The 115,343-nt window shown below is 37.0% G+C and carries 104 protein-coding genes and 3 pseudogenes (1 of these 107 only partly in view); 34 read left to right on the top strand and 73 right to left on the bottom strand.

Annotated features, from left to right (window positions below; all coding sequences use genetic code 11):
• Positions 1-335: 335 nt before the first annotated feature.
• The 5 genes from MM214_RS02845 (at position 336) to MM214_RS02865 (ending at position 4,921) form a co-directional block, all read left to right on the top strand.
• A complete protein-coding gene (locus tag MM214_RS02845; protein ID WP_241291773.1) occupies positions 336-1,244 on the top strand; it encodes an ArdC family protein in 909 nt (302 codons plus the stop codon).
• Positions 1,245-1,672: 428 nt separating this feature from the next.
• Complete coding sequence (locus MM214_RS02850; protein WP_241291775.1) at positions 1,673-1,888, top strand: hypothetical protein; 216 nt, start codon at positions 1,673-1,675, stop codon at positions 1,886-1,888.
• A 178-nt stretch (positions 1,889-2,066) separates the two neighbouring features.
• Complete coding sequence (locus MM214_RS02855; RefSeq protein WP_241291777.1) at positions 2,067-2,462, top strand: plasmid mobilization protein; 396 nt, start codon at positions 2,067-2,069, stop codon at positions 2,460-2,462.
• Positions 2,447-3,682, top strand: a complete 1,236-nt coding sequence (locus MM214_RS02860) for a relaxase/mobilization nuclease domain-containing protein (protein ID WP_241291779.1) — start codon at positions 2,447-2,449, stop codon at positions 3,680-3,682. The genes MM214_RS02855 and MM214_RS02860 overlap by 16 nt, the downstream gene beginning before the upstream one ends.
• Positions 3,683-3,697: 15 nt before the next feature.
• A complete protein-coding gene (locus MM214_RS02865) occupies positions 3,698-4,921 on the top strand; it encodes a YWFCY domain-containing protein (protein ID WP_241291781.1) in 1,224 nt (407 codons plus the stop codon).
• Between the two features lie 301 nt (positions 4,922-5,222).
• Here MM214_RS02865 and MM214_RS02870 read toward each other — a convergent pair whose 3' ends face one another.
• The 6 genes and pseudogenes from MM214_RS02870 to MM214_RS02895 form a co-directional block, all read right to left on the bottom strand.
• Positions 5,223-5,498 carry a hypothetical protein gene (locus tag MM214_RS02870; protein ID WP_241291783.1) on the bottom strand — a complete coding sequence of 92 codons (276 nt, stop codon included), beginning with the start codon at positions 5,496-5,498 and terminating at the stop codon, positions 5,223-5,225.
• Positions 5,461-6,402: pseudogene (locus MM214_RS02875) on the bottom strand (6-bladed beta-propeller). Before MM214_RS02875 ends, MM214_RS02870 begins: the two are co-directional and overlap by 38 nt.
• 560 nt (positions 6,403-6,962) lie before the next feature.
• Positions 6,963-8,150: a 6-bladed beta-propeller gene (locus MM214_RS02880; protein ID WP_241291785.1), complete on the bottom strand. Its 1,188-nt coding sequence runs from the start codon at positions 8,148-8,150 to the stop codon at positions 6,963-6,965.
• Positions 8,151-8,343: 193 nt separating this feature from the next.
• On the bottom strand, positions 8,344-8,706 hold the full coding sequence (locus MM214_RS02885; RefSeq protein WP_241291787.1) for a hypothetical protein: 363 nt from the start codon (positions 8,704-8,706) through the stop codon (positions 8,344-8,346).
• Positions 8,707-9,017: 311 nt separating this feature from the next.
• Positions 9,018-9,251, bottom strand: coding sequence for an HTH domain-containing protein (locus MM214_RS02890; RefSeq protein ID WP_241291789.1), 234 nt, complete (start codon positions 9,249-9,251; stop codon positions 9,018-9,020).
• A 638-nt stretch (positions 9,252-9,889) separates the two neighbouring features.
• Positions 9,890-11,044, bottom strand: a complete 1,155-nt coding sequence (locus tag MM214_RS02895; protein ID WP_241291791.1) for a 6-bladed beta-propeller — start codon at positions 11,042-11,044, stop codon at positions 9,890-9,892.
• A gap of 296 nt (positions 11,045-11,340) precedes the next feature.
• Here MM214_RS02895 and MM214_RS02900 point away from each other — a divergent pair, with 296 nt between their 5' ends.
• Positions 11,341-11,505, top strand: coding sequence for a hypothetical protein (locus MM214_RS02900; protein ID WP_241291793.1), 165 nt, complete (start codon positions 11,341-11,343; stop codon positions 11,503-11,505).
• Here MM214_RS02900 and MM214_RS02905 read toward each other — a convergent pair.
• The 13 genes from MM214_RS02905 to MM214_RS02965 form a co-directional block, all read right to left on the bottom strand.
• Positions 11,502-12,719: a 6-bladed beta-propeller gene (locus tag MM214_RS02905; protein WP_262916572.1), complete on the bottom strand. Its 1,218-nt coding sequence runs from the start codon at positions 12,717-12,719 to the stop codon at positions 11,502-11,504. The genes MM214_RS02900 and MM214_RS02905 overlap by 4 nt on opposite strands.
• On the bottom strand, positions 12,713-13,063 hold the full coding sequence (locus MM214_RS02910; protein WP_241291797.1) for a hypothetical protein: 351 nt from the start codon (positions 13,061-13,063) through the stop codon (positions 12,713-12,715). Before MM214_RS02910 ends, MM214_RS02905 begins: the two co-directional genes overlap by 7 nt.
• Positions 13,064-13,162: 99 nt before the next feature.
• Entirely contained in the window at positions 13,163-13,336 is a 174-nt protein-coding gene (locus MM214_RS02915) for a hypothetical protein (RefSeq protein ID WP_241291799.1), read from the bottom strand.
• Positions 13,337-13,894: 558 nt separating this feature from the next.
• Positions 13,895-14,695 (bottom strand): O-antigen ligase family protein, encoded by an 801-nt coding sequence (locus MM214_RS02920; protein WP_241291801.1) that lies wholly within the window; start codon positions 14,693-14,695, stop codon positions 13,895-13,897.
• 193 nt (positions 14,696-14,888) lie between these two features.
• Positions 14,889-15,122, bottom strand: coding sequence for an HTH domain-containing protein (locus MM214_RS02925; protein ID WP_241291803.1), 234 nt, complete (start codon positions 15,120-15,122; stop codon positions 14,889-14,891).
• A 479-nt stretch (positions 15,123-15,601) separates the two neighbouring features.
• On the bottom strand, positions 15,602-16,804 hold the full coding sequence (locus MM214_RS02930; protein WP_241291805.1) for a 6-bladed beta-propeller: 1,203 nt from the start codon (positions 16,802-16,804) through the stop codon (positions 15,602-15,604).
• 75 nt (positions 16,805-16,879) lie between these two features.
• Positions 16,880-17,182: a hypothetical protein gene (locus MM214_RS02935; RefSeq protein WP_241291807.1), complete on the bottom strand. Its 303-nt coding sequence runs from the start codon at positions 17,180-17,182 to the stop codon at positions 16,880-16,882.
• 78 nt (positions 17,183-17,260) lie between these two features.
• Positions 17,261-17,458, bottom strand: coding sequence for a hypothetical protein (locus MM214_RS02940; protein ID WP_241291809.1), 198 nt, complete (start codon positions 17,456-17,458; stop codon positions 17,261-17,263).
• A gap of 25 nt (positions 17,459-17,483) precedes the next feature.
• A complete protein-coding gene (locus tag MM214_RS02945; RefSeq protein ID WP_241291811.1) occupies positions 17,484-19,346 on the bottom strand; it encodes an O-antigen ligase family protein in 1,863 nt (620 codons plus the stop codon).
• Positions 19,347-19,458: 112 nt separating this feature from the next.
• On the bottom strand, positions 19,459-22,266 hold the full coding sequence (locus MM214_RS02950; protein WP_241291813.1) for a hypothetical protein: 2,808 nt from the start codon (positions 22,264-22,266) through the stop codon (positions 19,459-19,461).
• Between the two features lie 475 nt (positions 22,267-22,741).
• Entirely contained in the window at positions 22,742-22,948 is a 207-nt protein-coding gene (locus tag MM214_RS02955; protein WP_241291815.1) for a hypothetical protein, read from the bottom strand.
• A 118-nt stretch (positions 22,949-23,066) separates the two neighbouring features.
• Positions 23,067-23,828 (bottom strand): hypothetical protein, encoded by a 762-nt coding sequence (locus MM214_RS02960; protein ID WP_241291817.1) that lies wholly within the window; start codon positions 23,826-23,828, stop codon positions 23,067-23,069.
• On the bottom strand, positions 23,825-24,379 hold the full coding sequence (locus MM214_RS02965) for an RNA polymerase sigma factor (protein WP_241291819.1): 555 nt from the start codon (positions 24,377-24,379) through the stop codon (positions 23,825-23,827). Before MM214_RS02965 ends, MM214_RS02960 begins: the two co-directional genes overlap by 4 nt.
• 278 nt (positions 24,380-24,657) lie before the next feature.
• Between MM214_RS02965 and MM214_RS02970 the strand changes: the two genes are divergently transcribed.
• The 9 genes from MM214_RS02970 (at position 24,658) to MM214_RS03010 (ending at position 31,661) form a co-directional block, all read left to right on the top strand.
• Positions 24,658-25,161 (top strand): hypothetical protein, encoded by a 504-nt coding sequence (locus MM214_RS02970; protein ID WP_241291821.1) that lies wholly within the window; start codon positions 24,658-24,660, stop codon positions 25,159-25,161.
• 15 nt (positions 25,162-25,176) lie between these two features.
• Positions 25,177-25,746, top strand: a complete 570-nt coding sequence (locus MM214_RS02975) for a hypothetical protein (protein WP_241291823.1) — start codon at positions 25,177-25,179, stop codon at positions 25,744-25,746.
• Between the two features lie 45 nt (positions 25,747-25,791).
• Positions 25,792-26,292 (top strand): outer membrane protein, encoded by a 501-nt coding sequence (locus MM214_RS02980; protein ID WP_241291825.1) that lies wholly within the window; start codon positions 25,792-25,794, stop codon positions 26,290-26,292.
• On the top strand, positions 26,292-26,804 hold the full coding sequence (locus tag MM214_RS02985) for a hypothetical protein (protein ID WP_241291827.1): 513 nt from the start codon (positions 26,292-26,294) through the stop codon (positions 26,802-26,804). The genes MM214_RS02980 and MM214_RS02985 overlap by 1 nt, the downstream gene beginning before the upstream one ends.
• 154 nt (positions 26,805-26,958) lie before the next feature.
• Complete coding sequence (locus MM214_RS02990; protein WP_241291829.1) at positions 26,959-27,663, top strand: hypothetical protein; 705 nt, start codon at positions 26,959-26,961, stop codon at positions 27,661-27,663.
• Complete coding sequence (locus MM214_RS02995; protein ID WP_241291831.1) at positions 27,654-28,229, top strand: hypothetical protein; 576 nt, start codon at positions 27,654-27,656, stop codon at positions 28,227-28,229. The genes MM214_RS02990 and MM214_RS02995 overlap by 10 nt, the downstream gene beginning before the upstream one ends.
• 192 nt (positions 28,230-28,421) lie before the next feature.
• Positions 28,422-29,822 carry a hypothetical protein gene (locus MM214_RS03000; protein WP_241291833.1) on the top strand — a complete coding sequence of 467 codons (1,401 nt, stop codon included), beginning with the start codon at positions 28,422-28,424 and terminating at the stop codon, positions 29,820-29,822.
• Between the two features lie 17 nt (positions 29,823-29,839).
• Positions 29,840-31,072 (top strand): hypothetical protein, encoded by a 1,233-nt coding sequence (locus MM214_RS03005; protein WP_241291835.1) that lies wholly within the window; start codon positions 29,840-29,842, stop codon positions 31,070-31,072.
• A 253-nt stretch (positions 31,073-31,325) separates the two neighbouring features.
• The gene (locus MM214_RS03010; RefSeq protein ID WP_241291837.1) at positions 31,326-31,661 is read left to right on the top strand and encodes a hypothetical protein; all 336 of its coding nucleotides are present in this window, start codon (positions 31,326-31,328) and stop codon (positions 31,659-31,661) included.
• Between the two features lie 1,113 nt (positions 31,662-32,774).
• On the opposite strand, the gene MM214_RS03015 is transcribed toward MM214_RS03010, so the two are convergent.
• The 9 genes from MM214_RS03015 to MM214_RS03055 form a co-directional block, all read right to left on the bottom strand.
• The gene (locus MM214_RS03015; RefSeq protein WP_241291839.1) at positions 32,775-34,379 is read right to left on the bottom strand and encodes a PepSY-associated TM helix domain-containing protein; all 1,605 of its coding nucleotides are present in this window, start codon (positions 34,377-34,379) and stop codon (positions 32,775-32,777) included.
• Positions 34,376-34,672 (bottom strand): hypothetical protein, encoded by a 297-nt coding sequence (locus tag MM214_RS03020; RefSeq protein ID WP_241291841.1) that lies wholly within the window; start codon positions 34,670-34,672, stop codon positions 34,376-34,378. Before MM214_RS03020 ends, MM214_RS03015 begins: the two co-directional genes overlap by 4 nt.
• 5 nt (positions 34,673-34,677) lie before the next feature.
• The gene (locus MM214_RS03025; RefSeq protein ID WP_241291843.1) at positions 34,678-34,995 is read right to left on the bottom strand and encodes a hypothetical protein; all 318 of its coding nucleotides are present in this window, start codon (positions 34,993-34,995) and stop codon (positions 34,678-34,680) included.
• Between the two features lie 128 nt (positions 34,996-35,123).
• Complete coding sequence (locus tag MM214_RS03030; protein WP_241291845.1) at positions 35,124-35,822, bottom strand: DUF4198 domain-containing protein; 699 nt, start codon at positions 35,820-35,822, stop codon at positions 35,124-35,126.
• A gap of 26 nt (positions 35,823-35,848) precedes the next feature.
• A complete protein-coding gene (locus MM214_RS03035; RefSeq protein ID WP_241347866.1) occupies positions 35,849-36,175 on the bottom strand; it encodes a DUF6686 family protein in 327 nt (108 codons plus the stop codon).
• Positions 36,176-36,406: 231 nt separating this feature from the next.
• Positions 36,407-38,776 (bottom strand): TonB-dependent receptor, encoded by a 2,370-nt coding sequence (locus tag MM214_RS03040; protein WP_241291849.1) that lies wholly within the window; start codon positions 38,774-38,776, stop codon positions 36,407-36,409.
• A 166-nt stretch (positions 38,777-38,942) separates the two neighbouring features.
• Positions 38,943-41,321 (bottom strand): outer membrane beta-barrel family protein, encoded by a 2,379-nt coding sequence (locus MM214_RS03045; RefSeq protein ID WP_241291851.1) that lies wholly within the window; start codon positions 41,319-41,321, stop codon positions 38,943-38,945.
• 244 nt (positions 41,322-41,565) lie between these two features.
• Positions 41,566-43,995 carry a TonB-dependent receptor gene (locus tag MM214_RS03050; protein ID WP_241291853.1) on the bottom strand — a complete coding sequence of 810 codons (2,430 nt, stop codon included), beginning with the start codon at positions 43,993-43,995 and terminating at the stop codon, positions 41,566-41,568.
• A gap of 278 nt (positions 43,996-44,273) precedes the next feature.
• Positions 44,274-45,605 carry a hypothetical protein gene (locus MM214_RS03055; RefSeq protein ID WP_241291855.1) on the bottom strand — a complete coding sequence of 444 codons (1,332 nt, stop codon included), beginning with the start codon at positions 45,603-45,605 and terminating at the stop codon, positions 44,274-44,276.
• A 390-nt stretch (positions 45,606-45,995) separates the two neighbouring features.
• Here MM214_RS03055 and MM214_RS03060 point away from each other — a divergent pair, with 390 nt between their 5' ends.
• Genes MM214_RS03060 through MM214_RS03070 form a run of 3 tightly spaced genes read left to right on the top strand, consistent with a single transcriptional unit; the run spans position 45,996 to position 52,325 of the window.
• Positions 45,996-47,339: a NarK family nitrate/nitrite MFS transporter gene (locus MM214_RS03060; RefSeq protein WP_241291857.1), complete on the top strand. Its 1,344-nt coding sequence runs from the start codon at positions 45,996-45,998 to the stop codon at positions 47,337-47,339.
• Positions 47,340-47,364: 25 nt separating this feature from the next.
• Entirely contained in the window at positions 47,365-50,868 is a 3,504-nt protein-coding gene (locus MM214_RS03065) for a nitrate reductase (RefSeq protein WP_241291859.1), read from the top strand.
• Complete coding sequence (locus tag MM214_RS03070) at positions 50,868-52,325, top strand: rubredoxin (RefSeq protein ID WP_241292021.1); 1,458 nt, start codon at positions 50,868-50,870, stop codon at positions 52,323-52,325. The genes MM214_RS03065 and MM214_RS03070 overlap by 1 nt, the downstream gene beginning before the upstream one ends.
• A 61-nt stretch (positions 52,326-52,386) precedes the next feature.
• Here MM214_RS03070 and cobA read toward each other — a convergent pair whose 3' ends face one another.
• Positions 52,387-53,151, bottom strand: coding sequence for a uroporphyrinogen-III C-methyltransferase (gene cobA / locus MM214_RS03075; protein ID WP_241291861.1), 765 nt, complete (start codon positions 53,149-53,151; stop codon positions 52,387-52,389).
• A 187-nt stretch (positions 53,152-53,338) separates the two neighbouring features.
• On the opposite strand from cobA, the gene nirB reads away from it, so the two are divergent.
• The 4 genes from nirB to MM214_RS03095 all read left to right on the top strand — a co-directional run bounded on the left by nirB (position 53,339) and on the right by MM214_RS03095 (position 59,281).
• Positions 53,339-55,837, top strand: coding sequence for a nitrite reductase large subunit NirB (gene nirB, locus MM214_RS03080; RefSeq protein ID WP_241291863.1), 2,499 nt, complete (start codon positions 53,339-53,341; stop codon positions 55,835-55,837).
• Between the two features lie 347 nt (positions 55,838-56,184).
• Entirely contained in the window at positions 56,185-56,565 is a 381-nt protein-coding gene (nirD, locus tag MM214_RS03085; RefSeq protein ID WP_241291865.1) for a nitrite reductase small subunit NirD, read from the top strand.
• A 323-nt stretch (positions 56,566-56,888) separates the two neighbouring features.
• Positions 56,889-58,577, top strand: coding sequence for a sensor histidine kinase (locus MM214_RS03090; protein WP_241291867.1), 1,689 nt, complete (start codon positions 56,889-56,891; stop codon positions 58,575-58,577).
• Positions 58,578-58,600: 23 nt separating this feature from the next.
• On the top strand, positions 58,601-59,281 hold the full coding sequence (locus tag MM214_RS03095; RefSeq protein ID WP_241291869.1) for a response regulator transcription factor: 681 nt from the start codon (positions 58,601-58,603) through the stop codon (positions 59,279-59,281).
• A 51-nt stretch (positions 59,282-59,332) separates the two neighbouring features.
• Here the strand turns inward: MM214_RS03095 and mobA are convergent, their stop codons facing one another.
• Both mobA and MM214_RS03105 read right to left on the bottom strand, forming a co-directional pair.
• The gene (gene mobA / locus MM214_RS03100) at positions 59,333-59,920 is read right to left on the bottom strand and encodes a molybdenum cofactor guanylyltransferase (RefSeq protein ID WP_241291871.1); all 588 of its coding nucleotides are present in this window, start codon (positions 59,918-59,920) and stop codon (positions 59,333-59,335) included.
• 5 nt (positions 59,921-59,925) lie between these two features.
• Positions 59,926-61,098, bottom strand: a complete 1,173-nt coding sequence (locus MM214_RS03105) for a molybdopterin molybdotransferase MoeA (protein WP_241291873.1) — start codon at positions 61,096-61,098, stop codon at positions 59,926-59,928.
• A gap of 353 nt (positions 61,099-61,451) precedes the next feature.
• On the opposite strand from MM214_RS03105, the gene mog reads away from it, so the two are divergent.
• Together mog and MM214_RS03115 are read left to right on the top strand one after the other, a co-directional pair.
• The gene (gene mog, locus MM214_RS03110; RefSeq protein ID WP_241291875.1) at positions 61,452-61,979 is read left to right on the top strand and encodes a molybdopterin adenylyltransferase; all 528 of its coding nucleotides are present in this window, start codon (positions 61,452-61,454) and stop codon (positions 61,977-61,979) included.
• A 73-nt stretch (positions 61,980-62,052) separates the two neighbouring features.
• Positions 62,053-62,436, top strand: coding sequence for a phosphoribosyl-AMP cyclohydrolase (locus MM214_RS03115; RefSeq protein ID WP_241291877.1), 384 nt, complete (start codon positions 62,053-62,055; stop codon positions 62,434-62,436).
• A 4-nt stretch (positions 62,437-62,440) separates the two neighbouring features.
• Here MM214_RS03115 and MM214_RS03120 read toward each other — a convergent pair whose 3' ends face one another.
• The 9 genes from MM214_RS03120 to MM214_RS03160 form a co-directional block, all read right to left on the bottom strand.
• Positions 62,441-62,845, bottom strand: a complete 405-nt coding sequence (locus MM214_RS03120) for a Fur family transcriptional regulator (RefSeq protein WP_241291879.1) — start codon at positions 62,843-62,845, stop codon at positions 62,441-62,443.
• Positions 62,832-63,071: a membrane protein insertion efficiency factor YidD gene (gene yidD / locus MM214_RS03125; RefSeq protein ID WP_241291881.1), complete on the bottom strand. Its 240-nt coding sequence runs from the start codon at positions 63,069-63,071 to the stop codon at positions 62,832-62,834. Before yidD ends, MM214_RS03120 begins: the two co-directional genes overlap by 14 nt.
• Positions 63,068-63,589 (bottom strand): dCTP deaminase, encoded by a 522-nt coding sequence (gene dcd, locus MM214_RS03130; RefSeq protein WP_241291883.1) that lies wholly within the window; start codon positions 63,587-63,589, stop codon positions 63,068-63,070. The genes yidD and dcd overlap by 4 nt, the downstream gene beginning before the upstream one ends.
• Positions 63,586-64,545, bottom strand: coding sequence for a CobW family GTP-binding protein (locus MM214_RS03135; protein ID WP_241291885.1), 960 nt, complete (start codon positions 64,543-64,545; stop codon positions 63,586-63,588). The genes dcd and MM214_RS03135 overlap by 4 nt, the downstream gene beginning before the upstream one ends.
• Before the next feature lie 566 nt (positions 64,546-65,111).
• Positions 65,112-65,879, bottom strand: a complete 768-nt coding sequence (locus MM214_RS03140; RefSeq protein WP_241291887.1) for a LytR/AlgR family response regulator transcription factor — start codon at positions 65,877-65,879, stop codon at positions 65,112-65,114.
• Positions 65,876-66,673 (bottom strand): sensor histidine kinase, encoded by a 798-nt coding sequence (locus MM214_RS03145; RefSeq protein ID WP_241291889.1) that lies wholly within the window; start codon positions 66,671-66,673, stop codon positions 65,876-65,878. Before MM214_RS03145 ends, MM214_RS03140 begins: the two co-directional genes overlap by 4 nt.
• 299 nt (positions 66,674-66,972) lie before the next feature.
• Positions 66,973-67,719 (bottom strand): hypothetical protein, encoded by a 747-nt coding sequence (locus MM214_RS03150; protein WP_241291891.1) that lies wholly within the window; start codon positions 67,717-67,719, stop codon positions 66,973-66,975.
• A 204-nt stretch (positions 67,720-67,923) separates the two neighbouring features.
• Positions 67,924-68,310, bottom strand: a complete 387-nt coding sequence (locus MM214_RS03155) for a hypothetical protein (RefSeq protein ID WP_241291893.1) — start codon at positions 68,308-68,310, stop codon at positions 67,924-67,926.
• A gap of 912 nt (positions 68,311-69,222) precedes the next feature.
• Positions 69,223-69,630, bottom strand: coding sequence for an IS66 family transposase (locus MM214_RS03160; protein WP_241291895.1), 408 nt, complete (start codon positions 69,628-69,630; stop codon positions 69,223-69,225).
• Positions 69,631-69,751: 121 nt separating this feature from the next.
• Here MM214_RS03160 and MM214_RS03165 point away from each other — a divergent pair, with 121 nt between their 5' ends.
• From MM214_RS03165 to MM214_RS03175, 3 genes are all read left to right on the top strand, one after another.
• Positions 69,752-70,060 carry a hypothetical protein gene (locus MM214_RS03165; protein ID WP_241291897.1) on the top strand — a complete coding sequence of 103 codons (309 nt, stop codon included), beginning with the start codon at positions 69,752-69,754 and terminating at the stop codon, positions 70,058-70,060.
• A gap of 198 nt (positions 70,061-70,258) precedes the next feature.
• On the top strand, positions 70,259-71,629 hold the full coding sequence (locus MM214_RS03170) for a hypothetical protein (protein ID WP_241291899.1): 1,371 nt from the start codon (positions 70,259-70,261) through the stop codon (positions 71,627-71,629).
• Entirely contained in the window at positions 71,626-72,201 is a 576-nt protein-coding gene (locus MM214_RS03175) for a hypothetical protein (protein ID WP_241291901.1), read from the top strand. The genes MM214_RS03170 and MM214_RS03175 overlap by 4 nt, the downstream gene beginning before the upstream one ends.
• Before the next feature lie 1,037 nt (positions 72,202-73,238).
• Here the strand turns inward: MM214_RS03175 and MM214_RS03180 are convergent.
• Together MM214_RS03180 and MM214_RS03185 are read right to left on the bottom strand one after the other, a co-directional pair.
• Entirely contained in the window at positions 73,239-73,853 is a 615-nt protein-coding gene (locus tag MM214_RS03180; RefSeq protein ID WP_241291903.1) for a TetR/AcrR family transcriptional regulator, read from the bottom strand.
• Complete coding sequence (locus tag MM214_RS03185; RefSeq protein WP_241291905.1) at positions 73,846-75,108, bottom strand: aminotransferase class I/II-fold pyridoxal phosphate-dependent enzyme; 1,263 nt, start codon at positions 75,106-75,108, stop codon at positions 73,846-73,848. The genes MM214_RS03180 and MM214_RS03185 overlap by 8 nt, the downstream gene beginning before the upstream one ends.
• Positions 75,109-75,673: 565 nt before the next feature.
• Between MM214_RS03185 and MM214_RS03190 the strand changes: the two genes are divergently transcribed.
• Positions 75,674-76,051, top strand: a complete 378-nt coding sequence (locus MM214_RS03190) for a hypothetical protein (RefSeq protein ID WP_241291907.1) — start codon at positions 75,674-75,676, stop codon at positions 76,049-76,051.
• Between the two features lie 279 nt (positions 76,052-76,330).
• On the opposite strand, the gene MM214_RS03195 is transcribed toward MM214_RS03190, so the two are convergent.
• The 8 genes from MM214_RS03195 to MM214_RS03230 form a co-directional block, all read right to left on the bottom strand.
• Positions 76,331-76,525: a hypothetical protein gene (locus MM214_RS03195; RefSeq protein WP_241291909.1), complete on the bottom strand. Its 195-nt coding sequence runs from the start codon at positions 76,523-76,525 to the stop codon at positions 76,331-76,333.
• Positions 76,526-76,848: 323 nt separating this feature from the next.
• The gene (locus tag MM214_RS19080) at positions 76,849-77,061 is read right to left on the bottom strand and encodes a cupin domain-containing protein (RefSeq protein ID WP_317208399.1); all 213 of its coding nucleotides are present in this window, start codon (positions 77,059-77,061) and stop codon (positions 76,849-76,851) included.
• 282 nt (positions 77,062-77,343) lie between these two features.
• Entirely contained in the window at positions 77,344-78,702 is a 1,359-nt protein-coding gene (locus tag MM214_RS03205; RefSeq protein ID WP_241291911.1) for a purple acid phosphatase family protein, read from the bottom strand.
• A 1-nt stretch (position 78,703) separates the two neighbouring features.
• Positions 78,704-81,751: a TonB-dependent receptor gene (locus tag MM214_RS03210; RefSeq protein ID WP_241291913.1), complete on the bottom strand. Its 3,048-nt coding sequence runs from the start codon at positions 81,749-81,751 to the stop codon at positions 78,704-78,706.
• A gap of 128 nt (positions 81,752-81,879) precedes the next feature.
• Positions 81,880-82,860, bottom strand: a complete 981-nt coding sequence (locus MM214_RS03215) for a FecR family protein (protein WP_241291915.1) — start codon at positions 82,858-82,860, stop codon at positions 81,880-81,882.
• Between the two features lie 76 nt (positions 82,861-82,936).
• Entirely contained in the window at positions 82,937-83,563 is a 627-nt protein-coding gene (locus MM214_RS03220; RefSeq protein WP_241291917.1) for an RNA polymerase sigma-70 factor, read from the bottom strand.
• 145 nt (positions 83,564-83,708) lie between these two features.
• Positions 83,709-84,155: a hypothetical protein gene (locus MM214_RS03225; RefSeq protein WP_241291919.1), complete on the bottom strand. Its 447-nt coding sequence runs from the start codon at positions 84,153-84,155 to the stop codon at positions 83,709-83,711.
• A 639-nt stretch (positions 84,156-84,794) separates the two neighbouring features.
• Positions 84,795-85,502 (bottom strand): class I SAM-dependent methyltransferase, encoded by a 708-nt coding sequence (locus MM214_RS03230; protein WP_241291922.1) that lies wholly within the window; start codon positions 85,500-85,502, stop codon positions 84,795-84,797.
• Positions 85,503-85,597: 95 nt separating this feature from the next.
• Between MM214_RS03230 and MM214_RS03235 the strand changes: the two genes are divergently transcribed.
• Together MM214_RS03235 and MM214_RS03240 are read left to right on the top strand one after the other, a co-directional pair.
• Entirely contained in the window at positions 85,598-86,491 is an 894-nt protein-coding gene (locus MM214_RS03235; protein ID WP_241291924.1) for a LysR family transcriptional regulator, read from the top strand.
• Positions 86,492-87,064: 573 nt separating this feature from the next.
• Positions 87,065-87,295: pseudogene (locus MM214_RS03240) on the top strand (DUF4180 domain-containing protein); the annotation flags it as partial.
• Positions 87,296-87,468: 173 nt separating this feature from the next.
• On the opposite strand, the gene MM214_RS03245 reads toward MM214_RS03240, so the two are convergent.
• From MM214_RS03245 to MM214_RS03255, 4 genes and pseudogenes are all read right to left on the bottom strand, one after another.
• A complete protein-coding gene (locus MM214_RS03245; RefSeq protein WP_241291925.1) occupies positions 87,469-89,913 on the bottom strand; it encodes an ABC transporter permease in 2,445 nt (814 codons plus the stop codon).
• A 492-nt stretch (positions 89,914-90,405) separates the two neighbouring features.
• A pseudogene (locus MM214_RS19110) lies at positions 90,406-90,585 on the bottom strand (JAB domain-containing protein); the annotation flags it as partial.
• Between the two features lie 179 nt (positions 90,586-90,764).
• Positions 90,765-90,902 (bottom strand): hypothetical protein, encoded by a 138-nt coding sequence (locus MM214_RS03250; RefSeq protein ID WP_241291927.1) that lies wholly within the window; start codon positions 90,900-90,902, stop codon positions 90,765-90,767.
• A complete protein-coding gene (locus MM214_RS03255; RefSeq protein WP_241291930.1) occupies positions 90,877-91,863 on the bottom strand; it encodes a type IV toxin-antitoxin system AbiEi family antitoxin in 987 nt (328 codons plus the stop codon). Before MM214_RS03255 ends, MM214_RS03250 begins: the two co-directional genes overlap by 26 nt.
• A gap of 103 nt (positions 91,864-91,966) precedes the next feature.
• Here MM214_RS03255 and MM214_RS03260 point away from each other — a divergent pair, with 103 nt between their 5' ends.
• On the top strand, positions 91,967-92,440 hold the full coding sequence (locus tag MM214_RS03260) for a hypothetical protein (protein ID WP_241291932.1): 474 nt from the start codon (positions 91,967-91,969) through the stop codon (positions 92,438-92,440).
• A gap of 183 nt (positions 92,441-92,623) precedes the next feature.
• On the opposite strand, the gene MM214_RS03265 is transcribed toward MM214_RS03260, so the two are convergent.
• Entirely contained in the window at positions 92,624-93,094 is a 471-nt protein-coding gene (locus MM214_RS03265) for a JAB domain-containing protein (protein WP_241291934.1), read from the bottom strand.
• 318 nt (positions 93,095-93,412) lie between these two features.
• On the opposite strand from MM214_RS03265, the gene MM214_RS03270 reads away from it, so the two are divergent.
• The gene (locus tag MM214_RS03270) at positions 93,413-95,542 is read left to right on the top strand and encodes a M48 family metalloprotease (protein WP_241291935.1); all 2,130 of its coding nucleotides are present in this window, start codon (positions 93,413-93,415) and stop codon (positions 95,540-95,542) included.
• A 105-nt stretch (positions 95,543-95,647) separates the two neighbouring features.
• Here the strand turns inward: MM214_RS03270 and MM214_RS03275 are convergent, their stop codons facing one another.
• The 16 genes from MM214_RS03275 to MM214_RS03350 all read right to left on the bottom strand — a co-directional run bounded on the left by MM214_RS03275 (position 95,648) and on the right by MM214_RS03350 (position 109,957).
• On the bottom strand, positions 95,648-96,448 hold the full coding sequence (locus MM214_RS03275; protein ID WP_241291937.1) for a hypothetical protein: 801 nt from the start codon (positions 96,446-96,448) through the stop codon (positions 95,648-95,650).
• Between the two features lie 12 nt (positions 96,449-96,460).
• Positions 96,461-97,285: a conjugative transposon protein TraN gene (gene traN, locus MM214_RS03280; RefSeq protein ID WP_241291939.1), complete on the bottom strand. Its 825-nt coding sequence runs from the start codon at positions 97,283-97,285 to the stop codon at positions 96,461-96,463.
• Positions 97,286-97,289: 4 nt separating this feature from the next.
• Positions 97,290-98,528 (bottom strand): conjugative transposon protein TraM, encoded by a 1,239-nt coding sequence (gene traM, locus MM214_RS03285; RefSeq protein WP_241291941.1) that lies wholly within the window; start codon positions 98,526-98,528, stop codon positions 97,290-97,292.
• A gap of 4 nt (positions 98,529-98,532) precedes the next feature.
• Positions 98,533-98,883 carry a hypothetical protein gene (locus MM214_RS03290; protein WP_241291943.1) on the bottom strand — a complete coding sequence of 117 codons (351 nt, stop codon included), beginning with the start codon at positions 98,881-98,883 and terminating at the stop codon, positions 98,533-98,535.
• A gap of 12 nt (positions 98,884-98,895) precedes the next feature.
• Complete coding sequence (gene traK / locus MM214_RS03295; protein ID WP_241291945.1) at positions 98,896-99,522, bottom strand: conjugative transposon protein TraK; 627 nt, start codon at positions 99,520-99,522, stop codon at positions 98,896-98,898.
• A 5-nt stretch (positions 99,523-99,527) separates the two neighbouring features.
• Positions 99,528-100,637: a conjugative transposon protein TraJ gene (traJ, locus tag MM214_RS03300; protein ID WP_241291947.1), complete on the bottom strand. Its 1,110-nt coding sequence runs from the start codon at positions 100,635-100,637 to the stop codon at positions 99,528-99,530.
• Positions 100,634-101,263, bottom strand: a complete 630-nt coding sequence (locus MM214_RS03305; protein WP_241291949.1) for a TerB family tellurite resistance protein — start codon at positions 101,261-101,263, stop codon at positions 100,634-100,636. The genes traJ and MM214_RS03305 overlap by 4 nt, the downstream gene beginning before the upstream one ends.
• A 29-nt stretch (positions 101,264-101,292) precedes the next feature.
• The gene (locus MM214_RS03310) at positions 101,293-101,946 is read right to left on the bottom strand and encodes a hypothetical protein (protein ID WP_241291951.1); all 654 of its coding nucleotides are present in this window, start codon (positions 101,944-101,946) and stop codon (positions 101,293-101,295) included.
• Complete coding sequence (locus tag MM214_RS03315) at positions 101,943-102,647, bottom strand: conjugal transfer protein TraI (protein WP_241291953.1); 705 nt, start codon at positions 102,645-102,647, stop codon at positions 101,943-101,945. The genes MM214_RS03310 and MM214_RS03315 overlap by 4 nt, the downstream gene beginning before the upstream one ends.
• Before the next feature lie 19 nt (positions 102,648-102,666).
• Positions 102,667-105,150: a TraG family conjugative transposon ATPase gene (locus MM214_RS03320; protein ID WP_241291955.1), complete on the bottom strand. Its 2,484-nt coding sequence runs from the start codon at positions 105,148-105,150 to the stop codon at positions 102,667-102,669.
• Positions 105,147-105,479 (bottom strand): DUF4133 domain-containing protein, encoded by a 333-nt coding sequence (locus tag MM214_RS03325; protein WP_241291957.1) that lies wholly within the window; start codon positions 105,477-105,479, stop codon positions 105,147-105,149. Before MM214_RS03325 ends, MM214_RS03320 begins: the two co-directional genes overlap by 4 nt.
• A gap of 3 nt (positions 105,480-105,482) precedes the next feature.
• Positions 105,483-105,818 carry a DUF4134 domain-containing protein gene (locus MM214_RS03330; RefSeq protein WP_241291959.1) on the bottom strand — a complete coding sequence of 112 codons (336 nt, stop codon included), beginning with the start codon at positions 105,816-105,818 and terminating at the stop codon, positions 105,483-105,485.
• Positions 105,815-106,189: a hypothetical protein gene (locus tag MM214_RS03335; RefSeq protein WP_241291961.1), complete on the bottom strand. Its 375-nt coding sequence runs from the start codon at positions 106,187-106,189 to the stop codon at positions 105,815-105,817. The genes MM214_RS03330 and MM214_RS03335 overlap by 4 nt, the downstream gene beginning before the upstream one ends.
• A 243-nt stretch (positions 106,190-106,432) precedes the next feature.
• Positions 106,433-107,272: an RteC domain-containing protein gene (locus MM214_RS03340; RefSeq protein ID WP_241291963.1), complete on the bottom strand. Its 840-nt coding sequence runs from the start codon at positions 107,270-107,272 to the stop codon at positions 106,433-106,435.
• A 77-nt stretch (positions 107,273-107,349) separates the two neighbouring features.
• Complete coding sequence (locus MM214_RS03345) at positions 107,350-108,927, bottom strand: terpene synthase family protein (RefSeq protein ID WP_241291965.1); 1,578 nt, start codon at positions 108,925-108,927, stop codon at positions 107,350-107,352.
• A gap of 445 nt (positions 108,928-109,372) precedes the next feature.
• The gene (locus tag MM214_RS03350; RefSeq protein WP_241291967.1) at positions 109,373-109,957 is read right to left on the bottom strand and encodes a Crp/Fnr family transcriptional regulator; all 585 of its coding nucleotides are present in this window, start codon (positions 109,955-109,957) and stop codon (positions 109,373-109,375) included.
• 476 nt (positions 109,958-110,433) lie between these two features.
• Here MM214_RS03350 and MM214_RS03355 point away from each other — a divergent pair, with 476 nt between their 5' ends.
• Positions 110,434-110,868 (top strand): MauE/DoxX family redox-associated membrane protein, encoded by a 435-nt coding sequence (locus tag MM214_RS03355; RefSeq protein WP_241291969.1) that lies wholly within the window; start codon positions 110,434-110,436, stop codon positions 110,866-110,868.
• A gap of 191 nt (positions 110,869-111,059) precedes the next feature.
• Entirely contained in the window at positions 111,060-111,359 is a 300-nt protein-coding gene (locus MM214_RS03360) for a hypothetical protein (protein WP_241291971.1), read from the top strand.
• A gap of 59 nt (positions 111,360-111,418) precedes the next feature.
• On the opposite strand, the gene MM214_RS03365 is transcribed toward MM214_RS03360, so the two are convergent.
• Positions 111,419-112,756, bottom strand: a complete 1,338-nt coding sequence (locus tag MM214_RS03365) for a RagB/SusD family nutrient uptake outer membrane protein (RefSeq protein WP_241291975.1) — start codon at positions 112,754-112,756, stop codon at positions 111,419-111,421.
• A gap of 74 nt (positions 112,757-112,830) precedes the next feature.
• Positions 112,831-115,343 carry the 3' portion of a SusC/RagA family TonB-linked outer membrane protein gene (locus MM214_RS03370; RefSeq protein ID WP_241291977.1) on the bottom strand. It continues 685 nt past the right edge of the window, so 2,513 of the gene's 3,198 nt are visible here — the last part of the coding sequence; its start codon lies off the right edge, out of view; it ends in the stop codon at positions 112,831-112,833.

Here is a 115,343-nt window from a genome sequence, read left to right on the forward strand (position 1 = left end):
TTCCGTAATCACCGTTTTGTCTTTTACTTGGAACGCGGAAGTCTTTTTTTTCTTTGGGATTTGAAGTGGAAATTCTCCTGTTTATAACCGTTAAAAGCAGCCGCTTTAAGATGAATTTTTCATTTCTCAAATACTAATGATTGCTTGAAGCTGTCCCTTTTATTTTCTATTCAATTTCTCAGCAATTTAGGATATCATCCCCCACACATGGCAAGAGACTACGGCATAAAGCCGTGGCGCTTTGCTTACTATTTATTCCGTTTCCTCTTGCATTCAGTGGAGGCTGAATCCTGGTGATGCTTCATAATTAAATCTTTAACCTAAAAGAAGAAATCATGAAGACTATTGCAAAAAAACAAAAGAAGGATGTTTATCAGATGGTAACTGATCTGATTATTGAAAAGCTTGAAAATGGGATTGTCCCATGGAGACAAGTTTGGCAGGGAGGAGATATTCCTGCAAATTACATAACCAAGAAATGCTATAGAGGAATCAATATATGGATCCTGTTATCAGCCCAATTTGAAAAGCCGTACTTTTTAACCTTTAAGCAAGCACAAAGCCTGAGAGGTTCGATTCGGAAAGGATCTAAGGGATTGCCAGTATGTTATTGGGGTTTCAGCTACTTTGATAAAAAGAGTGGAAGGAAGCTAATGGAGGAGGAAGCCAAGAAGATGCATCCTTCTAAAATCAGAAAGGTGGGGTTTCTAAAGTATTATACTGTTTTTAATATCAGCGATGTGGAAGGGGTTGAATTTGAGACTCCCAAAACTGTGACTTTGGAAAAGACTGAACCGATTGAAAGATGTGAGCAGATCATCAGGGAAATGGTCAACCCCCCGAAGATTATACATACAATCCCAGAAGCTTATTATTCGCCAGTATCAGATTGCATCAAAATGCCTGATAAAAAGCTTTTTGAATCTCAGGAGTTTTATTTTTCAGTGCTTTTCCATGAGCTTGTACATGCAACTGGCCATAAAGGTAGACTCAACAGGAAAGAAATTGTTGAATACAATGAATTTGGATCAGATGGATACAGTAGGGAAGAATTGACGGCGGAAATGGGAGCAAGTTACCTCTGCAACCATTCAGGGATCATGAATGAAAAGTTGTTGGACAATTCAGCAGCTTATATCAAAGTTTGGCTGGATAGGCTGAGATCCGACAAAAAGCTATTGCTCGAAGCAGCTTCAAAAGCCCAAAATGCTGTGGAGTATATTTTGACTAACTGTCCATTTTAAGAAGGGAAGGGGAGATCGTCCCCTTTTTTTGGTCATTGTTTCAAGTAATCGTATTGATATATCCATCGCAAAATTCAACAAAAATTTCTAATACTCATAAAAGTATCTTCGGAATCAATTAGGGTTAAATATAGATAGTAATAATGTTTGATACAGCCAGTTTATAAATAGTCTACGAAATGCATAGACAATTAAGCCAAATCTGGTTCTCGTCATAAAAAGGAGTGATTTTTTTTAAGACTTACACCTTTTTAAAATCTATATTTCTACAGCAAAAATCACCTAAAGATTTTTCCCTCATAACCCTCTGATTTTGCAACCATTGGAGTAGTCCTCCCCAAAAAAAAACAACCCACTTCCAAATTGCAGTGGGATATATTCCTGTGAAAGTCATTCAATTTTGACCCATAAACCAAAATTGAAATGCCATGAATGGAACAAATGTAACCGCCGGATCTGGTGGCAAAGTACCACCTCTTTTTGACCATGTAAGGGACTACTTCTCCCTCAAAGGAATATCTATAGATGAAGCAGAAATTTTCTACTATCACTTTGAATCTATGGATTGGGAAAGTGAAAATGGAACCCCTTTCAGCAACTGGAAAACCCTTGCCGATGATTGGATATGGAACCTTTTGAACTGATCAATCACACTCCGATTGCTGCAATCTTTATCAGATCCTTTCAAGGTCATGGATTGCATTTTGGAGCAATCAGCAAGATGTAGGATTGTCGGACGCCAATCCAATCTTGCCCTCAGCTCCGAAGTCGCAGAGGGGGATAAATCCTCCGAAGTCGGATTTATCTCAAACTTAAGAATGTATGAAAAAAAGAGCCGTAGAGTATCCAATAAAAAGAACTATCAGGTTCACTGAAAAAGAAGATGCAAAACTTGGAAAGCTACTCCAAAAAAGCACCTATTGTCAGACTTTAAGTGAGCTGATCCGTGATATGCTTTTCAAGAAAGAGATCACTGTCAATACGTATGACGCAAGCCTGCAAGAAGTCAAATTACAACTTGCAAGAATCAGAAACGAGCTTCAAGCTATAGGTGTCAACATCAATCAGATCGCCCGGTATTTCAACTCCTGTCAGGATGTGGAAGCCAAGCAGGCTTATGCGGAAAAGGTTGTGCCTCATTACAGTAATGTTAAAGGTAAGATAGAGGAACTGCTTGCCATTCTTTCCCAATTGTCCAGACGATGGTTGCCAAAATAACCACAGGGAAAAACATACGAGGTGCTTTGCATTACAACGAGAACAAACTGGAAAAAGGTGAAGCAGAAATATTGCTGGCTAGTAATTTTTCAGAGGGAGAAGAATTACTAGACTTCCATGATAAGCTTAGTCATTTTCGCTTGTTCACAGATAAAAATAAACGAACCAAAACCAATGCGGTACATATCTCTCTGAATTTCTCACCTGACGACAAATTGGATGAAGAAAAGCTAAAGGACATTGCCATAAAGTACATGGAAGGAATCGGATTCGGAGAGCAGCCCTACCTAGTGTACCAGCATTTCGATGCAGCACACCCTCACATTCATGTCCTCACTACCAATATCAGGGAGGATGGTAAACGCATTGAAACCCACAACCTGGGAAAGAATCAATCTGAACTTGCCAGGAAATCCATAGAGGAAAGGTTTAGGCTGATAAAGGCCGAAGACCAAAAGAAGGAAAAGGCGTATATGCTCAGGCCTGTATCAATGGGAAAAGCCCAATATGGTCAATCAGAAACCAAAGTAGCCATAGCCAATATAGTGACAGAAGTAATGAGGACATACAAGTATACTTCATTGGCGGAATTTAATGCAGCCTTGCGCCAGTTCAACGTATCAGCTTATCGAGGTGAACCAGAGTCGCGGATGTATCAGGAAAAAGGCTTGGTCTATTCCATTTCTGATGGAGAGGGGAACAGGTTGGGTGTTCCCTTCAAGGCAAGTTCCATCCATTCCAAACCCACGCTCCAAAACCTTGAAAAACGGTTCGGACAGAACAAGGAGCGAAGGAAACAACACAAAGCCAGAGCAGTCAAAACCATAGAGCATATCCTGACCAAACCGGAAGCAAAAGACTTGAATGGGCTTAAAGAGGCTCTTTCCAAAAAGGGAATCCATGCAGTTTTCAGAACCAACGACCAAGGATGGCTATACGGGGTGACTTTTGTGGACAATGTTACCCGGAGTGTATTTAACGGCAGTGACCTGGGCAAACATCTGAGTGCAAATGCGCTTCACCGAAGATTCAATGTTAGGGAAGAGGTCTCAATGGACGCTGATCAGAAAAATCAAAGCCCAGACGAAACTGTAACCGAAGAGCTAGCACAGGGTCGCTCATTGGTTGAAGAGATGATTCAGGGTTTGTTTGATGAGGTGCCAGGAGAATTCCTCTCAGAAAACAGGCCCCGTCGAAAGAAGAAAAAACGTCGCAAATAATCAAAATCAAAGCTCATGGGAACAGGAGAAAACGAGGAAGCATTACGCAAGATCATAGACCTGACCAGAAAGGTAAGTTTCGGCATCTTGGCATTACACTTCTATGTGTACTGTTATGGGGCTTTTGATGCTTGGGGTTTCAGCCATCATATTTCGGATAGGGTACTTTTGAATCTTAAACGAACAGGGATCTTCAACCACATTTTGGTGACCAAAATTATGGCCTTGCTCTTATTGCTGGTTTCCTTGCTAGGGGCCGCAGGGAAGAAGGATGAGAAGATCCGATTTGCACATGCTGCTTTCCCTTTTTTTTTAGGTTTGTTGGTCTACCTATTCAGCCAGACCCTATTGAATCTGAGTTACGAACAAGAGCTTATAGCCGCAATTTACATGGGAGTCTCGATCATTGGATATCTCTTGATCCTGACTGGTGGGGGATTGATGTCTAGGATGCTGAAGCTTCGCTTAAAAGACGATGTATTCAACCAACTCAATGAAACCTTTCCACAGGAAGAAAGACTATTGGCAAACGAGTATTCCGTAAATCTTCCTGCCCAGTATAACTTGAAAGGAAAAATACGCAGTTCATGGATCAACATTATCAATCCATTCCGCTCATTGTTGGTTATCGGTACGCCGGGGGCTGGTAAGTCCTATTTCGTGATTCGACATGTGATTACCCAGCATATACAAAAGGGGTTTTCCATGTTCATCTATGATTTCAAATACGATGATCCTTCCATTATCGCCTACAACACCCTTCAAAAGTATAGGGACAGATACAAGAAAGAGCCAGCCTTTTATGTCATCAACTTTGATAAACTCTCCCATACCCATCGTTGCAATCCACTTGATCCAGAAACCATGATGGACATCACCGATGCAGCAGAATCCTCCCGAACCATTATGCTTGGACTCAATCGAACATGGATAAGAAAGCAGGGAGACTTTTTCGTGGAATCCCCCATTAATTTCCTGACAGCAATAATTTGGTTTTTGAAGAAATTCAAAGGCGGACAGTACTGCACCCTTCCCCATGTGATTGAATTGATGCAGATCGAATATGATTTGCTTTTTCCTGTATTACGTACAGAGCCTGAAATAGAGGTACTGATCAACCCATTTGTTATAGCCTATCTCAATGGAGCTACAGATCAATTGGAAGGACAGATTGCCAGTGCCAAGATTGCAATGGCAAGACTGGCATCTCCCCAGATATACTACGTGGCTATTCTTTGAGTTTTTTAATGAAATGTAATGCTGATTTTGATAATAGTGCTTCATGGTTACCTGGGTTTTAAGTTTTGACTACTATAAATATATAAAATAGAAAAAAGAAGTAGTTTTAATTTGCTCAAAAAAACGCATGAAAAAATATGATTAATCTAATATTTTGCACTTTAGTAATACTTAATTTTTAATCAAGATCGCTATTAACTATGCTGAAATAGTAATAAGTAAAAAAAGCATATTTCTCTTCATTGCGCATACATCAAAATGCTTATTTTCAGCTGTTTAAACACTTTTTTTATCAATAAAGTCAATACTTCTCCTTTAGCTTCATTAGCATTATTACTGGATTATCCTCTTTATTTACGACTCCGATCCCATCTATTTCATTCTGCCCACTCTTTTTTATCCCAAATTCTGGTAATACAACATGTACCAAATAATCTCCATAGGTTGGAGAATGTTTGATTGAATATGAAAATGAACATATATATACATTCTTAGGAAAACCTGTCACATCATTTTCAATTCTACTTGTGTGGATAACTTTATTGGATGCTTTTAAATGGAGGTAATGATTCATCATTGTTTCCAGACTTATCTTTGAAGTTATAGGTAAAGGCGATCAGGGTAGGTTCATAAATATTGAGAACCGGCAAAAAAGCAAGTCCAGTTGCACCCTGCTCTAAATACTCTTTTTGTTCATTTGTATTTTTTTGCCCCAGAGAATTATCAATTCCATATTTTCCGAAATCAACTGTTAGCAAGGGTTCCGCATTCATTTCAGAGAGCTTGAAAAATGTATTATTGTACATTAAAGTCACAATAATATCACCAGCATTGTTTTGTATAAAACTTTCTGTATTGTAGGAAAAAGTACTGCCATTAGTTGTTATGTTTTTGTGGAAAAGAACTTTTTCAATTCCGTCTTTTGTTAAAATCACAATGTCACCATTTGTTTTTTCCCCATTCACTATATTGTCATTTTGCTGCGCTGCAAAATAGTAAATATCATTTTCACGCTTCCATGAATTGGCCCTAGGAGCTATAAATTTATGATCATCCAGTAATTCAAATGAAATGTTCGCATATTTTATAATTCGGGATTTTTTATCGACAAAATCTATGATTTCCACGAATTTCTCGTCTTCACTTATAAAAACAGGACTTAATCTCTTTTACTCATCAGGGCCATCTCCTAATTTGGCTAATTTAGAGACAAATTTACCCTTCTTATCAAAAACCAATACTGCTGATTGACCATAATCAACCGCATATATGTATTGGCTCTTGATGATAACCTCTCCAACCCGTACCATGATACTTTCCTCATTAGTTTCAAGTTTGATATATTCAATAGAATCAACCAAATCCGATAACAAGGTAACTTTATCTGCATCGTGGGGATTTACAAAATAAACATTAGCCTCATCAGCTTTTTTTTTCTGGCAACCAATCGCTAAAAAGAAGTAAAAAAAGGCAGAATATATGTCGCCCTACTTATTTTGCACATATTATTCTTATTATTAAAACCTAAAGAAGTTTACCCATGGTAATATTTACTGTGTAAAAAGGTGTTTATTAATTTTTACCAGCATTGGCATCCACTTGTGTCACACCGAGGAGATTTACCAAAGGGACAGCAAGCAGAATAATCCCGTAGTTTTTCATCCGAAAAATAATGTGTGTAAGTACAAGATCCACCTGCACATTTGTCTTCGTTCTCCTCTTGTGCCATAGCTAAATTCCCCAATTCAATTAACGTAATCGATGGAAAGACCCTGTCCTTTTCGAATTCCAAACTGACCATAATGTTCTATACCTACTGATAGCTATCGGAACAAACCGAATGCTCCTGCTGTCGCCCAACGCAGCCACTTACTTGTTTTTAGATAGTTTTTCATTTTTTTGTTTGTTAGATTGATGAAAATATTAATTATATAAATATAAAGTGTTTATATGATGATTTTTGAGGAATATTGAGGAAGCATGGGGAACTTTGTGGCGATGATGTTATCTATCTAAAGCTTCATAATAGTAAATCTTGCAATCAATCTTTAAGTTTGACTATCATCAATATAGGATTGTCTGATTTGTCCATGGAATGAAGGGATAGCCCAATTTTTTCAGCTGAATTTTCATCTGAAAAATGTGCCAGCAACTCATGGGGATAGACCAGTTTAAAAACCCTGTTTTCTCCCATTTCACCATCTGGCCAAAAATGCAATCCCCCATCCATGTCATTGTGAAATTCAAAATGGTATCCATTTCCTTTTCTATCAAACCTTAAGTTGGCACCAGTATGTAGCATCTTATCGAAATATACCCTATTAAGCTTGTTCTTATTATCCATATCAAAGAAGAAGAATCTCTCACTTTCCACGAAACCCCATAATCTCACATATTGATCTTTTTCTTCATGCTGGGAAACATTTTCATCAAATAAGTATTTGTTTGGTAGTTTGTTCTCTTCATAATCCAGATAGAAAGCTGGGGTGATCTTTCGGTCGGGAGAAATCCTCCAGATGGTATCATAATGAAATTCCCAAAATGACAATTCGTTGTCTTTAATCTGGTATAGCCGTTGATTGGAGGATAATGCCACGCTTTCTGAGGACTTTTTATCAAAATAATCAATCAGTAATTCTTGGTTTCCCGAATTGTTGTGCGACAAAAACTTCAATGTATGATAACCATGAGGTTTCCTTCTTCCCTTGGGAATGATATATACAAAATCATCTCCTAGGCTAGCTATGTGGAGTGGCCAAAAATCAACCATAAAATCCTTCGTCCCATCTCCTGAATAATCATAGATAAAGGTTCGTTGATTTGGGGGGGATAGTACAGCAATTTGTTGCAGACTTGGATTGATTGCAAAATCTCTTATATCAGCATATTCTGTAGGACCATTTCCCCTTTTGCCAATTTCGCCTATAAAATTTCCATGATAGTTAAAGTGAAGCAACTTCCTTTTATCAGAAATAAGTATGCCCTTTTCAAAAAACTTAATTTGCTCTTCCGGTGCAACAATATGCCCGAAGATACTTTGTTCGTTGGTTTCCAGTATAATATATTCGATGCTTTCTGCTATCTCACTAAGATTCACCTTTTCCTTCTTACTGGTAAGCAAAGGATCTAGCTTTATTACGCTAACATGATTTGCATCCTCAGAAACAGGTGCATTACAAGCCCATACAAGTGCGAAGATCAGAATATAATTTTTTCTTCTTATGGCCATAAGTTTAAAACAAGAATACCAGTAAATGACTTATATATGAGTTTAACCTTATATTTTCTCTTAATTTATTTTTTCACTCAAATAGAGTTGTATATAGAACATAAAATTCATTGGTTCTTTTATGGAATTTATGTTCTATATGATCAACTCTATTCAAATTGATATATAGCGGGAAATAGCACTAAGTTTAAGCTTAGAACCCACTAGAATTTCCTGAACATACATGATCAGTACAAGAACTTCCTTGATTAGCAGAATATTCACATATCTCTTGGTTACCACAAGACTCTCCATCAGCATTATAACACTTAGAACGATTACTTTCGGATCTTGTGGAATTAGATTGGTTATGATAAGAATCCAAACATGCATCTCCTCCTCCACCATTTTCACTCTGAGCCATCGCACTATTCCCCAATTCTGTCAGGGTAATCGATGGAAGTAATTTTCCTTTTTCGAATTCCAAACTGACCATGATGTTCAATACCAGCATTAAACAGAATGCTCCAGTAGCCACCCAGCGTAGCCACTTACTAGTTTTTACATAGTTTTTCATTTCTTTTTTGTTTTAGTTAAAGGTTTGTTTCTGTAAAAATACGATGTTTAATATAATTTAAATGGGGCATAATGGGTATTAATGGGGAATTATGAGTGCAATCAAACTACTTTCTAGCCTAAATCGCATGAAAGAGATTCATTAGTCATGTAAGCGTCCGACCAACTACATATTTGATTTAAAGTCTTAAGGAAAAGACCTTTGATACTTTTATTATTTATTGTCATTACATTTTGTAGAACTTGTTTTAGAAATTCATGTAGGTTAACTTGGTGCCTTTTACATGAGGCAAAGAAGGGATAGTATAAGGCTTAATTATTTGACCTGAATTTAAAATCAAATCGCCCATGTTTTTTGTACATGTAGGATTCACATATACTACAATAGAAAATTTCTGCGCCTAATTCTCTTAGGATGTTGATGTAATCATAAATAGTCCTTTCAGACACATCAAATTTTTTGGCCAGTTGTTTTGGACTTCCTGTTGCTTTTTTTCTAATCAACTCATCTAAATATTCGAGTCTTTGAAAGTAATATGCCGGCATAACTTTCTCATTAAATAGTTTGTCAATAGGTTTGATTTGGCTTTCTAAGCAATTGTCAGCTAATTGTAGAAAGCATTAAAAGTTGTTTGCCTTTTGGGCTAATTCAAATGTTTGAAGTTTGAATCGGTATGATTACAACAAACGTGAAAAGTATGGGATTCTGCCTGGCTATTCTTTGAGTTTTTTAATGAAATGTAATGCTGATTTTGATAATAGTGCTTCATGGTTACCTGGGTTTTAAGTTTTGACTACTATAAATATATAAAATAGAAAAAAGAAGTAGTTTTAATTTGCTCAAAAAAAAGCATGAAAAAATATGATTAATCTAATATTTTGCACTTTAGTAATACTTAATTTTTAATCAAGATCATTATTTTCTTAGCTGAAAAAGAAATAAGTAACATGCGCAATCTTTTAGCCATTGCACTTAGGGGAAATGATTGAATTACAGATAGATAACAACCTTTAGTATTTAGATAAAAAATAAAAAAATTAGTTGTAATTAAACTTTACTAAATACATTCATTACTAATTCTGCTCCTGTGGCGTAAAATCAAACCTCCATCAACAAAAGGTGTGTTCGTTCATCCAACAGTCTATTTCTTGATTAAATACAAGAACCTAAACAGTCAAATAATTTAATATCCTCTTTTAATGGTATAAATTGCCAAAGCAGGGTTATCCATTTCTGAAGGCAACAGACCTGGGGTGCTTTCCCCCTTAATGTCATAGGTAACTTTGCTGACAAATTTATTCTTATAAACAAACATTGGTGGGTTGATTTTGAACCTGTGTTCATAATTATAAATATTGGTGAAGTTATATACCTTTTTACTTTCTTTGGAATAGAGTAAGAAAGGATCATGATCCTTCAATAAAGAGAAATTAGTATATCTGAATGATATATAATCCTCATTCTCTGAAATATCCATCAGTAAACCATTGTAATTATAATTAGTGTCAAATATCCTATCCCGAACTTCTCGACTCTCTGTTTCTGCTATCTCATAAGGTATTTTGTTTTTGCCAAAATCCATCACTAATTGGCGCATGAGGTCTTTTTTGTCAAAAGAGTATATGGTATCATTAAATCCATAAGTGAATAATATCCGTGTTCCCCACTTTGAGAATACTTTGTTAGAAGAAAAAATACTTTCCCCTAAAGTAACATTAGGAATATACCTTTCAAGGATTTTTCCAATATTCCTGTCTGTAACCAAAAGGTTATAATCATTTTCACTATCCAAGTAACTTTCATCAGGAGTTACTAAGGCAATTCCATCGTCTAGTTGCAGTATATTTCTGATTGAAACCACCATTTTTGTTTCACTGATAAAATTCCCATTTTGATCATAATTTATTTTCATTTTTCGAAAATTGTCATAAATAGAAATTTCCTGATCTATAACAGAAAAGTCTTCAGGCAAAGTAAATTCCCCAGGCCCATCTCCCAAATTATGGATCTTAAATTCGAATTCTCCAGACAGTTTAAAACAAAATAAACTTCTAGATTTGAATTTATCCAAGATATAAATCCTGTTTTCTAATATTTCTATCTTATTAATATTTCCGATCAAGCATTCTTTACTGGTTTCCAGTCTTATAATACTCAAACTATCAAGATTGTTTCTGTCAGAGAGTTCGTCTTGATGATTCAGATCCACTTTTAAAACTTGCTCTGCTGTAAGCTGACTGCTGTTTCCCCCCGAATTGGGTTTGCCACATTGAGAAAAAAACAACGCCATCATTAAAATACCTAAATTTAATTTCCAACAATTGAATAATTTTTTCATAAAGTGTGAATTATGTAAGTTCTATCACCAGCGATCAAATTCCCGATGGTGATAGATAAAACTGTATTAGCAGGCATTTGAATTAATAGCACAACACCTGGTGTTTCCAGCATCCACACATGGATAATTATACCTTAAATCTATAATATACAAATCTTTTCTGTTATCAATCTAACATGAGGTATCACCACTTTCTTCATCTGACTAAAAATGTACCCCTCCGACCATGGCATTTTCAAGGAGGAATTGTTTGAAAGTAAGATTCCACCTACATTCGAGACTCCTCTTTAAGTAGCATGCGTATTATTATAGGGTTATCCTCTTCATTTACAACACCAATCCCTTCTATTTCATTTATCCCTTTTCCACTAGGCTATACCAGAGTAAAAGAGTATCCACAAGACAGGTATCATGCAAACTTCAGGATCAAAGGAAGAATTTGTAATCCTACAGTATATTAGTCCAAGTTAAGCTGTAGTTTCTCCTTGAGCGTGTAAATAAATAAAACCGGGTTATTGTCATTTTTCAAATCAAGTGCTTGAATCCTTTTTGTATGTTCATTCGATGTCTTTCCTTCAAAAATTCCCAAAGCATAGGTAATATCGGAAGGATGATAAGCATAAGCCAAACGTTTATTTCGGACAGGATATTTGTAAAGACTTCTTCTGTTTCTCATGACTATATCCATATCGTTGATCATCCCTTCCAATACAAAGCTCTGATTGGATTTTGTGTCAAACAAAAACGTCCTAAGATATTGGTCTCCACCATAAGTAAAATCAGCAAATATGTAATGTTCCATTGCGACTAAATTACCAGTTAATGCATTTAAGTTTTTCATTTTAATGGTTTGATATACATCCATCATCTGATAAGTTTCTCCATTTTCATATTCAAAATTTGAACTTGAGAATTCAAAAAAGTAACTGCTTATAATTTCACCATTTTTTATTTCAATGATTTTAGGGTGGAAGCATTGTATATAATATAAAAATGAATTATGACTGTTCCCAAATATCGAAGAACCTTGTCCATTGATTAGTTTAAATTCAAGCTCATCTTCTATATTAACAAATCTTGAAAGAGAAAGTTCTTGACTATTTCTAATTTCTACCTTTTTGTTCCAGCTATCTTGGTAAGTTGAAACAGCATAAATTTCACTGTCGATATTTACTAGAGAACTTACTCCAAAGCCTGTGGTATAAACTTGTCTAATAAAATTTCCACTTAAATCATAATAATAAGTATTAAAACTTTTTGAGTCTTTTACCATCAATTCTTCCTCATTGTTGACCAATTCGAAGTTCCCTGGGTAGGTGAAAACTTGGGGGCCATCGTCTGCTCTAATCGAATTAATGAACTTTCCTTTTATATCAAAAAAATGCACAGACTCTGATAACCTATTATCCAATATAATAATTCTATCATTTGTGATTAGAAGGTCATTAATTTCAGCTACCAAAACACCCTCACTATTATCCAGTGCTACAATTTCCAAATCTTCGAAAATATCTGAATAATTCAAAGTTATTTCTTTACTCAAATCAACTAGTATTGTCTGATTATTTTTTCTTTTATTACAAGAAAAGAAGAGCAATAGAATTAATAAGGGAATCCCCCAAAAAGAATGAAATGTCTTTTTGAGGGAAATTAATAGATTATTTTTATTTAACATGATGGTTCTGGTCCTAAATCCATCATTGGACAACAATGATTCATGTCAACATCACAATCTTCCCACTGTACTTCTGATTGTCCCCATGGGCCTGATCCACAAAATTTTGTTCTTACCGTATAAATATGAAAATTAACCTCATTATTATTTCCATAGCAGCCATCATAAATGGGGCCTTCTTCCTGCGCATAAGCCCTATTCCCCAATTCTGTCAGAGTAATTGATGGAAGTAATTTGCCTTTTTCAAATTCCAAACTGACCATAATGTTCAATACCAGCATCACACCGAATGCACTCGCTGTCGTCCAACGCAGCCACTTACTTGTTTTTAGATAGTTTTTCATTTTTTTTTTTTTTTTTTTTTGTTTTAGTTAAAGATTTGTTTTTGTAAAAATACGATGTTTAATATGATTTAAATGGGGAATAATGGGGAATAATGGGTATTAATGGGGGATTTTGAGTATCCTCTTATTCATTTTTTCTGGAAATCCCAATTTTTCAAAAATCAGTGATTGTTCTGGAGGTGTTACTAGTCCGGAAGTTAATTTTACCCCAACTCTATCTAGCACTCTTCGAAATGTTTTTCTATCAACACCATATTCATTAGCTAATTCCATTCTGGTTTTACATCTAGTTTCCATATTTATTAACTTTTTATTAAACTTCTAATTGACTTCTGCCAACCATTTTTCGACTTTTTCTTTTATTTCCACACTTGCTGGGGATTCTATTTTAACTGGCATTTGCATGATCTTTATGGCTAAGTTTCTAGCTAAAGAATCTTGCCCTAATTCCGCATATAACAAAAATCTTTGGTATTTGGAATATAACTTGTGTGGAATGTCATTCCTAAATTTTGATAGCTTTTCCCTAGGGAGTTCATCACTAAACTATTGTTTCCATTTATCATTGCCATTTGTAAATACAAATTAGACTTCTGGTTTTCATTAGTTCTTTCTAACGCTTTAGCATATGGCAATAAAAGCTGTGAATCAGTTAAGAGAATTTTTGGAATAGATTCAAAAGTAGTTATGCTATGGTGTAGATTCCCTCCTTGATATGCTGAAAAGGCTATTTTCCATTTCTTGTAATTATTTGCTATAAATCGACTATGATCTATGTGAAAAAATATTGAAAATAGAATTGCAATTAGTAACAATGATGTGGTTATGGTTTTAAACAGTTGCTAAAACAGCAATTAAAGTCACAACATTTAATTTGACAGGAAGGATTTGTAGAGGGTAAGAAAAAAGAGAGAATATAAGTATTCCCAAAAGGGATAATTTTACAGCTTGATTGAATTGGAGATTTGGCGTAATTATAACTTGATAAAATAATGTGGAGACGATTACTGCCCCAATGATTCCTTGTTCAACTACATACGTTAAAGGCTCATTGAAGCCATAATCAACATCATCAGCGACCCAGGAAAACTTACTTGTAGAATTTGCTTCAAAGAATAATGCCTGTGCATTCATGTAGTAGATCCTAAAGTAGTCAAAGCCTACGCCGAAAAGTATGTTATCCGAAATCATACCTTTGGAAACTTTCCAAATTAGAAATCGTCCGTCTGCTGAATCAACATTAAAAAAATAAAGTAAAACTAGGACTATTACACTTAAAAATGAAAATAGAATTATTCCAGTAAATGTTTTCTTGTTTTTTAATCTCTTAAATAAATGGTTACCTGATTGCTTTTGGTAAAGCATAATTAATCCTATGGTAAAAATAGAAAAGATTCCTGCCCTAGAGCCATAGCCGTCATGCAGGTTTAAAGCGGGCAAATGAAGATACATGCTTATACTTCGAATGAGCCCAATGAAGAACCTGTCAAAACGCCATGCAGGGATGGTATGCCTGTGACTAGACCAAAAATTTCGAGTTTTGAAATTTTCAGGAGCATGCAAATCAAGTTGAATCATTGAATAAGCTTGCACCTGCTTAAAAAGATAATACTTAGTAAATGGGGTATTCATCAAAATTTTAAGAATTTACTCTCCAGTTGGCGTTTTTCAGCACGCACTACAAATTTGATTTAAAGTCTTGAGGAAAAAGGACTTTGATACTTTTTTAATTTATTGTCATTACTTTTTGTAGGGCGTGTTTTAGCTATTCATGTAGGTTAACTTGGTGTCCTTTGCATGAGGCAAAGGAGGAATAGTGTAAGGCTTAATTATTTGGCCTGAATTTAAAATCAATTAGCCCATGTTTTTTGTACATGTAGGATTCACATATACTACAATAGAAAATTTCTGCATCTAATTCTCTTAGGATGTTGATGTAATCGTAAATAGTCCTTTCTGACACATCAAATTTTTTAGCCAATTGTTTTGGACTTCCTGTTGCCTTTTTTCTAATCAACTCATCTAAATATTCGAGTCTTAGAAAGTAATTTGCCGGCATAACTTTCTCATTAAATAGTTTGTCAATAGGTTTGATTTGGCTTTCTAAGCAATTGTCAGCTAATTGTAGAAAGCATTAAAAGAATTTGTCTTTTGGGCTAATTAAAATGTTTGAAGTTTGAATCGGTATGATTACAACAAACGTGAAAAGTATGGGATTCTGCCTGGCTATTCTTTGAGTTTTTTAATGAAATGTAATGCTGATTTTGATAATAGTGCTTCATGGTTACCTGGGGTTTAAGTTTTGACTACTATAAATATATAAAATAGAAAAAAGAAGTAGTTTTAATTTGCTCAAAAAAACGCATGAAAAAATATGATTAATCTAATATTTTGCACTTTAGTAATACATATGATTTAACCAAGATCGCTATTAACTATGCTGAAATAGTAATAAGTAAAAAAAGCATATTTCTCTTGATTGCGCATACATCAAAATGCTTATTTTCAGTTGTTTAAACACTTTTTTTATCAATAAAGTCAATACTTCTCCTTTAGCTTCATTAGCATTATTACTGGATTATCCTCTTTATTTACGACCCCGATCCCTTCTATTTCATTCTGCCCACTCTTTTTTATCCCAAATTCTGGTAATACAACATGTACCAAATAATCTCCATAGGTTGGAGAATGTTTGATTGAATATGAAAATGAACATATATATACATTCTTAGGAAAACCTGTCATATCATTTTCAATTCTACTTGTGTGGATAACTTTATTGGATGCTTTTAAATGGAGGTAATGATTCATCATTGTTCCAGACTTATCTTTGAAGTTATAGGTAAAGGCGATCAGGTTAGGTTCATAAATATTGAGAACAGGCAAAAAAGCAAGTCCAATTGCATCCTGCTCCAAATACTCTTTTTGTTCATTTGTGTTTTTTTGCCCTAGAGAATTATCAATCCCATATTTTCCGAAATCAACTGTTAGCAAGGGTTCCGCATTCATTTCAGAGAGCTTGAAAAATGTATTATTGTACATCAAAGATACAATAATATCACCAGCATTGTTTTGTATAAAACTTTCTGTATTGTAGGAAAAAGTACTGCCATTAGTTGTTATGTTTTTGTGGAAAAGGACTTTTTCAATTCCGTCTTTTGTTGAAATTACAATATCACCATTTGTTTTTTTCTCATTCACTATATTATCATTTTGCTGCGCTGCAAAATAGTAAATATCATTTTCACGCTTCCATGAATTGGCCCTGGGAGATATAAATTTATGATCATCCAGTAATTCAAACGTAATGTTTGTATATTTTATAATGCGGGATTTTTCATCTACAAAATCTATGATTTCCACGAATTTCTCGTCTTCACTTACAAAAACAGGGCCTAATCTCTTATACTCATCAGGCCCCTCCCCTAATTTGGCTAATTTAGAGACAAATTTACCCTTTTTATCAAAAACTAATACTGCTGATTGGCCATAATCAACCGCATAAATGTATTGGCTCTTGATGATAACCTCTCCAACCCGTACCATGATACTTTCCTCATTAGTTTCAAGTTTGACATATTCAATAGAATCAACCAAATCCGATAACAAGGTAACTTTATCTGCATCGTGGGGATTTACAAAATAAACATTAGCCTCATCAGCCTTTTTTTTCTGGCATCCAATCGCTAAAAAGAAGTAAAAAAAAGACAGAAGATAAATCGCCCTACTTATTTTGCACATATTATTCTTATTATTAAAACCTAAAGAAGTTTACCCATGGTAATATTTACTGTGTAAAAAGGTGTTTATTAATTTTTACCAGCATTGGCATCCACTTGTGTCACACCGAGGAGATTTACCAAAGGGACAGCAAGCAGAGCAATCCCATTGTTTTTCACCCGAAAAATAATGTGTGTAAGTACAAGAGCCACCTGCACATTTGTCTTCGTTCTCCTCCTGTGCCATAGCTAAATTCCCCAATTCAATTAACGTAATCGATGGAAAGACCCTGTCCTTTTCGAACTCCAAACTGACCATGATGTTCAATACCAGCATTAAACAGAATGCTCCAGCAGCCACCCAGCGTAGCCACTTACTAGTTTTTACATAGTTTTTCATTTCTTTTTTGTTTTAGTTAAAGGTTTGTTTCTGTAAAAATACGATGTTTAATATAATTTAAATGGGGCATAATGGGTATTAATGGGGAATTTTGAGTATCCCCTTCTTCATTTTTCCAGGGATTCCCAGTTTTTCAAAAATCAGTGATTGCTCTGTAGGTGTTACTAGTCCGGAAGTTAAATTTACCCCAACTCTTTCTAGCATTCTTCGAAATGTTTTTCTATCAACACCATATTCATTAGCTAATTCCATTCTGGTTTTACATCTGGTTTCCATATTTTGTCACTATTTCGGTTTACCTCTAATTGACTTCTGCCAACCATTTTTCGACTTTTTCTTTTATTTCCACACTTGCTGGGGATTCTATTTTAACTGGCATTTGCATGATCTTTATGGCTAAGTTTTTAGCTAATGAATCTTGCCCTAATTCCTCGTACAACAAAAATCTTTGGTATTTGGGATATAACTTATGTGGAATCATATTTTCAGCTATCATGTATGATTCTTCAGCTAATTCATACATTCCTAAATTTTGATAGCTTTTCCCTAGGGAGTTCATCACTAGACTATTGTTTCCATTTATCATTGCCATTTGTAAATACAAATTAGACTTCTGGTTTTCATTAGTTCTTTCTAACGCTTTAGCATATGGCAATAAAAGCTTTGAATCAGTTAAGAGAATTTTTGGAATAGATTCAAAAGTAGTTATGCTATGGTGTAAATCTCCTCCTTGATATGCTGAAAAGGCTATTTTCCATTTTTTGTAATTGTTTGCTATAAATCGACTATGATCTATATGAAAAAATATTGAAAATAGAATTGCAATTAATAACAATGAGGTGGTTAAGTGACTAATCGGCTTAGACTGCTTTGTTCTTTCAAATTGAAGTAAGACTTCTTTAGAGTCAAATGCTAAAACAGCAATAAAGGTCACAACATTTAATTTGACAGGAAGGATTTGTAATGGGTAGGAAAAAAGAGAGAATATAAGTATTCCCAAAAGGGATAGCTTTACAGCTTGATTGAATTGGAGATTTGGCGTATTTATAACTTGATAAAATAATGTGGAGACGATTACTGCCCCAATCATTCCTTGTTCAACTACATACGTTAAAGGCTCATTGAAGCCATACTCAACATCATCAGCGACCCAGGAAAACTTACTTGTAGAATTTGCTTCAAAGAATAATGCCTGTGCATTCATGTAGTAGGCCCTAAAGTTGTCAAATCCTACCCCGAAAAGTATGTTATCCGAAATCATACTTTTGGAAACTTTCCAAATTAAAAATCGTCCGTCTGCTGAATTAACATTGAAAAAGTAAAGTGAAACTAGGGCTATTATACTTAAAAATGAGAAGAGAACTATTCCAGTAAATGTTTTCTTGTTTTTTAATCTCTTAAATAAATGGTCACCTGATTGCTTTTGGTAAAACATAATTAATCCTATGGTAAAAATAGAAAAGATGCCTGCCCTAGAGTGGGTCGAAATTAGTATTGCTATCATAAAAAGGACAATCAAAAATAAACCAAACGTATAGTCTGGAATTGATTTACTTGCTATTCCCAAATTGCGCTTAAAGTTCTCTTTATTTGTTATCAGCCAAAGGATCAAAATGATTGAACTTACTAAGTACCCTGCAAGTGGTCCTGGATTAAAAAAACCTCCTGTGACCTTAAAAAGCGAATGATTAGAGCTTACCAAACCCAAAATTTGAGCTTGTCCATATAAAGCTTGAATAAGCCCTCCAACAACAATAAAAAGTAGTGCTTTGTGCCTCAATTCATCACCCAGTAGTCTGATAAACAAATAATAAAATCCTAAACTAATTAACTCTACATATTGAATGGAAAATATTGGAGTATCTCCCATCAATTTTTTATTGATCAAAAGGTAGAAAATGAACAAACCAAAGGTCAAATCAATTTTTGTCAATTTTGCATTACTATTCCTCTGGATATGTTTCAAGAATGCAACTATTGATAATGGGATTAATAAAATGAAAAAAAGAATTGTTTTAATTGATTCTGTTTCATAAAACAATTCTTTATTATAAGATAGAGGAAGTAAAGCTAATACAACAAATAGCAATACCATTGAGACAGTATTGGTTAAGTTGACTTGCTTGATCAAAGCAATTGACCATTTAACACTTAATATATTCATTTTGTAATCTATACTTATGAACTTAATGATATGTCAATAATACACCCTCAAACTGAAAAAAATCTGCAGTGTGAAAATCCCATTGTTTTTTAGAAAATCTTTAATGTAATTTCTACCACCATACCTGTTGCATACGATCATCCAAAGTGAAAATTCTCTCTTCCCATCCTTTGGTATGGTTCTTTAATACGTAGAGACCATTTTCAGGCACCTTGCTGTAGACTAAGGAATCTGTAGCCGCGACCTGAACGCCCAGACTTGTCCAGTCTCTACCAGACCAATATAGCAACTCGTACTCATCCTTCGGCTCCACCATATTGCCATCATTACGTGCAGCAAAGCGGACACTTCCTATCTCTTTTGGAGATTCCAACGCAACCCCAACCCATCCTCCTGTTGGATCTGGTGCATCAAAATAGGTTAAGACATCCCCATCAAAGGCTTTTTCTTTCGTTCTTTCACTTCCTTCAAAGCTACCTTCTGATCCTATAATTGTCCCTTTGATTGGCATACCTGCCTTATCAAAAAAATCAAGCTCGCTGATGTTACAATGTCCGCCTTCTGGACCTTTGTACCGGAAATACTTGAATCCCCCCTTTATATCTACTTCAAAAGTATGAAAAACAGGATCGAGCATATCATCCATAATCGTCCCAAGTACAACTGCGTCTTTGAAGTCCCTTGTATTGGCGGCTTGAAATTCTCCTCCAAGGATGAGCTTGTGATGTGTCTCATTGACTTGTCTGTTTGGGAACTTCCTTTTGAGGACAAGGTTCATTTCTTTGTTTTCAGAGACTTTGACAGGATGGGTATTGCCTAGAGAATCAAAATAGAACGGAGTATTGAATGCCTCAAATCTTCCGTTATTATAAAATGCAGGAAGGTACATGCCCCTTGTTTCCAAGTTTTTGAATTTCACTTTACCTCCACGTGTCTTCTCACCCCATGCTGTCACTACCCATTGCTTATTGTTAAATACCATCAAATAGCCATACCTGTTATCCAAAGTCGATAGTTCGGAAGAAATAGCTACTTCGATATCCTTTACTTCACAATACTCTGGTGTCACATCAATAAAGTAAGGATTTATAAATTCTTGAGGAATAGATTCCTTTCCATTGTTATTTATAAACAAGCTTTCCTTATTGATTGTATTTGTATTTCTATAAACCTTCCCCTTTGCAAACACATCTACCCATGTACCTGCTCCAACTGGATTGTGGCAATTGTTCTGAATGGTATTTCCTTCAGCATCAAAGATTACGCTCCAGCTATGTCCTGCATTCCTCTCGGGATAGTTGAATACAAAATCCACTGCGCAAGCAATACCCATAGACCGCAAAAGCATAGTTTGAAAATTTGTCTCCTCTACACAAGTACCATAAGCATATGATAACAAGTGGTCATTCGATATGGAACCAATACTCACAACAGTTCCTGACCAATGAAACTCATCCGTGACTTTGCTGATTTGTCTTGCTTTTCGGAGTATCATGTTGGAGGGATCTCTTTGTGATGAAGGAGTATCTTCTTCAACCTTTTCTAAGTTCCAGATGAATTTATCCTGCATCTTACTTAAAGGCAATTGTATCAATTCATTGTTATTTTCATTATAGGCTAGGATATTATTTGTACTTTTATTTCGAATCTGATACCCGCCATTTTCCATTGGGTAAAATATCCAAGTTTGATTATTTCCTCTATGATTTGTATAGGTCTGTACAAAGTCACTGGACGGGGTAGCTGCGGCGTCAATTATAAATTGACCATTTTCTCCTCCTAAAACAATTTGATGAAAATTCTGACCAGACTCAATAATTTCAATTGGGGATCTTTTCGTTGGATTTGCATTAATGCGTAATAGGTAGCCATTATTTAATGCACTCTGGTCGATATTTAGTTCACCTGTTTTATTGCTCAGGTAATACCTTCCTTCTTGAAGTCCTGAATTTGAAATCTCTAGACTTAAGTTTCTTGGTGTAGTTACATAATCTAAATAAATGAATTTCTCTATTGCCATTAGCTTTAGGGTATGGCTTCCTTTTTTCAGTTCCGTATGAATCCGAACGGGAGGTACATCCTTATTAACATTATCCCAAGCTCCTGTGGAAGGAAAAATTAGTTCTTCATGTTCTATATCGTCAATTGCTACCTTTACGCTTACGCCATCCTTATGACCATTGAAGTAGTATATCTCCAAAAGCTGGGTACCTGTTTGTTTTATATCAAAAGTGATTTCAAGATCCTTTGAAACGCCCTGAGCTAAGTTATGTACATATCCTCCAGAGGCCGCCTCAATTTTTATTTTATTGGCGTCATTCGTCGTAAACCATTCAGCTTCATGATGATTACCTTCTTCCATAAGTGCCGAATAATTCACCAAAGCCTCGAACTTTGACCTGGCAGTCTTTCTCCAGTCAATGTTTTGTGAATGCCCTATTTTATAAGGCAATATATATTCACAAAACATTTCAAAGGAATAAAATTGAGCCCATTCGTATTGATAATAAGTTTCAAAAGCAGATTCAATCAGAGCAATCATTTGATCTGATGTCATGTTCAATAGGTCAAATTCTTCATAAATCTTTGCACTTCTTTGATTTTTTAAAGAGTCAGACCTAAACACACTATTCCTATTCTCCCTATACACTCCATATACATATTCATAATTTCTATTTAGGCTATCTATACCTGGACCTAATTTAGAATACTGATACTGCATATTTGCAATCAGGTACTCCGCTGCCTTCAGTTTTAAAGGGTTAGGATTGATATCTCGATAATAAATTAGAACCTTTTCTAATTCCTCTCTATTTTCACCAGCTAGTTCTAATGCATTGTTCGTCTCGGAGGACCAGGGCTTGCAAGAGGCAAGGATCAAAAATAAAAGCAGATGGATTAGTTTATAATTAGAGTCCATATTTCATTTTGATTGATAAAGTGAATTCTAACAAACATAAAAAACCAGACTGCAGAATATTTTCAGTCTAAATAATTTTCGGGTTTTTTGAAAAATAATTTATCTTCAAAATATATGGAAGCATGAGATTCTGGTGATGTAAAGCATAAGAAGTTAGACTCCAAAAAATCAAAAAGTTAAGAACATGTCACGTTGCATATGTTATCAAAAGAGCGATTTTTGGTTTTTCAATTTTATAACCTACTTAAATCTTATTCTGATTACAATATCAGACGATGAAGTGTAGCACTGTTTTAAGAATTGCAAATTCCTTTTAATGATTATTACTGTATTCAAGTCATTAATTATTAATGAGAAAAAACCTTTTCATCAAACAAAATTTCCTAAGACACAAAATGCTGGGACAGTATACACTCCATATTTAGTTTGACGCATTATAGACTCAATTAAATCTATTTGCGTTAGTTTTTCAAAATCATTTTTTCTTCAACCCCTTTCCCTTTTTTTTGCTCGATTTTCTTTTTTTCTGATACTTCATTTCATGCATTTGAAGACATTTTTTAATTGCTTCTTGGTCATCAGAAAAAGCATTCTCACTCATTAAACTATTGCTTAATCCTAAATTTCGAGAATTATCCAATTTTGACTCAATTTCTTGGAAAAGAGTGCCTAATTTAATCACATCTTCTGTAAATCGGTTCGAAACAGGTAAAGTTTTGCCCCGAAATCTATCATCGTCAAATATAGGTGTTTACATGTATCGTTCGAAAGGGAAATATATTAAATAACTCTGATTGATTTTACTTCAGCCTCAACAATAACTGTTCAACCTCTTCCATTTTGTACCCACTGCTTTTCCTGAGTTTTATCAACTCTTCTTTCCCTTTGATCGAATCACCTTTGACTAGGTAGCTTAATGCCATATACCATTTGGCCTGATCTCTAAACTGCATTCCATCTGAATAGATGTAGTTTTCAAAATAGGTTGTGGCACTATCGTATTGTTCAAGTTCTATTTTTGTAATCCCTTTGTAGAAAAGGAGATACTCTTTTTGTTGATCTAATAGGATAGAAAATAGACTATCTGCAAGCTTGAAATCCTGACTTTCATAGGCCATAAATGCTGCTTTTTCCAGCTCATCTGGGTTTATTACTTCACCTCTTGTGATCGGCTTGACCACGTTGGGATAAGCTTCGTAATAGGCATAGAAATCTTGAGGGTATTCATTTTCAGAAGAAACAATATTTCTTTTGACAAAGAAGGTAATGGCGATTACCGAAATCAATACAGCTGCAATCAAGAATGGCCAAAGGTTTCGAGACTTTATTTTTTTAATTTTAACATCCTTTTCTGATTCTAGAATATCTTCTTCAATTTGTCCCAATAAACTTTTCAGGGATTTCCTTTCCTGATTTTGAAATGCCTTTTTCGTTTTGATTTGAAAATCAACTGATTCCCGAAAGTGCTGATCTGATGCCATCATTTCATCAAAGATAATTCTCTCTTTTTCAGTAAGCTGTCCTTCAAAATATTTATCTATAAGTTCAGAATGATTACTCATATCTTGTCTTGATTAAGTTCGATTGATGATCTAAGTGATTTTAAGCACCTGGATTTTTGGCTTTTGACTACGTCGGTATGGTTATAGTTTAGGATTTCTTGAATTTCTGAAAGCTTTTTCTCTTCATAATAAAAAAGCCTAAGAAGTTCTTGGCACTTTTTACCCAAGGACGCTATTCCATTCTCTATTAAGATGACTTGCGGATCTTTCTCATCTAAAAAATCATGATAATCTGCCAAGCCCTCAAAATAATCATTATCATATGCTATGAATTCTGTATTGGCATTTTTTTTTAACCTGCTAAACAGCATAAATTTACCCATACTGAAAATATAAGTTTTCAAACTACCTGTAGTTAGTTGAAGCTTCTTTTTTTTTACTTTTTCAAACAAGGCGATAATAACATCTTGATAAATATCGCAAATCTGATTTTTGTCAGCATGATACTTTGATGCGAATTGAATGAATGGTTCCCTGTATTTCCTATAGATCTCTTCAAGTGCGGTAGTGTCTCCAAATGACAGCCGTTCCAGTAAATTATTATCCATCATTACTTAGTCTTAATATGGGCATAATTGTAAACATAGTCATAAAAGTTTTAAGTGATGTTTACTTTTTTAATTAAATGATAACTAAGCTAAGAATAGTATGAATTTATCTGGATTTTGTTCAAATCACATTTGTAATATTCTATAAAGTTAAGTTAATCAGTCTTTTGTGATTGTTGTGAATTTGCCATTTGCATAGGTGTATAAAGTGTTAAGTGGACTTATTACTTGATCGAAACTTCTGAATAAATGTAAAATAGTCTTTAATCAATTGAAAAATTATGAAAAAGCCCACTCTACTTCTCTTTGCGATTATGCTTTGTTATGGACTCGCTGCTCAAGCTCAAACTGTGAAAGGAGGCATCACCATTGGGAAAACTTCTGAACTCAAAATTGAAACCAAATCAGATAACATTATTGATTTGTTTGTCGAGTTCAGAAAAGATAAATATCCAATTCTTTTTTCTTTTCAAGGGGATAATATCAAAAGTAAAAATGATAGAGAAATCATCTTTTTTGACTTCATAACAGAAGTGTATTTCAATGGTAAGCTGATAGGAAAAGCCAGTAGAAATCCTATGCCATACATTCCAGGAGATATGATCATCGGAACAGAGGGGTTTGATTTTATTTCTCTTTTGAGCTTCAATGAATTGACAAAAGCTTTGATCAAAGATGCTCCAGGGAAACTTCCCAAAGGCAGCTACCAAGTGAAGCTTATCGCAAAACCTTTGGATTACAAAGGACAAATCAAACCAGGTATATTTTCTTTCAATGTTCAATAATTAAAAATCAAAACAATGAAACTTAGTCTAATCAATTGTTCAAAATTAATTTTGGTCGCTTTGACCCTTGTATTTTCATCTTGTGGATCCGATGATCCAACTCCTACAACTGACAATGGAAAATCTGCCTACGAGTTTACGGTAAACTCTGGGGAATTGGCAGGTAAAAAATTCATGAGCAAACAGATCGCAATTGGCTCACCGGGCTTCATTACAGCTGGGAATGGCGATTTACTTTCATCATCAGTGACTTTTTTTGAGTCTTATTCAACGAATACACTTTTTAAAATCTATTGGGATGGTGATCGGGTACTCGGTTTTCAACCTGATGAAGCAAAGTACGATACTGGATACATCAGGCTAGTGGCTGTAGAAGGAGACAAGACAACCAATTTTGAATCCTTGAATGTCACTTGCCAGGCCTCGGACTTCAAAACCGTGGTATACCAAGATCCAATTATCAAGGACCAGAGTTACAACTTGAGAGACTTCAAAATGACTTTCTCTGGAACCTTCAGAAATAAATCAAGCGAGGAAACAACTGACATCTCAGGCAGCCTCCAGTTTGTCAATAATTTCGACTAAAGTCAATCACAACTTAATTTTCAACTATTTTAAAAATTTACTCAGATGAAAAAAACAATTCTTTTATTCACACTTACTTTGATGGGATATGTAGGTACACTACATGCCCAAGATACCAAAAGGATAGGAGGTCAACTGATCTACGGATCCAATATTGAGTCCTTAGGTATAGGGGCTATAGCCGAACTTCCAGTGGCAGCAAAAATGGTGATCTCACCAAGCTTTTCATTTTATTTCCCAAAAGATCAAGGATTCTTCAAACAATCAGCATGGGAGCTAAATGGGAACTTGAACTACCTTTTTGTAGAAGAAGAAAAGCTCACCTTTTATGGTCTTGGAGGGCTTAACTATACCAGTATAAATGTGAGTTCTAATATGGCTGGAGTTGGAAATTTTTCTAGCTCTGCAGGTAGAATAGGCCTCAATATAGGTGCAGGAGCAAATTTTGAAATAGGAATGAGTTTTCTTCCTTTTGCTGAGATCAAGTATATCTTAGGGGATTTTGACAGATTGGTGATTGGTGCAGGCGTAAAATTCAATCTGTGATGGGAAAACGACTATATAAATTTCTTGCAATAGGATTGGTAGTGTTGATGGTAGCTTGCGATCAAGCTCCCAGTTTGGATCAGCCAAATAATTATGAGGTAAACTTTCCCAATCAAAGATTCAGTGGAACCATTCCAGATGGAGAATATACGGCCGCTTATGTGGATAGTGATTTTGGGTCAGGGATGATCCGGACGATGACCGTAGGTTTTTCTGATGGTGATTTGACAGTCAATCTCCTGATAATGATGGATGGGAATAGGGTGCTACCTATCAGAACTGAAGATGATGATTTTGGTAGTTATATCACAATCAATACAATGGGTGAGGATATAGAAGGATATCATGGCAGTATTCAAGGCAGTATTTCTATCTCAAATATTAAAACTACTGCAATAAGTGGCAAGACAGGTTTTTTGACAGGTGAGTTTTCATTTTCTGGTCAGTTTGTCAGGATTATGGAGCCAGATATGGAGCCACTTCCAGTCAATGGGAAGTTCTCAGTCAATTAGACTTTTAAAAAAAGGTCATTCAATTTATATAATTCAATGACCTTTTTTTAAGCTTTAAAACATCTCTTCACTTACTTTTTTGAATATTTTCAATGGGTATGTTTACCCTTGTAACATTTTGAATACTAACACTTAGCAACCTAAATAAAGTAAAATGAAAACAATAGCAATCACACTGAATATATTGCTACTCTTTGCAGCAGCGATGTGCGGCTCAAATTCGGAAGAGAAAAATTTAGCAGGCATTTCAACTTTCAAGAAAGCTGATGATTCGTGCCTCATGACCTTTACTGGTGAAGATAAAGGAAAGTTTTTTACCGAAGAATTGATTTCTGAACTTGCCAATGGAAACAAAATTACTCCCGACCATTACGAACGCCGTCACATGTTTAGATTTTCCTGGAAAGAAGATGGTCTGGTTCATTTCATTGGGTTTGATGATATGGAAACAGCAGAAAAACTACGACTAAAAAGGAATGATAACAACAAAGACATTTCCAATCTGGTCGTGGACTTCACTAAGAATACTTACCGGGATAAAACTCCCGAAGAAGTAGAGAAATTGAACAAAATGATCAATGAAGAACTTGAGAAGTCAAAAGATGAAAATGCCAATGCAAATTCGAATAAGACCCTCCAAAATACAGTCATGTCAATGCAACAAAATTCATACATTACCTTGGATACAAAAGCTGATTATGCTGTTTACAACAAGAAGGGCTTTGGTGTGTACGTCGTCGTGGGCGAAGTTTTACTGTCTTTGAGCGCACAAGTAGGGCCTTATGGATCTGTCGATGAAGAAAAGAGTATAGCACTTGCCACAAAGCTGGCAAATAAAGTAGCCGCAGTATGCAACTGATATGTATTATTGCTGCGCTCTTAATTACGGCAGATACTTTTATTCGTGAAGTGAAAAATGACACTGATCAAGATAAAGCAGTACAAAACATAGAAAGAAACTTTGCTCAGCTTAAAGTAGGTGAGGAAATAGTTTTTGACCAAACTAATATGGCTTATGCTACGCTAATGGCGTATCCCAATCAGTTGCTTTTTACGGTGATGGATGAGGAAGGGCAAAATCTTACCATCACCTTTGCAGGAAAAGGCATTTCACAAAGAAAGCCTAACGAGCTTGTTTTCAATTCTCCGGGATTGTTTCATGGATTTTCAGAGGAAAATGATGTGTTTTTTATAGCATTTGCAAAATTGGTTGCAGACCGAGAGCCAGGACAGCTGAAGTATGAGAGGCACCTGCCACAGCTGATCATGGAAGGGGTACTGAAAGTGATTTCTTGGACAGACATTAATTTTGAGTTTACTTTTGAGGGAAAGCTGGGAGAAGAAAACCAAGTGAACTCTCCAGATAGGTGGCTACCATTCTCTGGTTGTATTAAGGCTACTTCTTATCAGCAATTCAAGGATTAAAGATTGTTTTAAACATTCCAATTTCAAAAAGCGAAATAATTATAAGAGAATAGGAAAAGGAGTAGCTATTATACCCAATTCCTTGCTCGATCTCAATATATTTTCCATTAACTATTCCTAGCATTTTCACGCCGTTTCGATACTAATTATCGAGCACCTGGGATTGCTGTGCTTAGTCCAAATCAAAACTACATGCAAAAACAAATCAAACTTCTTACATCCATTTTTCTCTTTCTCCTAGGGATGAATGTAGCTGCTGCCCAAGATTGGACAGGGACTTGGACCTCTACCAATGGTGACCTTAGGTTACAGCAAGTAGACAACTTGGTATTTGGAGACTATGCAAATGTAGGTGTACTATACGGAGGAATCAGTGTAGACGCATCCGGTAAGAGATTTATAGAAGGTACCTTTGAAAATTATAGCATTAGAAAGACTGGCGTTTTCAAATTTCGATTTGACCCAAATGACCCTGAAAAATTCATTGGAGAATGGACCTTTAATTCACCTACAAAATGGGAAAGCTGGACTGGGAAAAGAATGAATAAAACCAAGCCTACCTTAAAAAGCTTCTACCGAGTCACGGGGAGATCCCATGATAAAGACTGGAAGATCATCAATGAAAATTATGATGTTCATTTCAAGAAAGATGGGATTTTACATTTTCATACCAAAGGAATCAACAGCGCCTACAATTTTTTTCTACCCAAGGGAGATTGGGAAATTGAGGTGAAAAAACCTGGATTCAAAGATTACAAAGGAATCATTGAAGTAAGAGACAGGTATCCCAATGCCAATCAGTACTTTTTGCATCAATTTCAACTGATACCTGTGGGCAATGTCACGGTCACCGCATTGGATAGGGCTACTATGCCGCGAGGAGCAGACCTACATGTAGTAGAAGGTGAATTCAATAGAAACAATTTATCAGATGCACTTAGGAATGCTAGCTCAAATAACCAGGGAAAAACATACGTGGTATTGGACAATAAGGGAGAGCTTGGGTACATACAGCTATCAGGAAATCCACCCAATGCCGTCAGTAATCAGTTTAGAAAGATCACCAATTATCCAGCATCAGCCCCAATATCTTTTAGTATCTCTCCTGATGCGAGTATGGTAGCTAAAGTCCACAGGTCAGGTGCTGTCAATACAGATAAGTTGGAAATATACAATCTTGAGGGGATTCTCCAGGGGTCAGTTTCTCCACAAGAATTGAGGGATATGGTAGCCAAAAGGAGTATTCCACTGAGAAGAGGAGAGTCTGTCGACATCAGAAAAGTGTCCTTTCGGAACAATAATGACCTTGTCGTAGATGCAGACGCTGTATTGAGTGGAAGTGGATCTACGCTCAAATGGGCTGTAATTCTGAGGTTCAATAAGACTACTAAGAAATTTACACTAATCGAATCAATTCAAGGAACCACAGGTAGTTTCACGGAAGCTAATTCTAGAATCGAATTGGCCAATAAGACCAAATACCAATTCGAAGCTGACAAAACTTCCCAAAAACTCAAATTTAACAACCAGCAGATAGCAGTTCAAAGCAATATAAGATTCGAAACTGGTGATTATACCACACTTAATCAATAGCACTAAATACAACGATCATGAAAATACTTCTAAACAATTTTCTAATTCTCCTGACCCTATTAGGTGTATCATGGAGTTTGGTAAGCTTTATTCAACAAAATGGCATTGATGACAAATATAATTTCTCGGGAAGCTATAATAGAATAAGAGGGACTGAGTCCTGTATATTTACCGCGCACCAAACGGGCAATAAGGTCGTCGGGAGAATGAATTTTTTTGACCCAAGAATTCAGGGAACTTATTCAGGGACAATCACAAAAGGTGTAATTGAAGCGACGATCACCTGGGAAGTTGTCCCTGATCATTTGAAAAATGTTAAACTCTTAAGACTTCAAAAGTTCACTGGAAGGGATTACCCGGAACTCGCTTTGTTTGATAATCCGAATTACAAAACCAATAATAGAGTTCGACCAAAATTAGTCTATGCTTTAGAGAAAAAAGCAAACACAAATACAAGTACAACCAATGTCGCTGTCACACCTAAAAAAAGCAATGAAACTGTAAAGATTCGAGTTGATTACAAGTTTATCTATTTACCCTCAACAGCCGATTGGCCAAAAGAATTTTTGAGCGAATTGAAAGTGTATAGACCAGATTTGGCACTTTATGGAACAGGCAGTATCAGAGCGGATAGAGAAACCGCATCTGGCACAACAGAAATTAAAAGCATAGGAAATTTACCAAACAGGGTATTTGATATTCCAAAAGGAAGAGCTACTACAAAAAGTGTAAGGTTCTACTATGATAGCAAGAAGAATCTAGCTTGGGGTAAAAACAAAAGGTTCTATAACTTCTCCAAAGATGGAGAACTACCAGCCACATATCAACACACTGACAAACAACTGGTAGAGGTAAGTAAAAAGGGAGTGGGTGTAAATCCTTCTGCGGTAAAAGAAATCAATAATTTCACACCAGAACACATTATTAAAGTCGATTTCAAAAGGGAGTTTTTAGTAAATAGAGCGGCTTTGGAAGGCAAAACTGAGAGGGTATTGATTTCTGCCCATTCACACTTGTCTCACAAGTTACCCGTAAGAGACATTGTGTTTGGTAATCAACATAGAAAAGTATATTTGCATGAGCTAGGTGTAATTAACAAACTCAATAACAAAGAGAAATTCCAAAACGACATTCATGATGCGAATAACAAAAGAATAGGTGTTTCTTTAGATCCTCCTATTTATTACTTCACCGATGTAGATAATGGTCCAATGATCGCATTCACTATTGAGGTTATTGATGAAAATTAAAGAAACTTGTTCAAAAGGTTTAATTTATAAATAGGAGGTCAACCATGAAATGGAAGTTTTTATTGATTTTGGTAATCATTGAGGTAAAATCATTTGCACAAGACATCACCCTTACCACCCATGACTCCATAGAATAAGGTCTCTTTTTTGACAAAGTATTGATCTATAATTATTCAGATCAATCGGGTAAATCCAGCGAAATCTGGGTTTACCTGAATACTTGTAACCATCGAATGTTGTTTGACCATTCATCATGGGGGAAGGAGATGAAATGATTCACTATATGATTGCTCAGCAAGATGGTTCTTGCCTGACATTTGGGACAGCTGCAGAAGATTCCACAAATAGAAAAAGAGCTAGGGTTGATTCGATTTATCTTGAAACAATTGAGCCTAATATCGATTTTCCAAGGTCTGATGAATACCTGATCTTTATTTCAATATCATCAACGCTTCCTGAGCGTTTTGGTCTGAAGGCCAAAACTTATGAGTTAGAAAAAAGAATGGGCATAAATGCTCAAGAATCTATGACGATTTCACCTTCTGAGTTTTGGAGTGCCTTAGTTAAACAGTTAGCTGAGAAGTACTAGTTCTCGAATGGTTGGCGTCATCCTAAATAAATATGGTTCAATCATTTAAAAATTGTTCGTTTATTACCCAAATCGCCTTGAGTGAATCGAGCCAATTGAATCAAAATCCATATTTAAGTTTCTAAAAATTAACATCAATATTTATGAAATACCTTGCTTTAAACACATTGATCTTCCTAAAATTCCTTCCGACTGTTGCTCAGCAGGATAGGGAGGAAGATAAAATATAGATAAATGGCCAAATTGATGCATTTATTGAGTCTTGGAATACGCATAATTTTGATAGGTTTTCTGATTAAACAACAGAAGATCTAAATTGGGTAAACCTTGTAGGACATTGGTGTAAAGGCCAAGATCAAAATTTAAGGCATCTAGAATCACTTCATAGGTCAATTTTCAAGGAAGTTACGTATCAGAAATTTTCCACAAGTATCCAGTTTATGACTGCGGATGTCGTCGTCGCGCATGTGTTTTGGAGCCTTGGAGCTTTTTTTTCACCAGATGGAATAGATCGGGTACCAATAAGATGGAAGATGATGAAGAGTTAGGGACTTTTGTAATGCATAAGAAAAATGGAAAATGGTAAATCACCGCTGTACATAACATGGTGATCAATCAAAAAACAGAGAAAAGTAAAATTAAAGTGTGAACCTTTTTTAGGAAGAGACACTAATGGACATTGGTTAAGAGGTTAACTTTTATTTCCATAAAATACTTCCTGTGGTGTAAATGCGGATAATCACATGTCTTATATAGTTTAAGATTATTTGTGTGCCAATTCCGAAGAAAGTAAAAAGCTACCCATTTAAACGTAAATAGTATGCTTTATTTTGATCCAAATAAGTCTACGTAATGCGAAGCATATCAAGCTTATATTTCATTAAAAAATGGCTGAAATATTTCTGAGCACGCTGATTTTCCACCGATAGGGCAGTGGATCTATTCATCAAGGAATGATTAAACTTTTAAAATGGTCTTATCATTCCTCAAAAGGCAGTATGGCTCACAGTGCCTTTAGAGCTGAAAAACTAACAAAGTTTCAACAAGAATCTTTGAAGTTGTCGGATGACTAGGACATACAAAGGTTTGAATTTGACAAAATCAAATAATTATTTAGCTGGAAGTTTGATAATCATTGTGTTCGATTGAATCGTTAGAATTGTCCTTTTTTCGCATCATAAAAGCGACCCACAAGGATAAGATTGAAGTGAGGAGCCATAACATGTCCACTGTGAAGATTTGAATTTGATCGCTATTAAATGTCTTCCATAGCCAATTACCTGTTTGGTAGCCATTAGAAATTGGAATGGCCAAGCCGAGAATTCCACCTGAAAGCATGCTCCACTTTGTGATTTTGAAGTTGTCTCGCAGTGCTACCAATATGATTGATATAATCAACCAACTGTAAAAGTACCAATGATAAATAAATTCCAGTGGACTTAATTCACTTGCTGACATCGATAGCTTTACGGCTAGGAATGAAATGGCTGTTACAGGATACATGCCTAAACAAATTGCCATGTAAATCCATACTAACCATTTGTTGAATTTCCTTTTTATATCAGGTGTACTCTTTTTGTCTCTAGCAACCAACCAAATCAATACACCAGAAAGTATGACCACGCAGGAAACTAATCCTAAAATGAAATATACTATTCGTAAACCTAGTCCCCCAAAGTCTCCAAAGTGTAACTTTCTTAATACATCATTAGAACCCTGTAAGTAACTGCTTGGTCCATACGGATCAACTTCGTATTCAGGAGTCAAGTCTCCAGCTTTGAAGATCGCCTTGCCTTTACCTGTAAATTTGGAAGCAGGTAAAGGAACTCCTTCTATGATGATTCGCATGTTTTGATCTCCATAAGCAAAGAGTGAAATGGAACGTAATTCGAATTCTCCCCAACTTTTTTGAACTTCTTCCACATAGAAATTAAGGTCTGGTACATTGTCTAGGGTTTGGAAACTGGGTTTATATTCAGGAACGCCAAAGCCCATATCTGCATACATGGATTCTTGATCACCTTTATAGATGATAGAGAGCACTGGAGGTGCCAATACGGTTGTACCAATGATTAGGAAGACACCCGTTAAGGCAAAGATAAATTGATAAGGTAAGCCTATGATCCCAAGTGCCGTATGGGCATCTGTCCATAGGTTCTTTAATTTGGCCTTTGGTCGGAATAGGTAGAAATTGCTGATGATTTTATCCCAATGTATCCAAACCCCAGTGATCAGCGCAAAAAGGAAAAAAAATGAAACAATTCCAGCGAATAGGTAGCCTGATCTTCCATACAGATTCAGTTGAGCAAAGAAATGTAACCTGTATAAGAATTCCCCCAAAGTATAAGCACTCTTGTATTCGGAAGTGCTGTAATCATTAAGGTTCATATAAAAGAATGCTCCTCTTTGTCTTGATTCATCTAAGGTGTCCTTTGGTGCTGATAGGCTGACGTTGATACGTTGACTGATTTTATGTTGACTTAGTGTGATATCACGGAATTTTAAGTCATGATCTAGGGCTAAATTCTCAACCAAAGCATTGATGTCTGTTTCTAAGAATACACTTTCTTTTGCAGGCTCATTTCTTTCCCAGGCTTCTATATCATCTCTAAAAAACGAATAAGAACCAGCGAAGAAGATCACATACAGTGCAGCACTTATGATGATACCACTGATGGTGTGGGTGTGAAATAAAATGTTGTAGTTCCTGATATTCATAAGATGGGGCTATAAGTTTGTCCTAAATAGATACCTAATGTAAATAGTAGGGTGAATATCAAATACCATCCCCAAATCTTCCATGCGTTTTTTGAAAGGAAAGCAAATACCATTAAAAATGCCCACAACAGAAAGCCAGCAAATCGAAGACTCATGAGCATATTCACATGATCAAGCCAAAAAGATAAGGCTATGAATAAAGAGGTCGTAACGCCATAACCACCTATAAGACCTGCTGTAATTTTCAGGATACGTTGATGCCAAGATGAAAGGTGTTTTTTATTTGCGGGCATAGCAATTAAAGCAATGTTTCAAAACTCAAACTGATAATAAAGATTAAGGAAAGGTTCTTCAAACCAAAGATCTCTAAGGGGCTTAATAAGATTACCAAACTACCTGTTAACATCAGTGACAAAATAAAAGACAGGGAACCTGACCCTACTCCCAAATGATAGATGTGGGTAATCAAAGAAATGATCAATATGCTTACACCTATCAGTCTGCTTTTCATTGGATTATCTTGAGACCAGGAAACTAGTCTTATATTTGAAGGAATGACTATTCTTTTTGAGCTAAGGTAATTTAGTAAGAAACCCAAAGCCGTGATTGTAATCATGATTGTATACATTTTCAAAGTATGGTTTGTATCTATGATAATTATATTTTGAGGAAGAAGAATAGGTTTATTTTGACTGACAAAGAGGGTATCCCGCAAGCATGTCAAACTTGCGGGAAAGTAAAAGATCAATTAAAAAGTGAGTCAATCTTAATAGTTGCACATCTCCAGACACTTTCATAGGCATTGCCATGATGCTCTCCTGATTCTTTGCTGCTTTTTGTAGCCTCTAGCATGTAGCTGCCCTCCCAAGGGGTTTCTAGCGATATCTTTCCATTGGCATCAGATTGGAAAACCTTTGTCCAACCAGAAGGGCCTGTAAGTTCAACTGCGACATTGGGCTCAGGTGTTCCTTTAAAATACACGGTGAAAATATTTTTATCATGAGGAATAAGTTTTAAGTCTATGTTTAAGTGCTCATGATTAAGTTTATTTTTGGTATTTCCAACTTTTACAATACTTGTGGTATTAAACTGATAGAGGGTTTTTCCTCCTAAGTCCTTGGCCTCATGGCTGATGAATATTTGATGCAATCCTTCTTCAGTTGGTGTGAAATATGCCAAATAGTGATTCTCCAATGGACTGGTTTCTATCTTTTGTTTTTTTCCAGAAGGAGTGACCAGCCAAAGATCAAAGTTTTTTACGTCCGAATACCAATCAGCTATAGGTTCAATATGTTGTTCGGCATACTCTCCATAGAATATTTTAATTTCTTGTTTGATTTTGAGCTGACCGTTTGCGTCTGTCTCTATCCATAAAGCATGAGACGATGCACTTCCTACAAATGCGAGGAAAGTAACCAGTAGAAGGTTGATTTTCTTTTTCATATTTTCTTTTGTGATTTATTTAGTAATTATTGTTTGAGTAATGAGGAAATAGCAAGCTGAATTTTTGCTTCTTCAAGGAAGCCTTTTAGCCTATAGAACTCTTCTTCCTTTAGGGTAAACTGAATGGAAGGATCAAAAGTCTCTAGCAATACCCTGTCAATACCGTCAAAGAAGGGGAAGTAGTGCAACTCAAATTCTATGTATGACACATACTGAGTGAATGCTTCAAAATCAAGAGCGTTCATTTGTATCATGATTTGGTTGTACAATAAGCTGTACTTGTCACAATGTTCACAACGGGTTAGTATAAACCCCTCCCTCATAAGAATGACTTCAGTTTTACATGTGCCCATATGAATTATTTTTATTTAGATTAAGTATTAATAAAAACAAATATAAGAAGAACTACACTTGTCCGTCATATTATTTAGAATAATTTTAAATAAAATTTTTCTATTAACTTTGAAATATCATAGAGAAATGAAAGAGATTCTATATGCTTTTCAATTGACCAAAAGTGGATTACTAATAAGGGAATCTAAAAGAGTTTTCCTGAGTAGTCAATCAAACAATATAGGGTAATCTTAGAATCTAAGGCTGAGGTTTGCTGCAAAATTCATTGGTGCTTGTGCCACTCCCCAAAATGACCAATATTGTTCATTTGTTATATTGTTAAGCTTTAAGCCAATTCTCCAATTCGTTTGATCATAGAATACAGTTGCATTCCATAGCGTATAAGAAGGAATGGTAAATACATTGTCAGTAAACATGTAAGTGCTTCCTACATGGTTACCTCCGAAACCCAGGCCAAAGCCTTTCAACTTATGCTGGAAAGTATATGAAGCCCAGAAATTTGCCACATGTTCAGGTGCATCATTGGCCTTGTTACCTGCTATGGATTCATCACTTGCCTTGTTTATTCTATTGTCATTATAAGCATAGCCTGTAACAAGGTTTAGCCCAGTGATTGGATTGGCGATAAGCTCAAAATCAAGTCCTTTACTTACTTGTTGGCCATCTTGTATGGCAAATCCATCTGCATTTATACGAACAGCATTGTCAATGGCGATATTATAATAACTGATTGTGGTACTGAGTTTTTTTTCAAAAACTTCAGCTTTGATACCTCCCTCGGATTGGGTGGCAAAAACCGGGTTTATGGATAATTGTTGGCCGTTTGGCTGCATCCTGGGAGCCTGATTTTGGAATCCGCTCATGTAGTTACCGAACACAGAAACCCTGTCTTTTAGCACTTGGTAAGCAATCCCTACCTTAGGTGCTAAGGCTGTCTGCTCAAAGCCGGCAACATCGCCGTCATCAGGTCTTTTGAAATGATCCAATCTCAAGCTTAGCATAGTGGATAAGCGGTCTGTTAATTGAATGACATCTGCGATGTATGCACTGTGCGTAAGATCATTGTGGCTATGCCAGCCTGGGAAAAATCTCGGTATCAATTGCGAATCCATTTCAAATCTTCTAAGTGGTCTGAAATCATTGGTTACATTGACAGTATCAATAAAACCATCTGTTGTGGAGTATTCACTTCTGGAATCAAATGCCCTCAGATTAGCACCTATAAGTACTTTGTGGCCAATGTTACCTGTCTGGAATTCACCGTTGAAGTTTTGCTGTAAGTTGGTGTAGTTTGCATAGATGGGCCCCCACATACCAACCGATCTGGCGACTTCAGTTGGGGAGATCCATGTTGGCTGAGCTTGGTAACTATGCTTGACATCTTCATTGAGGAAGGAAAGCAAAGTGGTGGAAGTCCAGTTTTTACCCAGTTGGTATTTGGCTTGAGCAAATAGCTTTGTTGCGGCAGTTTGTGAGTCTGCATCTTCATGGTATAGGGATGTTCTATAACCAATTTGAAGTTGTCTGGGGCTGGTAATTCCAGCGTTGGGGGCATACCTGGAATATTGCGGTCTGGTACTGATTGCATTGAAATATTCCAAGTCCAAGGTTATAGTTAGTCGCTCAGAAGCCTTGTACAACAAACTCGGAGCAATGATGAAGGTATTGTTGAAACCATAATCCATAAAACTTTTTTCACGGTTCAGGGCTGTATTAACCCGTAGTAATACTGTATTATCTTCATTTAACGGCGTATTTACGTCTGCAGCAATGCGGTGCAGGTTAAAGCTTCCTGTTGTATAGGTAATTTCGGTTTGCCTTTCTTCCATAGGCGCTTTTGTCACCAAGTTGACTACTCCTCCAAAAGAAGATACATTGGCACCAAACAATGTTGCAGATGGGCCTTTCAATATTTCAATTCGCTCAACATTTGCAATGTCAAGACTGGATCGACCCGTGGCCGCTTCCATGCCATTTCTGGCATTGATTCCTGTACTGAATCCCCTGAATGTTGTCCCAAATCCACCGGATGCATAGGTGATGGGAACTACGCCTGGTGCATTTCTGACAGTCTCCCCGATGTCTGTGATGACCTGCTCCTTTATCAGTTCTTTGCTCACCACATGGTAAACTTGCGGGTTCTCCAAGTTCTCCAATGGCATTCTGGCTACATAATGGGTGTTTTTGTTAGCCAAAGGATTTATTTTCGAATCAGTTACGGTAAACTCCACCAAGTCACTTCCATTTTCCAAAAGGCTTAAAGGGGGGATGTTCAGCACCTGTCCTTTTTCCAGTTTGAGTTGGATTTCTTTTGTTGCATAACCCAAATGGGAGATAACCAAAATGTATTTCCCTGGGGATACTTGATCAATAGTAAAAAGACCTTCTTCATCGGTAAGTGCACCTTTGTTTTTGTCTTTGAGGTGAACATTGGCAAAGGGGAGGGGCAGTCCTTTTTCAGTGAGCATTTTTCCTTGGATTGCGGCCGTGTTTTGCTGGGCTTGACTACTTGATATCCATATTATATTGATCAAAATTATCAAGTAGAGCGTAAATGATTTCCTGTCTGCTGTCTGCAGCCTGCAAATTAATGTCTTCATGTTTGTTTGAGTTAGCATTGAGGATTAGTGGAAAATTGGTTTTGGGCTTACTGTATCCACCCGTTGAGTCGTTTAAATTCTCCTATAAAATGCGGTATGCAGAACAACTGAACTGCATTTAATAGAGAGGGTATAAGCGTATTTTTTAGATTTACCTACCGAGTGATTAAAATCGCTTTTGCCCAGAGAACTCCATGGCATCTCCTTTACCAATGCCATAACTAATTCCTAAAGTGATAAACCTTCCAGACATTCCAAGTCTGTTGAATTCAAGGTCTTCTCGAGATGAAACAGCCCTAAACCTTCTGGTCGCAAAAACATCTCTAACGCTTAAGTTTGCTACTGCCTTTCCCTTGAGTAGTTTTTTGCGCAAGCCTAAGTCTAAGAAGTAATTGTCCAGTATATCAAGTTGCAGGGTTTCATAGGCAGATTCATATGTCCAGGTAGCTTCGAAGTCAAAGTTTGCTGGTAATTTCATCTTTCCCATAGCCCTTGAAGTCCAGCGGTCACCAGAGAATCCAAAAGTTTCTTGGTTGTAAGTGCCTTTTCTGGAAAAAGCATTGTAGTTCAAATCAATATCGATTGTTGCCCAGTCCCATGGGGTGTATTTGCTGTTGAATTCCAAGCCTGTTGTTCGGCTTAGGCCTACATTATCTGGTTTTCTAATGCTTATATTGTCTTCCACAGTCAACACTTCTTCTATTACATTGGTAGTAATGCGCTGATATACCCCTATATTGAAAGATACTTTGTCCAAGTGATAGATTGAGGTCACTTCATAAGAATCAGTGTATTCAGGCACTAAGTTTGGATTGCCTGTATAGATGTTGAAATTGTCCTGCAAAGCAAAAAAAGGATTCAATTCCCAGAGCCCTGGTCGGAATATTCTTGCAGAGTAGCCCGCCTGCAGGGAGTATTTGTCTGAAAATTTGTAGGAAGTATGCACCGTAGGGAAGAGATCACCATAGCGTTGTCTATTTTTCTCTTGTGTTTCTTCAAGTCGGGTATCCAGAGCTGTATATTCAAACCGTAACCCAAGTTTTGCTCCCCATTTGTCTTTCTCTCTGGAAATGGTACTATAGAGTCCCAATACATCCTGATCGAACACAAATACATTTGTGAAATTTGGATCAGGAATCCATTCATCTTCAAGTTGATCAAGGACAGCAAAGTCGTTGGATACGCCATTGATAACATACTGTGTTCCCGTTTCAAGCTCATAATAGGATGAAAATGGCCTGGTGTAATCTAATTTAAAGGTATAGATGCCTTCTTTATAATCTGTATTCAATTTTTGTAGAGCATTGGGTATGTTTCCTAGGATAGTATTGTTTTGAAAATCTGAGACCTGATCTTTTCGGAAGAATGCCCCAGTGGCACTGGCCAAGAGGCTGTGATCGCCTGACTCATCAAAATCCTTTTTAACTTGGAATTCCCCTTGCCATTTTGGGTTGTCAGCATAGGAGTCTTCTTTTCTGTACCAAATATCTGTAATGGGACCCTCTAGGTTTTTGAGTGTATAATCACTTTTGGAGTCAGTGGTCTCCTTTTCATAAGCAAATTGACCTGAAAGACTGATGACTGTTGAATTATTGATCCGATAGTCAGTTCCAAGTATCAAATTATAAAACTCCTCGTTGAAGTCTCTATCACTCAGTGTGTGTAGTTCTGAGTTGTTTACAATGTCCCTATTCAAAGTCTCATTGTGATGTGGAAAGGTTCGGTAGCCCACACCCAATTGCGCAAAAAGGTTGACTTTATCTGTCCTTTTGTTGAGACTTAGACCAAGGCTGTGATTGTTTGGAATCCCGGTGTTGAGGGTTATGGAACCATTTAAGTTTTTCTCTCCTTCTTTTTTGAGGATGATATTGATGATGCCTGAAGTACCTTCAGCTTCGTATTTGGCGGAAGGGTTGGTAATGACTTCAATGCTTTCGATCATGTCAGCAGTGATGGTGCCCATGATATTGCCCTGCTCACTTGCTAAAACGGAAGGTTTACCATTGATAAGAATGCGAACACCTTGACTTCCTCGCAGGCTGATCTGTCCTTCAATATTGACACTTACTGAAGGGATATTGTTCAGTATTTGTAATGCACTAGCCCCAGTACTGCTGATGTCTTGACCAACATTGAAAACTCGCTTGTCCAATTGAAATTCTATACGAGATCTTTCGCCTTGAATCACCACCTCATCCAAAGTCTGGCTATCTTCTTCCATAAGGATAATACCGAGATTTATTTCGTTTAAGTTTGTGTTAGGGCGCTGAACCTTTTTTGTAGTATAGCCAATGAAGCTGATCTCCAAGTAAAACGATTTGGAAGTAGTTGAGATCGTAAAGCTACCATTTTCAAAACTTGTGGTTCCAGCTAGCATTTCATGAGTTTCACTGGATCTAAGCATTACTGTGGCATAGGCAACAGGCTGGTTTGTATCTTTTGATTTTAAAATCCCTGTGATATTAAATGCATCTTGTTGGGCAATTGATGATGTACCATTGATCAACATCATTCCAATTAAGAATAATTTTATAATGGTTTTCATGATTTTGGATGTTTAGCGCATACCTAAATAATGGCTTTATGTATGCTATTTGTGAGTGTTGAAGTAAGGATTAGTTTGTGTGGGACGACCGACCTTTTGCCTGAGAGAAAGACTGATCATTGTTTTAGCTTAGAAAGCTTGTCCGAATCAAAATTCAAATTTCTTCAACCTGAATTTGAAAGGTTCAAATGGTGTTGATTAGCACCTATGGTGAAGCTACTTGGTTTGTTTTAGCAAACTTGTTTTAAAATTTGAAAGCCATTGAAGCTAAGATTCTCCTTGGCATTTGTGGTTCTATGGTCGTCCATCCTCCCCAATATTGTTGATTGGTAAGGTTGTCTATTTTTAGGCCTAACCTGTAGTGAGTTGTGTCATAGAATATAGTTGATCCAATTACGGTATATGCTGGTAGGGTGAAAATTCCAGTAGCTTGAGAATTAGTGATGTGGTTTTCAGAGGCGTAGTTGAAGCCAGCCCCAAAGCCTAGACCTTGAAGTCTTGAATTGCTGATGCTATAACTTACCCATGCATTTGCTAAGTTTTCTGGACCAGCTGATACAGGACGTCGACCATTGATCCCCTCAGCTGTTCGATCATTTCTGCTCTCGTTGTGGGTAAAACCAACCAATATGTTTAATCCATTAATTGGATTAGCAATCACCTCAAATTCTAGCCCTTTGCTGGAAATATTGCCATCCTGAATACTAAAACCAATTCGATCTGGGTCAGGTCTGGTTACATTCTTGACATAAATGTCATAATAACTAACACTTCCTGTTATTTTACCATCAAAAAGTTCTGTTTTGACCCCTAGCTCCCATTGGTTAGCATGCTGCGGATTGAAAATTTCAACAGATCCATCAGGTTGAGTGATTGGGGCAATATTTTGAAAACCATTCATATAATTCCCAAAAATGGATGCCTTTTTTTTCAGGAATTGATAGACAAGACCAAGTTTTGGCGATAGGGCTGTTTGCATGTATTCTCCACTTGTGGTGTTAGTCCTTTGGTTGTATGAGCCTTTATTGTCAAACCTATCTAATCGCAGGCTCATCATGGCCATCATGCGTTCAGTCAAATTAATTACATCTGAGAAATAGGCACTGTAGGTATATACATTGGTTTCAATTTTAGAAGGGTTTTGGTTGTTCGCTAAGCGTGCATTTAGGGCATACCTGGTAAGTTGAATGTATCTGGGATCTGCCCTTAAAGTACTAACAGTATCAAATGGAATGTATGCTGAGTTGTTATTTAATCCTTGCTGATGGAAATAATCTAAGCCCACGACAAGTCTATTTCTTAGTGAACCAATACTGAAGTCTCCAATAAAATTTTGTTGGATAGTAGTAACTAAGTTTTTGGAATCTTGAAGGCTGACATACCTCGTAAGTAAGGAGTCTCCTGGCATAGCAAACATGGAGTACTGGTAAAACCCTTCTGCCTGCCTTAGGCTTCTAGAGATATTGGTTTGAGAAGTCCATTTAGAAGAAATTTTATAATTTGCTTGTGCATAAATATTTGTCGTTGGGGTTTGTATAGTAATGTCATTGCTTGTGTAGGACCTATTGAAATCTAGTCCAAGTCCCGCTGGGGAGTTAGCTGTTAAAGGTCTAGATCGGTTGAGGAATATCATCAGTGGATTGGTATTTTCAGCCTGATAAAATTCTGTTTGTACTGAAAATGATAACCTTTCATTTACGTTGTAGGATAGGGAAGGAGCTAAAAATTTGCTTGTTCTAAACCCAGCATCTAAAAAGCTGTTTTCATGATGATAAGCCGCATTCATACGCAAATGAACTTTTTCACTGTCTCCCAGTGGCGTATTGATGTCTGCCGTAATCCTGTTTAGACCAAAAGTACCTGCTGTATAAGAAATTTCACCTCCAAAGCCTTCGTAAGGTTTTTTGGTGACTATATTGATCAAACCTCCAAAGGAAATAATACTCCCACCAAATAGGGTTCCTGAAGGTCCTTTAATTGTTTCAATCTTTTCTATATTGGCAGGGTCTGGACTACCATTTGATATGCCTGCAACGCCATTCATCAGGCTTGGTTGTACACTGAAGCCCCTCATGGAATAATATCCTGCACCGTCACCCCCTCTTCCTGTAGCACTCCAGAGCTTATGAACTCCAGTAGCATTCTTTAATGCATCGTCAAAACCAACAATTTGTTGCTCTCTCATCAATTCTTTCGTGACCACATTATAAACTTGTGGGTTTTCAAGATTTGATAAGGGCATTCTGGCTGGATATTCTGATGCCTTTCCATCAAAAGGATTTATCTTTCCGTCGCTAACTACTACTTCTGTCAGCTGATTTCCATCCTCTTGAAGTATTACTTCAATTGGGTAATACGTTTCATGTGTACCTATGACCACCTCACGCTCTTGTGATTTATAGCCTACATAAGAGAAAATCAAAGTGTGATTTCCAGGTTTTAACCCTTTGATTTCAAAAAACCCCATTTCATTAGTAGTTGCACCAATAACCGTGTTTTTTAGCTTTATGCTCACAAATGGTAAAGGTTCCATTTTATTGTTTTTCACCACACCACCTATATTGGTTTGGTGCTGTGCCATTACATTTTCGGGTAAATGTAGGCTGATGAGAATGCTTAATGTCAGCAGGAGAAGTTTTTTTAACTCCACTGTGTTGTGTAATAATCTATTCATTTTTTATTTGGATTAAATCTAAATTAACACAAATGTATAGATCTTACGTGTTTGATTGTTTATTATTTAGAATTATTTTAAATAATATTTTTCTATGGAAATTTTAAAGCCATTTTTCTTTTAAATCATGATTCAATCTATGATTTTAGAGATCCTATTGATTATATTAATGATGGGTTAGTCTGATGCATGTGTGTATTTTTAGCTTTTAAGGCACAGTTTTTAGCCAAGACCTAGGGATAGTTGGATCTATGGATTTACCTTGTGGGGAGTAATGCCTACAGGAATATACCAATAAATTTATTTTTCATCGTAGGCCTGATGATCAACATGATGTAAGCCCAGTTTTGGGAAGACTTAAGCATGTTTTTTCCATTCAAATAGGCGAAGGTATCTGAGTAAAAAAACTGGCTATACCCAGATTGAATCGATAAGGCATCGTTGATAAGCCAGCCAAAAGTGAAATCAATTTCGCTACCCAAGTTACGATTCAAAAGTGGAGGACTTGTTTCTCTCAAATCAAAAACTAGGCTATGTGCACGAAAGAAATGATAGTCGCCTTGAATGAAGAACTTTGGGTTTAAAGTGAAGCGCGTTTTTATAGCATAATCTTCCAAACCTACAGTATTTTCATGTCTTCCACCGACATAAAAAAGGTCCATATATCCATTGAAAATGTGGTTTGTTCCGTAGAGTGGCTGATATGAAGTGTTTATGGATGAAGTCAAGTTGCCAGTACCGCTTATATGTTCTGCACCTGCAGAAATTGTCCACTGCCTACCTGCTACCATTTTATTCATAAAGGAATGTTTGATGTTTAAATTGAAATTATAAGCGTTGACGCTTACCCCGGTATTGTCTTGCCCTACTTGATGGTAATAAAATCCAGAAAACTCTGTGTCACCAATTTGATATTTTAAAGTTGGGAATCCTATGGTAGTCCTATACCTGATTCCGTCTGCCAGCGTGTTCCCTAGATTATCGATTTCTTGCCAATATCTACCATCGTTCCAGGCAAGTGCCGAAAACATAAACTTGCCCCATTTGTTTTCATACCTTGCCATTTGGGCTGTTTTATATTGAAGAGGAATGAGGTAAGGTTGCTCAATGAGTGTCTGTTCAGCTTGATTGTATGCACCACCAAAATGAAGTTTCATGAACTTTTTTTCATATTTAACAAGTGCAAAGTCGTGTGACCTAGCTTGTAGTGCCCAATCTAAATTTCCTAAGAACCTGAAATTATCATAATTCAATTCTTGCCTGCCTAATTTAATCGCCCAGTTTTCGGTCAAGTTGATTTCTCCCCAGGCTTCATGCAAGGAAAGAAAATTGTCTGTTGCCTTGATCTGTGGTGTACTGCCCCAAGTTCTGATATCTTGTATACTCATGTAAAACTTCAAGTTTTCAGTTTGATATGTAGCCTGTAATCTTGCCCTATGTGCTGTAAAAACTGTTGCAGATTGGTCTTTACTTATCAAGTTTCCAAATCCGTTTCGGTATTCAGTGCGCTGAATGATTTGGCCATCAACATTGAATTGGGCCTTGGATTCTAAGATAATGGCCATAGCCGCTATGATAATCATGAAGGAAAGTGTAGTAGATTTTTTCATTTTGATTTTTGCTTTAAAGTTTCTTTTTGAATTCCTAGAGCTTTTTGGGAGTATTGTTTCAGTACCATCAATGATTCAAGATCCGATTGTCTCATTTCTGGATTTATCACCATTTATTACTTATTTTTTTTTTAAGTAGTAAACCTAATTAGCAAGGTATTTTAATCTTCTTTTTTTTATTATTCATGGTTTTTATTCATTTTCAGGCACTTTTTAGTGTGTGAGAAATATATGTACTTATAAGATTAAGTTGTAATACTTAATAAATGTATGTAATTTTTTCAGTAATAATACTTAATTTTATTAAAAATTTATATCTTGCCAATCAGTAGAAAGACCCAATCTGACCATTTAAATAAAAAATTGTCAAACAACTTAAACTTTATTGCCATGAAAAATCTATCAAACAAGGCTACACGCATTGATTTACTCAATTTTAAAACTCCACAGATGAAGGCATTTCATTTATCATGGATAGCCTTTTTTCTCTGTTTTTTTGGTTGGTTTGGAATTGCGCCATTGATGGCGGTGGTCAGAGAGGAATTGGAACTTACCAAGACCCAGATTGGAAACATTATTATATCTTCCGTAGCTGTTACCATAGTTGCGCGGCTGTTTATTGGGTGGTTGCTTGACCGTATTGGTCCCAGAATTACCTATACCTATTTGTTAATTTTGGGAGCTATCCCGGTGATGTTTATTGGACTTAGTAATAGCTATGAGAGTTTTTTAATATTTAGATTAGCTATCGGTGCTATCGGAGCGGCATTTGTAGTGACGCAATACCATACTTCAGTGATGTTTGCTTCCAATATTGTGGGGACAGCCAATGCTACTTCAGCAGGGTGGGGGAATTTAGGTGGAGGTGTTACCCAAATTGTGATGCCATTATTATTTGGGCTTTTTGTTAGCCTAGGTTATCTTGATGTACAAGCATGGCGGTTGGCAATGATCATTCCTGGGATCCTGATGGTGGTGTGTGGGGTGTTGTATTATAAGTACACCACTGATTTGCCAGAAGGGAATTTTAAGGACCTAAAGAAAAATGAAACGCTAGCTAGAGAAAGCAAGAAAGCGTCCAAAGGTGCTTTTGTTACTGCACTTAAAGACAAGAGGGTGTGGGCATTGTTTTTAATTTACGGGGCTTGTTTTGGGATTGAGTTGACCTTAAATAACATTGCAGCTATTTACTACCATGATTACTTTAATTTGGACTTGAAAACAGCGGGACTAATCGCAGGTTTGTTTGGATTGATGAATTTATTTGCAAGGTCTACAGGAGGATACTTGGGAGATAAAGCTGGGATGAAATGGGGGTTGAAAGGAAGGGTGTGGATCTTAGGAGTTGTTTTGTTGCTTGAAGGGGTTTCGTTGTTGATTTTTTCTCAAATGACAGTACTCTTTTTAGCAATTGGTACCATGGTTATTTTCAGCATGTTTGTTCAAATGGCTGAAGGAGCTACCTATTCTGTCGTGCCTTTTATCAATAAGAAAGCCATCGGAACCGTATCGGGAATAGTGGGTGCTGGAGGGAATGCCGGTGCCGTAATGGCTGGATTTTTATTCAGGTCTGAAAACCTGTCTTATCCTGATATTCTTTGGATACTCGGCTTGATTGTGATAGCAATTTCAAGCACTACTTTGGTTATTAAATTTTCAACTTCAGAGGAGAAAGTAGCTGCTGAAGAAATGGAGAACATTGAAGCAAGCAAAGGGATTTTAGAGCCTGCCTAATGGGCTATTGTAACTGATCAGTCTTATGAAATCAGATAGTTTTAGAAGTACTTGTTCCTATTGTGGGGTAGGTTGTGGAGTGGTAATCAGCCGTGATCAAAAAGGTGGTATTAAGGTTACTGGAGATGAAACCCATCCGGTAAATCAGGGTATGCTATGCTCCAAAGGAATGAACCTTCATTATGTGGTAGAAGATCAGTCGGATAGGTTACTGACTCCTTTGATGAGAGAAGGGAAGGGGTATGGATTGAAGGTGGTGGATTGGGAAAGTGCCATGCGTAGGGCTGCAGCCGTGTTTACCTCTCTGATAAAGAAGTATGGGCCAAACTCGGTAGGGTTTTATGTTTCTGGGCAATGTCTCACAGAAGAATATTACTTGATAAATAAGCTGACAAAGGGTTTTTTAAAGACCAACAATATTGATACAAACTCTAGGCTTTGTATGAGCTCAGCGGTGATGGGCTATCAATTGACTTTGGGTGAAGATGTAGTCCCTACAACTTATGAGGATATTGAGTTAAGCGATTGTATCATGGTTGCTGGTGCTAACCCTGCCTGGTGCCATCCCATTCTGTGGAGAAGGGTAGAAAAGCATAAAGAAACCAATCCCAATGTAAAGGTCATCGTCGTAGACCCTAGGAGAACTCAAACTTGTCAATTGGCCGATTTGCATTTGCAACTTATCCCTGGTACAGATGTGACCCTATATCACGCCATGGGTCGTTGTCTGATTGAAAACCAAGCTGTAGATAGGGAATTTATTGAAAATCATACGGATGGATTTGAGAAGTACTTTGAAAAAGTGATGCAAACTCCCCTTGAAGTAGCTTCGCAGGTTTGTGGGATACCAATCCCAGCTATCCAATTGGCAGCTAAGTATATTGGAGAAGCTAAGGGTTTTTTGACCATGTGGGCCATGGGGCTCAATCAAAGTGCTGACGGGGTCGCTAAGAACCTGGCATTGATTGACCTCAACCTGATCACAGGTCAAATAGGAAAGCCTGGATCGGGGCCATTTTCCCTTACGGGTCAGCCGAACGCCATGGGAGGAAGGGAAGTTGGGGGGATGGCCACCATGCTGTCTTCACACCGAAAGCTAGCAGACCCAAAACACAGAAAAGAAGTTGCTGATTTTTGGGGCGTGGAGGATATCGCTGCTTCGCCCGGTCTTACTGCCACACAAATGGTTGATGCACTGGAATCAGGGGAGATGAAGGCCATTTGGATTATTTGCACCAATCCTTTGGTTAGTCTTCCAGATACCAACAAGGTTGAAAAAGCTTTGAAGAATGCAAAATTTGTAGTAGTTCAAGACATTTCCAATAAGGTAGAAGCTATACCTTATGCTGATTTGGTCTTGCCGGCAGCAGGTTGGTCAGAAAAAGAGGGAACCATGACTAATTCGGAAAGGAGAGTTTCTTACCTCAGAAAGGTCAAGGAAGCACCAGGAGAAGCCTTGCCTGATGCGGAGATAATCATTCGATTTGCCAAAAAGATGGGGTTTAAGGGATTTGACTATGGTGAAATGTCAGAGGTCTTTCAGGAGCACTGTATGCTTACCAAAGGTACCAACATAGATGTGTCAGGATTGAGTTATGCTATACTAAAAGAAAGAGGTACTGTTCAATGGCCATTCACTTCAACAGCTAGTAAAGGGACATCACGCCTGTTTCTAGATAAGCAATTCTTCACGGCAAATCAGCGCGCACAAATCAGTATTGGAGAAAATATAGCGACAAATGAGCCTTTGAGCGAGGAATTTCCTCTTATACTAACTACGGGAAGAATCAGAGACCAATGGCATACCATGACCAGAACAGGGAAAGTCAGTAAGTTGAAGCAGCACATTTCAAAACCTTATCTTGAAATTCACCCCTTGGATGCTCAAGCAAGAAAGCTGGTTGAAAACGATACGGTCGTGGTGACTGGAGGCAGAGGAAAAGTTAAATTACCTATAAAAATTACCGCTGATATTCGACAAGGGGTGGTTTTTTTGCCCATGCACTGGGGAAGAATTTTTGGAAGTGACTTTGCCAGAACCAATAACCTCACTGGAAATGCCATAGATCCAGTTTCCAAGCAGCCAGATTTTAAATATTCGGCTGTCCAGGTGAGTAAATTTGTAAAGCCAAAACAAAGAATTGTAGTGGTAGGAGCAGGCGCTGCTTCCTACAGGTTCATTCAGACTTATAGAGAATTGAATGATGTTGATGAAATTACGGTGTTTTCCAAAGAGGAACACCCTTTCTATAACCGAGTCTTATTGCCAGATTATGTATCTAAACACAAGACTTGGGCAGAGCTTCAAAAGCTCAAAGTGGGGGAGCTAAAGCAACTTAATGTTAAGTTATTTGTGAAAAATGGAATTGAGCAAATTGATGCTGAAAATAAATTTGTCTTAGATGAGTCAGGAAACCAACACCCTTATGATGTATTGATATTGGCCACAGGAAGTAGGGCATTTGTACCAGCAGATGTTCCTGTTTATTTGCCGGGCATTTTTACTATGAGGAGTAAAAACCACGCCGATGATTTGGTGAATTACCTCAATGGAAAAGGACATGTAGTGATCATTGGAGGGGGATTGTTAGGATTAGAGCTAGCAGCATCCCTTCGTGAAATAGATATACAAGTGACTGTGATTCAGCTTGCCTCTAGGTTGATGGAGCGGCAGCTGGATCCGGTCGCTAGTGCCCTGTTGAAAGATAAAATTGAAGAGATGGGGGTAGGTTTATACTTGAATAATCAAGTGTATAAACTAGAACAAGTAAATCCAAAAGGGCTTAAAGTACATCTCAAGAGTGGTGCTATTTTGGACTGTTCTGCTGTAGTCTACGCCATAGGTACAAGACCCAATATGGAGTTGGCCAAAGAGATAGGTTTAGCCTGTGGGGCTGGTGTCAAAGTCAATCAGCACATGAAAACCTCAGATCCTTTTATTTATGCTTTGGGGGAAATAGCAGAATACAATCAACGGCTCAATGGTATCACGGCAGCTGCTGAGCAGCATGCTGAAGTAGCAGCAAGGTACATCAATGGAGATGAGCTGAGTGCTTATGATGGTACAGTCCCTATGAACATATTGAAGTTTGCTGACCTAGACCTTTGTTCTATTGGTATTCCTGAAGTGCCAGCCAACCAAGAGGGGTATGAGGAAATATTACTTATGGATACTTCTCAGAGGTATTACAAAAAATGTATAGTCTATCAAGATAGGTTAGTAGGGGCTATATTGTTAGGTGATAAATCAGAGTTTTCCGAATTCAAAAGCCTTATCGAAGATCGAATAGAACTTTCAGATAAAAGGAAAGAATTGCTAAGGGGTAAATCTAGCCACGCCGCTCCCATTGGTAAGATTGTCTGTACCTGTGGCAATGTAGGTCAGGGTAACCTTGAAGCAGCGATTCAACAAGGAGTACAAAGTCTTCAAGAGATTTGTCAGGTAACAGGAGCTGGTTTAGGTTGTGGAAGTTGCAAGCCAGAGATTAAAAATTTACTTTTAGAAAATAGTCAATTACAAACAGTGTGATGGTAGAAAATAAGCATGATTTAAAGCCTATCGAAAAGTCAGACTTGGTTAGGGTATTTGTCAAGGGGGGTATTATATCTCCAGGAGATTTCAATAAAATCATTCAAGTAGCTCATGAGCAGGGTAGTGCCTATGTGCATCTTGGTTCAAGACAAGATATTCTTTTTCCTGTGGTCAAAAAGCATGTAGAGGTATTAGATAAGACCTTTCAGTCTATCAATATTGGATATGACACAGACAAAGAGGCTTATCAAAATATAGTGACCTCCTATACTTCGTTAGACGTTATGCCTACCACACAGTGGTTGGCATCACATATTTATCATTACATTTTGGATACCTTTGATTACCAGCCAAAGTTGAAGATTAATATAACAGATCCAGTTCAAAACTTAGTGCCCTTATTTACTGGAAATGTAAACTTTGTAGCTTCCAGACAAGAGAATTATTGGTACATGTTTTTGAGGTTTTCTGAAATCGACCAAAAGCCTTGGTGTGCACCTATGTTGTTTTTTGGATTTGAATTGGCACAGATTGCTAAGAAAATTGAGGCCTTGGATCCCTTATCATCCAGCCTAGGCTATGAATCCATATACCAAAAAGCAATGGAAGGCTTGAAACTTAATTGTCATCCTTGGGAGGAAGAATTGCAATTTACAGAAACGATAACTCCTTATTATGAAGGGATGAATAGGATCGCTGGAGGTAAATATTGGTTGGGGCTTTATTGGCGCAACAATAGGTTCAGTATAAGTTTTTTAAAAGCATTATGTAAGTTATGTATGGAGACTAATATTGGTACCCTGAGTTTGACCCCATGGAAGTCTTTGATTGTTAGGGGGATCTCAGAAAAAGAGAGGCTGAGTTGGGAAAAGCTCCTAGGGAAATTTGGCATCAATATCAGGCATTCTGCACTTGAGTTGAATTGGCATATTCCAGTACTTAATAGAGAAGCATTGGACATCAAAGATTTCCTTGTCAGAGCACTTGACAAGCAGGACATTAGTACCTATGGTTTGTCTTTTTCTATCAAAGTAAGTCACATGGTGCTTTTTACAGCGATAGTAATTGAAAAATGTGAACCGAAAAGCGAAAAAGATCCTGTTACATTTAATGTGATGTATGCTAAGGGTTTCAATCCCAATCAATCGGAGTACTTCTATTTTGTGAAAAATATTCCTCTTGCCATTGTACCCAATGTGCTGATTGAACTGAGCCAAAAGTATTATGATCAATTAGAAGAGGATAAATTGATGTTGGAGAAAAAGAAGAAAGTTCATGTTGTGTCTACCAAACGATTCAAGAAATTCCAGTGTGCTTCTTGCCTTACTATTTATGATGAAGCGCTTGGCGATCCTGTTTCTGATATACAGGAAGGTACTTCTTTTTCAACGCTTGGACAGGAATATTCCTGCCCTGTCTGTGATAGCCCGAAATCTGCCTATCGTGAAGTTTGAGGAGTCTACCCATATACAGGAGAAAGCATTTGATTTGTACACAAGTTAAATGTCTCTACTGCTAAATAGCCTGAAGGTTTTGGTCAATCAAATAGCTGTTATGCTCCAATTTTTCTTTGACAACTTGACCTATGATGATAATAGCTGGCGAAGTAATTTGCTCAATCTTTTGTAAATCAGAAATAGCTGAAAGTGTTCCGAATAATGACTTCTCTTGGGGAAGTGAGCCATGTTGGATCAATGCGATAGGTTCATCTCCTCCTCGCTCTTTTTTGAAAATTTCTATGATTTGATCAAGTTTGTTAATCCCCATTAGAATGATGGTAGTTGTGTTTGATTGGGCAGCCATTTTGATATCTTTTGAGAGACTTCCGTCTTTTAAAGTTCCAGTAACAACCATGAAACTTTCATTGATCAATCTTTTGGTGATCGGAATACCAGCTAGACCTGGTACTGACAATGCGCTACTAATTCCTGGGATATAGGTGCTTGGAATTCCATGGCTTGAAACAAATTCCATTTCTTCATGACCTCTGCCAAATACAAAAGGATCTCCACCTTTTAACCTGACGACATGTCCCATTGCTCGTGCATAGCCTATAATCATTTCATTGATTTCTTCTTGCTGCTTATAATGGTGGCCTGCTCTTTTTCCTACAAAAACTTTTAAACAGGTTGGGTGGGCATGATCTAATAATGCCTCGTTGATTAATGCATCATATAGGATGACAGCGGCTGATTGTATGGCTTTGAGACCTTTTAAGGTGATCAGTTCTGGATCACCTGGCCCAGCTCCCACTAAAGTAAGTTTTGCTTCCGTATTCATGACCTTCTATTTTGTTTCTTGCGTATAAATTTAAGTAATAATACTTAAAAATACTTATTTATTTTAAAAATATGTTTTAAATTAGCGGGGAAGTTAAGTGTATGTACTGAAATTTTATCAATTCGGTTTATGGGATTACCTATGCTTCGATTTTGAAGTTTTACATTAAGAATAAAAATTGATGAATATGAAAAGGATCATTGTAATTGGGAATGGCATGGTTGGTTATAAGTTTTGTGAAAAGCTCGTAGCTTCAAATTTCACAGCGCATTATACATTAACTGTGTTTGGAGAAGAACCTTGGCCAGCCTACGATAGGGTTCATTTGAGTTCATACTTTTCAGAAACAAATGCTGAGAAATTATATATGGCGCCTTTGAGTTGGTATGAAAAACATGGCATAGACTTAAGAATCAAAGAACTTATTGTAGGTATTGATAGGCAGGCAAAAACTGTAATTTCACATAAAGGAGAAGCCTTTGAGTATGATTATTTAATCCTAGCGACTGGCTCAGGTGCATTTGTTCCAAATATCAAAGGAATAGACAAAAAAGGGGTTTTTGTGTACAGGACCTTAGAAGATTTAGAACATATCATGTCTTATGGTAAACAGGTACAAAGTGCAACAGTGATTGGAGGTGGACTTTTAGGATTGGAAGCTGCCAAAGCTGTTTTAGACATGGGATTGAGCGCTGATGTAGTAGAATTTGCAAGTAGGTTAATGCCAAGACAATTGGATGAAGCTGGAGCCCATTTGTTAAAAACTAAGTTAGAACAACTGGGGATTCAGATTCACTTGAGTAAAATGACAGCTGAAATTACTGGAAATAAGGCAATAACAGGTTTAGCCTTTGCAGATGGTACTACCCTTGAAACGGAGATGTTGATTATTTCAGCGGGCATTAGGCCTAGGGATGAATTGGCTCAAACTTGTGGTCTTCAAGTTCATGATAGAGGTGGTTTTGTAGTTGATGATAAGTTACAAACTTCCGACCCTAACATTTTTGCAATAGGTGAGGCGGCATCTGTTGGAGGTCTCGTTTACGGTCTGATTGCTCCAGGTGTTGAAATGGCCAGGCAGGTTGCGAATCAGCTAATGGGACAAGAAGTGACACCATTCACATCATTTGATATGTCCACCAAGTTAAAGTTGATTGGTGTGGAGGTAGGTAGCTTTGGAGATCCCTTAGGTGAATCAGAGTCTGTGGAAACCATTGTTTTTGAGGATAAGGTAAAAGGAATTTATAAAAGAATCAATATTTCCAAAGCACGAAAAAGACTTGTAGGTGGGGTTTTGGTAGGAGACACTTCGTCTTATGGTATGCTTTTGCAAATCGTACAAAATCAACTGGTGTTACCACCCAATCCTGAAGACCTGATACTAGGAAGTAGGGGAGACCATGCAGCAGGGTCGGGTTTAGGCTTAGATACACTTCCTGATTCAGCTCAGATTTGTTCATGTGAGAACATTTGTAAATCAGAGCTATGTGGAATGATAGCTAGTGGAATTGAAGATATAGGTCAGTTAAAATCAAAATCTAAAGCCGGAACAGGATGCGGTGGCTGCCTTCCTTTGATGAATGATTTGCTCAAGTATCAGCTCAAAACCATGGGTAAGGTGGTAAAAAATGTTATTTGTGAACATTTTGAGTATACCAGGCAAGAACTTTTGGATATCATCAAAGTGAAGCAAATAAGGTCCTTTAAAGTCTTGCTCGCTGAGGTAGGGCAAGGAGATGGTTGTGAAATTTGTAAGCCGCTTGTCGCTTCCTTATTGGCCAGTACATGGAATGAACACATCACCAAGCAGGATACCATTCAGGATACCAATGATCGATTTTTAGCAAATATCCAAAAAGGTGGGACATATTCGGTAGTTCCCAGAATCCCTGCGGGTGAGATTACGCCTGATAAGCTGATTGTCATAGGAGAGATAGCCAAGTCCTACGGCTTATACACAAAAATCACAGGAGGTCAACGCATAGATATGTTTGGTGCACGGGTAGAGCAACTACCAGATATTTGGGAGAGATTGATTGATGCAGGTTTTGAAAGTGGACATGCCTATGGTAAATCATTGCGAACGGTCAAAAGCTGTGTTGGGTCGATGTGGTGCAGGTACGGTGTGCAAGATGCTGTCTCTTTTGCAATAGAAATAGAGGAGCGGTATAGAGGACTTAGGTCTCCTCATAAGTTGAAAAGCGCAGTCTCTGGATGTACCAGAGAATGTGCGGAAGCACAGAGCAAGGATTTTGGGATCATTGCTACTGAGAAAGGGTGGAATTTATATGTATGTGGAAATGGAGGGACTAAGCCACAACATGCGCTATTATTAGCAAATGATATTGATAGTGAAACCTGCATCAAATACATCGATAGGTTCCTGATGTTTTATATCAAGACAGCAGAACCACTGAACCGTACTGCTACTTGGCTAAATAAGTTAGAAGGTGGTATAGCGTATCTAAAAGATGTCGTAGTAAACGATGTATTGGGTATAGGAGATGAGTTGGAAAAGGAAATGCAATTTGTGATTGACACTTATGCATGTGAATGGAAAGAAGTCGTCAACAATCCTGAATTGAGAGCTAAATTCAAGCCTTTTGTCAATTCAAATGAGGGAGACCCCTCTATTAAATTTAAAGAGTTAAGAGGCCAAAAAATACCTGAGCTTTCACAGGACTGAATAAATCCCTAAAAACAAAAATGTAGAAACATTATTGTTTGACTAGCGATTGATTTGCAATGAAATTCAGACTTATTCATAATTCGAAACATAGCTTTTAGTCTATTAGCAAAACCCAAAACCCTTAAAATTATAATATGTATATACGGAACTTTGCCAGTAACATTGAGAAAATCCGATTTACCTAAATACCGATATTAATTGATATTTGATATTTGTGGATATTGACCATTAGCCACCGAAAGAGCCAATGAATTGATTTACTGGCAAAGCAGCGTACAATCATAAATTATAATATTCAAGCATTTCTATGCTAGCAAATTTCTGTAATTCTTAAAAATAAAACTATGTCAGCATTAGTGGAAACATTGAATTCAAAACAACATGACGCTCTATTTTGGTATAAAGCCGCAGCGGTAAGTGACTTTCCAGACGATGGTGGGGCATGTATAAAATACAAAGACTATCAAGTGGCTGTTTTCAACTTTGATAACAAACAACGATGGTATGCATGCCAAAACCTTTGTCCACATAAGAAAGAAATGGCACTGGCCAGAGGACTTACAGGATCATGCAAAGATGAACCAAAAGTGACTTGTCCTTTTCATAAAAAAAGTTTTTCATTGCATTCGGGTAAAAACCTGAATCAGGAGGCATATAGTATCAAAACCTTCCCAGTTAAAGTAGAGGAAGGTCATGTATACGTAGGTTTTGACAGGAGCTATTAACTTCTTTGCTTCTTCCTCTTACTTTCTTTGAAAATAAATAAGAGAATGGAAAAGCATGAAGTTACTTACCCTCTGGATGCAGAAAAGCAAATGTTAAGCTTTAGTCCTTGTTATGCAGGTGTTACTGGGTATATTATATATTTAATTGGTAGGTTTTAAGTATTATTACCTAAATTTGATCTTATTGAATAGTTTTTAACATGAAGAAAGTGGTTTCTGGACGCCTGACCTTTAAAAATTTACGTTGGAGATACCTTATTGCTTTATCAGCAATAGGCTTGACCATCGTTGTCAGTCAAGTGCTCCTTCAACATCATATATCGATGCAAACCACCGATTCTGTTGAAATAAACCTTTCGGGAAGACAGCGTATGCTTAGTCAAAGAATTGCAAAATCGGCTTTGATTTTGACAACAACGGATGATAGTGTGTTGGTAAATGAATACAAAACTGAAATTGAATCAAGCTTATTGGTTTGGCAAAAAACACACGAAGCTCTACAGTTTGGAGATGCTAGCTTAGGATTGAAGGGTATTTCAGATGATAAAATCAAGACTTACTTTGAGGAGATCCAAGAAAATTTCGATTCAATGGTAAGCAATGTGTCTAGCATACTGACCTGGGTGGAGCAAGGAAGATGGCCCAATGCTTATGATGACCTTTGGATCAACCAAATTCTTGCTAATGAAAGGGTGTTTTTGGCAGGAATGGATCAAATAGTATACACTTTTGATAGAAATGCCCATCAAAAAGTACTGAGTTTGCGAAAAGTAGAATTTTGGTTATTTGGGATTACATTCCTTTTAATTTTAATAGAGGTTAGGTTTATATTTTGGCCTTCTGCTGTCTTGATAAGAGATAATTTCATCAAATTGTCAGAAGGAGAAGCCAAGGCAAAGTCTATGGCATTAGAACTAGCATCATTATATGAGACTTTAGAGAATTCTTACTTAGAGATCGTTGATACAGAGCCTCTCCATAATGAATTACAGCTCTTTGGTAAATTTGATGTTCAAGGAGAATTTAAGATGGTATCAGCGCATTTTAAAGGCGTCATGCAATTCTCAAATCCACCTCAAAACTTTTTTGATTGGTTGGTTCAGCAAGGTGTAGAGGAGATTTATGTGTCAAAAATTAAGGAGATTTTGTCTAAAGGATTGTCTTGGGAAGGAGAATTACGCCTTTTTAATCAAGAAGGGGATTTTATTTGGCTTGATATGTATCTAACACCTTTGCTAGAGAAGTCAGGGGAGGTTTCAGAGATACTTTTTACAGCCACTGACATGACTACGGTGAAGGAGGCACGAGCCAGGTCTCAAGAGATTCACCGCGAAAATCTTGAAAAGAAACTTAAAGAACAACAATATCGATCTTCGCTTATTTTGGAAGGGCAAGAAGAAGAGAGAAGGAGGATATCAAGGGATTTACATGATGGAATAGGGCAGTACCTCACTGCACTAAAATATAGCTTAGATGGAATCAATGATGTTAAAACTCAGCAAGAAGTGATTCGCCTAGATGTGTCCAAAGAGTTGATTGGTAAGGTAATCAAAGAAGTCCGCAGGGTTTCATTTCACCTGACCCCTGTGATCCTGTCTGACCACGGTATTGCCTCTGTATTGAATAAATTCAGTCAAGAAATGAGTAAGATTTCACGAATTCCCGTTATTTTCGAAAATCTATCAGGATTTATCTCCAGATTAGATTCAAAAATAGAAAATAACCTTTACCGAATCGTACAAGAGGCAGTTAACAATGCTATTAAGTATGCAGATGCTTCTCAAATCACCATAAAATTGTCCCACAATGCAAAATTTCTTCACATTGAGGTGGTAGATGATGGGATTGGTTTTGATTATGAAAAGCTTAAGCAAGATGGGCACTTCACGGCTTCAGGTCATGGGATTTTCAATATCAAAGAGAGGGTAAGCCTTATAAATGGTAATTTTGAATTAATTACCTCATTGGGCAATGGTACAAGTATAAGAGTAGAAGTTGAGTTGGAAAATTAGGTTCTAAACCCAAAGATGATTTTATGGAAAACATAAGAGTAGTGCTAGCTGATGACCATGTGGTTGTAAGAAATGGAATAAAAATGCTTCTGGAAAGTGAAGAGGAAATCAAAGTGGTTGGTGAAGCTTCTGATGGCTTGGAAGCATTGGATGTGGTTAAAGCTGAGAATCCAGATATTTTGATCATAGATATTAGAATGCCCAATATGAATGGATTAGAGGCTACAAGCAAACTACATGCTTACTCGCAACATACCAAAGCACTGGTTTTGTCCATGCACAACGACGAAGATTATATTATCAAATCTGTAGAGTCTGGAGCTGCAGGTTATTTGCTGAAAGATACTTCCAAAGAAGAGTTTTTAAAAGCCATCAGGTTGGTGTTTAATGGGGGGAAGTATTTTAGTGGTGATATTAGCAATGTTTTGGTCAACTCCTATTTGAATAAAGTGAATAACAAAAATACAGCTTCAGGAAACAGCAAAGAGAAAAACTATGATTTGACTCAAAGAGAGAAGGAGATCTTAAAGCAAATCTATCAAGGAATAGGGAATAAAGATATCGCAGCTGCTTCCGGAAAAAGTGTTCGAACCATTGAGTCACATCGATTCAATATCATGAAAAAGCTTAAAGTCAACAATGTAGTTGAGTTGATCAAAAAAGTAGATGAAGAGGGTGATTTGATGAGAGCCATAGGACTATAATAGGAAAAGTAATTTACATCGGGATTATGATGATGGTAAAAAAAAACAAGCTCATAAAATCAGTCCAAAAGGAATGATTTCTAAATCTTCTTTGCTGTTGAAGTTTGTAAATAAAAAAGGGCTTGGTGCCACCAATTGATCTAAGGGAATTTCTTGATGAATTGATTTTTTAATAAAATCTTGCATTTTGAGCTTATTACCTCTTAAGCAAGTAACAATCAAATCCAATACCGATGTTGGATAAATAGCAAATAAAGGATTATACCTACCCGCTATTGAGCTGACATTGATTTGTTGTTCTAAGGACTTATCAAGCAAATAGGTCAACGCTTGTATTGGGATCAGTGGTGTATCACAACTCAAAAGAAGTATATGTTTTTTTTGAGCAAATGTCAGGGCTGTAAAGAGCCCTCCTAAAGGCCCTCGATTCTCGACTATATCCTTGAAACATGGTCTTTCAAATGGTTTATAGTTGACATTGTCGCTGACGATGCTACAAGGGATGTGAAGATGATTCAATTTCTCTATAAGGTGCTGAATCATCGCTTTACCCAGGACTTTAACTAGTCCTTTATCCTGACCCATTCTAGAGCTTTTGCCCCCAGCCAATATGAATGCTTCTATGTTTTTTGGCTTCATAGTTTTTATAAGTTGTAGTATGCTACCCTATCTCCAACAGCTTTGATGGAATGTTCTGCTGGAATTTCGACAGTGACGTTAGCTTCTCCATAAGCAAAAAGATTAAATGATTCTTGTCCAGAAAGAATTGACACTCCATTTTGTGATTTTTTAGCTTTTAAAAAATGAGTAAATCCATTTTTCCCAGAGAATGTATTTTCTAGTGGTAAGAAACCCGAAGGTTCCCAGCAATCAGAATGCCCCATCCACTGTAAAATTGATGGTTTGATATATTGTGAAAAGCAAGTGAAGACAGCACAAGGGTTTCCCGGTAGTCCAAAGACCAATTTACCCGAATTAGCCCCTGCATAAAATGGTTTTCCTGGTCTTTGACTTACCTTGTAAAACAATTCTTTCACACCAGCTTGTTGCATACCTTGTTTTACAAAATCATATTCTCCAACAGAAATTCCACCAGACACGATGATGATGTCGTGGCTAGCTAGAAAGCGAACCAAGGTTTGGGAAGTTAGTTTTTCATCATCTTTCAGGTTAACCGTTTCCACAGTATTTATTCCAAGTTGACGTAGAAAGCCTTTAAGTATCGGTCCATTCGCATCATAAATTTCACCCTCCTCAAGTTCACTTCCTACTGTTTTTATTTCATTTCCAGTAAGAATTATGCCTACAGTTGGTTTTTTATAAACAGACACTTTGTCTATGCCTACTGAGGCTAGTAGACCCAAAATGCCAGGAGTAATAAGCACTCCTTGATCAATTAGCGTATCTCCAGCCCTGTTTTGAGAGCCCTTTAGCCTTATATTAGCTCCTTTTTGAATTCTTTGTTTGTCAAAGTATATTGTGTCCTCCTTTCTCTTGATCAATTCTTGGGGAATTATGGTATCTACACCTTGAGGTATTTTTGCACCTGTAAAAATTCTACAGGCCTGACCTGAGGCTATATTATTGATTTTTTTAGAACCCGCTTGAATAGTTGAGACGACTTGATAGTTGTCATCAGAAGACCACGCAATGCCATAACCGTCCATTGCAGCGTTGTCAAAGGCAGGGATTTCAATTGAAGCCTTTATAGGTTTAGCGGTGATGCTATCAACGGCGAGATTAAGGTCTTGCAGTTCACAAGCGCCTATAGGGCAGGTGTTTTTCAGAATCGATTTTGCTTCTTTTACGCTAATCATTACTCGAGTTTGTTAGATATGAAGTGTCTAATCACTGCACTAAGTTAAAAAAAATAAGTAAAAACAAGTAATAATACTTAAAAAAATAAGTATTATTACGTCGTTACGACAGGTGTTCTCTGTTTTTTCAGCTTATGAATTACATTTAATTTCTATGGAAGGTTTATGAAAGCTTTCTATTTTGAGTTTGACAACAAAACTTGATAAAAAAAAGATGGGTCGGTACTATAGCAAACCATACCTAATTCGCAGGTGATCAGCCAAAGAAAGTCAAAAAAATTAATTCTCGAAGAAATAAATGCCTGTATACGCAACAATATTGCATTTAAATTATTATTGAACTATTTTAGACAATGGAAAAAATCAAAATTGGTGTAATTACTTGTTCAGATAGAGCAGCAGCCAACATTTATGAAGATATTTCAGGCAAAGAAATTATGTACTTTTTTGAGGAGGTGCTTGTTGGGGCATGGGAGCCGATTTATCAGGTGATCCCTGATGATAAAGAAAATATCGTTTCTACCTTGAAATCAATGGCTGAAGAGCAATGTGCTTTGATCGTCACCACAGGAGGTACTGGTCCTGCACCAAGGGACGTAACACCTGAAGCTACTGAGGAGGTTTGTGAAAAAATGTTACCAGGCTTTGGGGAATTGATGCGTCAGGTGAGCTTGCAGTATGTACCAACGGCGATTTTATCTCGGCAGACTGCAGGAATCTATAAGCAAAGTCTCATTGTCAATTTGCCTGGTAAGCCATCTGCAATACTTCAATGTCTCGAAGCCGTTTTCCCTGCAATTCCCTATTGCTTAGAATTGATAGGGGCTTCCTATTTGGAATGCGATGAATCTAAGATTAAAGTTTTTAGGCCAAAAACCTAGCAGTTTTCTAATAGTAATGAATTATTCAAACCAGGAAAATACACTTATAAATTAGATAACAATGGATGAAAATTTGGAAGAAATCAATCAATTAACCCCCTGTTTTTCCAAAAGAGGCGGGCTACTTCCTGTTGCAGTTCAGGAATTTGGCTCAGGTCAGATTTTAATGATGGCCTCTGTAGATAAGCTGGCGTTAGAATTTACGCTAAAAAATAAAATTGCGGCTTTTTACAGTACCTCAAGAAAAAAACTGTGGGTTAAAGGAGAATCATCAGGAAACCGGCTGCTGGTAAAAAAGGTACTCATTGACTGTGATCAGGATGCTTTGGTATATCAGGTTACCTTGGAAAAAGGTGGGGTTTGTCATACATTAAACAAACAAGGAAACAACCGAAAGGCTTGTTTTTACAGGTCAGTCAATGTAGAAAACCAAACATTGGAATTTTTAGAACCTTAAATGATTATACATGACAATCTTTGCAGTAGCCTTCTATGGCGATAGTCTCGAAGTTGATGTTTTTTCCTGTCAAATTATTAAGGTATTCGATGGGTAAATCTGGAAGGACTTCAATTTTCTGGCAGCATTTACACCTGAATTTTGGACTGTTTTTGATTTTCTCATGTGTAGTTTTAAGTGTAAAAAGAAGGTTTCCGTCAGTACAGGGAATTTTTTGAAGAATATCATTCTCTGTCAAAAGTATTAAAATACGGTATACTGTGGTTCTATCCATTTTTTCCTTGAGCAATTGATGAAGTTGGCATAAGGAGTAGGCCTTGTTGTTTTTAGTCAAATGCTTGAGTAAACTTACCCTATTGCTATTGGGCCTAATTCCATGCATTTTCAGGATGTTTTTAAATTTTTCCATTGTGTTTATATTTTTTTGGAATTGGATCATAGCCATGAGTACCCCAAGGATGGCATTTAGAAAGTCTCTTTATACCAAGCCACAGTCCGGCAAAAGCACCATGGGTTTGTATGGCCTGAATCATGTAATTTGAGCAACTTGGTTGATGCCTACAACTAGAAGGAAACATTGGACTGATGAACCATTGATAGAGCTTAACAGGCAATATGAACAGCCACTTAATCATGTTTCGAAATCTTTATAAAGCATACTTGGCTGTATAGCATCATTGTTTTGGTATTTTCCTGAGCTGTAAGTTTCAAAGGGTTTTGAAATATCATGGTAATACACTTGACAAATTTCTATTCCTGCATAAATCTTTATGGGTTGTACACAGAAAATTTCTAATGTCCAGTAGCCGCTGAATCCTACATCCCCAAAGCCTGCAGTGATATGTACGAAAAGTCCCAATCGTCCAATTGATGACCTTCCTTCAAGCATGGGTACTAAATTCTCCGTTCGAGTATATTCAATTGTTCTACCCAAATACAACCTGTTAGGTTCCAGCATAAGTCCATTCTCTGGTATAGTGATTTCTTCTGTAGCATGTTGTTTTTTCATGTCTAAAACCTCATCTCTGTAAATCAGCAGCTTGTTGTCAAGGCGGAGGTTGTAACTGTTTGGATTAATCCTTTTATCACTAAAAGGATGGATAAATATATCTTTGTTTAGCCGACTTTTGATTTCTACGCCACTTAAGATCATACAGTAGGGGCATTTACTTTGGTGGAAATTGCATTTTGAATAAGCCTTTCGATACCTTTTCTTTCAATATCTCGACCGATGAAAATCAATACCAATTTTGGGTATTCATCTTTCCTTTTCTGTTTGGAAATTGTAAGCTTGTTTCCAGTTGACTGAACCAAAACAGCTTGTTTTTCCCCTTTTAGCCTTACAAAGCCTTTGATTCTGTACAGCTGGTGGTAGTATAAAAAAATAGAAGTGGAAAGTACAGCATAAAGTTGATCTCTGTCAAATTCAAAAGGTACTTCCACAGCGATGCTTTTCATGCGGTGAACAGGCTTAATTGCATCCAGTGTTGAATGATCTACCTGGGTAAGGATACTGTCAGTACTTATATCCAACAGCTCAAAATCAAATTTCCCAAATGTGGTAAGTGTGATTTTTGCAAGAGGATTGATTTTTTCAACATCTGATTTAATAGTCGCAGCATATTTTTTTTGTACCAAATCAGTTTTATTAATCAAAATCAAATCTGAAGCCACAATTTGACGGTACATTTCTGGAACCTCTCTTACCCTGTCTTCAAAATTTTCGGTGTCTATCAAACAAACTACCTGTTGAAAATCAAAGTATTGCATCACGTCCTCACGCTTAAATATTGATGCCAACTGTCCTGCATCTGCCACACCTGAGGCCTCTATAAACAAATTGTCTGGCTGGACATCTGTCTGAATCATTTGAGACATTACTTCGATCAGTTCATTGTCTAAGGAACAGCAAATACAACCATTGTTCAGTTCGAACAATTTGTTATAATTTTTGGTGACCAGTGCTGAGTCCACTGAACTTTTACCAAATTCATTTTCTATTACATAGTTGAGCGCTGATTTACTTCTAGACAACAGGTGGTTTAAAAGCGTTGTTTTTCCTGCTCCCAAAAATCCTGTAATAAGATAAGTTTTGATTCTTTTGGACATGTTCCTTTTTTACGGCAAGATATCCGATATTATCTATAAATGCAACAATGTTGCATTTAATAAAAGATCTCATTTTTTTTACTCAATTCATTTGCAATTTAATATTTACAGATGCAGCTTAGTTGCATGTTATTTAAAGATTTTACATTACTGTTATAAAATTCGCAAAAAAGCAAAGTGAGAATGGTATGAAAGCCATGTTTTCTGACAACTGTTTATCTAATCAAGCTAGGTTTCCTCTTAATCATAAGAGGCATTTTGACCTTTTTTTTATTGATCATTTTAAACTATTCCATTGCTCAAAAGAGTTAATTGTCTGGAGTAGTTTTAGATGAAGACTTAAATTCTTTAGAAGGGGCAACTGTTCAACTCATATCAGCACGCTTAGTAATTTTAAATGATCATCAAGGCAAGTTTAATTTTTCATCTCTTTTTAAATTATGCTCATCTAAGACTGAGAGATTTGACCACAAAATGAGCATTATGTACAATCATTTTGGTCTTCTCCAAGTCACCTTTTTGATTTAGCAGAAACTTCTTCTTGTAGAAAAAAAGAATAATAACTTCTATTTTTCTACCCATTCCCGAAATGCTGCTGTAGTACTTTGGCTGGTGATGAGATGATTTGAATACCCTTTTAATTTAATGGCAAGTGTATTTTTATTGTAGCGCTCTAACTTTTCGATAAAGGGCTTATGCACAAGTTCTGATCGATTGATCCTGAAGAATGCCATGGGATCTAACTGTTCTTCTATTTCTTTTAAAGTTGACTCGGTAAGCACATGCTTTTTGCCTTGGTTATCGTAAGCGAAAACCACACCTTCAGAGGCGATAAAAAATTGGATGTTTGCTGTTTCCAAAAAAGAAATGCCATGGTTTGAATGGATAACAAAGCGCTTTTTATACTTTCTCTCTTGTAAATTCTCCTGCATCAATTTGGCGAGCCTGGTGATGACATTGACCTCTTCTGAAGCAGGTTTTTGCAGTAGAATGTATTTTTCCCATGCCTTTTGAAATCGATCTTGGGAAAAAGGCTTTAACAGATAGGCTATGCCATTGCCCTCAAATGCATCCATCCAAAATTGATCATAGGCTGTGGTGAAAATTATAGGACAGGATATAGCAACCTGCTGATATATCTCAAAAGCATTGCCATCGAGTAACTCTATATCTGAAAAAATCAGGTCAGGTTGGTTAATTTTAAGGAAAGCCACAGCCGCTTCCACGGTATCCAATTCAGCCATAATTTCAGTTGTAGGATTCAAAGCTTCTATATAGCGTTTCAGTTTTTTCCTTGCTGGGATTTCGTCTTCAATGAGGAGTATCTTTGTCATTTCAATGCTTGGTCAATAATGGGAAAGCTTACCTTAAATTCTTTTTCAGATTTATAAATTTCAATGGGTTGTTTTGAAAGTATGTGGTATTGTTCTGCTAGATTTTTCAATGCGCGTCCTGAAAGCGGTTTTGTATTTCTTTTTGTTTGGACGTTATTGGTAACATGTATTGATCCATCAACAGTTAGGTGGATATAAATCGGGGATTCAATCGTACCCAAATTGTGCTTTATGGCATTCTCAAGGAGTAATTGTAAGGTAAGAGGAACGATTAGACCTTTTTTATGTTTTGTTTCAATATTCAATTGATAAGCGTTTCCATACTTGTGCTGAATAAGCCTGAAATACTGCTCTGCGAAGTCTAGCTCTTCTTGTATACTGACCAATTCTTTGTCAGAAGCGTACAAAACATAGCGATAAATTTCAGCAAATTCATGGAGAAAGTCAGAGGCTTTGTATTTATCCTCTTCAATCAATTGGTCTAAGACATTCAGGTTATTGAATAAGAAATGTGGGTTTAGCTGTGTTTTCAGTTGGTTGATTTTGCTTTCTGAAAGGGCTTTATTGTACATCACCAACTTTTGCTGATGCTTTTTGTAACTGTCGTAATAATAGTAGCTGATAAAAAAACTGCCATAAATAACTGCTTTCAAAAAATCAGAAAATAATGAAAGGGTAAAAGTGGGCAGGTTGTAGTTTTGTTCAATCTTGTTGAATACTAAAGCAACAGAAAACGCAAGTAGCTGAATAAATATCAAGTAGGAACATAGAGATGCTCCAAATATTTTCAACATTGTTTTGGCACTGGGTACATTTGATTTTTGCCATTTTTTGATAAAAAATAGGATGATAAAAAATAAAACTCCAGCCTCAAACAAAGAAATCATTGCCGATTCAGGAGTAAAAATATAGGGAGATATTTTACCTCGAACGCTTATTCTGGTGTAAATGGACTGAATATAGGCAAATACTAAAATGAACAGCAGGAATCGCCAATTTTGCTGTATTTTTTGGAAAATATATTTCATTAGAAATTGATAAGTCAAATGATAAAGAGTAGTTCTCTGGTAATAGAACTACTCTTTGAGCTTGTTTATTCTTTAGTTTCGGGAAATGAAGCGATCACATTTCCTTTATCATCAAAGAATTGTAGCTTGGCAGTATTTTCATTGTCTATAAAAAACATGGCTCTTGGCATACCCTGATCATCGAAAAGGAAAAGTCCATTGCTTTTACTTCTTGTTTGTCCTAAGACCATGCGATCCACAGTACCAACCAATCCTTGCTTTTTATACTCTTGATACTTCTCCTGCATGGCTTGTCTATCAGTTTTTCTTAATTCAGCCAATTCTTGATTTATTTCGCTTCTTCTTGCTTGAGTTTCATTTGTAGGTTGATTGATAAAGGCAATGCTACTTCTCACAAACCGCTCATCACCTACTTTATCATCATTCATAAGTATTTGCATTACTTGATCTCCATCATATTGATCATAGGTCAATGATAGTCCAGCAGTGTGTCCATTCTCAGTCTTTTTACCATCATAGATAAAGCCACCACACTCCATACCTTCTTCGTTGAAGAATAACATTCCTGAACGCTTTTTCCTTCCTTCATTGGTTGGCCTGTCGTTAATGATTTCATTTCCACTTGGGAAACGTTCTACATTGGTGATAACCATTTTTACAGTTCCATCATTTTCCACGATATTAATGCGTTCCACATCAATTTCGCTGAATCTTTGGTTGCCTTGTTTTTTGAATGCCGTAGAAGTGATAAATATCATTCCGGCAACAGTTGCTATTGCAAAAGCTCTTAAAAACACTAATTCTCTTTTCATCTTTTTGATTTTTTTAGTTGTATGATGAATCAAAAGTATGGAGTGCACTCACTTTTCTCAATCAAAAAATAATGATTGCAGGAATAATTCAAGTGAATCAAGGAAATGTCAACATGAGTTAAAAAAAATGATTTGTTGGTCAATTTTAAAAAAGGAAAGATCTTTTGCTCTAGGTCGATATATTTCTAGCAAGGCTAGTTGTAGTTAATATATTAACTCCCAACCTCCAAACTCGCAGTCATGTTTGAAACCTAACTCACACATGTTATTTGTCCATTCTATCATGAATGCTATAGAAAGATTTGGATTATCTATTTCACCAATTACAACAAATAAAGAAGTTGAGTCTTCAGTCGCATCAAAAGAGATATGATTTTTCATTTGGAGGAGCACATTCCCCAATGTTACTATTTTTTCGTTTGAATCTGAAAAGAAGTAATACTGAAGTTTCGAAGGGATATCCTCTGCTTTCTTTTTAAAATATTCCTCAAGTGTCGAAGTTGTTTCTTGTATTTGCTTATTCTTTATCAAGGCAAACTCAGCTGGTTTGACAAAAGAATTTTTACCGTAATTAAATTCTGATTTAGTCATTTTGAAATTGTTGCTAGAACGGAGGTGATGTTAATTAGTATTCTTAGAAGTAAATAAAAAAAGAGGTTGTTCTCAAAAATAACGCTATTTGAGATTTTAAACTAATTTGAATAGGACTTATTAATTTTATTAATTCAAAATATTAGTTTTCGAGACTATGGATTTTTCAACCCTTTTTGGAAAGGAGGGAGCAACATATAGAAGAGAAATGGGCAGGGATCATTAATACTAATTTAGGCTACTTTGATAGGATTCATAAAGCAAAGCTTTTTTTAAAGCTAATTTATGAGTTTCGGGAGTGTGTCAAGCCTGAAGACTTTGTTTATGCTAGATTGAAAATCAGTTATTTGCAATTGCAAGAAATTAATATTTTATCCACTCACAAATTATAGAAGGGCTTGAAGCATCGTTAGGCCTCAGAAACCAAAACAATCGTTGAAGAATCATAGGTTCAGTATATCTAAAAATCAATATTTTTTCAAAGACTAGTTCTTTACCTATGTCATTTCATATTCTAAAGAATTTTGATTATGTGCCTTATTATTAAAGTGTTATGTTTTGAAAATTATAAAAACATATTTTATAGTTAGTAAAATGTATTTTGTTTTTTTACTATTTTTTGGCAAAAAATAATTGAAATAGTTTTTAAGTTATTTGTTTAATTACAATATTTACATCAATTAAAATTAATTGTTATTAATAAAATAAAGAATTAAAGTATTGAATTAAATATGATAAACTGATGTTTTAATCTTTAATTTTAATAATAGAATCAATAAACTTTTGATTTGCTAAGCCAACCATTTGATTTCAATTTCCACTGTAACTTACTGTATTTTTAACTAGGTTATTATCGATTTCCATCCGCCCATGCAAGGCGTATGCACTTAATCCAGCCCATCTTTTGAGGGTCTAAGCTATGGCTTGTCCCATTGGACTTTTAGGTCTGTAGCTATAGTGTTTTTCCTCAAGCCATTTGCCAAGGTTTTCCAATACAGGCTTCGCATGTTCTTTTATTAATACTGTCCGCTGCTGCCAGTCTATTGACTCCTCTCGCATCTTTGCTTCCAAAAGGTAGAGTTTCTGGATTTCCTCCAGCACATAGTTAGCCTTTACTTCATCGTCCTTTACATCATCCTTGAACTTCCTTCGAGCATGAGCCATACAGAGGGTCAGATGGATATCTGGGTGGTTCCCAAAAAGTGAATCATAGACTGCAAAACCATCAGTTTGGATGATACTCCTAAAGTCTGCAAGCATTTTCTTGGGACCAGACTGATCCCTGTCTTTTTGGTAATCGAATAATGTAGGTCTGTTCATAGGGGAATGATAAAGCGGATATCCAGCATTTTGACTAAATAGAATACTACTCGAAATGGTTTGGGTTCTATCCAGCAAAAGTTCTGGCAGACAAACTATATTGTATTAGGAAAAACAGGAATTGGCTGAAAGAAAAAAGGACAAAACTTGTGGCAAAACTATTGGGAGGATAATTGGCAAAAGCGTAGGAAAATCAAGTAAGTCTTGGAGAGAAGTGAAATTCGGTCAGGGAAAGTACGCGTACGGTATGAGCCGTATCAGGGTAAAGCTCAAAGATGTCAGTCAGTCTTGGATCGCCTCCATCATTCTAGTGCTCAATCTGGTCAAATTGGCAGGGGACGCACTCCTGTGGCTTGTTTTTTCAGGATGGGAAGTGTTTGGTATTGGGATATTGTTTAGCATTGAATCTATTTTAGAGGTCATACAATAAAGAAAGAGCTCAGATTAAAAATTAGGCTGATTTTAGAAAGACTTTACGCCCGCGTTTGGGAACCTATTTATATCTTAATAAAATTAATTCGTTGTAAATCACAATGCCTATAATTAAAATAAATAAAAGTTAAATAATAAAAATTTATATTAAATTAATTTTCTATACTTTTGGGTAAATTTCTACAAAAAACCAGCAATGATAAAATCTAAAAGTACACAAGCACACATTAATTCCATTAAATTTTCCTTTATAAAATGGAAGAAGTCTTTGATTTTGGTTTTCACAATTTTGATGTCAATTTCTTGTAGCCAAGAGGAGCTATTAGATGTGGACAATAAAGTTAAAGAAGAAAATGTTTATACATTGAGAACCGAATACGAGAAAAAGCTTGAAATTCTTTCATTAATATTTGGAGAAATCTTTTTGCAAGAGGCGGCTAGAAAGGAATTTTTAGCGACTGCTGAACTGAATTTAAAAGGAGGTCAAGCTGAACTTAACCTAAAAAAATTATTTGATGCTGATTTAAACTTAAGAAAGTATTCTTCTATTGCACAAACACTTCAAAAGGGAAACTTGAAAACATTAAGAATGTACGGTGAGACAGAAGATTGGATTACATTTATTCAAGCAAATGACATTAAAATTATAGCACCTTATTTGGCAGAGAACTTCAAACTAAAGGACATTAAGGAGTTGACTGTTTCTTGGTGGACCGAAGAAATGGAAATTCCTTATCTTGAAGATCCAAACTGGGAAGGTGAAACACCAGGATATAAAATCAATCTTGAAAAAGATGATTTATTTGAACAGATTACAGTTAACCCCAATAATTCCTTTAAAAAAGTAACTGCTAATGATGAATACGCAAAGGTGAATCCCACTATTGTATTGGGTAATTTTGAAATGCCAGAAGAAAGTGATTATTCATACATTAATTCAGAGAGTTCAAGGTGGTCACCTCCAAGCAAAAATCCGATTAGATGTTCTGATCTGACAGCTGGGGCTTTGTTTACTTTGAGGAGCCCTAAATTTAACTTAACCAAAAACACAAGAGGATGGCCGAATACTAATTATATTTATATGTGGGTTGTTACAGGAGATGTTGAATATGAAAGTAATGGATTCCCTAAGCCTTCTAGTAAAGTTGAAGTTATCTACAATAAAAAGCAAGTATATAGAAGTCAAGTACCAAATGCTTGGATTGATGGAAACTCATTTTTAATTCAAAACTGGAAATATAATTCAGACGATATTGCCGTAATTTGGGGCTATTTTGACAGAAATTCAAAGATGAAATTTACAGGAGAAGTAAATACTAGTGACAAAGATAAAGCAAGTGGTGGGCTAAAGGCCGAGTATGAAATTGATGAAGGTGATAAGAGACTAATGAGTAGACAGAATTTTGATAAATGTGCATTGCTTGAAAACAATTTCTGGAGCGACGATCAAGGTCATGGCTTTATTTGGGAAACGTTAGATGTAATGGTTGCTATTCATTATTTCCCTGTCTATAAAATGGGTGATATTAAATTTTACTATACGACTACTATTCATAGAGAATTATGAAAAAAATTATTATATTTTATTTAGTATTTGGGGTGTTTATAGTTGATGGTTTGATCGCTCAACAGAATAGCTTTGGCACCACACCTTTTATCTATTTCAATCAAGGAATTTATGAAGGCATTATGGTTGGTTATGGTATTGATTTGAATTATACAAGGAAAGTTACCAATAAGATTTATTTAAATTTAAATTTTGGAAAGGGCAGGTATTTAAGTGAAAACACCACTCAATTGGACTTGGAGAAAGATGAAACTTCATTTTTACCATTGACTCGTTGGGGTATAGGAGCTGATTACTCAATTTTAACTACAAAAAAAATGAATATGTCTGTAGGTACAGAATTCCTTTTATCACGGTTTATATTTGTTGAATCAATACATATCGATAATTCAGACCAAGTGACCTTTAGACAAACCAGGATGAATAATTTCCATAATTATTTGATCCATCTAAAAACTGAAAATAAATTAGGATCGAGAACTTTCTGGACTACTCAAATCAGCTACCAACCTTACTTCATCCATGCCAATGAAGTATTCATGGTTAAGTCCGGAGTGGGATTCAGGTTTTAATATAATTATAATCCAAATAGAATATTTTTTTCTTACATAAAGGCTGCCCTAATATGGACAGTCATTATGTTGTAGGTACTTTTAGTTTTAGATTAAAAATGAAAGTAAACATGAATCTAAAAAGTCAAGCCATTAACCAGTTAAACAGTTATCTCATATTACCTTTAATTTCTTATTTATCATTTAAGTACAATTTTTCAGGCGAATTGAAATAGGATTACTCGCTTCCTATTTATGTTGAATGCACCTGATTTAGTTAGGGTTTGCTTAAAAAGTCTCAGGTATACCAGACCTTCCTATCAGTAGGCAAGTTCAAAGCGGCCGAATGAAGATATGTATACGTATTCTTCGAATGAGCCCAATGAATAACCTGTCAAGTCGCCGGGCAGGGATGGTATGTCTGAGACAAGCCTGAAAATTTCGAGTTTTGAAATTTTCAATAGCACAGAAATCGAGCTAGATCATTGAAATCAAGTTGGAGCATTGATTAAGCTTACATTTGATTAAAAAGGTAATACTTATTTCTTCCAAAGAAAGGCCCTAAAAAACAAGAATAGGTGCTTAGTTCTTAAATATCAAAGCAAAGAACAACAGTAATGGAGGGTGTGTTTGGGGTTAACCAAGAGTTCTATGGGTTAAGAAAGATCAGGGTCAAAGGGGCAAAAAGAGAGGGATTCATGATATTTTTTGGAATAATGGCTGATAATGCTGTCAAAATAGCTAAAAGAAGAGCTGAAAAGTAGCTACCACCAGTTCAGAAAGCAGTTTAAAATCAAGAGAATATTGACCTCCATGGTTGAGGTATGTCCATTCGTTAAAAAGACAAACAACTAATAGATTAAATCTTATGAGATTGTACTTTTCCTAGATTGTGTCCTTCGCAATAACAAGGAAAATATACACAAAAAATAAATGTAGGGCTTAGTTCAAGCCTTACATTTCAATTTCTAAGTAATTTTCCAAGAAGCTCTAAATAGTTAAAATAACTTTTATTGAGGCGATGTTTTTAAAATTTACAATAATTAACTTACTCTAAATCAAGTATGGTTAGAATCATTCAAGAATATGTCATTTATAAATGATACAGCATTTTTAATTTTTTCTTGGTCTTCCTTATCGTTCAAATTTAGACCGCAAAATGTCCCATTGTTTGAAGATGCATGTAATGAGAGGTAATACATAGCAGCAACGTTTATTGCTGAAATTGCTCTAAAATCAATCTCTGTATTTTTAAGTTGTTCTTGGGCTATTTCAAAAAGATGATTTCCGACCTCTTCTCGTTTAGCTATGAATTTTTTCATCAATTCATTTTCTTCTGAAATACTCCAAAGCATCAATTTCTGCAATTGAACATCTGTTAAAATACTATCAAATTGTTTATGAAGATAGAAATTCACCAATTGATTAAATGAAAATGGGCTATTTTTAGATATTACCTTATTTAAAAGGTCTACTTTTGTTGACCAGTAGTCTTTTTGCATAAAGTATTTTTCTAATAAATTTTCTAAAGAATTATATTTTCTATAGATATAGGATTTGTCTACTCCAGACATGGAAGAGACTTTATTGATTCCTAATTCTTCATGTCCATGTTTTCCAAAGATCTCATCAATAGCCAAAAATAATTTTGCTTCATTTTCATTATTAACCATATGCTACTTTTTTTATATTCAAAATACTATCAGCTTTCAATAGCGCATTGACAGCCATGTCCAAATGTTTTAATTCATGATTAGCAGTCAGGTTAAACCTTATTCTAGCATCTTTTTTTGCGACTGCTGGATACATTATTGGGTTTGCATGAACTCCATTTTCCAATAAGATTTTACCAGTCTCTAATGTTTTGTGAATATCTCCAATTTTAACAGGAATAACAGCGGACTCGGTATTTCCAACTTCAAAACCACTCTCAATTAAAGCATTTTTGAAGTAATTGATGTTATCCCATAATTTATTTCTCAGGTTTTTATCTGTTTGGATTATTTCTAAAGCCTTTATAGCACCTAAAATTGAGGGAGTTGAAGTTGTAGAGAAGAGATGTTGTTTTGATTGGAATTTTAAATAGCGTATAATACTTTTTTTTCCAACAACAAACCCACCCAAGTTACCAATAGATTTACTTAAAGTACCAATGAATAAGTCAATATCTCTGAATGCATCAAAAACTTCAACAACTCCTCTTCCTGAATCACCTAAAACACCTATTCCATGTGCATCATCTACGGCGATCATAGCTCCATGTGCTTTTGCAAGTGGTATAATTTTATCTAACAGTGCTATATCGCCATCTTGTGAATAAACTCCATCTAAAATTATCATTCTGGTTCGATACTTTCCACTTGTATTTATTAAGATCCTCTCTAACATGTCAATGTTGTTATGTAAAAAAGTTTTAACGTTGGTTAGTTGGCAGCCTCCGTAGATGCTTGCATGAACGGCCATATCTAATATTGCTAGATCCTCTTTGTTTAAAAGGGCTTGGAAAGTAGCACTATTTGCTGTATATCCTGTATTGTATAAGATAGCATCTTCTCCTTCGAAGAAATTTGCCAACTTATTTTCCAGCATTTCATGGTAAATAAAATGACCTCCAATTGCCGGGGATGCCGCAGAGCCAGCACCAAACTTCATAACAGCGTCTATTATAGCGTTTTTAACTTCTTCATTCTGAGTTAAACCCAAATAATCATTGGAGACGAAGCTTGCAACTTCAACAGTTTTTCCAAAAAGAGGGACATTGATGGAAATCGATGGTTTACATCCATCATATGATGTTAGTCTGTAATTTAGTTTACCGTTTGAAAATAAGTAATCTAAATAATCGGAAAATAGTATGGCTCTTTCTTCTAGAGAAATGTGTTCAATGTTTTCAAAATCTTTGAAACTGGCTTTGTCGAAATTAATCATGTTTTTAAAATTAAATCAATAATAGGTAATTAAAGCATTATTTAATATCAATATTAAACTTGTATAATAATAATTTTTTTTAAAAAAATCAGGATTTAAAGTAAATTTAAGATATAACTTTTTTTCTAAAATCTCACTTTATTTTAACAGCTTTCATGATTTTCATAATATCATTAAAAATATAAATGGTGTATGATGAGTAAATTATAGTTCATGCTATTTTTTATTTCGATTATTTCTATTTAAAGCCATTTCTCATTTTTAAATTTTATATGACTTATAGAAAAATTATATACAATTGATGAATTATTTATGAAGCCGTTACTTTTAAGAATGATACTTAAACAGATTATATTAATTTTAGATTTTAATTATTGGAAATAAAATTGGTAGTTTTATTGCTATAGTTTTATTGAAACAAATTAATTTGGTTTTATGAATTGTAAATTGAGTTGTTACTAATGTATGTTTAATTAATTTTCGTAGTAATGAGTGGCTTATTTTTTTAATATTTGCAACTCATAATGAAATTTATATTAATTTTGTGTAATTAAAATGTTTTTATATGTCAAATGTAACAGAAGAAGAAGTAATAGTTTTCCTAAAGGCAAGAAGGGAAGAGTTATTAAAAGAATTAGAAAAGGTAGAAACAGCCTTAAATGCATTAGGTGGTTTGAGTATACCGGCGAATTACTTTTATGAGGAACCAGAGATACCAAATTCTTATTCAGAGAAGTTAAAGATGGACAAGAAGATCTTATTTGCACTAAATCAAATAGGATCAGGTGATAAGATGGATATTTTGGCACAATTGAAAATTCTTGAACCATCTCTGGATGTGGAAAAATTGGAAAAATCTATTGCTGTACGTTTATCATACTTAAAGAATAAAAACATGATAAAGTGGGATAAAAATGGCAGGTCGTTGACATACCATTTTTAATTTGACATTCTTTTTTGCCATAAATACTAATAGGAATAATTAAGAGGGTTGCCAATAGGTACATTATTGTTAGACAAAGGATTTGGATCATCTAATCTTACACTTTTTTTGCTACTTAAGACATAGAAATGAAAGTTTAGAATCATACAAAAAGAATTCTATTGTTTTGAAAGCATACTTATTAAATAGGAAATAGAATATGGTTATAAATTAAAAAAAGTATAATAGGAAGAAAAAATGCTACTTATTGCTTAAGAAACTTGTGGTAATCGATTTATTTTAGGCTCTGTATATTGCCCATAGAAAGTTTGGGAACGTCCGTTCAAATGTTGTATAGTTCTCAAGATATTCTCCCTCACTTCCTGCTCTACTTCGGCATCGAATAGAAATATTATCATCTGGAAAGTGTAGGGTGATATAAGCATCTAAATCCTTTTGTGCCTGTGGTTCACATTTGCTTTTACTTTGTAGCAAAGGAATTATGTTTTGTAAGGTATGTTCAATGATTTCCCCAGTCTTTTTGTTCACCTTACGTGAACAAAAAGAATAAATGAACAAATTGTTTTTATTTAAATTCACTAATAGCCCAGTTTAGTTAGACACTAGTGAAAGTCAACCAAAGGAAAAGAAAACCCTTCCTTTGGTTGTTATACCTGAATCATAAGAGGTTGAGTTTTATTAAAAGCCTTAGATCCACTCCAGTTTTTCTCTACAGTTTGTTCTGCTTTTAAGTCTTCAGTATGCTGAGTAGTTTTGGGCTCTATCAACATGACTTTTATTTCTTTTCCATTTTCAGTTCATGGTCTGTGTTCAACACTCCTCGGTATGATCAAAACCTTACGAGGCTTTGTGGTCGTGGTGTTACTATCCCTAAAGTCCATCATCAATGTACTGCTTACCACTACAAACATCTCATCTTCTTCCTGATGGCTATGCCAAACCAACTCTCCGTTAAGTTTGGCTAATTTCACAAAATTCTCATTCAACTCACCTACTATATCAGGGTACAAGCTTATTCAAATTTATAGCTAGATTTGCGTGCTCGTGAAAATTCCTAAACTCGAAATTTTCAGGCTAGTCTCTGACATACCATCCCTGCCTGGCGACTTGACAGGTTCTTCATTGGGCTCATTCGAAGAATACGTATACATCTTCATTCGCCCGCTATGAACCTGCTTACTGATAGGAAGGTATGGCATACCTGAGACTTTTCAGCAAGCCCTAAGTGGTGGTTCATTTCATCAATAAAAAAGGCCACTGATGAACACAATGACCTTTTTTGTATTATGAATCTAATCTTCATAGGTTGTATGATAGAGCTTATTGTACTTAGGGATGTCTTTGGGGTTTAGTTTTTCTAATCTGCCAATAGGCAATTGATTTCTTTCTAAATCTAAGTTTTTGTGTTCTCGAAATGCTGTACCTGAAGCGTTTTTTGTTAAGTCAAATCCATCGTATTTGACTCCGTCAGTGGTGAAACAGGCATAGCTAAGCTTGTTGTTTTCTACTTGAATGGATTGATACAATTGCAAGTTGGCACCAGAGCGCTCCATCCATCGATCAAGGGTAGGAGAGTACATTTTTGGTCCTGCCACTGATACAATATACATGGGACCTTTAGCCTTTTCATTTTCCACATTTGGTTTGAATCCTCTGCCATAAGTATGGTCATGTCCTTGTAGCACCAAGTCTACGCCATAATTTTCAAATAGGGGTTGAAATCGCTCCCGAAGGACTTGATTGTCCCTGTTATCGCTTACGGAGTAGATGGGGTGGTGCATCAATACCAATTTCCAAGTATGAGTTGTGGCTTTGAGTTGTTCTTCTAACCATGCTAGCTGAACTTCTCTAGCTGCACTGTCTAGCATGATTAACTGAGAGTCTAGGCAAAAGATCCGCATGTTGCCATAGTCTTGAAAATATACAGAAGATTGGTAAGGAGCTGGACCATTTTTGGGGAAGTTAAATTGTTTATCCCAATGCTTGTCTAACACTAAGTTTCTAGCCTCATCTCTTGTATATTCATGGTTTCCAGGTGTAGCAAGAATAGGCACTTGGGCATGAATCCAAGCACCTGCTTCATACCATTCACCCCATTCTTGATCATTGTGCGTCCTGTTTATCAAATCTCCTGCATAGAGCATAAAAGAAGCATTAGGGGTTTGTTGGTAACTTTTGCGAACAACTCTAGAAGCTAAGGACTTGATGTCGTTTTGAATGTCCCCCAAATATATGAAGGAGAAGGAATTGTCGTTTGATTTTCCAGTGGAGACTGAAAACCATTCACTCCAAGTATCTTCTTGTCCTACCCGATATACATATGAGGTATTTTCTTTCAAACCTTCTACCGCCACCTTGAAGTAATATGCTTCTTCAGGTGAAGCATTAAACTTATACTTGCTTGCTTCTTTAGAGACGATGGGTTTGAGCTCAGGAGTACTTTGATCGTGAGCAACCTCAATGTAGGCTGTTTCATAATGAAATGACGTCCTAAACCCTACAGCAAAACCCTGGCTTGGGTCTTCTGCTAGGTGCAAAGTTATTCGGTCGATAAACTTAGAGGAGATGTTCTCCTGGGCTATTGCTACACTGATCGTTGCCCAGGTCAACGTCATGAGCAGGAGCACTTTTGTTTGAATTTGATGCATCATTTTAATATGTTTTGAATCTTAGTCCTATATTTCCCCACCTGCTGTAATAGGCGTCATTCTGAGGTCTACCATCCCTGAAAATATCTGAGATAGGCTGGTTAGTGAGGTTGTTGACCCCCACAAATATGCTTAGTCTATCTGTAAGCCTTTGTGATGCAGAAAAGTCTAATTGCTTTCTGCCCTGCTCTAACAGGTCATTATTCGGATCTTCACTGAGTTCAGAAGTAAATGTCCCATAGAAATACATGGATAAGCGACCTGAAAATCCATATTTTTCATAAGATAGGGATACATTTCCTACATGAGGTCTCATTTCAGGTAAGCTCACTGTTCGGGTGGAATTCACACCAGGAACTTCAAATTTGCTATAGACATAAGTGAAATTCGTGTAAACACCGAAACCATTCCAAAATCCAGGTAGAAATGTCAATTGCTGCTGCCATGCCAGTTCAAAACCTCGGGTAAGGGCATCCGCTCCATTGACTGTTTGCCTTACAAGGTAGCCATCGTAATTGCCTCCTTCTTGGGTAAATGAAGTGCTGAAAATGTAGTTTCTCAAGTTTTTCTGGAATACCCCTCCCGATAATAAACCCACAGACCTGAAGTAATGCTCGAATAATAAGTCATAGTTGACCGCTGTGGCTTGAGTAAGATTAGGATTTCCCATAGAGATTCGTTGTCTATTGGTCTCTACCTCTTCCCAAGGCACCAAGTCGTAATAGCTTGGTCTGGCCAACGACCTTGTAATGGCACCGCGAATATTGGTGTGTGGAGTGAGGGCATACTTAAGGTTTAATGAGGGGAATAATCCATCAAAACTTTGGTTGGTATTGATAGGGAAAGTACTTACATATTCGCCTCGGTCATCAAAGTTTACTTGATTCCCATTGTACTTGAAGCCAGTTCCTTCGTAGCGCAAGCCTGTAATTACTTTCAAGCTTTTATAATTTAGCTCTGACATGGCATAAAAAGCCAAGAGGTATTCGTGACCAGTAAAAGAGTCTGGGTCTGTGTTTTGCCTGGTGTAAGTGTCATTTACCCTGAATAGCCCTGGATTTTCTTGGTAGAAGCTTTCTAAAGCTTTTGCTTCTGGAAAATTGTACATTTCATAGGCTCCTAAGTAATGATCATCTTTTCTGTAACTTGATAAGAAATCAGAAAGCACAAAATTACCCGTGATTAAATCATGCTGGAAATAATTTCTAAACCTGTCATTGTACTTGTATTTCCCTCTACTGCCAAACTTAACATTACCTTTTATCTGACCTAAATCAATGGAATTCAGTAGATTTATGCTGTATTGACCATCTTTATCCATAGAAGAATCATGTCTGTTAACATACCTGTTGGTAGTGTACTGACTAGGGTCAAAAGGATTCTCTTGAACAAAGTTGAATTGAGGTGCTTGAGGGTTGCTAAGGTCTAGGGTGCCTTGAAGACCATTTCTTACAAATCCAGCACTGTAATAGATAGGTTGGTCATACTTACCTAAGGAGTAGGTTAAATCATAATCTAACCTCCAGTCCTGAAGGAACTGTAGTCCGCCGATGGAGATTTGAAGTAAATCCCTATGGTAATCTCTCCAGTTTCCAGATTGTGTTATCCTAACATCTCTAAGTTGTGTTTCATTTTCATAAGATCTGATATTAAATATTCTCTCCAGTCTATTTTGGATTTCGTAATACTTGTTATAGGAACTTCTCAAGTAGAAGGTAGAACGTTCTGAAGCATAATACTTCAGTTCACCATTCAATGCCAGGTTGTCCCTTTTAATTTCGTATCCATCTAAATCAAGGTTGCTGAGCAATATCTTATTTTCTCCATCAAGGGTGAAATTGCTGTAACTTTTATCTACTCGGTCTTCGGCTCTCCAATTTCTAGCATAGCTGGCAGCCAAAAGATAGCTCCATTTGTTTTTCCTTTCCCCATAAGTCAAGCCCATATCGTAAGTTCCTCTGCTCAGTAGCCCATTGTAGCCTCCAGCTAACTTGGCATCAATCATTTTTTCGTCTAACTTGGGAGACTTGGTGACAATATTGACAGCCCCTCCAGTACCATCAGCATCCCGGTCTGGGGTCAATGTTTTGATTACTTCAATACTTTCTATGGAGTTTGCTAGGATACCATTCAAGTCAGTAGTTCTACTCCCTGCACCAGTTGAAGGCAACCTGTTTCCATTCATGGTCACACTACTCAAGCCTTGCCCAAGGCCTCTTATAATTACGTTTCTGGGAATACCGTAACTATAATCCACAGCAACTCCTGGAACCCTTTGTAGGGATTCACCTACAGTCAAATCAGGGAAACGCTCTATTTGCTCCTGGGACATGACATACTTTATATTTTCAGCATTTTGCATTTGGTTGAGGGCTTTGACCTCCCCAAGACGAATACCACTGATGGTGACACCTTCTAATTCGCTTAATTTAGAATCAAGGTGAATGCTTAAAGGTAAGTTGTCACCTGCATTTATCATGTAAGAGATGCTCAAGGATTCATAACCTAAGCAGTTGATTTGTAAGGTTACGTTACCAGTTTCTATATCACCAATATAGAAGCTTCCATCCTCTTTCGTTAAAACACTAATCCTCCTTTCAGGTAAATGGATAATGACAAACCCTAAGGGGATGTTTTCAGGCATACCCAAGAGGGTTCCGGCAATGTTACCTTTGGATGTTTTGCTATGCACTTGTTTTGCCTCTGAAATGATCAATTGATTTGAAATAACTTGAAATGTAAGTCCTTTAGGGATGAGCACTTCTTCAAGCAAATTTTTCACTTTTCTTTCACCAGAGGATATGGCGACAGGTTGTCGCATTTTTGCTTTGATGGAATTATCATAAGAGAATCCAATAGAAAGCTGGTCGGTGATGGTTCTGATGATGTTTTCTAAGGGTTCATTACTCGTTTGGTAAGAGATAGATTTGTCTAGCAAAGCGGTGTAATTATTAAGAACTTGCGCATGGCTTGTGCTTTGTGCCATCAGCAAATTCATATAAATCAAGCAAAGTAAAACTATACGTTTTGTGAGTTTTGTAAATAATATCATATTTTTGAAAGCTTATTTAATTAACTTAAGTAAATAGGATCTTACATGATCCAGAATCCGGGTGTGGGCCAACACACTCGGGTTTTTTTAAGGTGAGATCGGTACTTTGTTTTTACATAGGCAATATTTTAAGGTATAAGGCATGGCTTGCCACTGAAATGAATCCGACGTTTGTGGATGGTGTATTCTAAAGACATGGTGCTGCTGATAACTTCCATAGCTTGCCTGATGGACATTTTTCCAAGTTTCCCTGAGATATGACAATCTCGAAGTGTTGGAGTTTCAAAAGTGAATACCACGCCATGCATGCGAGCCAGAACTTCAGTTAATTCTCCAATAGACATATCATTCATATATACTTCTCCATTTATCCAAGCAATACTTTCGACTAACTTGGCATCTTTCCTGATTAGCTTCCCAAGTTCTACATTAGATTTAGCGGCTTCATTGGCATATAAAATAAGTTCTGAACCCTTACCGGTAATGTTATTAGTAGCCTGTTGCACAAGAACTTTCCCTTCGTGGACAGTTATCATCGCACCATCTTCCGGGAAGGTGGTGATGTGAAAAGAAGTCCCCAATACCTGGGTACTAAAATCTTTGCAGCTTACAATAAATGGTTTGTCCTTATCAGGTGCCACTTTGAAAAATGCTTCTCCTTTTAAGGTTACCTGCCTAATGTCTCCCTTGAAGTCTATAGGGTGGGAAAGGCTGCTTCCAGCATTTAGGATTACGATGCTACCATCAGGCAGATTGATCGTAGATTTTTGGCTAGGAACAGTTTGGTAAGTTTGCCATGGAATAGGATTGGTTGAAGTCTGGTCGTGTGATTTTAACAATAAAAATAGCCCAGCAAAAATTAAGATTAGTATTGCAGCGGCAACTTCTAAAGAAGGGCTAAGAGTCCTTTTTCTAGGTTTTGCTAAATGTGCCTTCTTGGAAATTTTTGACCAGATTTTATCGGAAACATCTTCCTTATTACCCATTTGATGCTCATTCCATTGATTAATTTTACTTGTTTCTATTTCAAAAAAATCATCGAGTAACCTTTTCTTCTCTGGAGAAAGTAAATTGTTGAGGTATTGGTGGAAAATATTTCTTTGATTCATATGAGTAAGACCTGATTGCTTATAGGATCAATTAAAGCCTCAAATCACTCATTCAAAAAGTATCAAGTAAGGTGAATTAACAGAAAGGTAATACTGGTGAAATACTGGTCATGAAGACTTCTTCGAAAATTAACAGGAAGTACATGCTGAGTAACTGGGGCATCAAGGTTTTGAGCGATTTCAAAGCCCTGTAAATTTGATTTTCTACTGTCTTGGCGCTTAACCCTAACTTTTCAGCGATTTCTTTATTACTCAAATTTTCAAACCTGCTTAAGATGAAGATTTCTTTACAGCGGTCAGGCATTTGATCTAAATGCTTCATGATAGCTTGTTCGATTTCATTGCTATCTAAGGTTGATGCTGCTTGAACAAGTAATTCAAGTGTATTGAGTGTATCCAAATGCTTTTGTTTCACCTTTTGCTTTTGGAGGACTTTAAATACACTATTTTTGACACAAGTGGAAAGGTATTGAATGGGTTTGTCAATTTCAATCCGCTCTCGGTTTTTCCAAATGTCTAAGAAGATGTCTTGGATGATATCTTCAGCCATTTGCGTATGCCCTAAAATAGCATAAGCCTTCAGGTACAACTGTTCCCAGTGTCTTTGATAAAATGCTTGAAAAGCCAGGTGGTTGGATTGCTTAATTAGTTCAACTAAGCTTTCATCTTGTAAATTTTTCATCATTTTAAGTGAAATGACCATACAATGCTACTGTTTTAATTTATCTGGAACAACAGCTGGATTTTATCAAAATATTAAGAATCACTAGTGTATGACTCAAGTCGGCCATTAGTGATTTAAATTAAAAAATTAAATGAAACAGTTTGATTTACTACTCAATGGTGAATTATAAATTTTTATCTTTTCTATGGTTTTCGAACATTTCTATAGCAGCCTTTAAAAAACCAAACATGCCTAAGCCTAGCACGATAAACCCAATTGATAAGTTCTTTAAAGCCCCATCATCAGCAATCAAGTATCCTCCTAATCCTATTATTAAAATTAAGAGTATAAACATGGCCATCAGTATGATTGTAACTTTTCCTTTCTTAGGGTTTTCCCAAATATCTTTGGAGAATTTGTTTTGTGTTTTGGTAGTGTCTTGAAGTGAAGAAAAACTTATTCCAAGCCCCATAAAGATCAAAGAAGTGTTTAATTGTTGGAAAATTAATCCAGGGTTTGCCTTAAGTGCATCTAAACCCAAAATATATGGGCTAAAAGCAAAATAAACTGCAATTAACATCAAGGGGTATTGCAAATAACTGATTTTATGAAATACTTCTTTAAAATTCATCAGACTTGGTATTATGACCGCTTTTATAAAATCACATTTTATTAAACATATTGAAAATGCAAAGGAAGAAAAGTCCTGATAAAAAATGAATTTCTTATCATGTACAGGCTTATAATCAGGGGTTATTAGCCATTACTATCTTCGTGTTTTTAATGCAATTTATTCAAAATTTAAGAATAGTATATCGAAGCATAAATATTTAATTAGATAATTGACTACTATTTCTTTCCCTTTAATTGTTCTGGTCAAATCGTACTCTCTCTGAATGAAAGTTCGCTCTGTCTTGAATGCTGTGTTTTAAGACCACTTATACTTTTTTAAAGGCTTCGGCATCATCTTTAATAATTGAGGTGCTTTTGTTTTGAAAGACCAATTGTTCTGCAATAATTAAAGTATTTGCTTGTGCTTCAGTGAAACTTATGGGCGGAACTTTTTAACCCTCCATAATTAAATAATTTTTTACTTCTTCTGTAATTATTAGAACTCCTTCTTGTTTCAGGGTACTTGAGTCTTGATATATTATCCTAATACCCACTTTGAACTTTTCTTCAAGTGTTGCCGTATTCAATAGACGTTTCGTTTATAGTTGCTAATAATTGCTGCCAGTTTAGTAAGTCGCTTTTTGTGGTTACCGTTTATTTATTTTATTCCACCAAATGCCCCAAAGCACATGTTCTTATGCAAAATTTCTACTTTTCTGAAACCCACTTGTTTCAATAAATTCAATTGATAATTCATTGACCTTGGAGAATCTTCCTTTGCCACATAATCTAGCACTTTTTGACGATATTCCTTACCATTCAAACCTTCCAAATAATCCCCATACCTTTCCCAAATATATTCGTTTACCAACGCTGTGTCTTGGGTAATTAGATCAGAAATCATTAAGCAACCCCCAACCTTAAGTAACTTGAAAATTTTCTCAAATGTATTCTTCCAATCATCGTCATCTCTCAAATGGTGCAATACTGCTCCAGCCAAAATTATATCATAGTGATTTTCCTTTAGCTCAACTTCTCTAATGTCACCTTGCAAAGTGATTACTTTATTTTTTGTCATTTGAGATACCCTCTCAAAAGCTTTATCAAGCATTGGTTTGCTTAAATCGACTAAAGTACAGTTTAGGTTTTTGATTTTAGACAGCATTTTAATAGAATAATTTCCCGCACCGCATCCTATATCCAATAAGTTCTTGGCGTTAGGAACAATTCTTCTAGATGCCTCTGTTATCAACTCCAATGATATTTTTGCATCTATTGTAGAAATTTGACCCGTGTCAAGGTTTGAGAATCTTTCTACATCATTGTCAAAGCGTTCTCTAATTTCTTCCGTTGTAGATTTTTTCATAATTGAATTTTTTATATGTCCTCAACAAAGTTAAGTTTTTGACATATGACCTAAAAATACTTAATTTGTCAATTATCAATACCTAATAAGTATACATGGAATTAAGGCACTTAAAATATTTTTTGATGGTGGCTGAAGAACTTAGCTTTGTAAGAGCTTCAGAAAAATTATTTATTTCTCAACCTCCTTTAAGTAGGCAAATAAAGGAATTGGAAGATGAAATTGGAACTCGTTTGTTTAACAGGAATAATAAACGAGTGGAATTGACAGAAGCTGGTAAATATTTCCAGAAGGAGGTTAAAGAAATTTTATTAACCTTAGAATCAGTTAGTCAAAGAACAAAAAAAGTTGGAGATAATCTCAATGGAGAATTTAGAATTGGTTATATAAGCTCCACTTTTTCAAGGCATATTTCAGATCTCATTAAATATTTATCAGAAGAATATCCTTTTGTTAATTTTCGGCTTTATGAAGTACCTTCTATAAAGCAAATAGTAGCTTTAGAACAAGGTAAGCTAGATTTGGGGATTCTAAGAGGTCCTTTAAAATCACCAAAACTAATGTCTGAACTGTGGTTTCAAGATAGTTATGCTATTGTCTTTAATAAAAATTCAATTAAGATAAAGACTGAAAATGATGTAGGACAATTAAGTAACGAACGATTTATTTTTTATAATAAAAGTTACGCTCCTTCATACTACGAAACATTGCTTCAAATCTGTTCAAAGTTTGGTTTTGCTCCTCAAATTGTCCATGAATCAAACAATGTATCATCTATCTTACAGCTTGTTAAAGAAGGATTGGGCGCATCAATCTTACCTACCAATTCAATCAAGAATAATATTTATAACGAATTGGATTTTATAGAATTGAAATCTGTAAAACTTTTTTCTGATGTACTGCTTTCATCACCCAAAAGTGAAAATTCTTCTATCACCAAAAATGCGATTCAATTTTTAAAAAACTTACGAATAAGTACTTTCGGTTAGAAAATCAGCATAATCAATGCAGGATGTCTTGGATGATATAACCCGATTCATTGATTTAATTTTTAATTCTATTAGCTAAAGTGACCAGACAAACCATCAATGCCATGGAGTTAGGAAAATATGTGCCTTCCACTGTTTTGTCTTTAAAGATTTCTGCGGTGTTTGAAAAAACGGTTAATGAGATATTTGAGCTAGAATCAAATGACTGATTTTCATGTCGGAAAAGCTGAAACAGAGACATTAAAAACTGAATGAAAGCATAGATTTGAAATTTAATAAATGGAATCTTTATGGACAGCAAAAATAATGATCTCATTCACTTACTAGAATATTGTAAATTCCAGACAAACAGCTCAATTTCAAAGGAAGTAAAGAGATGTTAAGATTAATTGGATTTTCATTTCAGAAAAACCTGTATATTCTTTAGTTTTGATAAACTAAGTTCAAATGATAATAAAAACCCATAATATCGATCACAAAAAGGTTGCTGAGGTTCTTTCGGAGACAATACTAATTAGCAATGTGGAAGATGGTTTAGATTTAATGGGGGACCTGTAATATCAAGGTTTTGATGTAGTCATTATCCATGAAGAAAATATTACACCATCATTTTTTGATCTTAAAACAGGCATTGTCGGAGAAGTACTTCAAAAATTCTCACAATATAAATTTCCATTAACTATTGTTGGAGATTTTTCAAAATACGATAGCACGAGCTTAAAGAAGTTTATTTTTGAAAGCAACAAAGGAAAGCAAATTGGCTTTCTCTCCTCAACAGATGAAGCATTAGAAAAACTAAGATAACAATTTACCCCCAGCCTTGATTTTTAATGATGGCTAGAGGTAAAATGGAATTTAAGTGAATTTCTAACCTTTCTTTGATGGAATTTTTATTATTGCTGAATAGACAGATGTATTACTGTGCGTAAGCTTTGGTTAATGGTTTATGATACAATGATTTAAAGGTTACTTAATCTTTATTCATCTTTGAGTGTTTTGACTGGATTCAATTGGGTTGCTCTATACGATTGGCTAGACACGATCAGTGCGGTGAATAAGATTCCTCCAATTACTAAAAGACAGAAATTGATCCAAGATGGCCAGTTTTTTACTGCAAATTGATTAATCCATCCTTGCATAAGGTAGAAGCTTAGCGGTAAGGCAACAAAAACCCCTATCAAAGTAATCATTAAAAACTCTCTGTTGATCATCCAAGAGATACTCCAACTTGAAGCACCAAGTACTTTTCTGATACCAATCTCTTTGGTACGTCCAGTTATAGCCAATGCTGCCATGGCAAACAGGCCCATTGCGGCGATCATGATGGCTATACTTGCTGCCAGAGTAATCATTTTCCCAAGTCGCTCATCTGCCTTGTACTGTTCTGCGACGGTCTCATCCAAGAAGCTAAAATTAAATGCATCCATGGGATAAATTCGCTCCCATTCTTCTTTAAGGATTGACTGAAACTGCTTGATGTCACTTCCATTTCCTTTCACGACAATTTTTGGATTTGTGGCAGAACTGATCATTAACATGTTTACACCACTTAGCAAGGTTGATGGACTTTTAGCCAAAATGACTGGTTCTATTTGACCATATAGGGAGTTGTGGTGAAAATCTTTGACCACACCTACAATTTGGTGGGCGTTGAACCTGTTGTTTGGGATGGTTTCACCCAAAGGATCGTCCCAATTCATAGCTTTAGCAAATGTTTCATTGATGATAAATGCGCTACTATCTGCACTGGCTTCTGGATTGAAATCCCTTCCTTCTATGATTTCCATTCCCATTGTTTTCAAATAGTCACCTCCGATAAAATTTATTCGAAAGTTAAACTGCTTTCCATCTTCTAGAGAGAATCCACCATCCCAAAATGCCCTATCTCCATAAGTAGAAATGGTGATACCAGCAGCATTTACTTCCGACCTGCCAGCTAAAGCCTGGCGGTAGGTTTCTGCTTTGGCGAAGCTCTCGGTGATTGATTTCACGAAACTGGTGGAGGGAGCATCAGGAACTTCCACAAGGATTACCATCTCTTGGTCGAATCCTAGATCGTGATTTTTGATGGCATTCATCTGATTCACCATGATCAATGTGGAAGCGACCAATAAAAAAGAAATAAAAAACTGGAAAGCCACGAGCCCTTTTCTTAATCCTTGTTTCCCAAACTTGACTGAAAGGTTGCCTTTCAGTACCTTTATTGGTCTCAAGCTAGACATAAATAGGGCAGGGTAGGCACCAGCTATCGAGGTTATCCCTATAACCAGGCCTAGCAGAATCATGACCTGCCCAAATCCATAGACCAATTGAAGCTCTTTTTCAAATAGGGAGTTGAAGATTGGTAGGAGTATTTCTGCAAGGATCAACCCAAGAGTCAAAGAAAACAAAGTAATCAGTAATGCTTCAGTCAGAAATTGAAATACCAACTGACCAAATGCAGCTCCCATGGTTTTTCTAACACCTACTTCTTTTGCTCTGCTAATCGACCTCCCAATTGCCATAGTTGTAAAATTGATACTGGCAATGATTAAAATCATGAAAGCAATACCAGCCAAAATCCAAAGAAGTTGGGGCTTGGTAGTTTCTATCATGCCTGTATTATCCTTGTCTAGTAAATGCATGTCTGAAATCGGATCTAAGATGAAATAGTAATCCCCAGAAACATAATTCTCCCCTAGGGCTTTTTTCATCATTGCCTCTACCCCCGCTTCTACAGCAATTTTAGCATCGGGATCATTTAGCATTAGGTAGGTTTCTCCGTAAACATTGTACCAAGATTCTTGACTATTCTTGCTTATTGAATAATCCATATTTTGATCATTAATCAAAACTTCAAACTGTATACTTGAGTTGGCTGGGATATCTTCCAATAGACCTACTATTCGATATTCTTCAAAGTCATCTCCCATAAGCATTCTGATATTTTGTCCCATGGGGTTGGTATCTCCAAAGTATTTTTTTGCAGTCTTCTGCGTGATGACTGCTCCAAACTTATCCTTCAGCACCTGCTTGGCATCTCCCTTTACAAGTTTGAAATCAAAAATCTCTAAGAATTCAGGACTTACCATCAAGAATGACTGGAATTGGATAGTGGATTCATCAAGATAAGTTTGGGCACCCCCACCTATCATTCTAGTAACCTTATCTACTTGGGGGAATTCCTCAAGAAAAGTAGGCGCAGCAATCACAGGTGTAGCATAACTTACACTCATGCCATCCTCATTTTTTTCATGACTTTCTAGCCTAAAAATGCGATCGCTTTGGGTGTGGAATTTATCAAAGCTCTGCTCAAACTGTATAAAAAAGAGTATGAGAATACTAATGCCTAACCCGAGTGTTAACCCAATCAGATTGATGGAAGTATGAAGTTTGTGCTTGGATAGGTTGCGGATTGCTATCTTGAAATAATTCTTAAACATATTATATTAGTCTGAATGAATGACAGTTGTTGGAGTAACCTTCACAAATGAAAGCAACAAAAGTGTATGCCTTTATAAATATTCCCTTGATCAAATTCTTGAACACGTAGCCAATTTTAATTCTAGTATGATTAAAATACATTGGTCTAAGATAGTTTCATGACTTTGCTGGACATCTATATAAAATCAGATACCAGTTCTATGCCTAAAAGAAATGCGCATACTGGTCTTGAAAACCAAATTTCTAGGCTTTATACTAATCATTTCCGAACAAAAACGACCGTGAACGGACTATTTCAGTTAAATGATAATTACAGGAAAATTTAACGACTCTAATTGATCGTAAACTTTGTAATTGGAAGGAAGAAGAAATTTAATTGATATCGTCTTACATAACCTAAATCGATAATAATTCTTTACCTACGACAAGCAGTACCAACCACAAAAGCTTCACCTAGTCCCAAAAACTCCACCCAACAACCCAATCCAAAATCATTGCCAAAATGTCCAAAAAAAAGTGCTCATATCAACCCCTTGTCTGCAAATGAATAATATTTCAGCTATCAGGATAATATGATCTAGCAGGCTTGTTTCAAAGCGTTTACAAGCTACTTTCAGCCTAGCTGTTAGTTTCCTGTCTATCTCTGAGCTATTCAAGTGCTCAGATGGTTGGTTATATGCAAGTTACAACCGAACACAGTTTCCTATAAACGCAATTGCTATTACAGATTTAAATTAATATTTACACAGCTTATGCCTTTTATTGAGATAATGCAGACCTATGGCCCTAAATTGTCTAAGCTTCCAGCTGTTCAACACAAGGACTTTGCTGAGTTACTATATTTGACTATTTAAATTCTTTCTTCTACTCCAGTCAAAAATGATTGTAGTAGGGATAAAGTATAATCAACAGGTTCGTCAAGTAAATCAAATACTTCTTTGAAATGGTCAATGCCTAATTCTTTATAACTCTTGGATAAATCTGTCATAAATTATCTCCGCTGTTTCGATACTTCTTTTATCTCCATTTATAATCAGATCTGCATAGACCAAAAGCGGTGGAGCACATCCTTCCTTTTCATTTCTAGTTTCCCAGAAGGTTTCATACACCTCGATTTCACCATTTGGATCAGGCATTAGTCTGGTATCTTTTATAAATTCATTTTTTCTCAAATCTGTGAATAAGATAAACTTTTCAGGCCTTAGGTAATTGGTCAACAAATCCGCTCCAGGCTCTCCGCCCCATCTGGTTTTTTCATTTGGTAGATTGATTTCTCTCCAGTTCTTGTCTTTAGGCAACCTGTATTTCCCTTGAAATAAGGTAGGTTTGAGGTTAGTTCTATATCCATTGATCCACTGTTCTATTGCCTCTTCTTTATTGGTCCATTGATAACCAAATTTGTTTTTATTCACCAGTAATCCTGCTGTCTTGAGACCTTTGAGTACCAAGGGTATATTTCCCAGCGCAACCCCTGCCTGTTCGGCCAGCTCTCGCTGATTGGTATTCAAATTCTTATTGTCTACCAACAATTGGAATAAAACCCGTAAACCTGTTTTGGTGAAAGCTCGGTTGGTCTCTTCACGTTTATCTTTGATGGTAGGAAACTTATCAATTAAGATCAATTTTTCATTTTTACGGATAAAGGCGTTACCATTTGCTTCCAGATAATTGATCCCCATTTCCTGAAATAAGAGACGGTATTTGGGATAGATTCTGTATGCTACCAATAGAAAGTTCGGGTACGTCCTATTCAAATCCTGTATAGTTCTCAAGATATTCTCCCTCACTTCCTGCTTTACTTCCGCATCGAATTGAATATCTCCATCTGGAAAATGTAGGGTGATATAAGCATCCAGCTCCTTTTGTGCATGCGGTTCCCAATTGCCTTCACTTTGTAGCAATGGAATTATGTTTAGTAAGGTATGTTCAATGATTTCCTCAGTCTTCATGTTCACAAATATAATACGTTCACGTTACGTGAACAAATAAATTAAATGAACAAATTGTTTTTATTTAAATTCACTAATTACAGCCCATTTAAAATCGCTTAACTTGTCCGATGACGCAGTTTTTTCGGTAGCCTGGGCAGGACAAGAAACTTCTCCAAACTGGTTTCACATCGCAAGAGAGTACACCGAAAAATTTTTGCATCAACAACAAATTAGGGATGTGGTTGGTAAACAAGGAATCATGACCAAAGCGTTATTTTATCCATTTATTGATATACTAATGCATGCTTTTCCATACACATTTACCCAAGTACAAGCAGAAAATGAAACGGTGGTATCAATTGAAGTTACAACTGAAATAGGCGGAGTTTGGAGTATTAAAAAAAAAGAAGAGGGTTGGGCATTGGATAAGCGTAATAACCTTATTCCATCATCAAAGGTGGTGATTTCCCCTGATACAGCTTGGAAGTTATTTTCAAAGAGTTGGAAACCCGAACAAGTAATTGACAATGTCAAGATAATAGGAGATGTTGAATTGGGGAAAAATGCGCTCAATATAGTTGCAGTAATGGCCTAGAAAGATAATTAAACTGTTATCAAATAAACCAAAAATATTTTATAAATGAAGAGTTAAAGGCTTGTAATTGAAATACTTAATATTCCTCTGAATCTTTCACAAACTAGGGGAATACATACCTTTACAAGGTGAAAGGATTAGGGAAGTTGATCTATTTTATTAAGGTGTGACCAAAAAGAGAGGTCATATCAACCCCTCGTCTGCAAATGAATAGTAGCTTTCCTCTGTCAGGATGATATGATCCAATACAGTTATGTCAAAGATTTTGCAGGCCTCTTTGATCTTTGTGGTCAACTTTTTATCCTGTTCTGAGCTTTTCAAATTTCCACTTGGATGGTTATGTGCTAGAATTATTCCCATCGCAACACCTTTGATCGCAGCTGCCATTAACAGTTTTAAGTCTACAGTTACACAGGTTGTACCACCTTTAGCAATATTACAGATCCCGATCACCTTGTTACACCTGCTCAAAAGCATCACCTTGAATTCTTCTACAAACCCAAGATTATCTTCATCCCAGTTCTCTCTTAATAGCTTACTGGCATCTTCCGAACTATTGATCGTAGGCCTTAAAGAAGGTTTTACCATGTGGCTGTAAGATAGTTTAATTTCTGCCACTTGATTGTCTTGAAAATTCCTGATTACCTTTTCCATAACATGTTCATTTAAGTTTAACATTTGATTATGGTGCGGCATCAGCCTTTTTGCCCATCAAGACCAAGAGGCAAAGGAATAAATGAAGGGCTAGGAGGGAGGGCACCTGTTTATGCCGGAAGCTCTTGGGCGCTACAGCAGGCAAAAGGCTAAATTTGTACTGTAATGGAATGCTAAAAAAGAAATATTTTGAATCGACTGCTCTTTAAATCTAAAAACTATTTAATACATTAGTTTCCTTGAAATGTATCTTAATCAGAGGATTGGATTTCTTTCAACATCAAATGAATTTCAACATCAAATCTTCATTTAGTTTTTATGAAAATTAAAGACATCAAAGTTTCCTCAGGGTTTAAGATTCAAACCACCAAGGCCATTTATGCCATCGCATTATTTATTTTTGTTTACTTATTGCTGCTGACTTTAGCTGTGGCCTTGACAGCCTTATGCATTATAGGTGGCTTCTATATCATCGCTGCCAAGCCAACTTTTATCACCATTGCCATTGGGATAGCCTTAGCGAGTTTTGGTGTCCTTATTTTAATGTTCCTGCTCAAGTTTATTGTCAAATCTCACAAAATTGATAGATCGTATTTAGTTGAAATCACCAAAGAAGAGGAACCCATGCTCTTTGGTCTCATTGAAGAAATAGTGACAGCAATAGGAACTGATTTTCCAAAGAAAGTATACCTGTCCAATGAGGTGAATGCAGCTGTGTTCTATGATTCCAGTTTTTGGAGCATGTTTTTCCCCATCAAGAAGAACCTCCAATTAGGTATGGGGCTAATTAATTCAGTCAGTGTTGCTGAATTGAAAGGAATTATTGCGCATGAATTTGGACATTTTTCTCAAAGAAGCATGAAGGTGGGGAGTTATGTCTATCACGTCAATCAGGTAATCTTTAATTTAGTTGAAGACAATACATCTTACAGTAACTTAATTGAAAAGTGGGCAAACATCAGTGGCTTTTTTGCCCTTTCAGCTTCATTGGCAGTCAAGATAATCCTTGGCATCCAATGGATATTAAAACAGGTGTATGAGGTTGTCAATAAAAACTACATGGGTCTATCAAGGGAAATGGAGTTTCATGCAGACGAAATAGCAGCGCACATTACGGGTATAGCGCCCATGAAGACTTCCTTGCTAAGAATTCCATTATCAGATCATGCCTTCACCTCTACGCTTAACTATTATGATAACAAAGTTAAGCATAATATAAAATCAGGTAACATTTATGGGGATCAAGCTGCCGTACTTTCCTTCCTGAGTGAGTTCAATCAAATCCCTTGTAAGAATGGGCTACCTCAAGTTTCCCTTACAGAGCAATCCAAATTCAACAAATCAAAATTAACTGTAGAAGACCAATGGTCTTCTCATCCGAGTACTGAGGACAGGTTGAAGAGATTGGAAAAAACCAGCCTCCATGTCGATCAGGTTGAAGAACCTTTGGCCACTACCTTATTCCAAGACATTGAAAAGACACAGGTAGGCTTGACCCACCTGATCTTTGACCCTATCCCTTATGAAGGAGAAGTGGTAACTCAAAGCACAGCAGATTTTATTAATGATTATAAAGCTGATATTGAAAGCAACTCATTTCCAAAAGTCTTCAATGGTTATTATGACAATAAGAATCCCATAAGCGCTCCAAATGAAGAGATCAAACCTACCGTAGACCCAGCAAGCAACGCTGAAGTCTACTTTTCAGATGAAAAAGTTGACCTTGTCTATACTGCAATTGCCTTGGAAAACGACATTGATTTTCTCAATAAAATCTATTTTGGCAAATCACCAATCAAGACTTTTGACTATGATGGGAAAAAGTACAAGAAGAAAGAAATCAATAAACTGATTCCTGCGCTAAAAAAGCAATTGGAGGAGATCAATCAACAAGTACAAGCCAATGATTTAGCGATCTTTTTCTACTTTCAGGAGTGCTCTAAAAGGCAAGAAAAAACAGCGCTTTGGGAAAGCTGCTATAATGAGCTTAACAATTTTGAGCAGGCCTATGAGCATAAGATAGATCTCTATAATAAACTTTGCGATGGCATCCAATTCATTAGTTACAAAACCCCTGTAGAAGACATCAAGTTTAACCTCAATAAGCTCAAATGTCAAGAAAGTAAGCTAAAGGCAGAAATCACAGACATGTTAAAACCAGAAAGTATGTACGGTTCGGAGATAGACGCTGAAATAGCGCAAGTGTTTTTGGAATACACGTCAAAAGAACTCACTTACTTTAATGGGACCTCTTACATTGACAAGCCATTGAACATCCTGTATGGGGCGATAAACAATTACTACTATTTACTTTCAAGGAAGTATTTCTTGCTCAAGAAAAACCTTTTGATCTTCCAAGCCAGTTTGCTTGATAATAACCTGGTTGTCCATATCGATGAAAAGGCATCAAGCATCACAGCGCAGGAGGCTAAGGAAAGGTTTAACTGATTTTAGTATCAAATGCAAAGGCTATCCTCCAAAGCAAAACAAAAAAATCTCCTTGGTCAAAAACCAAGGAGATTCCACAACATCAAATAATCCGCATTCCATCCATTAAACCTTTCTACCCTTGCTTGCTTTAGGGGCTCTAGGTGTAGTAGGAAGTTTAGGTGCTACCTTATTGTCTCGCATTTCCTGCTTGTTTAACACTTTTTTTTTTGAATCTTCCAAGTCGTTTCCTGCTTGATCAAGTTTGAGTGTATTGGTCTTTACCGTCCTCATTTGACTGTCATAAACATTCACTGCTTTAAACTTGGGATTGGCCTCAATAAACATGATCTCTTCTTTGCCATCCTTTTCCATGGTTACTGGATAGACATTTCCCTTAGCCACGGCTTTGAGCATCCATTCCATTTTGTTTTCATCATGCAGCTCTTTTATGGGCAACTCATGGAGAACCTTTTTAAGGTCAAAACCATAGTTTTCATGGTATTGGTTAAGCTTAAAATTGCCATTTTCCTCTTTCACCGACAGGTCAAGTTGGAGCCAAGCTTTGTAAGGCTCATTTTCTGCATTTAGTAAACTTTTCTCTACGGCTCTTCCTTCGATCAGGTTAAAGGCTTCTTTGGCCGTTACCCCTTGATTTTGGTAAAAGGTGTGCTCCTTGTAGGGAATGGAAGGGTTTGGATTGTGTAATATTACATCCATTTTATTGAAGAAAAACCGTTCATTCTGACTGGATTGGTTGAAATGAAGGTTGAAATCCATGTTTTTCTCTTCAAAATTCATTCGAATCGGCAATTCAAAGGCCGTTTCTCCTTTTTTGATTTGGTTTTCCAAGGCTGTATTGAGTTTGTCTTCAAAACCAGCGTACTTTAACCGCTCTTTGAGGTATTCTAAATTTTCTTGATCCATGATGGTATTTGTTTACAGTTGAACATCGGCTAAGCGTTTAGCTTTGAGCACATGCTTGCCTTTAAGCTTTAAGGTGAGTGTTCTGTCCCCATGTTTTTCATTGAGCTGAAGGTGCAATTGTTTTTTGTCAGCAATGGTAAACTGGGGAAATGCCAGTATGACTACTTTAGGCTTTTGGGAAATGACTTGCTTGCCATTTTCAAAATAGTTGTAGGTATGCTCCAATGGTGTTGTTTGGCTGCTGGTTCTTTTGACCTGCTTTTTGTCTTTGATCGTAGCTGTCAGCTCCTTGATTTCAAAAGGCAAGGGAGCGTTGTTCTCCAGTCCTAAGTGAAAATAGATCATGCCTTCTTGCTGGTAAATTCCTAGCAGTGACATCCGCATTTGGTATTTATTTACCCTTTTCTCGACTTTTACTTTGTTTCCGATGATCTGATGAACGGCATAGTGAAAGCTTACTTTGTTATGTTCATTGTTCAAGAGGAGGTTTGCCCGTCCAGCTTCCAGCATGTGGTGGGTTGTCTTTAAAGGCCTATCAGCATAGCGAACCTCAAACTGGTAGAGCACACCCTTGTCAGTAATCACATGCAGGTTGGTGACTGGAAAGTACCGTACACCACCTTTGAGTTTGAGTACATTTCCAGCAACCTCATCTTTTTGAGCCAGCAAGGCCCTACTTCCACGATCTATGGAAATCACTTCTCCAGGAAATACGAGCACGGTCGTTTTATCCCAAGTTACTTCTAATGGGAAAGGTTGCTCCTGTGCCCACAAGCCTTTACAAGTCCAAAAGGAAATGAGAAGCAAACAGCTCAATTTTATCGTTAGTTTTCTCATGGGCTTATGCTTTGTCAACGAGTAGGATAGGGTGACCATGCTTGACATTCACTTTCTTAAGCTTGGTCTTTTTGCCCAAAAAGCCTCTTGCTGTTTCCACGCCTGTAGCTGCCAATTGTGCTTCTAAGCCCAAGCCTGCTTGAATGGGATTATACCCTTGAATGCCCTGAGCCATCCCTTCCTTACTGGCTTCCCGACCAATGGCACCGGGGATGGCTATGCCTGGCAGGGCATCTAGGCTGTACACTTCCATTTTGACAGGAATAAGGTAGTTTTCATGCCTGATGTGTTCAATTTGAATCTTGAGTCTTTCACCGTCCAGTTGACAAATCCCATGTACCTGAGTCCCTTGTTGAAGTTGAATGCCATTGATTTCCAGGTCTTCAGAAAGTTGAAGCATGAGGCTACTTCCAGTTACAATCTGTTTGTCTTCAGCTACCACAGCTGGAAAGGCTGCGGGGATGGGCACTTCCATGATCACTTCACTGCTCAAGCCAAAAAATCCATTTTGTTCCTGCTCAACATCCCTGTCAGGCAGGTGATTCTCAGGCTTTACCTGCTTGGCTGCAAAAACGGGCAATATTTCTCTACTAGGCGCAGCAGCTACCTCTGGCAAATAGCGATCAGGATATTGTAAAGCCAGTACTTTATCCATCAACACTTCCAATTGCCTGAGTTCAGGATCAGGCTCTTGGAGGCTTTGTTGCATGCTTTGCATCAAATATTCCAGGCGATCAATTTCTGCGCTCATTTCTTGCTGATTATGGGATTGAACTTGAGATTGAACTTTGCCTAGGCTAGGGGCAAGGCTTGGTGTTGCTTGCCGAGGAAACTTAGGCATTTGATACAAGTCCTCTTGACTGGTCAAGGCGATGATGTGCTGAAGTTTTTCTTGGAGCTGCTCTTCTTGTGCTTTCAATGGCCTATTGGTCTCAAGCAGGTCGGTAGGATGGAGGTCTTCTACTTCTAATTCCTCTTGAAGGAAATCTGCATAAGGGTCTAATCTTTTTTCTTCCTTGACTTTTCGCTTTTGGAGCTGATCCAAGTCATAGGTAGACCATTTATTCAATGGGGTCTCTTCCAAGATGACATCTGGTAGGGAACTGTTGATGCCGGAGGAGGGATCTTCAGCTAGCAGCTGTCCCCCATGAAGGAATGGCATGGCCAGCAGCATCATGGGAATGACAATGATGGGCAAGCCCAAGAGAAATAGTTTGTAATTTTTCATTTGTTGATTTTCCATCGTTCTATTGTTTATGGTTGTACATCGTATAAATCATGGTAGTATCTACCCAAGGCCTTTCACCATGGATTTGAATCTGCATTGGTATGGCATAAGTGGGGGGATAAGTTGGTAAAACAGCGGGAGTTTGATGCGCATACACCAAAAGGCAAAGCCCTAAAGAAGCCAATAGCAGCAAGCTTAAGCTTGATTCTTCCGTTTGCGCTTTAAACAAGCACTCAACACCTTTGTCAATTCCAGCAGGTTCAGTTAATCCAGCAAGTCCGATAACCTTCTGAAAGCAAGCAAGATCGCTTGAAGTGCCAGAACCTATTCCTATCCAGTTTTTCCAATCTATGATCCCCTTGTTTTCCATTGCCTGAAATGATTATCTTTTGCTGACCTTGATGTCTTGATTGTTAATGGTTTCCCAGTGTTCGATCAGGAAACCATGCGGGTTATTTTCAGACCTGTTAACCGCTCTAAGTTTCCCTTGGGTCACCAGGAGGCGAAGCACTTCAGAAGTGGTTCTGACAATTTTCTGCTTTCCATAATAGGTGAAATGGTATGGGTGGCTGTCCATTTCAAGTTTTAAGGAATCCATCTCTATTTCTTGGGAGACATTCCCTGCCAATACCTGGTTGTAGAAGCCTTTCTCTTGGAGGTTATCATAGGCCTTTTTAGCAGACTGATCTGCTAAGTAAAATGCCCTTTTCATTTGTTTGTGGATGTATTCCTCATCTGGGGAAAAGCTAAAGAAGTAATGGTGAAACATGCGTACATGGTTTTTAGCCTCTACCTGAAGCTGCGCATCCCTGTTGCTGGCAATGGCCTGAAAGACCTGATCATGGGCCATGATATAGACCTGTTGATTGATTTTATGGACCTCATAGCGGTGCAGAAAATAAATAAGGACAGTCATCATAAAAGCTCCGATACAGGTAACTATGGCAACACTTTTTACCATGCTGAAAGCTGAATTGATGTTTCCCAATTGTTTGATAGGCTTGTACATAAGGCTTACTTGATCAGTTTTTTGACTAGCAAAGGAGCACCTATGGCCATGGCTGTTGCCTTGTGTAGGAGGCTATCCCTTCCTCCAGGGTTGATGATGTAATTGGCTACAGAAGGCACGGTGAAATAGCCGATGATGGCGATGACCAAGAAGATGAGGTAGGCGGTATCTGCTTGAGAAAAGAAGGTCTTCCCCTCATTGCCGATTTGGGCAAGGTCTATCCTGAGCATGTTTTCTTGTATTTTAGAAATGATGGCTCCGAAGATATTGGCTATGGGCAACCACATAAAGACATTGATGTACTTGGCTATCCAATGCTGCAAGGTTTGCTGGAAACCATCGAAGACAGACAGACCAAAAACCAAAGGTCCCAGGATAGAAAGTACGATCAAGTAGAAAGTCCTGATGGTATTGATGGCCAAGGAAGCCGCCATGAACAAGACTTGCAACACCTCGCTCATCCATCTTTTGATAGAGGATTGAAACTCATAGGCAGCCCTTTCCATGCTCATGCGAAACCCTGCGCTTATTGAATTCCAAAAACCGCCTTCACTCACAGGTTCTTCCTGTTCTGGGTTGGCGTATTTAAACCAAAGTTCACTTTCATCCACCTGGCTGGAGGTTCCATACAGTTCCCCATAAAAACCTTCGTCCTGAATGCGCTTTTTTTCTTCCAACAATTTGGAAACGGTCAGGTTGGTGTCTTTGACCATGTGCTCAGTCACTTGAATGACTGGGTTCATGACCCCATTGATGAGGACAAGTACAGCAGGGAAAAGTAGGATCAGCATGCCCATGACAAAAGGGCGCAACAAAGGATAAAAATCCACCGGTTCGGCTTGAGCGATGTGTTTCCAGACCCTTGAACCAATATAGAATATGGCTGCAAATCCAGCTATGGCCCTTGAAACTCCAATCAACTGGCTGCTTAGCGGGATCATCTCCAGGTACAGCCCATCCAATACCTGATGGAAACTGCCCATCTCGGTAGTGCTGTGCTGTCCATAACTTGCCAATGGCATGAGCCCGCAAAGCAGCCATAGAAAGCATGAAAGCAAATATTTTCGCCTTAGGATCACCCTCCTTGCAATACGCATGTACATTTGTCTTATCATGGTTGAAGCTGTTCTAAGGTGCTGAGTGAAGCCTTTTGGGTATTGCGCTTATGCCCCAATACTTTGATGTCAGTATTGAAAGTCAGCAGGAATCGAAACATGGACTGTGTTTCAGCATGTATTTTATCAATGGCCTGAAGCCTTTCTTTGTCTGACATGGTCAAATTTCCCGCAGTGATGATTTGGATCACCTCATCGAGGTTCCTGAGGGAAAGTCTAAACAGGTTTTGATATACTGCCGAGAGGTAATCCAGTTCCTGCATGCTGTAGACCCCCGTGGAAGCAAAATCTTGAAAGCTTCTCCTGTAAGTCTGTACAATGGCTGACTGGAGTTGGACAATGTCTCCCACCTTGCGGTAGTTTCTTACCTGAGGATTCACTTGACTTAGGCCATCCATAAATGCTTTGTGCAAACTGAAATTGCCTTGGCTTAAGTCTCTGATACTATTATAGCCTTGGGTCAATACCTGATAGCCACTGAGCATGTTGCGGTAGATGCCACGGAATTGCTCCAATTTCTCTACGTTGAGGAGCAATTGTACCACCTCTTGATCTTGTGCTTGCAGCTTAAAGCTCTTGCCACAGCACAAGATGATACAGAGCAGTAAGGTTGTTGTGAGTTTCATTTGAGTTTCATTTGAATTTCATTTGAATTTCATTTGTTTAGGATGTTTTGAATGACTTGATTTTCACGTCGAATGGCTGATCCATAGGCAGCATAGAAGGAGAGCATGTTGTTCAATGCCACCAGGTCTTCCCTGATGTCTTGAAGTTCCGCTTCCAGGGCCACAAAGGCTTCGACCCTTTCCGCCTCGTTCATCTGAAATGCATTGTTCCTCAGCAATATTTCCATTTGGGAAGCATTAGCCAATACCTTTTCAAGCATGCCTGCATAGACTTCCACCAATACCAAGTGATCGGAAGTTTTAAGGGACATGCCTGTAAGGCTTTGCCTTGCCCTGTTGATTTGCTGGCTTAGGGAAAGGTAGGTGGTCGTGAAGGCTGTGGCATTTGCCAAAGGGCTTAATCGAGGACTAAAGCCCAGTAGGGTCTGAAGTTGCTGGTTGTGCAAGCTAAATTCTCCTGCTTTCACATCCCTGATGAGTCCACTTCCAGCCTGAAAGGTATCATAGCCTCTTTTCAAAGCATTACCATAGAGTTGCAAAGCTGCAATTTGGGTTATCAGGTAATTTCGTTGCGTACGTTTAGGCCTCAGCCATTCATTGGCATTCTGTGCCCATAGGTTATTGCCTGAAGGCAAAGACAGGCATAACAAGCAAAGCAATGTAAGCATCAAATAGGTCCTCATGGTTGTAAGTTTTGCAGGGTCTGGTGTTCCTTTCTCAGGTTGTTTCTGTATTGGCTGATCAACAGGTTGTGCCTATTGTATCTTCTGAGTTCATCGTAATTGAGCTGTATGGCCAAGCCCAATTGGTGAATCTGTTCAAGCCTTGAAGCATCTCCCATGTTGCTGAGTTGGTCTTTCATCAAGAAGGCCAATTGGTCTAAGTGTTTGATGGATTCCTCAAGGATACCACCATAGATTTGTTGCTTGCGGTTAAGTTCTTGTGGCGTGAAATTCCCCGAGCTTGACAGCAAGCGCCAAGTATCTTGATAGGCACCAACCAAAGCAGCCTGTGTTTGGGCAATGTCCTTAAGCCTTTGGTATTGGGAAATAATGGATTTAACCCGCCACAACCCTTGATAATAATCCTGATAAAGGGTTTGCTGTCTATTAGTCCAATCCGCTATTTCTTCCAAGCGCAATTTGGAAAGTGCATTTTCTATGGTTTTCTGGGTGTTTTGAAGCCATATGCTTTCATTCTGTAAGCGTTGGATCCTAAGGTCTACCGCTATGATGACCCTTTTGATTCCCTGCTTGATCACTTCGGCAATCACTAGGGGAGCTGCCTGAGCTGGCTTGGGTTCAGCGCAAACCATCAAGCTGAGTAACAGCAAGCATAAAGTTTTGGACAGGACATACTGTCGCAAGTTTGGGTTGATTTTCATGTCGCTTTAGTTTTTAGGGTTATCCATGGCTTTGTTTCTTATCTGCCTCATGCCTCAAGTCCAAAGCCATTTGCTGGATGGCTTTTTCACGATCCCCTGCATATTGGGCCGTCAAGGTGTCTAGCTTATGCTTCTCACTTTCTTCGGTGCTGTAGGTCAGGTATTCTTCTAGGCTCACCTCAGTCCTATACACCTTACTCACTGGGCCAAGTCCAATGAATACCTCCTTGTATTTCTTCCCCGGTTCATTGGCCTTGTTGATTGATAAGATCTGCATGCGTTCTTTGTCTGTTAGGCCTAAAAGGGTTTGGATCTGTTGGAACTTGTTTTGGTATTTGGCTTGATCCAGCAGGATTTTACAATCAGAATTGTTGATGATGGCGTCTTTGACTACTGGGGAACTGATGATGTCATCCACTTCTTGGGTTACGACAATGGCCTCTCCAAAGAATTTCCGAACGGTCTTAAAGAGGTACTTGATGTATTCAGCCATGCCTTCCTTGGCAATGGCCTTCCAAGCCTCTTCAATGAGGATGATCTTTCTAATGCCTTTGAGCTTTCTCATTTTAGAGATAAAGATTTCCATGATGATCAAAGTCACCACAGGAAAAAGGATAGGGTGATCCTTGATGTTATCCAGCTCAAAGACAATGAAGGGTTGTTTCAATAAATCCAGGTTTTCCTTGGCATTGAGCAAGTAATCAAACTCTCCTCCTTTGTAGTAAGGCTTGAGCACATACAAGAAGTTATTCAAGTCAAAGTCCTTGTTATGTACTTTCTCATTGGCTAGTTGTAAAGCAAACTCTTCTAGCAGGAACTCATAAAAAGTATCAAAGCAGGGGAAGACTGAAGGCTGCTTAGCCAAGTAATCATAATAAGATTTCAAGGCATTGGAAATGGCTACGTATTCACTTCTGGTAAACAGCTCATCATCCTTTTTCCAAAGTGCCAACAAGAGTGTTTTCAAGCTTTCCTTCTTTTCGGTGTCCAACTGTTGTCCAGCCAGAAAAAATGGATTGAAATTGATGGGTTTGTCTTCTTGATAGGTAAAGTAGAAGCCTCCCACCAAGTCACAAAGCCCCTTGTAGGAATGTCCCACATCGACCAACACCACATGTGCGCCTTGTTGGTAGTAGCTCCTGATCATGTGGTTGGTAAAAAAGCTTTTGCCAGACCCTGAAGGGCCAAGGATAAATTTATTCCTATTGGTGATCCATCCCTTCTTGATGGGTTCATCCGAAAGGTCTACTTGGATGGGAAAGCCTGTAATTCTATCTCCTAAGCGCACGCCGAACCTGCCTGCAGGAGCTTTGTATTGTGTTTCGGTGATCAGCAAACAGCTGGCAGGTTCAGCAAAAGTCACAAAGGATTCATTCATGGGGAATGCTGCCTCATTGCCTGGCATGGATGCCCAATACAATTGCGGTGCACCAATGCTTTCTAGTTTAGGTAAAACGTCCATTTTAGACAGGGCTGCTGCGGCAAGGTTACGCAGTTGGGGGACCTTGCTTTTATCACTGGTCCAGCAGATCAGGTTAAAATGGGCTTTTACGGGTGTGCTACCTGCTTTGATGGCATGGTTCAAGTAGGCTTGGATATCATCGGCTGCCAGGGCATTCTCTCTGCTATAGGCAGACAGGGAAAATAGGCGCAATCTTTTGGCCTCCAATTGCTTCATCATTTCCAGCCTATCTTGGACAAATAGGTATTGATTGAAACAATGGCTGCAAGGTAAAAGACTGGCAATAGGAGCGGTATATCCTACTATGAAATTGCTGTTGTCTGTACTGTAAGCCTCATGGGTAGCACTGCTGGCAATTTGATTGGGAAGCAGTTGGGAATCAGCAATGGAGAACATGATAGGATACTTTCCAGCAATGTTCCAATCAGGATAAAACTGCAAGTCAGCGATCATGCTTGAGCCTTTGTTTTGGTTAAGGTTCAGTACGGCCTCTATGGGACTTTGCTCAGCAGTAAGTGCTTCACCACCTATCCTTTGGATGCCAATCCCTGCATCTTCCAAGAGTTGACAGCATTGACCAATTACCGTTTCCAATTCTTCCACAGCGGAAGGCATGGCCAGCTCTTTTGGGATAAGGTTTTTCCTCAACAGGTTTGACAAGGAAGAGTCCAGTAGTTTGGCTTCAGGATTTCTTTTGGTCAGCATAAGCAGGGATCGGTGTTTGAGTCCTGGCCTTTCATGAAAAAACAATTCACTGGCATTATCCAAAAAGTTGCTTTGCTCTGCCAAAGATGCTTTATAGCTAAAGTGGGTAAACCAATCTTGCTTGTGAAAGATGTACCCACTTGGCAGGAGCTTGATCGCCTTTACAAAAGCTTCTTGGATGGCATCATGTTGGGCTTGCCCAAGGGTAAACACTTCTGGCAGCGATAAGCTAAAACAGGCCGTTAGGTCTGCCTGCTTAGAAATAATCAGGTCTTGTGCTACTGCATAGATGGGAAATAGCGCTTCCATTTCCCTGCTTTCTTTTTGACTGATCATGATGATTTGTTGATGCTTCTTAGTGATTTGAGGTAATTCCTATCTCTAATTTTCAAAGCCATGGGTATTTGCTTTGCAGCGAGTTGCTTCATCAAGCCATGTTGGCCAAAGGTTTTGTTGAGTTTAAAAACCTTTTGATAGATACCCATGATCAGGGCAATGCAAATCCCTGCATTGAGCAACATGGGTATGCCGATGAAATACAGACAGGTAAAAAGGGCAAGATCCAAGAGCAATCCAATGCCCAGGTATGCGACATACTGGGCTTGGAAGCCCTTGAACTCCAGTGGTCTATTTACGCCCTTAATGATTGGATATGACTTGCTCATGGCTTACCCGAAGAAGCTTGTCAAAACGGTGGCAACGATCACCAGAAACACACAGCTACCAAACCAAGCAGCTGCAACCTTTCCAGTGTCAGGTTCCCCAGAATTCCATTTGTTGAATACTTTGACAGCACCAATCAATCCTACGATTGCACCAATGGCATACATGAGGTTTACGCCAGATTGGAAGTAACTTCGAACTTGCTGGGTGGCCGCATTGATTCCAGAGTTACCATCCTGAGCCCATAGGCCATAGGGAAAGAGCAAGCATGCCAAGGCCAAAAGCCCGATCAAGCCTTTAAATCGAATAGAACCAAAGCCTATTGTATTTTTTGTCTTCATGATATGTTAGTTTGATTTTTGGTTTTCATGAGTTGTTGTCTATGGATTTTATCTTTCCATACTTGATCCAAATCCACTGCTTTTCTATAGGGTTCTTGCTTTAGCCACACCGTGTTGTCGAGGGCATTTGCTGCTTGCACCTTTTGGTCAGCACGAAGCTTTTCCACCAAAGCCAACCATTCCCGGTATTCCAAAAAGGCTTGGGTCAAGTTGTTTGAAGCAGCTCCTTTACTTCCAGCAAAATTCTTCCTCCAGATATGCATGGCTTCCGCTCGAAAACAAAGGGGAATCAAGATGATGTAATAGCCAAGCGTCAGCAGCAAGATTAACAGATAAAGGTTATGGTAAGTCAAGAATTCCTTCATATCCATCGATTGATCATTTTGTAATCTAGGATTCAAAGATTGGAAGGATAAAAATTTAATATTCACCTCTTTATCCCAAGTTGGTGAAAAAAAATATAGATACAAACATGTAAAAACGAGGCCTAAGCTTAAATACCCAAGGCTAAGAAAAAGTAAACCCCCAAACTATTGAACGAATAGGGTGGGGGAATACCAATTTAACCATAACAAAATCAAAAAAATGAAAATCAATTTATCGAGCTTAAGCCTTCAAAGCCCTTCACTTTCTTCCATCCATTGGATAAGCCTTTCTTGCATGGTATCCAGAAAGACAGTCCTGCTTTTTTTCCTAAACCTGATCTCTTGAAAGGTCCTGTAATAGTCAGTAAGTTGTTTGTCGAAAAGCAGGCCAATGGTATTGGCTATTTCTTTGATATCAGCTGTACCATTGTTAAAGACCCCTGAAGCTTTAAGGGCATAGATCAACTCAATCAACTGCACTTTGGGAGCAGTCCAACGAAGCTTCCTGCTGCGCTCACCGCCAAGTATTTCCTGTTTTTCCAATTCCTTGATTTCTACTTTAAGCAAGTCAATCAATTGAACCCAGGCATAGGCTTTACCCAACATATAGCTGTGGAGGGTATCGTATTTAGGGTTCACCAAAAGAATATCCCTGTACGGCCGAAACTTGGACATGTCAGCATTGCGCAAGAAATAAATGTTATCCATGTTATTTTCTTGCAATAAGGCATATTGGTAAATGTCTCTTTTTTGATCCAGGGCCATAGAAAGCCGTCGGATTGCTTTGTTGTAGTGATGCTTGATGCTCTTTTTTCTTCCCACAGGCTTCTTAGATTCTATAAAGAAGTACTCAGCATAAAAAATCGTTTTCTGAAGTAATTGTGGATTAATGTGTTTGAAGAACTCAATTTCTTCGGCTTCACTTTCAAAGGTGTACTTGTCAAGGTAATTCCTAAGCTTTACTACGGCCACCTCAGAAAGGTGAAAAGCTTGTTCCAACTGTTGCAATTTGTTGCCATCTTCAAAAGACAGCATGTCCAATTCTTTTTCTAGATTTTTAATCAAATCTTCTGTATACCCTCGTAACATAATTGTAGATTTTAGTTCATAAATTCACTTTATATTTCACCTCATATCAAACCGATCAGTTCAACATGCCTTATTGTTTAATTCAATCGTTCTTGTAACAGTACTTGCTTGGCTTTTTCAGGCAAATATCTTTTGGTATCCTCTACAGACCAGGTTAATGCACCACTGACCTGAAATTTCAAGTTTTTGATCAAGCTAAGCAATACCCTGTTCTCTGGCCGGTATTGCTCAAAGTAGCTACTCATTTTGATTTCAAAGGTCTGAAGCACTTGGTTATGCCTTTGAAGCAGGCTGTCTATGGCCTGCGTTCTGGTATATTTTTGGTGATGCATCAGTAAGGCAACCCAATTGTGAAAATCACTGATGGCATGTTCTTTTTGATAAGACAGGATATCATTGCTGATATAGATCATTTCAGCAGCCAACTTTCTAAGTACTGCTAGCTGTTTCCAAGCCTCTAGAAGCTTTTCTTGCTCACATTCCACTCCTAATGGAATTAATTCCAGGGCTAAGTTCCCACCAGAAAAGTAAGGCCGTTCCTTTAAGTATTCATCTAAGTTGGGAATGATTTGGTAGGCTTTGTTTTTGGCTTCCCAGATGTTGCTTTCTATGTATTTCAGCAGCTGATCTATCAAAACGTCCTTGAATCCATATGCATGCAATTTTCCAAATTCCTCCCATAAGGAGATAAATGCTATTTGAAAGGGATTATAGTGCTCAGAATTATCCCAAGACTCTTCATGCATGATGGCATTTACAAATCCATGTATGAAATTCCAAAACTTCAGTTTCTCCACTCCTTTAAGCTGATCGGTATAATCATCCATGAGGAAGAGCCAGGCAAATAATTCCCCAATCCAGATGGCTTTATGCATTGGCGCCTCTGGATAAAGTCTCAATGCCAAATAGGTCATTTTATAGGTTCTGAACTTCTTGATATGAGCAGCATTCACCAGCAGTTTATTCTCTTTGAGCCATTTGATTACCTTATTGGTGATGTATTCAGGCTCATGATGCAAAGCAGAATAAAAGGGATAGTTCAATATTTCTCCCATTTTCACCTTTGCCAATGGTGAATCTTTGATTTGGTACATGTATTTGTTGTACCTGCTTATCGTTCTTTTGTCCAACTGAAACAATTGAGCGAGCAAGTCATGGCTCAGCACATCATAGAAGCCTTTGAAGTATTTGTTGAGTAAAGCATAGGCATCCCGATAGTGTTTTTGAGAGATCATCAACCAGAGTTCATCTGCCTCTTTGGCTTTCTGCAACAATACTTCCGACAGTTTTTCAAATGCTGGAATCTTTTGGAGAATTTGTTTTTCTTGTTGTCTGGATACTTTGACCAATATGCTTTTTGATATGGTCTTCAATTCAAAATGACTGGGTCTTCCTGACTGATAGGCTAAGCGATCATAGACCACATGTCCTTCGAGAAACAACCTGCTTAACCTTCCTTCATGCTCAAATGCCAACAAACCAGTGAGTAGGTAATAGGCATTGTCTTCCAAGGTATGAGAAGGACGAACAAGTTGTTTTTTGTCAATATGCAAAACCTCTAAATGTGTCAACAGTTGCTCATAAGCCTCTATTGGAACCTGATCCAATGGATCAAGCTTGGATTTTAATAGCCGAATAATATCTTTCTGTTTCATACGCATCTTTTATGTTTTAACGGTTGTAAAAATCAGCAAACAAGCTTATAGACCTGATTATTAAGGTTATACAAATCAGGGTGGTTAAAAATAAATTCTCAAATAAGTAGGATAATAAAAATCAAAAAATCAAGAAAACAATCCATTAATTACTGAATTAATAAAAAATATGGACATTTACCCTAATAAAAACTAATAAAAACACAATATCATATAGTTTTAGTGATATTAATGCAGTTTAAGAACTAAAATTAGCGCATTTAAATTCCCCATTTAATTTAGATATTGGATTAAAGACAAAAACATCTCAAAAATCAAAACAGGAGGTAACCTTCTTTACAGGTCAAATCCAACATATGTAGCTTTAACTTTATTCTATCAGATCATAATATTCAATCAAAAAGTAATCATACTTTCAGCTTGTGAAAAACAAGAAGTAAGGTTTTCAAAAAGCCTCACCTTTTACTTTTACAATATTTGCAATACTGGTTTTAAAGATATAAGCTAAATCTTTGTTGGATAGGTAAGACAGTTCTTCACTATAATTTGATTTAAGTTTTCTCAAACCTTCATCAATAGGAAGCTCTTTCAGTTTACTCCACGATACTGAATCTTCATACATTAACCTATTGATTTTACTAGCCAATTCAAAAAACATAGGATGTTCTTGAAGTAAGGTGTTTTCTTTTTCTCTGGATAATTCAAAAGTACTCACATAAGTGATGGCTTTGATATATGATTGGGATTTCTTTTGATGGAAAAATGCATCCATGTCAGAGGCTATTTTTCCTGGGCCAAAAATTCTAACTCTATAATCTCTTCCAGAGGTTGCGGGCCATTGCTCAGCAACCCAGCCTTTATTCACGTAACGTGCATTTAGCTCATACTCTCCCATACTCCTGATGATTTCACCTTTTTTATATATCCTTATGTTGATATAGGGGAGGAGTGATTCGTAGTCTTCCTCGTTCAGGCTTATCAGGTGATCAAAGTCCTTTTTCAATGTTTTTGTCCATTTAAATTTTCTCATGTGTGTACATATAAAATGGTTCAAGAGCATCTCTAAAATTCATAACCAGTCCTTATAACCAAGTTTTAAATTCAAATTGAATATTGGATTGTCCAAATAATCAGGCAATTAATTGCTATCATTTACCGAATAAACTTCCATTAATACCTTATTTGGAAAATGATAGCATTCCTACTGATGATACGTTTCCAGAAAGTTGTCCTATAAATCACACACTTTTTTAAACCAAGATCAAAGCCATATAGCCAAAAAGGAATAAATCATAGGTAATTTCTATATATACGAAAAAATCGGGGTAAAAGCAAGATTTTTCCTTGCGTTTACCAAATAAACTTCACGTTGAACTTATTTAGGAAATCATAAAAATTAACCACAAGATAATTTTTCAGCCATTTCAATAACCCTTAAATTCAATCATTGACAAACAAAAAATCAGGTGAATTATCCAGTTAAATATTACATAAGATAGCATAAAAATGTTTCGCTACGGATATTATATGGTCTTAAGAAAATGGATAGCCCATATCATCCTTTGGACACTTATAGTTATGTGGACTTACACTGGGGTAGGGAAGTTGGTGGCTTACCAGAACTTTCGGGGAGCAATCCTCAACCAGCCATTTCCCAATGCCATAGGAGCGTATGTCAGTATCATCGTTCCCTTACTTGAAGTGCTGTTGGCCATTTTACTTATCAACTTAAAGACAAGAGTATTGGGTTTTATGGGATCGATAGCAATGATGAGTGCCTTTACTACTTATGTTGGACTGGTATGGGTAGAGGCATTTGAAAGGGTTCCGTGTGGTTGCGCTGGTATCCTTGAGTCTGTAGGCTGGGAAGTTCACTTCTATATTAACCTGAGTTTATTGCTACTAGCTATGATAGGGTTGCTGATAGCGAATGAAAAATGAAGAAAAAAAACTAAGAACAAAAATAGAAATATCATAAAGATACTGTTTGATTCTAAGGGGGTGATGAACTGTGTTTGGATCCACATCGCAACCTGGCAGCAGTAAGGGGAAAGCCGAAAACCCTTTTAAGAGTAGGCACTCTAACCACAAACGTTTTTACTGTCTTTTTTGATTGTCAAAAAAAGGAGAACATGATGAATACAATAAAAAACCGAGTACCCTTGTTAGTTTTTATACTAACCGTGTTTGCGGCATTCGCATTTAATATGCCGAACAATTCACCATTTCAAAACGAATTCGGGTCTCCCGATGGTAGTGAGTGGTATGATGTTACTTCAGCTCAGCTTGGTCAAGACTACTTATGTGTAGAAGATGAAGAGGCTCAACATTGTACTTATGACCAACCTTCTTCCACGATGAGTAATCCAATCGGAGACATCGAGAGAAGATTTGTTTTGTTAAATGAAGATTTAGAACCAATTGAATTGTAGTTTTTCATAATTTATTAGTTATGGTAAAGAGGCTGCAATTTTTGCAGCCTCTTTCTTTCTTAATTGAATGCTTGTTCTCTCGGTGGGATTGGAAAAATGTATCTTGATGAATTTGGATCAAGGGTATATTCTACGCCATCAATTTCTCTTTTCAATATTTTTTGAAATCTTTCATCTAAATTTATCCTTCGAAGATCAGACCATCTCAAACCTCTAAATACCAATTCTTTTCTTCTTTCATCAATAATTTTCCCAAGCAAAACATCTATTTCACTGGTTTCAAATACCTCGAATCCAGGTAAATGTCTTTTTATTAAAAGTGTGTTGAGATCAGTAATCGCTCCTTGCATATCTCCAAGTCTTGCCTTGCTTTCTGAGCTGATTAGGTAAATCTCGTTGAAAGCTAAACCACAGAAGGTCTCGAAATTACCTGCATAGCTTCCAGTGAAATTGATATTTCCATTCGCACGAATGGTAAAAAAAAGGTCTTTTCTTAAATCATCAACTGCATAGGAGCCATAAAGCGTTGGTTCTATTAATGTAGTTGGGACAACATTTAAGGTGTATTGTAACATTACGGCGTGAAAGATTACCTCCTCATTAAATTGAGCAAAGGGATTAATTCGGTTTTCAATTTCATTATAATCCATTAAGCTATGAGGATATTGTAAAGTTTGATCAGCGTAAAACAAAGCAAGCTCATATTCTTCCATGGATAAATAAATCCTTGCCAGCAATGATTTCACCATAAGTTTCGTAGGTCGTGTTCGGTACTGAGAGGTTTCTGGTAATAATTCCAATGCCATTGCTAAATCATCCATTATTTGCTCGTAGACTTCATTAACAGTGCCCATGGTGAAAGGAACTTCAATACCGGGTACCTGTTTCATAGGGATGCTATAATCCTCATTTGCACTTAATGGAGATGAATATGCAGGTAAAAAGACTTGTGATAAATTGTAATATCCCCAAGCCCTAAAGAAGTAGGCTGCTCCTCTAATTGCAGCCTCTCTGGGAGCGTCCTTATCTTGAATTCTTTCAAGTTCATCCAAAACAACATTAGCATAAAAGACTTGCTTATAAGGCCAACTCCATTCCGAAACAGTTTCATCTGGACTGAAGGGGCTTTCTTGCCATAGATAAGCATTTCTTTGCCATTGAGGAGTATATACAGCAAGACCTGCCAAGGTTGTTACATAATCATCCGCACAAATTAAAGGAAGTGTAAGTCCTCTATTTAAATCTGCATGGTTATCTAAGATTGCTTCTAGTGCATCTAAAGAATTAGGCACAACAATATCTTTTGTAGGCTTTTCATCCAGAAATCCTTCACATCCCATTAGGGATAAAATAAAGAATACTGATATAGCGAATATGATCTGATGATATTTTTTCATTGCATAAATTATTTAATTATGAAGTATAGATTTAAGCTTATCGCTGAATACAAGTTTCGTATGCTGAGAGTCATTTATAAATCAAGTCTAAGTCCGAAAGCAATACTTCTTAGGGGCCTACTGGATCTGAAATCTGGGTCTAGCACATCATCACTAGCTTTCCACAGTATACCTATATTGTTAATGTAGCTATAGACTTCAGCTCTTTTGAAGGGTAAGTAGGGGAAAGTCTTTTTATCAAGAACATAGGATATTCTAACATCTTGAAACCTGATGTGGTCTCCTGGTTCTACAAGTGCAGCTGAAAACTGGTAGAAGGTTTGTCTTTGGTTATTGATTGCATTGGGAATCCCAGGGATATTGGTTGTTGTTTCATCTCCTGGACTCTGCCATCTATTGATGTAGTCGCCATGGCCGATTACTCCTGAAAGCAAAGAATTGTAGTTGATCGACTCTCTTCTATAATAATACCCCAATCGGTAACTGATATTCATAGAAAGCGAGAATCCTTTATAACGAAAGGTATTTCTCAATGCTCCAAAATGTGTTGGCCTTGCAGAGCCATGAAAGACAAGGTCATCTGCCGATGTTGCTCCAATGATACCACTGTAGTTTGTGCTAGGTTCGCCATCCAAAAAACCCATGGGTTGCCCATTAGTGGGATCTAAACCTGCCCATTCATATGAATAGACAGAGATAAGGGGTCTACCTTCCAAGGGGACAATAGTACCAGATGAGCTGCCCAAGTAATTAGCTACGGAAGTTGTCACCTGATATGAAACTACTTCATCACTGACATGACTATACATGAAGTCTGACTTCCATTCAAAATCTCTGTTCTTAACATTCACACCAGATAATGACACATCAACACCTTTTGTTCTTGTATCAGCAAAGTTTCCACGTACCCTTGATTGACCTGATGCAGCTGGAAAAGGAGCGTCCCCAATCAAATCAATCCCAGTCTTTGTATACATTTCTACGCTGCCATAAAGTCTTCCCTCTTTGGTCTCAAAATCTAAGGCAATGTTTGAAATTTTCATTCTTTCCCATCTTAGATCAGGGTTTGGGGGATTGATGATTTGAGCATAGGGCACACCTGGAATTAGGAGGTTTCTACTTACAAAAGCTGCCGTAGTAAATGCGCTCAAGCTTCTATCTATATTCCCATTATAACCATAAGTGTATTTTAATTTCAAGTAGGGTAGAAAGCCAAAATTATAGAACTTCATATTACTCAATGTCCAACCTGCACCAGCAGACCAAAGGGGAACCCCTCTCATATTGGTTTCCACCCCAAATAGATTAGATTGGTCTTTTCTGGTACTAAGGGATAACTGAAAAGTGTTGTCTAAGGAATATGTTGCATTTACATAGTAGGATAAAAACCGATCTATTATTCCTCTGTGCCCCATTCCAGCTGGTATAGCATTCGTTGCAGATGGATTGACATAGCTTCTGAAGAGGGTAGTGTAATCCACTGGCGTGCTTATGCCAATGGCATCATCATACCCGTAATAGGTTGTATTATTGATTTCCGTTTGACCTTCTTTGATTTCATAACCACCTACAGCATTGATATCATGCCTACCTTTGATATTTTTTGAATACCTTAATTGTCCTCTTAGATTATTGCTGTAGGCATTTGTAATTCCTAGCCCCAACCTTCCACCAACAGGTATGGGTCTGGACAATGTTCCATCTGGCAATACTTGAGTATACGTGTTGATCAGGTTCCGCATTTCATAGGATGCTAAAGGCAGGAGATTTCTATTTAAGGCATCATTTTGCCAATACTGATGTTGTATTTCAGCATTTAGTCCAGGGATGATTTCATATCCTAATGAAGTATTGATTCGATAATCTGTGTTTTTGGACGTATTATCTAGGATACCTATTTCTTGTAACGGAACATAATTCCAATCCAGCAACCCCATGCCTGCTTGAGATGCTATATACCTTTGACTATGTATGCCTGTTATCGGAAGAGGGTTACCTGCTTGATCTGCAAGTTGATCATATGCATATCCACTGGGTGTCCCTGTATGCGAATAAGTACTCCCGTGAACAATGTAAGCTCCAATATTAACTTGAAGCTTATTGTTAAGAAACTTCCAGTTATTTCTTGCATTAAGGGTTATCCTATCGCTACCATTATCTCTTATCGAAGAGGTGTTATTATCATATCCTGCCGAAAAAATATAGCGATGTTGCTGAGAGCCTCCGCTAACTTCTGCTGAATATTGTTGGTTAATGCTGTTTTGATAATAATAGTGCTCTAAATCCCTTCTTAAATCTCTATTTCTAAAGGCATCTATTCTTGCATTGAGTTCATTTTCACTAAGTAATCCATCTCTATGGGCTATTAGTGATTCAACCATAGGAGATAATCGTGGTCTTGTGGCAGCGTTTTCCTGGTTATTATAATATCCTTGTTGAAATAGATTCCTTTCCACATCAATGAAGTCACCTATTGGCATTCTTGGACGATAATATAAATCAGGAACTTCTGTTATCGTAATATTAGCGTTGACTGAAACTGAAATCGGCTGATTGATTCTTCCTAGTTTTGTTGTAATAACAATCA

The sequence above is a fragment of the Belliella kenyensis genome (assembly GCF_022549675.1).
Taxonomy (GTDB): Bacteria; Bacteroidota; Bacteroidia; order Cytophagales; family Cyclobacteriaceae; genus Belliella; species Belliella kenyensis.

Coding starts and splice junctions, on each gene's coding strand:
- MM214_RS02845 (WP_241291773.1), top strand. CDS start 336: ATGAAGACTATTGCAAAAAAACAAAAGAAGGATGTTTATCAGATGGTA.
- MM214_RS02850 (WP_241291775.1), top strand. CDS start 1,673: ATGAATGGAACAAATGTAACCGCCGGATCTGGTGGCAAAGTACCACCT.
- MM214_RS02855 (WP_241291777.1), top strand. CDS start 2,067: ATGAAAAAAAGAGCCGTAGAGTATCCAATAAAAAGAACTATCAGGTTC.
- MM214_RS02860 (WP_241291779.1), top strand. CDS start 2,447: ATGGTTGCCAAAATAACCACAGGGAAAAACATACGAGGTGCTTTGCAT.
- MM214_RS02865 (WP_241291781.1), top strand. CDS start 3,698: ATGGGAACAGGAGAAAACGAGGAAGCATTACGCAAGATCATAGACCTG.
- MM214_RS02870 (WP_241291783.1), bottom strand. CDS start 5,498: ATGATGAATCATTACCTCCATTTAAAAGCATCCAATAAAGTTATCCAC.
- MM214_RS02880 (WP_241291785.1), bottom strand. CDS start 8,150: ATGGCCATAAGAAGAAAAAATTATATTCTGATCTTCGCACTTGTATGG.
- MM214_RS02885 (WP_241291787.1), bottom strand. CDS start 8,706: ATGAAAAACTATGTAAAAACTAGTAAGTGGCTACGCTGGGTGGCTACT.
- MM214_RS02890 (WP_241291789.1), bottom strand. CDS start 9,251: ATGCCGGCATATTACTTTCAAAGACTCGAATATTTAGATGAGTTGATT.
- MM214_RS02895 (WP_241291791.1), bottom strand. CDS start 11,044: ATGAAAAAATTATTCAATTGTTGGAAATTAAATTTAGGTATTTTAATG.
- MM214_RS02900 (WP_241291793.1), top strand. CDS start 11,341: ATGCGTATTATTATAGGGTTATCCTCTTCATTTACAACACCAATCCCT.
- MM214_RS02905 (WP_262916572.1), bottom strand. CDS start 12,719: ATGTTAAATAAAAATAATCTATTAATTTCCCTCAAAAAGACATTTCAT.
- MM214_RS02910 (WP_241291797.1), bottom strand. CDS start 13,063: ATGAAAAACTATCTAAAAACAAGTAAGTGGCTGCGTTGGACGACAGCG.
- MM214_RS02915 (WP_241291799.1), bottom strand. CDS start 13,336: ATGGAATTAGCTAATGAATATGGTGTTGATAGAAAAACATTTCGAAGA.
- MM214_RS02920 (WP_241291801.1), bottom strand. CDS start 14,695: ATGAATACCCCATTTACTAAGTATTATCTTTTTAAGCAGGTGCAAGCT.
- MM214_RS02925 (WP_241291803.1), bottom strand. CDS start 15,122: ATGCCGGCAAATTACTTTCTAAGACTCGAATATTTAGATGAGTTGATT.
- MM214_RS02930 (WP_241291805.1), bottom strand. CDS start 16,804: ATGTGCAAAATAAGTAGGGCGATTTATCTTCTGTCTTTTTTTTACTTC.
- MM214_RS02935 (WP_241291807.1), bottom strand. CDS start 17,182: ATGAAAAACTATGTAAAAACTAGTAAGTGGCTACGCTGGGTGGCTGCT.
- MM214_RS02940 (WP_241291809.1), bottom strand. CDS start 17,458: ATGGAAACCAGATGTAAAACCAGAATGGAATTAGCTAATGAATATGGT.
- MM214_RS02945 (WP_241291811.1), bottom strand. CDS start 19,346: ATGAATATATTAAGTGTTAAATGGTCAATTGCTTTGATCAAGCAAGTC.
- MM214_RS02950 (WP_241291813.1), bottom strand. CDS start 22,266: ATGGACTCTAATTATAAACTAATCCATCTGCTTTTATTTTTGATCCTT.
- MM214_RS02960 (WP_241291817.1), bottom strand. CDS start 23,828: ATGAGTAATCATTCTGAACTTATAGATAAATATTTTGAAGGACAGCTT.
- MM214_RS02965 (WP_241291819.1), bottom strand. CDS start 24,379: ATGATGGATAATAATTTACTGGAACGGCTGTCATTTGGAGACACTACC.
- MM214_RS02970 (WP_241291821.1), top strand. CDS start 24,658: ATGAAAAAGCCCACTCTACTTCTCTTTGCGATTATGCTTTGTTATGGA.
- MM214_RS02975 (WP_241291823.1), top strand. CDS start 25,177: ATGAAACTTAGTCTAATCAATTGTTCAAAATTAATTTTGGTCGCTTTG.
- MM214_RS02980 (WP_241291825.1), top strand. CDS start 25,792: ATGAAAAAAACAATTCTTTTATTCACACTTACTTTGATGGGATATGTA.
- MM214_RS02985 (WP_241291827.1), top strand. CDS start 26,292: ATGGGAAAACGACTATATAAATTTCTTGCAATAGGATTGGTAGTGTTG.
- MM214_RS02990 (WP_241291829.1), top strand. CDS start 26,959: ATGAAAACAATAGCAATCACACTGAATATATTGCTACTCTTTGCAGCA.
- MM214_RS02995 (WP_241291831.1), top strand. CDS start 27,654: ATGCAACTGATATGTATTATTGCTGCGCTCTTAATTACGGCAGATACT.
- MM214_RS03000 (WP_241291833.1), top strand. CDS start 28,422: ATGCAAAAACAAATCAAACTTCTTACATCCATTTTTCTCTTTCTCCTA.
- MM214_RS03005 (WP_241291835.1), top strand. CDS start 29,840: ATGAAAATACTTCTAAACAATTTTCTAATTCTCCTGACCCTATTAGGT.
- MM214_RS03010 (WP_241291837.1), top strand. CDS start 31,326: ATGGGGGAAGGAGATGAAATGATTCACTATATGATTGCTCAGCAAGAT.
- MM214_RS03015 (WP_241291839.1), bottom strand. CDS start 34,379: ATGAATATCAGGAACTACAACATTTTATTTCACACCCACACCATCAGT.
- MM214_RS03020 (WP_241291841.1), bottom strand. CDS start 34,672: ATGCCCGCAAATAAAAAACACCTTTCATCTTGGCATCAACGTATCCTG.
- MM214_RS03025 (WP_241291843.1), bottom strand. CDS start 34,995: ATGATTACAATCACGGCTTTGGGTTTCTTACTAAATTACCTTAGCTCA.
- MM214_RS03030 (WP_241291845.1), bottom strand. CDS start 35,822: ATGAAAAAGAAAATCAACCTTCTACTGGTTACTTTCCTCGCATTTGTA.
- MM214_RS03035 (WP_241347866.1), bottom strand. CDS start 36,175: ATGGGCACATGTAAAACTGAAGTCATTCTTATGAGGGAGGGGTTTATA.
- MM214_RS03040 (WP_241291849.1), bottom strand. CDS start 38,776: ATGAAGACATTAATTTGCAGGCTGCAGACAGCAGACAGGAAATCATTT.
- MM214_RS03045 (WP_241291851.1), bottom strand. CDS start 41,321: ATGAAAACCATTATAAAATTATTCTTAATTGGAATGATGTTGATCAAT.
- MM214_RS03050 (WP_241291853.1), bottom strand. CDS start 43,995: ATGAATAGATTATTACACAACACAGTGGAGTTAAAAAAACTTCTCCTG.
- MM214_RS03055 (WP_241291855.1), bottom strand. CDS start 45,605: ATGAAAAAATCTACTACACTTTCCTTCATGATTATCATAGCGGCTATG.
- MM214_RS03060 (WP_241291857.1), top strand. CDS start 45,996: ATGAAAAATCTATCAAACAAGGCTACACGCATTGATTTACTCAATTTT.
- MM214_RS03065 (WP_241291859.1), top strand. CDS start 47,365: ATGAAATCAGATAGTTTTAGAAGTACTTGTTCCTATTGTGGGGTAGGT.
- MM214_RS03070 (WP_241292021.1), top strand. CDS start 50,868: ATGGTAGAAAATAAGCATGATTTAAAGCCTATCGAAAAGTCAGACTTG.
- cobA (WP_241291861.1), bottom strand. CDS start 53,151: ATGAATACGGAAGCAAAACTTACTTTAGTGGGAGCTGGGCCAGGTGAT.
- nirB (WP_241291863.1), top strand. CDS start 53,339: ATGAAAAGGATCATTGTAATTGGGAATGGCATGGTTGGTTATAAGTTT.
- nirD (WP_241291865.1), top strand. CDS start 56,185: ATGTCAGCATTAGTGGAAACATTGAATTCAAAACAACATGACGCTCTA.
- MM214_RS03090 (WP_241291867.1), top strand. CDS start 56,889: ATGCAAACCACCGATTCTGTTGAAATAAACCTTTCGGGAAGACAGCGT.
- MM214_RS03095 (WP_241291869.1), top strand. CDS start 58,601: ATGGAAAACATAAGAGTAGTGCTAGCTGATGACCATGTGGTTGTAAGA.
- mobA (WP_241291871.1), bottom strand. CDS start 59,920: ATGAAGCCAAAAAACATAGAAGCATTCATATTGGCTGGGGGCAAAAGC.
- MM214_RS03105 (WP_241291873.1), bottom strand. CDS start 61,098: ATGATTAGCGTAAAAGAAGCAAAATCGATTCTGAAAAACACCTGCCCT.
- mog (WP_241291875.1), top strand. CDS start 61,452: ATGGAAAAAATCAAAATTGGTGTAATTACTTGTTCAGATAGAGCAGCA.
- MM214_RS03120 (WP_241291879.1), bottom strand. CDS start 62,845: ATGGAAAAATTTAAAAACATCCTGAAAATGCATGGAATTAGGCCCAAT.
- yidD (WP_241291881.1), bottom strand. CDS start 63,071: ATGATTAAGTGGCTGTTCATATTGCCTGTTAAGCTCTATCAATGGTTC.
- dcd (WP_241291883.1), bottom strand. CDS start 63,589: ATGATCTTAAGTGGCGTAGAAATCAAAAGTCGGCTAAACAAAGATATA.
- MM214_RS03135 (WP_241291885.1), bottom strand. CDS start 64,545: ATGTCCAAAAGAATCAAAACTTATCTTATTACAGGATTTTTGGGAGCA.
- MM214_RS03140 (WP_241291887.1), bottom strand. CDS start 65,879: ATGACAAAGATACTCCTCATTGAAGACGAAATCCCAGCAAGGAAAAAA.
- MM214_RS03145 (WP_241291889.1), bottom strand. CDS start 66,673: ATGTTGAAAATATTTGGAGCATCTCTATGTTCCTACTTGATATTTATT.
- MM214_RS03150 (WP_241291891.1), bottom strand. CDS start 67,719: ATGAAAAGAGAATTAGTGTTTTTAAGAGCTTTTGCAATAGCAACTGTT.
- MM214_RS03155 (WP_241291893.1), bottom strand. CDS start 68,310: ATGACTAAATCAGAATTTAATTACGGTAAAAATTCTTTTGTCAAACCA.
- MM214_RS03160 (WP_241291895.1), bottom strand. CDS start 69,630: ATGAACAGACCTACATTATTCGATTACCAAAAAGACAGGGATCAGTCT.
- MM214_RS03170 (WP_241291899.1), top strand. CDS start 70,259: ATGATAAAATCTAAAAGTACACAAGCACACATTAATTCCATTAAATTT.
- MM214_RS03175 (WP_241291901.1), top strand. CDS start 71,626: ATGAAAAAAATTATTATATTTTATTTAGTATTTGGGGTGTTTATAGTT.
- MM214_RS03180 (WP_241291903.1), bottom strand. CDS start 73,853: ATGGTTAATAATGAAAATGAAGCAAAATTATTTTTGGCTATTGATGAG.
- MM214_RS03185 (WP_241291905.1), bottom strand. CDS start 75,108: ATGATTAATTTCGACAAAGCCAGTTTCAAAGATTTTGAAAACATTGAA.
- MM214_RS03190 (WP_241291907.1), top strand. CDS start 75,674: ATGTCAAATGTAACAGAAGAAGAAGTAATAGTTTTCCTAAAGGCAAGA.
- MM214_RS03205 (WP_241291911.1), bottom strand. CDS start 78,702: ATGATGCATCAAATTCAAACAAAAGTGCTCCTGCTCATGACGTTGACC.
- MM214_RS03210 (WP_241291913.1), bottom strand. CDS start 81,751: ATGATATTATTTACAAAACTCACAAAACGTATAGTTTTACTTTGCTTG.
- MM214_RS03215 (WP_241291915.1), bottom strand. CDS start 82,860: ATGAATCAAAGAAATATTTTCCACCAATACCTCAACAATTTACTTTCT.
- MM214_RS03220 (WP_241291917.1), bottom strand. CDS start 83,563: ATGGTCATTTCACTTAAAATGATGAAAAATTTACAAGATGAAAGCTTA.
- MM214_RS03225 (WP_241291919.1), bottom strand. CDS start 84,155: ATGAATTTTAAAGAAGTATTTCATAAAATCAGTTATTTGCAATACCCC.
- MM214_RS03230 (WP_241291922.1), bottom strand. CDS start 85,502: ATGAAAAAATCTACAACGGAAGAAATTAGAGAACGCTTTGACAATGAT.
- MM214_RS03235 (WP_241291924.1), top strand. CDS start 85,598: ATGGAATTAAGGCACTTAAAATATTTTTTGATGGTGGCTGAAGAACTT.
- MM214_RS03245 (WP_241291925.1), bottom strand. CDS start 89,913: ATGTTTAAGAATTATTTCAAGATAGCAATCCGCAACCTATCCAAGCAC.
- MM214_RS03250 (WP_241291927.1), bottom strand. CDS start 90,902: ATGACAGATTTATCCAAGAGTTATAAAGAATTAGGCATTGACCATTTC.
- MM214_RS03255 (WP_241291930.1), bottom strand. CDS start 91,863: ATGAAGACTGAGGAAATCATTGAACATACCTTACTAAACATAATTCCA.
- MM214_RS03265 (WP_241291934.1), bottom strand. CDS start 93,094: ATGGAAAAGGTAATCAGGAATTTTCAAGACAATCAAGTGGCAGAAATT.
- MM214_RS03270 (WP_241291935.1), top strand. CDS start 93,413: ATGAAAATTAAAGACATCAAAGTTTCCTCAGGGTTTAAGATTCAAACC.
- MM214_RS03275 (WP_241291937.1), bottom strand. CDS start 96,448: ATGGATCAAGAAAATTTAGAATACCTCAAAGAGCGGTTAAAGTACGCT.
- traN (WP_241291939.1), bottom strand. CDS start 97,285: ATGAGAAAACTAACGATAAAATTGAGCTGTTTGCTTCTCATTTCCTTT.
- traM (WP_241291941.1), bottom strand. CDS start 98,528: ATGGAAAATCAACAAATGAAAAATTACAAACTATTTCTCTTGGGCTTG.
- MM214_RS03290 (WP_241291943.1), bottom strand. CDS start 98,883: ATGGAAAACAAGGGGATCATAGATTGGAAAAACTGGATAGGAATAGGT.
- traK (WP_241291945.1), bottom strand. CDS start 99,522: ATGTACAAGCCTATCAAACAATTGGGAAACATCAATTCAGCTTTCAGC.
- traJ (WP_241291947.1), bottom strand. CDS start 100,637: ATGATAAGACAAATGTACATGCGTATTGCAAGGAGGGTGATCCTAAGG.
- MM214_RS03305 (WP_241291949.1), bottom strand. CDS start 101,263: ATGAAACTCACAACAACCTTACTGCTCTGTATCATCTTGTGCTGTGGC.
- MM214_RS03310 (WP_241291951.1), bottom strand. CDS start 101,946: ATGAGGACCTATTTGATGCTTACATTGCTTTGCTTGTTATGCCTGTCT.
- MM214_RS03315 (WP_241291953.1), bottom strand. CDS start 102,647: ATGAAAATCAACCCAAACTTGCGACAGTATGTCCTGTCCAAAACTTTA.
- MM214_RS03320 (WP_241291955.1), bottom strand. CDS start 105,150: ATGATCAGTCAAAAAGAAAGCAGGGAAATGGAAGCGCTATTTCCCATC.
- MM214_RS03325 (WP_241291957.1), bottom strand. CDS start 105,479: ATGAGCAAGTCATATCCAATCATTAAGGGCGTAAATAGACCACTGGAG.
- MM214_RS03330 (WP_241291959.1), bottom strand. CDS start 105,818: ATGAAGACAAAAAATACAATAGGCTTTGGTTCTATTCGATTTAAAGGC.
- MM214_RS03335 (WP_241291961.1), bottom strand. CDS start 106,189: ATGGATATGAAGGAATTCTTGACTTACCATAACCTTTATCTGTTAATC.
- MM214_RS03340 (WP_241291963.1), bottom strand. CDS start 107,272: ATGTTACGAGGGTATACAGAAGATTTGATTAAAAATCTAGAAAAAGAA.
- MM214_RS03345 (WP_241291965.1), bottom strand. CDS start 108,927: ATGAAACAGAAAGATATTATTCGGCTATTAAAATCCAAGCTTGATCCA.
- MM214_RS03350 (WP_241291967.1), bottom strand. CDS start 109,957: ATGAGAAAATTTAAATGGACAAAAACATTGAAAAAGGACTTTGATCAC.
- MM214_RS03355 (WP_241291969.1), top strand. CDS start 110,434: ATGTTTCGCTACGGATATTATATGGTCTTAAGAAAATGGATAGCCCAT.
- MM214_RS03360 (WP_241291971.1), top strand. CDS start 111,060: ATGATGAATACAATAAAAAACCGAGTACCCTTGTTAGTTTTTATACTA.
- MM214_RS03365 (WP_241291975.1), bottom strand. CDS start 112,756: ATGAAAAAATATCATCAGATCATATTCGCTATATCAGTATTCTTTATT.